Here is a 115,343-nt window from a genome sequence, read left to right on the forward strand (position 1 = left end):
CACGACCCGCGTACGTAATACCGTGATAGATCTCGTCGGAAATGAGTCGAATACCGTTGCTATCGCAGTAGTGCGCCAAGCTGGCCAACTCTGCGGCAGAGAGCATGGTGCCTGAGGGGTTCGCTGGCGAAGCCACCACTAAGCCGGCGAGGTTGAGGTCTTTAATAGCAGCCACAGTTGGCTGGAAACGATTTTCGACGCCGGTAGGTATCTCCACCACCTCACAACCCAATGCCTGCAGGATATTTCGGTATGCCGGGTAACACGGAATAGCCATTCCCACGCGAGCACCGACATCGAACGCAGCGAGGAATGCCAATAAAAATGCGCCTGACGAGCCAGTGGTCACGACCACTTCGGCGGGGTCCACCGACAGGTCGTACCAATCCCGATAGTGCTTCGCGATCCCTTGGCGCAGCGGAAGAATCCCCGGCGTCTCGGTGTAGCCGAGAAGCTCCTCGTCCAGCGCCCGATGCAAAGCCGACCGGACAGGCTCTGGAGCGGGCGAAGACGGTTGACCGGCTGCCAAGTTGAACACCGGCAGGCCTGCTTCCGCTCGCCTCGTGGCAGCCGCCCACACGGACATTACGTGAAACGGCGGGGTCAACCCCCGGCTGGAAGGTTGGAACGTCATCCGCCAATCCTCTCCTTTTTTCCTGCCCTGCGGGGGCGGGCAACCTACAGAATGACGCGGCCCTGGATGGCTGCCTCACCGATATCAGTCCGGTGCTGTGAGCCGCGCATCGTGATCTGCTTCACCACTTTGTAGGCAGCTTCCCGTGCGGCGCGCAGGTCCTCCCCCGTACCCAGGACTGAGAGCACCCTGCCGCCCGTGGAAATGATGGTGCCTTCACCAGTATCTGCTGTCCCCGCGTGCAGCACATCCGGGTGGTTGGCTCCGTACACCGCGTCGCCGAGAGTCGGCGCCTGCGGGTAGTTCTCGGCAGCGATGACCACGGTGACAGCCGATCCCGCCTTCCACTTCAGCGCGCGATATTCCGAGAGATCCCCGTCCGCAGCAGCCTTCAGCACAGCAGCCAGTGGTGAGGCCAGAAGCTCGAGTACCACTTGGGTTTCGGGATCACCGAAACGGCAGTTGAACTCGATTACCTCGGGGCCACGGGGCGTTAACGCCAGGCCCGCGTACAGCAACCCCACGAACGGGGTGCCACGTGCCGCCATTTCTGCCACCACGGGATTCAACACCTCACGCTGAACCCGTTCAACAAGACCATCAGGCACCCACGGCAGCGGCGCGTAGGCCCCCATCCCGCCGGTGTTGGGCCCTGTATCGTCATCGCCGAGCCGTTTAAAGTCCTGTGCGGGAAGAAGCGGCACCGCGCGTGTTCCGTCACAAATCGCGAACAGGGACACCTCCGGGCCTGACAGAAAGGCCTCAATCAACACGTGGTGGCCGCCCGCCAGTACCGCTTCGGCATGCGCAACCGCGGCCTTTCGGTCCGTAGTAACAACCACGCCTTTGCCCGCAGCGAGTCCGTCGTCCTTCACCACATACGGAGAGCCGCAGGTATCTAACGCTTCGTCGATCTGGGTGGGATGGGAGACACTCACCGACGCGGCGGTGGGCACTCCGGCGGCGACCATCACCTCTTTCGCAAAGGCTTTGGATCCCTCGATCTGAGCCGCTGCGGCGGACGGCCCAAATGTGGCGATGCCAGCGAGCCGAAGCGAATCGGCAGCCCCTGCAACTAGCGGACCCTCCGGTCCCACCACGACCAAGTCCACACTGAGTTCCTTCGCCAGCGCGGTAATGGATTCTGGGCTCGCCATGTCTACCGGATAACTGGTAGCAAGCGATCCGGTACCAGCGTTACCAGGAGCAATGTGAAGATTCGTGACCGCCGGATCCGCGCTTAGCGCGCGCAGCAGCGCATGTTCTCGGGCACCGGATCCAATTACCAAGATTCGCACGATAGGTGACGCTATCCGGGAATGGGGTCTGACGCGCAATTTCAGCGCGACGAGATCACCTGATTGCGACTTCACCCGCTACCCGGAGGCACCGTCGGTCCACACCTGCGAACCTTCCATTTCAGGAGGAAACTCCAGGTGCAGGTGGAGCATCCTCCGAAATATCGCGGCTCTGTCCGCGGACAGGGCCAGCGTGCGGACCGATCGCGCGGTGGTCAGGCGAGAATGTCGTGCAGGACGATCGTCTGCTCCCGGCCGGGGCCCACACCAATGGATGAGATCCGAGCGCCGGAGAGCTCCTCTAGCCTGCGCACATAGTTCTGCGCGTTCATCGGCAAATCCTCGAACGCCCTGCACGCGGTGATGTCCTCGAACCAACCGGGCATCTCCTCATAGATCGGCTCCGCGTGGTGCAGATCGCTCTGGGTCATCGGCATTTCGTCGTGGCGCACCCCATCTACGTCGTACGCCACGCAGATCGGAACAGATTCCAGGGACGATAAGACATCCAGCTTGGTGAGGAAGTAGTCGGTGATTCCGTTGACCCGGCTGGCGTAGCGAGCGATGACGGCATCGAACCACCCACACCGCCGAAGGCGCCCCGTGGTGACACCGATTTCGCCGCCTGTCTTGCGGAGATACTCGCCCCACTCGTCTTCCAACTCCGTAGGGAACGGGCCCGAACCCACCCGCGTCGTATACGCCTTGAGGATGCCCATCACGGCATCGAATCTGGTGGGGCCAAGACCCGATCCCGAGGAGGCACCGCCGGCTGTCGGGTTGGAAGACGTGACAAAGGGATAGGTGCCATGGTCGACGTCGAGCAGCGTGCCCTGGGATCCTTCCAGCAGGATGTGCTCGCCGCGGTCAGCTGCCTGGTTGAGGGCTAGCCTCGTGTCGGCGATCCGGTGCTTAAAGCCTTCTGCTTGGGCCAGTACCTCGTCGGTGATCCGAGCTGGGTCTAGGGCATTGCGGTTGTAGATCTTGACCAACATCTGATTCTTGACATCCAGCGCTGCCTCAATCTTTTGACGCAGAATTGACGGATCCAACAGATCCTGCACACGCACGCCCATCCGGGCGACCTTGTCCTGGTAGGCGGGGCCAATGCCGCGGCCGGTGGTGCCAATCTTGGCGCTGCCGAGATAGCGCTCGGTGACCTTATCGATTGCCACGTGGTACGGCATGATGAGGTGGGCGTCAGCGGAAATCATCAGCCCGCTGGTGTCGACGTTGCGTTCCTCGAGCCCGGCTAGTTCCTTGAGCAGGACACCTGGGTCGATAACGACTCCATTGCCGATAACGTTCTTGCAACCCGGAGTCAAAATGCCGGAGGGAATGAGGTGCAGCGCGAAAGATTGCCCATCCGGCAGCACCACGGTGTGACCAGCGTTGTTGCCTCCTTGGTACCGGACCACCCACTGCACCCTGCCGCCGTAGAGATCGGTGGCTTTACCCTTGCCTTCGTCGCCCCATTGAGCGCCGATCAGCACCATTACCGCCATCAAAGACTCCCATTGCGTTGTCTGCTTAGCTGCCGCAGCCGGGGTTCCGGCGTCAGATGCACTAGTTTTCCGAAGGGGCACTTGTTACGGCCGCGACGGGGTCGGTACCGTCACAAACTGAAAGAGTGCCGCCTGAAAGGGTAGTCGTTGGATCCAATCGTTGTTATTTGCGCACGGCCGGATGAGCAAGACGAAGCCACCGGACCGCCGATTTCACCTGCCCTGAAGAAGATTCGCGCCCATACCGACAACATCCACTTTGTTGGGCGGTTTCCCAATAAGGACATCGACCCACTGCTTGTCGGACGGGTGGTAGTTGTTGGTGAGGAACGACATCTCGCCGCGGTCGCGCTGCGCCTTCTTCGCAAGGAGTTGCTTACCCAAGTGAGTGTCGGTTATGTCGCATTGACCAAAAATCCATTCACCCAGACTTGGCGGCTCCCACTGGGTGCAGCCGGTGTGGATCTGGCCTGTACAGGGCCGAGTTCCGGAATCACGCTGTTGCGCGATGACGTCGGCGGTGTTCTCATCTCTCAGGCCTGGATCGCTCCCATTGACGCTACCGCGTACCTCGACGACTCCCGAGTGCTGTTTGGAAAGGCCAGCAAGCTTATTGTTCGGCCCCACCAAGGACTCGGGTTGGAAATCACTATCGAGCGCGAACGGAAGATCGCCGGAATCTCGTTAGGCCGCAAATCCACCACCAAACTCGGCCGAGCGATTTCGATGGGCGCGAGCGACGGCACGGAGCTGACGGTGATCAGCGATGGTGTTGAACGCCCGCGCCCCATGCAGCGGTGGACCTACTACCGGCACACCGAACAGATGCAGTTCGCTCATCGCCTGACGTAGAACAGCACGCGATTGGCTCAGCTACCGCATCGTGCAGTGCCTTCTCCGCATCCTGCCCGAGCCTGATGCCCGAGCCTGATGCCCACCGAAGTTACGGCAGCATCTGGGCCGGGATGGCCGGATCGGCGTCCAAAAGGAAGGCGCGAATCCGATCGGCCTCGGCAACCTCCTCGATCGATGCTGCGGCTTGACCCAGTGCCGAAAGTGCGCGCAGGAAGGCTTGATTCGGCTCATGGCTCCACGGCACCGGCCCAGCACCTTTCCAACCACTGCGCCGGAGCCTGTCCAGCCCTCGGTGGTAGCCCACCCGGGCGTAGGCGTAGGCCTGAACGTCCTGTCCGGCATCGAGCGCGGCTTCCGCGAGCAGCGCCCAAGCCAGGGAAGACTCGGGATGATCGCGAGCGGCGGATTCGGCGGAAGAACCTGCGGCTAGATCTGCCGCAGCAGGATCTTCTGGAAGATGGACGGGAGGTGGGCCGAGCAGATTAGGACGTGTCATCCCCCTATCCTGCCCGCCCGCCGCCTGCGTCCACTACCCCCGGCTCGCGGTAACAGCCCGCGAACCTGAAATCAGAGACTGAACATCAGGGCAGCCTGTCGGTCGGTCTCCTGGTATCGAAGACCCGCATCCGCCACTGCCGCTGCCAACGCTTGGAGTGCAATTTGTCGATCCGCAGCTGACAGGTCCCACTTGGACTTCAGCAGATAGTAGGCCTGCAGCGTCTCTGCCTTCATGCTGCCCGTGGCGGCGACCGCGGTGTCCAGCTCTGCGAGGTGACCCTCGATCCGCCCCCAGGTCGATACCAGCGCGTCATGAGCGGCCTGCATCCCCGCGTAGTTAACCTTGACGTACGTCATCAGGACACCACCGGCATCTGCTCGCCCAATGCGGCTTCAGACCCGGCGATGTTGTTCCCAGCCATCACAAGCCCCTCGCCGTGGCTCAACAAAGCATCCTTGAGCAACCGGGCACTCGCGAGGTGGGAGTCCATCGCCAAGGCGTACTTCGGAGCCGCCGACGTCGACGTCCACGACACGCGAAGGTCTGCCAAGATCTGGTCCATCTGCGCGATCTCGGAGTTCAACGCCACTCCCGCGTCCGATACGGCGCCCCCTGCGGTTTGTACTTGCTCAGTTGTCAGTTCGAAACCGTCCACGTGTTACCTACCCCCATCGTGTGCTCGGCTGGTCGCCAAGCATCTGGTTCGACTATCCGCCCAGCATCGCCGGAGAGCGGATGACCTGGCTCTATTGGGGAAGAATTCGCGCTTGTGGATAACCACGCGGCCGCACAAGTGAAGCAGCGGCGAACCGGTGGTGTGAAAGTAGCTCGCGGTGTGGTCTAGTGGACCTAATCCAGTGACTTATTCCCCTGCCGTCGGCCGCCCATATTCGTCACGGTAGAAAACACAGTCTCTGCGAGATTGCCTGTAATGCATCGAGTATTGACAACGGTTATCTGACAAAGGGGAACTTGCCAAACCATGTCGAAATTCAAGCCGAAGGACAAATCCTTCTACGCGCTGTTCTCCGCTGCTGCTGAGAACATCGCAGCTGGCGCGCAAACCTTGTCAGGGTTGACAGGCAAAAAGGCTGACCTCGCAAGTGGCGCAGCAAGACTCGCGGAACTTGAGCAGGCGGGCGACCTCATCACCCTAGATCTGTTGCGGATTTTGGGTGCAAGCTTTGTCACCCCGTTTGACCGTTCCGATATTCATCACCTCACGTCCGCGCTTGAAGACGTCATCGATCACATGGAATCAGCTGGCGCGCTGATCCACCTCCTCGATATCGGACAACTCCCGAGTGAGGCCAGCATACTCATCGACATTCTCGTCCAATGCGCTGGCCACACCACGGAGACGATGCCCAAACTGCGCAAGCTCAAGGGCTTGGACAGCTACTGGACCGACATCAAAAAGGCGGAAAAGGATGCCAACGTCGTCCACCGCCAGCTGCTCGTGCGCATCACCAGCGGCGAATTCGACCCACTGCACGCAATGAAGATTCGTGCGGTCGGCTCCGACCTTCTGGCCGCCGTCGATTGCTTCGAAAACGTGGCCGACATCGTTCGCGCCGTCCTCATCAAGGAGTCGTGAGCGGAACCGATGGTGGCTCTCATCACCATCGTCACGCTGGCGATGATCTTCAACTTCACCAACGGGTTTCACGACGCGGCCAACGCGATAGCAACATCGGTCTCCACCCGCGCGCTGACCTTGCCAGTGGCGTTGGGGGTGGCAGCGGTCGGCAACTTGGTCGGGTCGTTCTTCGGCGCTGCGGTGGCCGCAACGGTCGGTAAAGGCATCATCGACCTTCCCGTCGGATCCTCCAGCCTGTTGGTCGTGGGGGCCGCATTGGTGGGGGCCATCACCTGGAACCTGATTACTTGGTGGAAGGGACTGCCGTCATCGTCCTCGCATGCCCTCATCGGCGGAATGGTCGGCGCCGCGCTCGCTGCGGGCGTTTCCGTGATCTGGGGCGGCGTTATCGAGAAGGTGCTGATCCCGATGGTGGTTTCCCCCTTCGCGGGTTTCGCGCTGGCTTACCTGTTCATGCTTGCCATCATGTGGGGTTTCCGACGGGCAAACCCGGCGAAGGTGGGCCGTGGATTCAGGGTGGCTCAGACTGTCTCCGCTACGGCAATGGCTTTTGGCCACGGAATGCAGGACGCAGCTAAAACTATGGGCATTGTCGTGCTCGCACTCGTCGTCGCCGGCAAACACGAGGGACCCGACATCCCGATCTGGGTGTACTTTCTGACCGCTGGCGTACTCGCTGCCGGTACAGCCACCGGCGGCAAACGCATCATGAAGACACTGGGCACCAAGATCATTGAGTTGGACCCACCCCAAGGCTTTGCGGCTGAAGCCACGGCGTCGTCGGTGCTGTACGTAGCCTCGATCGGCTTCGGTGCTCCCGTCTCGACCACCCACGTCATCTCGTCGGCCATCATGGGAGCCGGCGCGACCCGCCGCATGTCCGCGGTGCGGTGGGGAGTGGCTGGGCAGATGATGCAGGCCTGGGTGTCCACATTCCCCGCAGCCGGAATTGTGGGCGCTCTCGCGTACTGGGCCGGTTCGCTCGTCTTCTAGGTTTACAGCCGGGATCACCGCGCACCTACGAGGTTCAGGTCGAGCGTGCCACAACCTTCCCAGCAGGCCAGGCTCCACGGACAAAGCGAAGAGCCCGGAGCGGCGTGCTCCGGGCTCTTCGTGGCTCTCACAACTACGGGCTTCGCAGTACCTAGAGCGTGGGGGTTTTACGCCCTCTGTCCCATGTCGCGCTTGCTTCGGGCTTCGTTACCCGATATGACGAGCGTTACACGAACGTTATAATCACTTGCCTTCCCAGGCCGCTTTCCAGGTCTGCGGCCCAAGGATTCCCGAAGGGTTAAGCCCGTTGCGCTTTTGCAAGTCCACCACCACAGTCTTGGTCGTGGCTCCATAGAAGCCGGTGCCGCTCAACCCGTAGCCACGCTTGCCCATTTGACGTTGGAAGCACTGCAATTCGCGTGCGGTGTCGCCCGGATTGAACTGCTTACCTGGCCAGGTGGGCGCCGTTGCCGCCCCGACAGAACACGTTGCGTCGGTCGCTGGCACGTAAGGCGTGGCCGGTGTGGGCGCCGCTGCTGCGCCCGCCCATGCAGCCGCCCAGGTCTTGGGGCCGATGAACCCGACCACGTTGAGGCCCTGTTCTCCCTGAATCTTCAGAACCGCAGCCTTGGTGCTCGGTCCGAAGTATCCGGTTCCGGTCAGAGGGTAACCTCGGGTTCCCATTTGTTTCTGCCACACCTTGAGCGCGTCAGAGAAGTCACCCTCGCGGAACTGACGACCCGGGTAGGCGGGCGCGCCAGGGGCTGCTGGAGTCGCGGCCCCTTCGTTTCCGGCAGGCGCGCTGGACTGGTTGCCCGTCGCAGGCGGTTTGACGCCGGACTTCGCGTCCGAATCGTTGCTCACACCGACCAGAGCTGCGCAGATCCATGGCGACCAGCCGCGCATCCGGTACAGAGTCAATGCCCGCAAATCCTGCTCGGCTGGCGTTGCTTCGCTCGGCAGACCTGACCCGCCCACACTGCGCCAGGTCGGGAGGTCGAATTGGTAGGCCCCGTAGTAGCCGTTACCGGTGTTGATGTTGTAGCGGCCACCGGATTCGCATTGACGCACTGCGGCCCAGTCAGCAGAAGTCGGATCTGCCGAAGCAACACCGCCAGCAACGACAAGTCCGGACACCACTGCGAAGAAGGTGGTCATGATCGCGAGGGAGCGACGCACGTGAATTCCTCTCTTGGTCGCGCAGCTCTGCAGAGCGCGCGCCGGGAGGAATTAGCGCGTGCTCAACTGGCGATGCCCCTTCCCCTTGCTCGGCATCGTCATCAAGTCACACCCTCGCCCAACCACACGCTTGCGTAAAGAGGAACGACGGCAAGTCCCGGGCGAAGGAAATGGATCAGCTGTCGCGCGATTCGGTGATCGCTCCCTGCACGGTAAGGCACGTGCACAAATGTCACAAGACACCCAGCAGACACATCTTGTCCCACACTTGTCCAGTGATCAAGCATCGACACCCCGACACGCCGAACAGAATCACATCCGTGTTGTTTTTATCCAGGCATGTCAGCACACCCGTTCGGCGATGCGTTCGAACCCCTGCACCGTTCGATCTGCCGCAATTGGTACGGAAGGGAAGAGTGGGAATAGAGTGAAAATTGTTATCAAAAACGTCGTGCTGGAACCCCAAGATCTTCGTCAGGCGGCTTGTACGGCGGTTTTCTAGTTTCTTACCGGTACCGGGACGAGTACGTCGACGTCCGATTCTGCCGGCAACTTCTCACCCGGGCACAACCGAAGAACCTGTTGTATCGCGAGCTTTTCGGGCGCCGTCACCCACAGCCCATACTTCGCCTTGACTGCAACCTGCCGCGCCACGTAAGCACATCGATAGCTCTTCTGAGGGGGCAACCAGGAGGCGGCATTCGACGCCCCCTTAGCCTGATTTGTCGGTCCGTCCACCGCGAGCAGTTCCAACGGATCGTTCGCAAAGTTCGCTCGTTGCTCAGGGCTGAGCTGCTGAGCTCCCGTCCGCCAGGCGTCTGCAAGAGCCACCACGTGATCGATCTGGGCCGTGCTGGACGTCTGCTCCCCGCGTTGGAAAACGATGACCCTTCCGGTGTAGGGATCATCCAGAGTTCCGCTCAGCACTACGCATCCTTGGGTTCCCGGCTTCAGCACGGGGACAGCCATACTTCTTCGCAATACATCGTTACGCGTGTCGCAGCCATTGTGCCCGCCGCCAACAGCTACGTCGTCTGTCCAGCGCTGGCCGAACTGCTCCCTGCTGTATCCCGTCATAGGGGCGGAGCCCTTGACTGCCAACTCTTCCAGTGCGGCGAGGGCGGTGTCCTGCGGGAATACCCCTGGTGACTCAGCGAGTGACCCAGCGGCTGACACGCTGAATAACTCGGCGGATGACGCGGCCGGCAGCTCGAGTGGGAGCGCGGTAGGTGTTGCGTCGGTGCTCGTTGTCTCGTCCGCCTGAGCTGTTCCGAGTGCCGACGCCGATGCGGGTGACAAGCCCGTGGTCCGCGCCCCCGAAGCAGTCGAGTCAGGGTTCGTTGCCGCGGAGCAGCTGATGCACCCCCACAGCAGCAGGACAAGCGGCAATGCGCAGAGGCGGAGAGAAGCGGGCACCGAAGTCCTTTCCTGGCGAAGACCCAGTGGCCTCCTCGGACAAGGCTAATCGGACAAACCGACAAGTCAGGCGCACAGATCAGGGGCCGACGAAATCTTGGCCCAAGCCGCCAGTGGCCCGGCGATCATCGGCGAAGTACGCTCAACGCCGTAGCAATCTCAGTTCGGATAGGCAATAGGAAGAGAACTACGGATGTCACGTCGCGGTTGGATGTTGTTTTTAGCGCTCTGCGTCATCTGGGGTATCCCCTACCTCTTGATCAAAGTCGCGGTGGCGGACATCAACCCGCTGCTTGTCGCGTTTTGCAGAGTCCTGATCGGCGGCCTTATCCTGCTGCCTATTGCGCTGAAGCAGAGGGCGCTCGGCCCGGTGCTGAAGCGGTGGCCACTATTGCTGCTCTACACCGTGATCGAGATCTGTATCCCCTGGTTCTTCCTCGGGCTGGCTGAGACCAAGCTCAATAGCTCGACCGCGGGGTTACTGATCGCCGTTGTTCCGTTGATCGCCAGCGTCATCCTGTGGGCCACCGGCCAGGACAAGTTCTCACGGATCCGCGTCATCGGCCTCATCCTGGGCTTTGCTGGGGTCGCCGCGCTGGTGGGTCTCGACATTCGACTCGATAACCTGCTCGCTGTCGGTGCCGTCGCGATCACCGCCATCGGCTACGCAGTGGGGCCGATTATCATCTCCCGCAAATTCACCGATCTGCCTGCCAGCGGCGTCATTACCGCGTCGTTGCTATTGGCAGCGGTGATCTACGCACCGTTTGTGACTTTCGTCTGGCCGACGCAGGCTGTCTCGGCGCAATCGCTGTGGGCGGTCATTGCGCTTGGTGTGCTCTGCACCGCAACGGCTTTCACCCTATTCTTCGCGCTGATCGGAGAAGCTGGACCGGCGAGGGCATCGGTCATCACCTACGTCAATCCGGCGGTGGCAATCATCTTGGGTGTGCTTTTGCTATCGGAGCCGTTCACCATCGGGACCGCCATCGGGTTCCCGCTTGTCATCCTCGGGTCGGTGCTCGCCACGTCGCGCAACCGTACAAGGGGCAAAAAAACCGCCGCGATCAACCCGGAGGCAACTACCGCGGTCGCTTCCTCCACTCCCTCACAGCACCCCTAGCAGCAAAAAGGGCCCGCCAAACCCTTTCACAGGTTCGGCGGGCCACCGCACGAGGCGCGAAAAGCGACTACTTCGCAGCTCCGGGTGAGGTTCCGGCCGAACCCAACTGCTCACACGCCTGCGTGATGCGGGCGGCCATCCCGGCCTCGCCCAACTTCAGGTAGGTGCGCGGGTCGTAGGCCTTCTTGTTGCCGACTTCGCCGTCGATCTTCAACACACCGTCGTAGTTGGTGAAGAAGTGTCCGACCAGCGGGCGGCTGAACGCGTACTGGGTGTCGGTATCGATGTTCATCTTGACGACACCGTAAGAGACTGCCTCCGTGATCTCTTCCGGTGTGGAACCGGACCCACCGTGAAATACCAGACCGAACGGCTTGGAGCCGGCTTCAAGACCCAACTCTGCGGCAACCGCATCCTGGACTTCCTTCAGCACCGCGGGGCGCAGCTTGACGCCGCCCGGCTTGTACACACCGTGCACGTTTCCGAAAGTCGCGGCCACGATGTAGTTATTGTTCTTCGGCGCACCCAATGCCTTGATCGTCGCGATCATGTCTTCCGGGGTGGTGTACAGCTTGTCGTTGATTTCATGCGTGACGCCGTCTTCCTCGCCACCAACAACTCCCACCTCAATCTCGAGGATGATGTTCGCTGCTTCGCACAAGGGCAACAACTGCTTGGCGATTTCCAGGTTTTCGTCCATCGGGATTGCCGAACCATCCCACATATGGGACTGGAACAACGGGTTCTGGCCAGCGTCGACGCGGGCCTGCGAGATGGCCAGCAGCGGCTTGACGTAGGTATCGAGCTTGTCTTTCGGGCAGTGGTCGGTGTGCAGCGCGACCGTGATGTCGTACTTCGCGGCGACCACGTGAGCGAACTCGGCCAGGGCAACAGCGCCAACAACCATGTCCTTGACACACGTCCCGGAGGCGAACTCGCCACCGCCGGTCGACACCTGAATGATGCCGTCGCTACCCGCGTCAGCGAACCCCTTGATAGCGGCGTTGATGGTCTCCGACGAGGTGATATTGATCGCGGGGTAGGCGAATCCGCCGTCTTTCGCGCGCTGCAGCATGGCAGCGTAGGTTTCGGGAGTTGCAATGGGCATAGGTGTAAGTCCTCTCGGAAAGCGGTCATGATGCCCGGGCCGCGCCCAGACGCATCGCATCCGAATCCGGCCAAGGGCCACCGGCAACTGGGCCGGAATCACCTTAAGTATCCCCGATCGAGTCCGCGGCTCCTACCTGTAGTGCGGCTACGGATCACCTGCGGGGTGGCAAGATCGCACACAGGCCGCGACGGTGACAAGCAGGACGCTAGCGAATGTGAGTGTGAGAAGTGACTGCACCAGATGACGCGCCCACGTCCTACGTCGGCGATATCGAAGCCACCTTGAGCACGTTGGCCGCGTTCAATCCGGTGATTTTGTCCGCTGACGTTCTGCCCAGCCGGGCCAGTCAGGTACCGCAGACCATTGACGACATCTACAAAAGCCATCGGATGTCGATGGTGCGGCTGGCCATTCTGCTGGTCGACGATATGGGCAGCGCCGAAGACGTGGTGCAGGACGCGTTCGCCGGCCTGTACCGGAACTGGGGCAACCTGCGCGATACGCAAGCCGCGGTGGGGTACCTGCGCATCGCGGTGATCAACGGCTCCCGGTCGATGTTGCGTCGTCGTCGCACCGCGCGCGCCTATGTTCCGCCCCACGAACTTGATGCCCGCTCGGCGGAGTCGATGGCAATGATGTCCACCGAGCACCAGTCGGTGATCACCGCATTGGGCGATCTGGCACCCCGCCAGCGAGAAGTGTTGGTGCTGCGGTACTACGGTGGACTTTCCGAGGCAGAGATCGCCGAGGCCACTGGGCTTTCCACGGGAACGGTTAAGTCCACGGCAAGCCGCGCGGTGGCCAAACTCGGCGACATCATCAGGACCCGGCACCAGTGATTTGCGCCGCGATCCCGCTCATGACGAACGCGCCGTGACGAACGCGCCGTGACGAACCCCCAAATGCCACCCAAAGGGTCCGAGCAATTGCTATCAGAAGCTCTGCGCGCCATGGCTGCTGGGGGCGCCCGCATCGGCCAACCCGCCAGCCACCATGTCAAGCCAGCTGTTCAGAAACCTGCCGGGTGGCCCTGGAATATAGCGACGTGGAGCCTGCAGCAGCTCTTGTTGCTGGCGCTGTGTATCGGCTTCGCCCTAGGCATCACCACTGGGCTTACGAGTTTCTACCTCTGACGCGTCCCGCCGTGCCACCATTGGCCGGTGATGCACCTGCGGCTCATCGTGCCGCCCGCCAAGACCGTCATTATCGAAACGGGTCTGCTCAACGATGCCCGCATCACCAACCTGGTGGTCTTGCGCGGCGCGGCGCAGCGTCCCCCTGGTGACGTCGTGCTCTGTGACGTCACCCGCGAAGCGGTGCAAGATCTGCTGACCTGGTTGAGGTCGGAGGGGATCTACGAGGCGGGGTCGGTCACACTCACCCACGTGGATGCGGCCCCTTCCCCCAACCATTCGGCCACGGAAGTTGCCGCGGTCGGCGCGCCCGACGACGCGATTATCTTCGACCAAGTCCTCGACACCGCCTACAACGAGGCGCGCGGGTCGTGGGCGTATTACGTGTTCTTCAGCTTGGCCACTCTCTTGGCCGCGGTCGCCGTCATCACCGATTCCAGCGTGTTGGTGGTCGGCGCCATGGTGGTAGGGCCGGAGTTCGGCCTTATTGCGGCAATCGCAATTGGGGCGGTGATGGGCCGCTACGCCCTGATGTCGCGCGCGTTGTGGCTACTGCTCAAAGGGTTTGCGGTAGCCATTGTTGTCACCACGACGGCCGGTCTGCTCGCCCGCTGGATCGGTTGGATCAGTGAGGCAACGGTGGCGGCGCCTCGGCCCCTCACCGGCTTCATCTGGTCACCCGATAAATGGTCGGCGGTGGTCGCGGTGCTCGCCGGGTGCGCGGGGGTGCTCTCGCACACAGCCGGTAAATCGACTGCGCTGGTAGGTGTCTTCATCTCCGTGACAACGGTGCCGGCAGCGGGCGATTTCGCACTGTCCTTGGCGGTCTGGGAGACCGGGCACCTGGGCGGAGCCGCGGCGCAATTGGGCATCAACCTGCTGGGGCTGATCGGCGCTGGCATCCTCACGCTGCTTCTTCAGCGGACCCTTTGGAGCCGTGTTCGCCCCTATCGTCGCAGTTCCACGCTCCTGCATCGGAAAGCGCACCCGGCAACTCACATCAAAAAGCGCTGATCATCTCGCCCTCGCCCGGTATCTTAAGGAGCGTGACGACCGAAAACCTCGCCCTCCTTCCCTCCTGGCTTGACCCGGGATCGATCATCAATGGCTTCGGTTCTTGGGCAGTGGTGGGCATTCTGCTCATCATTTTTGCCGAATGCGGGATCCTGATCGGCTTCTTCCTTCCGGGCGACACTTTGCTGTTTCTCGCAGGTGTTCTCGTGGCCAGTGGCAGCATCAATATCAACATTGCCCTGTTCATCGCACTGTTGGCGGCGGCAGCATTCATTGGCAACCTCGTGGGTTATTGGATTGGTTGGAAGGTCGGACCTTCGGTGTTTAGCCGACCCGACGCCAAGTTCCTCAAAAAAACCTACGTGGATCGCTCATCGGCGTTCTTCGACAAATACGGCAAGATCACCATCATTTTGGCCCGCTTCGTCCCCGTCATTCGCACCGTCGCCACCGTCATGGCGGGCGTCGCGAAGATGAACACCAAGATCTACGTCCTGTACTCCTTCGTCGGCGGCGTCCTTTGGGTTACCACCGTCACCCTCGCCGGGTACTTCCTCGGCAAGATCGCGTTCGTTCGGGAAAATGTCGATCTGATTTTTGTTGGCGCCGTAGCAGTCGTCATACTGGGCGTCGCCGTTCCCGCCATCATCCACATGCTCGCGCGTCGCAAGAACAAGACCGCGGCTTCGGGCACCTGAGCTGCCACGATTCGGGATTGCCACCGTCTTATCGAGCGGCGGGGCAGCGATCGGAATCGCCTACCAGGTCGACGCCAAAGAAACTGACCCGACCGGCGCACAGTGCGTCCACGTTCGTCTCCCCGAGGCTAACGACATGGTCACGAATAGCGAAGACCACCAGCACGATCAGCGCGGCAAAGAAGGCGGCAAACACTTTCGCGGCAACCCTTTTCGCCAACACGGCAAGCACGATCCCGGCCGCGCCAACCAGCACCATGATCCAAATCGCCGCTGTAGATACCGTCGTGATCGTCACTTGCGGCCCCGCATCAGTAGCACCAGCCCTGCGGCATCGAGATCGTGATGCCGAGGAAACTGGTCGCGTTTTGTGGGGTAGCTCCGTCGAGTGCGGCACTGCTCGAGGTGCATGCTTTTCCTCTGACCTCGCTGGCGTAGTCAATCACCTTGCCTCGCTGCTGCCAGCCGACGAACACCAGTATCGCCGCCACCACGAGGCTGATAATTTTCCCGACGATCTTACGAATGATTACGGCCATCACCACTCCGATGACGGCGACCGTGATAATCGACCACAGGGCAACAGTCTTAACAGTTTCAAGTTCCACAGCGGAAATGTAACAGGGCAAAATGACGGTGCACGTGGGAGAACTACCAGCCCTTGGTAGGGTCCGCGTGTTGCCGGATCCACGCGTGCATCGTGATGCCGGCCGCGACACCGGCGTTGATCGACCGCGTCGAACCAAACTGGGCAATGGAAACCGTCATGGCGGCGGCGGCCTTTGCCTCCGGGGTAAGCCCAGGCCCCTCAGAACCGAAGAGCAGCAGGGTATTCACAGGCAGCACCACCGTTTCCAGCGGCACCGATCCCGGCACGTTGTCCACCCCCACGATCACCAGGCCCGCCGACTGCGCAAAGGCGACCAGCGTTTCGACTGTGTCGTGGTGCAGGAGATGTTGATAACGGTCTGTGACCATCGCGCCGCGGCGATTCCAGCGGCGCTTTCCGATGATGTGGACAGCGGCGACAGCGAACGCGTTCGCTGTCCGCACCACGGTGCCAATGTTGTGGTCGTGACCGAAATTCTCGATAGCCACGTGGAACGGGAAGCGGCGGGTGTCCAGGTCGGCGATAATCGCCTCGCGTAGCCAATAGCGGTAGTGGTCAACCACATTGCGCCGATCGCCGCCGGCGAGTAGCTCAGGATCGTACTGTTCGCCTTCCGGCCAGGGCGCCGCGTGCGGACCAACCCCCACGGCCTCGGATGACGAAGCCGCCCACTCCGTCGGGCCAGCACCGGGATCCTGGATCCCGGGGGGATCGACACTCATTGGGTTCTCAGCCCCAGGTCGCCCAGATCAAGCACATACCGATAGGGAATACCGCGACGCCCAATGACGGCTGCGGCTTCGGCACCGCGATCGAGGATGGTGGCAATTCCTACGACGGATGCACCTGCCTGAATCACCGCGTCATAGGCAGTCAACGGCGAGCCGCCCGTGGTGGTGGTGTCCTCCACGATCAGCACTGCAGCCCCGGTAATATCCGGGCCCTCGATCTGACGCTGCATCCCGTGGGCCTTGGCAGCTTTGCGGACCACGAACGCATTGAGCGCCGGGCCCGGCGCGTGCATGATTGCCGTTGCCACCGGATCAGCGCCCAGCGTTAAACCACCTACGGCCGTGAAGGGCCAATCCGCCGTCAGCTGGCGCATCAGCGTGCCGATCAGCGGCGCTGCGCGGTGGTGCAGCGTCACCCTGCGTAGATCCACGTAGTAATCGGCCTCCCGTCCCGAGGAGAGCACGACCTTGCCGCGCACCACTGCCAGCTCGGCGACCAGCGCAGCCAATTCAGCTTTTGCGGCCGTATCTACTTCGGGAATTTTGGGGCTGCTCATGTTCTGCAGTTTTTCACACGCCGCCCCCTGACCGCCCCCTGACCGTCGCCGGTCGTCGGGTCTTCGCTCAGGTGCGACCGCGGGAGCTGACTTTGGAGGCCAACGTGCGCGTCAGCGCCCGGGGCAAGGCTCGAGGGATCACCGCGATCGCCCGGTACAGGGCGCCCGGGATCGACAGCGGCTCATTACGACGAAGGTCGGCCAAAGACCTTCGGACCAACAGGCCGATATCGACGTAGACCGCGTTGGGCGTCTGCGACATATCGATGTGCGCGCGCTCATGGAAACGGGTACGGACAAACCCGGGACACAATGCCTGCACTCGCACGCCACTCCCCTTCAACGCGACGCTCAACCCTTCGCTGAAGAAGATCACCCAGGCCTTCGAGGCCGAGTACGTCGAGCCGCGACCCGGCACTAACCCTGCGATGGAAGCAACATTGATAATGCCGCCATGTCCGCGCTCCGTCATTGAAGGCAGTGCGGCATGGGTCAGCAGCATCACGGCCGTGACATTGATTTCCAGTTGGGTCACGAGGTCTGCGGCGCTCGCGTCAGCGAATTCCTGGCCGAGTCCGATTCCCGCGTTGTTGATCAGCAACGAGATGGGAGCAGCGGGATCACGGAGCCGGTCCACGACTGCGGCCCGTTGCCCGGAGTCAGATAGATCTGTCGGAAGTACCTCAACGGCCACCCCGTAGACGCGCTCTAGTTCGGCGGCAAGCGTGGCCAGCTTCTCGGCGCTTCGGGCCACCACCACCAGGTGATAGCCCGCAGCTGCAAGCTGACGGGTGAATTCTTCTCCGATGCCACTGCTGGCTCCCGTGACCAAAGCGGTGTGCGTGCGCGCTGTAGTTGTCATAACTCCTCACCGTAATAGACTCGATACAGCCATAGGAGCGACGGCCACCCCGAAACAACACTTTAGAGTTAATTCGCCGTCCCATCACTCTTTGAAGTACAAGATGGCAACTGTAAGGTGAGCATGGCAGCACCAAATGCCCCCGGATTGGGCCAAGTGAGCGATGAGGTGATGACTGATGCGGGCGAACGGACTAGCCGAAGACGCCGCCGCGTCTGCGCGCCCTCGTTGGGACACTCCCTCGGCGGCCGACCGCACCACGCAGCCCATCCTTCTCCTCGGCGGTGGCGGCATCCTGGTCACCGTCGGCCTGCTGATTCCACCTATGCTGCTCTCGCAAGTCAGACCCGGCGCCCCGACCACGATCTTGGCACTGCTCAGCGCGGTTCTGCTGGTTGCCTCGGCGCTACCGTTTTACACGCGCAGGGCCCGTAACCACACCGCTGAAGTGGTTTTACTGCTGTTGCTGTTGGCGGTACCACTTTTCATCACCGCCACGGCAGTGCCGGGCGCACCCACCCGCGGCTGGATCTTGCTCCTCCTCATACCTGGGCTCGTGTCGGCGTCGGCGATGGGGAAGGTGCCTTTTCGCTTAGCGCTGTTCATCGCACCCGCCGTTGGCATTGGCGTCATGTTGTCCTGGGCCACCGGCGCCGAAGAATGGCTGGTGCCGCTCGTGTACGCATGGGCACTCGTCACACCAATGACGTGGACGCGACGGGTGTGGCTCAGCGGACGCGAGCGGTACGCCGATCTGCGCCGAGCCTCCAACACGGACGAACTGACCGGACTGCTCAATAGGCGTGGCTTGGTCGCCGCGTTCCCGGAGTTGCGTGAGCGGGCCCTTTCCGCTGGTACCAAGCTCGGCATGGTGATGATCGACATCGACCATTTCTCCAAAATTAATGATGAACGGGGAAGCCGATACGGCGACTTGGTGCTGCAGCGCGTCTGCGATTTGGTGGGCGAGCAAGCCGGCTCAGCTGGCCTGGCCGCACGAGTCGGTGGCGAAGAACTCGTCGTGGTGGTGAACGGTGCCGCAGAGCCGATCGCCCAAGCAATACATGCTTTCGTCGGTCAGGGGCTGCACCCAGGGCTCACCGTAAGCATCGGCATTGTCGATATCGCACCCGATTCCGTCGTGGACGCGCCTGCGCTGTGGTCTGCGTTGAGCCTTGCCGATTCCGCGATGTATCAGGCCAAGCAAAGCGGCCGCGACCGCATCATGCGGATCTCGCCGCTCTTCAGCGGCGATCGCGCCCACCTGGCCAGTGCGGCGATTCCCGTGCAGGCGCTCGCCCAGGCGACTAGCCGCCCACAGGCTGCCCCCAGTCCCGTTCCCGGTACATCAATCAGCCAGCCGCTCGACCGTAAGGCCCGAGCGCTTATCCCATCAGCACGGCTGGGCGGGACGATGTACATTATCGGCTCCCTGGTCGGCACTATTTGCTACGTAACCAACGTGGCGATCGACCATGGATCTGCGCTGATCCCCTACCTTTTCATCGCCTACGCCTCGATGTTCGTGTTCGGAGCGGTCACCATCAAGTGGGGACACCGATTCAAGCAGTGGGTTGTTGTGACCGGGGTGTTTGCTTCCGAATTGAGCGTGATGCTCACCGTATTGGCGATACCGGTGCTTGACCTGCGCTTGGTTGGTTTCGCTCTCATCGGTATCGCGCTGCTCATCGCCTCCACGTTGCGCATCCCCAAGCTGATGGCTTTCCAGTACCCGCTTACTTTCATCTGCGCGGGAATTGCGTCGCTGAGCAACGAAAACGAACACTTTTTCCTCTGGCTACAACGCAGCATTATGGCGGGCGCTTTTGTCAGCATTACCCCTGTTGTTCTGGCGTGGATGCACCGCAGGGCCGAGGCTATCGACGTCGAACTTCTGACGCTGTCGTCAGTCGATCCGCTGACCGGGGTAGCGAACCGCGCCGGACTCCAACAGGCAATGGGCCTGCAGTCTACTGCGGATGACACCGACCCGGGGCACCTGTATGCCATCCAGGTCGACGTCGACCACTTTAAAGAACTCAACGACGTTTCCGGCCACCTCCACGGGGATAGGGTGCTGAAGGCGCTGGCCATCGCCCTGGATACGGGCCTGCGGCGTTTCCTGCAGGATTTTCCCGCCCCCAGTCGGTACCGCCGGGACGAGTCCCCGCGGTATGCCGGGTCAGCGGAGACCGTTTTGTGGTGGTGCTGCCGGGTCGAGAAGACCCGCTGCTGGTGGACTACCTCACTGCCGCGGTCACCAACATTCGCCTCTCGTTCACGGTGTCCATGGGCCATGCCAGCGGTTCAGTGCGCAACCGCGGGGAGCTCTGGGCACTCGCGGCCGCAGCCGAGGCAGATCTCGCACAACGAAAGGGCCGGACCCGCAGGGGGGCCGGCCACGCCGCGTTACCGTCGCACCGTCCCACCGCCATGGGTACCGGAAAGACGACGAGCGTCTACCGGGCCCCTGAAGCGCCCACCGGAGGGCATCGTGGGCCACACCGCCGCGGCAGCAGCCGCGAGCGCGAGAACGTCCACGGCGAAATGGGCTGACTGGCTGCGACGTGTCCCACCTGCGGGCGTCCCACCTGCGGGCGTCCCACCTGCGGGCGTCCCACCTGCGGGCGTCCCACCTGCGGCCGTCCCACCTGCAGGTGGCGCGCTAACCGGGCAGCGCGCTCACATCGAGCTTATTTCCCTCTACATCCAATGCCACCACCACGGTTTCACCGTCGCGGATCTGGCCCGCCAACAACGACTTCGCCAACTGATCGCCAATGCTCGTCTGGATCAACCTGCGCAGCGGGCGCGCCCCGTAAAGGGGATCAAAGCCATTACGTGCCAACCATTCTCGCGCATCGGGACGGACGGTGAGGTGCAGTCGGCGAGCCGCCAGCCGCGTCGCCATCGCCTCAATCTGAATATCAACGATGCCGGACAATTCCCGCAGGTCCAAAGAGCGGAAGAAAACGACGTCGTCGAGCCGATTGATGAACTCTGGCTTAAAGGCGCTACGAACTGCTGCCATCACCATGTTCTCGCGCTGATCCTCGGGAACCATGGGGTCGATGAGTGCCTGCGACCCGAGGTTGGAGGTCAAGATCAGGATGGTGTTGCGAAAATCGACCGTCCGCCCCTGCCCGTCGGTGAGTCGACCGTCATCGAGCACTTGCAACAGGATGTCGAAAGCGTCGGGGTGGGCCTTTTCCACCTCGTCAAGCAACACCACGGAATAGGGCCGACGTCGGACGGCTTCGGTGAGCTGGCCACCTTGGTCGTACCCCACGTAACCGGGTGGCGCTCCGACAAGCCTTGCTACCGAATGCTTCTCCGAATATTCGCTCATATCGATGCGAATCATTGAGCGCGCGTCATCGAACAGAAAATCCGCAAGCGCCTTGGCAAGTTCCGTCTTTCCCACACCGGTGGGGCCGAGGAACAAGAACGAGCCGGTAGGGCGGTCGGGGTCCGAAATACCAGCCCTGGCCCGGCGCACGGCATCGGAAACAGCGGTAACAGCCTGCTTTTGTCCCACCACTTTCCGGCCTAGTTCCGATTCCATCCTCAGTAACTTCTCGGTTTCACCTTCAAGCATCCGGCCGGCGGGAATGCCGGTCCACGCAGCGACCACGGTCGCAATATCATCCGCGCCAACCTCTTCGCTCACCATCGGATCGCCGTCGGCGTGGTGGGATTCTTCTGTGGCGGCGGCTGCCAACTCCCGCTCCAATGCCGGTATCCGCGCATACAGCAGTTCGGACGCCTTTGCCAGATCGGCCTCCCGCTGGGCCTTGTCGGCCGCCATCCGCAATTCGTCGAGTTCTTTCTTGAGCTCGCCCACTCGGTTGAGCCCCGACTTCTCACGCTCCCAACGGGCGTTGAGCTCGCCGAGTTGTTCGGCGCGGTCGGCGAGGTCCATGCGCAGCCTGCCCAGCCGCTCTTTCGAAGACGCATCCGATTCCTTTTGCAATGCCAGCTCTTCCATCTTCAACCGGTCGACGCTGCGCTGCAGTTCGTCGATCTCCACCGGGCGGGAGTCGATCTCCATCCGTAGTCGCGAGGCTGCCTCGTCGATCAGGTCGATTGCCTTATCCGGCAGGAACCGCGCGGTGATGTAGCGGTCGGAAAGGGTAGCGGCAGCGACGACGGCAGCATCGGAAATCCGAACCCCGTGGTGCGCCTCATAGCGCTCCTTGAGGCCGCGCAAAATGCCGATCGTGTCCTCGACGCTCGGCTCACCAACGAGGACCTGCTGGAAGCGACGTTCGAGGGCCGGGTCTTTTTCAATGCTGGTGCGGTACTCATCCAGAGTGGTGGCCCCCACCATGTGTAACTCTCCGCGGGCCAGCATGGGCTTGAGCATGTTGCCCGCGTCCATCGCGCCGTCGCCGCTGGCGCCCGCCCCCACCACCGTGTGCAGTTCGTCGATGAACGTGACCACCTGTCCATTGGAGCCGGTGATTTCATCCAGAACTGCCTTGAGTCGCTCTTCGAATTCGCCGCGGAACTTTGCCCCGGCGACCATCGCACCGAGGTCCAGCGAGATCAACTTTTTGCCCCGTAGCGACTCTGGGACATCGCCGGCGACGATCCGCTGGGCCAGACCCTCGACCACCGCGGTCTTGCCGACCCCCGGCTCGCCAATCAACACGGGGTTGTTCTTCGTGCGCCTCGAAAGGACCTGGATTACACGCCGAATCTCAGCATCCCGGCCGATGACAGGGTCGATTTTCCCCTCACGGGCCAACTCCGTCAGGTCAACTCCATATTTTGTGAGTGCCTGATAGCTGCCCTCCGGGTCCGCGGAGGTGACTTTACGGTCGCCACCGCGGACCGTGGGGTAAGCAGCGATGACGGCAGCCTCGGTGACGCCGAGTTCGCCCAGCAGCGCGGCTGTTGCCGTCGGCGGCTTCGCCAGGGCGGTGAGCAGGTGCTCGGTGGAGAGGAACTCGTCACCGTTGGCTCGCATGATCTGCTCGGCACTGGAGAGAATGTTGGCCACTGCTTGCGACATTTGCGGCTGCGCAACCGTGGATCCCTGGGAGACCGGAAATGCGCTGAGCGTCTTTTGGTTGCGATCGCGAATGACGCCGGGGTCGGTGCCCAAACTACGAAGGAGTTCGGGAGCTGTCGATCCTTGCACCGTGAGGAGTGCGGCGAGCAGGTGTGCGGGTTCCAGTGTGGCGTTGCCCGCCGCGGTTGCTGTAGTGATCGCACCGGCAAGGACTTCGCGGCTGCGGGTGGTGAGGAGATCCGTGTTCATTGAAGTGACCTTTCGGCAGTTCCGAAATTGCGTCGCAGGGGGTGCGGCGCTTGTGGCTTGTACTTGAGTAGTTACATTTAGTAAAGTTGAGCATACCCCGCTCAAGGCGCTCGGTATACCCCTACCAGCCTGATCTTGCCGCTTGGCCTGACCGGGATCGATACCACCCCCACCGCACACCCTGGTGCCGTATCCACCCCCCATGGGCTCTCGGCGAAAATCGCTTCCCAGACCCGCGATGTTCGTGCTGCGCGTCAGATCCTTTCGGGTGGCCTAAGTTACTTTGCGTACACTTGACCAAGTCGGGAATATTTCGAACCGCAGCACTCACGCTGTTGTCGTTGTCGGCGAATTCAGGCCGGTCTGCCCCGCGACCGGGAGTCCGGAGCGTCGCCTTGATCCTCGCTATTCCTCTCGCCCAGCCATTCGCTACTGCCACAGGTCTCCGATGACGACGGGCACGGCATCCCCACGTCATGTCCGCGTGCCGAAGCCCTCGACTCACGTGCGTCCTCCCACAGAATTCTCGTCCCTACTGAAGGTCGTCATCGAGGCAGGATTGTTACACCGTCGCTACACCTATTACGCCGCAAAGATTGCCCTCACCCTCGGCGTCCTCGGCGGGCTAGGAGTGATCTTTGGCTTGCTCGGCGACTCTTGGTATCAGCTTCTCGTCGCCGCGGCCCTCGCAATCGTGTTGACCCATCTGGCCTTCTTGAGCCACGACGCAGCGCACCGACAAATCTTTGTCTCGGGCAAGGCGAACGACAGGGCCGCCGTCATCCTCGCCAACCTCGGCGTCGGAATTAGTGTGGCGTGGTGGACAAAGAAACACACTAAGCATCACGCAGCCCCCAATCAGATAGGCCGCGACACCGATATCGACTTTGCCGTGCTGCACTTCTATCCGCCGGAAAAGGTCTCGTCCAACCCGGTGATCAGCTGGATGAGAGCTCGTCAGGGGTGGTGGTTCTTTCCCATCCTGACCGTTGAGGGGCTCAACCTCCACTTCCAGGCATTTGTCGCGCTACTAGGTCGCGAACCCATCAAGAACCGGTGGACCGAGCTGAGCCTCGTGCTCCTGCGCCTGGGCGGGTACATCGCGGCGCTGTTCCTGGTCCTCTCCCCCGGCAAGGCCGTGGCGTTCCTGGCGATCCAGCTCGCGGTGTTCGGCGTATATATGGGGTGCTCGTTCGCCCCGAACCACAAGGGGATGCCGGTCCTGCCGCCCGAGGCGAAACTTGATTTCCTTCGTCGCCAAGTCTTGATGTCGCGAAATATCGTGGGCACCAGGTTCAACACTTTTATGATGGGCGGCCTGAACTTTCAGATCGAGCATCACCTCTTCCCCAGCATGCCCCGACCGAATCTGCGGCGTGCCCAAGCGCTGGTCCGGCCATTCTGCCAAGCGCAGGGTGTTGCCTACACCGAAACCACGCTGCGCCACTCCTACCGGATCGTGATTTCCTACCTCAACAAGGTCGGACTCGGCGCGCGCGACCCGTTCCAGTGCCCGCTGGTGGCGGCTGCACGTCCACGAGGCTGACCCGCACCGAGCACAAGGCAGGTGGATGACGAAGCGCTGCTGTGCGGCGACGGCTCCCCAGGGAGCTGCGCGGTCCGCAAATGCGCGGGTAGAGTGTCAAATGACCCGCACTAGCGGTTCCCAATCTTTCGGAGTCTCCTTTATGTCGATTCGGCCCTACGCCCTTGTTGCTCTCCTCGCCGCAACAGCGGTCCTCACCGCTTGCAGCTCCTCGGATGCGCCAATGGTGACGCTGTCCCCTGCAGCCTCGTCCCAAGTCGCGGCCCCCGCTGCGTCCAGCGCGTCCCAGACATCAACCCCCGCTAGCAGCGCCGGACCCACTTCGTCTGCAGCAGCCGCAGCAACGCCTACCTCTGCCGCCTCGACCGCCTCCGGTACGACATCAGAACCGGCTACAGCCTCCGGCGCTCCCGTGGCCGCTGGCACCATCACCGTGTTCGCCGCAGCCTCCTTGAAAAAAACCTTTACTGAGATCGGCGAGCAGTTCAAGGCAGCAAACCCGGGATCGGATGTCATCTTCAGCTTCGCCGGATCCTCTGATCTGGTGACGCAGCTGATCGGCGGCGCGCCGGCGGACGTATTCGCCTCCGCCGATACCAAGAACATGACCAAGGCCACCGAAGGTGGCGTCACCGAAGGAACCCCCGTCAACTTCGCCACCAACACCCTGACAATCGTGGTTCCGCCTACCAATCCGGCCGGGATCACCTCTTTCGCGGACCTGGCAAAACCAGGGCTCAACTTGGTGATCTGCGCGCCGCAGGTGCCATGTGGCTCCGCTGCGAAAAAGGTTGCGGACGCATCCGGAATCACCCTCAGCCCAGTCAGCGAGGAATCCTCCGTCACCGACGTGCTGAACAAGGTCACCGCCGGCGAGGCTGACGCCGGCCTTGTCTACGTCACCGATGCCTCCGGCGCCGGCGATAAGGTTGCCACCATCGCGTTTCCAGAATCTTCGTCAGCGGTGAACACGTATCCCATTGTTGCGATCAAGGGCTCCACCCAGGCGGCGCTTGCCGCAAAATTTATCGAACTCGTCAAGTCGGCGCAGGGCCAGAAAGTCCTTTCGGCATCCGGTTTCGCGCCCGCGCCCTAATCTGACCGTTGCGCTCGCACCTGCGGCCCCCGCCACGCGATAATCAGAGCATGACCCCTGAGCCAGACGAAGCCCCCCGCGCTTCCGGCAGGCGTAGAGGCATTTTCTTCGGTGGGCTGCAGGCCAGCGGCGGCGCCAACCTGCCCCGCTGGGTCTATGTGCCAGCTGCCATCGCAGGCCTGTTTATCGTGACCCCGCTCGTCGCGATGCTACTTCGCGTCCAGTGGTCGCAATTCTGGACCTTAGTAACCTCGCCTTCGTCCATCGCAGCGCTGAAATTAAGCTTGCACACTGCGGCCATTTCCACGGGGTTGTGCATCGTCTTCGGCGTACCTCTGGCTTTAGTGTTAGCCCGTACACCCCGAAACACCCCTGGCCTCAACGTCTTTCGATCTTTAGTCCTTCTGCCGCTGGTACTTCCACCCGTAGTGGGCGGCATCGCACTGCTGTACACCTTTGGCCGACAGGGGCTCATCGGCAAGCAGCTGGATATCCTCGGCATCCGAATCGCCTTCTCCACCACCGCAGTGATTCTGGCTCAAACATTCGTGGCCATGCCGTTTCTCGTCCTCAGCCTCGAGGGGACACTCCGTAGCGCCGGGCGTCGTTACGAGGCCGTCGCGGCAACTTTGGGCGCCTCCCCGGGCGTCGTGCTGCGCCGCGTGACGCTTCCGCTTGTACTGCCCGGTCTCATTTCTGGCGCCGTCCTTGCTTTTGCACGGGCTCTCGGTGAGTTTGGTGCAACCCTCACGTTCGCTGGCAGTCTACAAGGCGTCACCCGCACTCTGCCCTTGGAAATTTACTTGCAACGTGAAAGCGACGCCGACGCGGCGGTGGCACTGTCGCTGGTGTTGGTGGTGGTAGCCGTCGTCATTGTTATCGCGGCCCGCGCGGGCAGCGACGCCGGCAGCCGCAGCGGAGCGGTGCTATGACGATCCACCCCAGCCGTGAGCATGGCGCGTCGGCCTTGACCGGCGAGCTGGTGCTTCGGGCCAGCATCGCCGAGCGGGGTGTTGACCTGCAACTCACCCTTCGCGCGGGAGAGGTTGTCGCTGTTCTCGGTCCCAACGGCGCAGGCAAATCGACCCTACTTTCCTTGATCGCTGGCTTGCAGAAGCCCGACAGTGGCGCGATCAGCCTCGATGGACGAGTACTCGTGGATAGGGAGGCCAACATTTGGGTCCCACCGCACCAACGCGGAGTGGTGCTGCTGGCGCAGCAGGCTCTCTTGTTCGAACACCTCACAGCACTGGCCAATGTTGCCTTCGGCCCTCGAAGTCGGGGAATGAAGCGCAGCGCCGCGAACGACCTCGCTCAGAAGTGGCTTGGCAGGGTAGATGCGAGCGAGTTCGCAGACCGCAAGCCCCATCAGCTCTCTGGTGGTCAGGCGCAGCGGATAGCTATTGCCCGCGCCCTCGCCGCCGACCCGTCACTGCTGCTGCTCGACGAGCCCATGGCAGCACTCGATGTCGCCGTATCACCAGCACTGAGAGTGCTCCTGCGGCAGGTACTTCGCGGCACAGGCCGGACCGCCGTGCTCGTCACCCACGACTTGCTCGACGCGCTTGCATTGGCCGACCGCGCCATCATCATCGAAAACGGTCGGATTACCGAAGACGGTCCGGTGAAAGAGATTATCAGTCGGCCGCGGTCTGCCTTCGCTGCGCGAATTGCTGGGATGAATCTCATTAGCGGGACCGTGACCGAGGGCCACCTTCTCGCACCCGATGGCCAGCGGGTGTTCGGACTCGTTGACCCCGCATGCCAAAACTTGGGCGCAGCTGTTGCATTGTTCCGTCCGAGTGCGGTCTCCGTCCACGTCGAGAGCACCAGCGGCAGCCCGCGTAACCAGGTTCCCGTCATCATCGCTCAGTTAGAGCCACGCGGTGATCTTGTACGTGTCCATAGCACCGACAGTCACAGTGGCGCCGCGGGTTTGATCGCAGACATCACTGCAGTAGCCGCAGCGGAACTCGACCTTGTTCCTGGCAAGAAGGTCTATTTTGTTGTCAAAGCAATGGAAGTAACTATCTACCCAGCTCTCGCCTGACACACCGGGTCGCGGCACTGTTTCACAGTCTGCGTGTGGCTTCGAGAGTTGCTTGTGCTATTGCTTTCTCCCGTGCGAACAGGAGTCCGAAGGTATATCCGTCCTCACCGTGAGCACTTGCTGCAGCACCAAGATCGCAGAGAAGTGCGGCTGCCACCACGCTGTCTTGATGTTCGCCGAGAAGCTCCTGCAGGCGAGTGTGCTTGTGTGCTCGGCGCTTTACCTGCTTACCTCCGATGACGGGCTCCAGCAGCTCCGTTGCATAGCGGGCTCGCTTCGCGGATTTGCGGGCTTCGTGCATTTCCTCCTCCTGAGCACCGGCCTTCCCCGCCAACCCAGCCTCAAGGTGTTTGTCGGTCTTGCGTTCGGCTGCCTTCACCTTGCGTAGCAGAATCTTTGTTCCGCTTTCTCCCCGCCGGCTGATGGCGGGTTCGACGGCCCACAACTCCGACTCTTCCAGCAGCGCAATGTAAGTCGGCGTAGCCATGGCCTGCCGCAGCTCGGTCAACGCTGTTTCCAGTGCCTCTTTCATATAGTCCTCAATCCGAAGCACGACTGGTCCCACCACCCACCCCGGCGGTAGCTCAGCAACGGCTGCTAGCAACCGCGTCCGCTGTACTTCGAGGTCCCGCACCTTGCCAAGAACTGAGGCATACCAACGCACTTCGGCATCAAAAGCGGCAGCTCGTGGCTCTTCGAGCAGCGCACGGAAAATCCGCAGGGTGCTGCGCAGCCTGCGTGTGGCAACACGGGTGGAATGAATGGCGGGTTCTCCTCGTCGCAGCGCCAAGTCTCCCATTACCAGGACGTCATCTTGCTGGGCGAAGTAGCGGCGCATCACTTCTGCTGCAGTCAGTGGCGGCTCACCACGAGATTTAGTTTTACGTGAAGCGTCCCGCACTCCGTCGTTGGCCGCGGCAGGCAGATCACGTCCGGTCGCTCGGGCTACCTTGCTGGCACTTCTCGACGGGATGGCGCCAGCGCGCCTGAGCAGCTTCCCCACTGTGAGGAGCAACTTTTCGTTGCCCGCGGGACCCAGTTCCGCTTCGACCTCTCGCCATTGATCCAGGCGGGCACCTGCGCCTCCCGTCGCCGCAGAGAACACATGGTCATCAGCAATTTCGACCATCAATTCACCTTCGCCACTCCAGATCCGGGTGGCGCGGCGTTCCGTCCGAAGAGTTGCGAACTGCCGAAGGACGCGACCCCGCCGAATGCCTGTCAACAACTCTGCAAGTTCGTGGGGAACGGCTACCCGGCTTTCCGTTGCAGGAGAGGACAACTCGGTGCGTGCGTTCCCTGCAGGCAGCTTGAGTTGCCATCCGGACTCGGCGCCAGAATCGTCATCCCGCCGGCGGAGCGTAATCGCCCGACCGAGCAGGTCCCGCTCTGCCGTATCAAAGTAGACGCTGGTGAGCCTTCGTGTGGCCTTCTCAAGCCTTCCGCCGGGCGGCACCAGAGTAGTCAGATCAGGAAGCCGAAAGGTTTGCTCAACCTCGTACTTATCTTCGCGTTCGACGCTGTGGCTGCTCACCCCACCATCATCCCTGATGACGCCTGACCAGCCTCGCGCGGCCGTCGATCCCCGACCTTGGCAGTTCGATCTGCGGGCTAGCTGGCGCCGCAATGCCTTTCATTCTTCGATGTCGGGATGCCGGATGCTGAGCGAGAGCTGTTGCCAGCATTGGAGGTTGTCCAATCCCGCCTGCTCTGCGATCGTCCTGATCAAGGGGTCCTGGAGCACAACGCCTCCCCACTCGTCTGAGTTGATGCTGGCAAATACGCTGAGCATGCCCGCCAGGCGGGGGATCCAGGGCAAGTCCCGCGCCAGCAGATGCGCCACGTCAATGCGGATACTCGGCAGGGTAGCCACCGGCTGACGTTCGGCAGGCACCGCGCTGAGCCGATCCTCTACCGAGAGAAGTCGCTTCGCCTCGGTCAGCACCACGTCGAGCTGCAGTCCAAGAAGGCCCGCCAAGGTCTGAAGAACCTCTGGTTCCAAGCTGACCTGCATGTTTTCAAATCTCGTGAGCCGCATGTAGGTGAGCGGAATGGGGATGCGGCGGTGTAGCTCGGCGACAGTCCAGAACCTTGCCAGCCGCGCAGTCTTGAATTGGGCCGAGACGAGTTGCTCGAGGCGGCTAACTTTCGGATGTTGCGGATCTCCCGCGCGCGGCGCTCGTTGCGAAGGCACGACGGTCCCCCCATCCCTCTACCGTCACTACCGTGGAAGCAGTGTCCCGTTTTTGGAGTATGAGGAAGGGACGCAGCAGGAACCACTTGCTTACGCAGAACGGACAAATAGCACTCTATTGGGAAAACCGGACGTTTCCCAGGTGGCTGTCATCGCGGCCTACTCCACTCTGAGGTCGTTGCTTCGCCTGCCATGGGTATCGGAGCCTTAGACCGCTCCTGACACGTGAGCCGATCAGGATCGTCGCTTGGGGGGAGCCCACGTGATGATGGCGGAGCCCGTAGCCTTCCACGGAACGAGATCGCGCCGGTAGGAGGCGTGAACCGCAGCAGAAGCATCGGCGACCGAAGTAACCGCATGAGCCTGCGCGTCGCGCAGACGTGCGTGGGTGACGGCCAAATCATCGGAAATTTCGTCTAAGCGCGACTGCAGGGCGAGCACTTGTGCGTCCAACTCGATGATGCGTTTGATCCCCGCGCGATTCACGCCTTCTTCTTGGCTCAACCGTTGAACTTCACGCAGCAACGAGATATCCCGTTGAGAATAACGCCGCCCACCGGCAGCGGTCCGACCCGGCGAGACAAGCCCCTCCCTATCATAGGATCTCAGGGTTTGCGCGTGCATCCCCGCCAGTTCTGCTGCGACAGAGATGACGAACAAAGGTGTGAGCTCGTTGAATTCGCGAGACTGCCGGGCGTGCGTCATGTCTGCGATCCAGCCTCGCCGCCGGACGGCGCATGGTGCTTCCCCGAGGTGGCAGGGGAAGTGGGGCCGAAGCCTGCGTCAGCCAACGCCGCAGTAATGGCGCCGCGAGGGTCATCGGTCTGGGCGGCAGCGTAATCCTGCAAGGCTTTTGTCGCTTGACTATTCATCCGCGCCGGCACAGCCACATCCACGGTAACAATCAAATCGCCTACTGCCCCCGTTTTGCGTTGCACCCCAGCACCTTTGACCCGGAACTTGCCACCCGACTTAGTACCGGCGGGTACCTTCAGCGTGACAAGCTTCACGCCACCGCCGTCGTCCAGGGTCGGAATTGGCAACGACGTGCCCAGCGCCAACTCCGGAAACGTGACGGGAACCGATAACGTCACATTATCGCCACTGCGACCGAACAGGTGGTGCGCTGCCACCTTCACGGTGACCAGCAAATCGCCAGCTGGCGCCCCGTGGGAGCCCGGAGAACCCTTGCCGCCCAATCGAATCCGTTGACCATTGGTGACCCCGGCCGGGATTCGGGTGGTGATGGTTTTGTTGGAGATGATGGTGCGCTCGCCGCGACAGGTTGGGCAGGGTTCATCGACCACCGATCCGGTACCGCGGCAGGCAGCGCAGGGCTCGGAGAATGCGAACGAACCCTGGTTCCGCGTGACCAAGCCGCGCCCGTTGCAGACGGCGCAATCATGTGCGCTGGTGCCAGGTTTCGCCCCGCTCCCACGGCAGGTCGGGCAACCGGTGCGCTCACCCAGTTGCAGCGGAACCGTAACGCCGTGAACGGCATCAGCAAAGGAAATTTGCACCGAAGCCTCGGCGTCCGCGCCGCGTTCGGGGCGTGGCCCCCGGCCACCGCCGCTGCCGTTATTGAACATTCCACCAAACAGGTCGGAGACATTGAAACCGCCACCCCCGCCCTGCCTATTCAACAAGTCGTTCATGTCGAATCCACCGCCGGCTTGGCCACCTCGGCCCTGGCCTGGACGGCGCATTCCGCCTGCGCCGTAAAGGCTTCGGGCTTCATCATATTCTTTACGCTTCGCTGTGTCGGAGAGTACGTCGTAGGCCTCGGAGATGCCCTTGAATTTCTCTTCCGCCAGCTTGTTACCCGGGTTCTTGTCCGGGTGGTGGTCCCGGGCGAGCTGGCGATAGGACTTCTTTATCTCGGCTGCGGTTGCTGACTTCGAGACACCCAACAGCTTGTAGAAATCTTTTTCCATCCAATCCTGTGCACTCACCCGGCACCTCCTTCCCTTCCTGCATCACTAACTTCCTGATCACGTCCCAGTACTACCAAACCAGACAAAACCTACTTGTCATCTTCAGATGCTGCCGCAGTAACGCCTGGGTCGGCGTTCGTCGCCTGCTCGGCGCGTGATGCTGCGTCATCGGCGCGGTCCTCGTCATCAGCGACCAATTCGGCATCCGCCACCTCGGAGCCAACCCGTTCAGAATCGACTACCTCGGCTTCCTGCTCCGGGCCGGTCACTCCGACTACCGCAGCTCGAATTAGCTTTCCTTTGAACGAGAACCCGCGGCGCATCACCGATGTCACCACCTGCGAGGTGACATCGGGCGAGGTGCCGAACTGAACCGCCTCGTATGCCGAGGGATCGAAAGCATCCCCCTCGGCGCCGAACGGCTCCAAGCCCAACTTTTCCAGCGAACCGGTGAGCCGGTCAGCAACAGCTTTAAAAGCTCCGGTCAGATCTCCATGCGCTTGGGCACGGTCGAGATCGTCGAGAACGCTCAACAACTCGGTGATGACAGAGGCTTTCGCGTTGATGACGGAGGCTTCGCGGTCCCGATCGATCCGTTTGCGGTAGTTGGCATATTCCGCCGACACCCGCTGCAGGTCGGTAGTGCGCTCAGCTAGCTGAGCCGTCAACTCCGCGAATTCGTCAGAAACTTCCTCCTCCGCAGCGGTTTCGACGTCCTGCGGGTCATTTTTGGCGAACTTCACTTCTTGTCGCTCTCCGGGATGTCGTCGACGATTTCGGCGTCAACGATTTCCTCTTCAGCGCTTGCCGCGCCGTCTGCGGGTTCGCCCGCAGCAGCACCAGCGGCCTGCTCATGGTTGTACAGAGCATTTCCGAGCGCTTGAGATTCGGTTGCCAAAACCTCGACAGCTGCCTTCAGCTCCACGAGATCGGTGCCCTTGAGTGCTGCGTTCGTCCGAACGATGGCCTCGTTGACCTTTTCCTTCGGCTCCGCCGGGAGCTTCTCGTCGTTGTCCTTGACGAACTTCTCCGTTTGGTAGACAAGAGCTTCGGCCTGGTTGCGGACTTCGGCTTCTTCCTTACGGGCCTTGTCTTCGTCAGCATGCGCCTCTGCCTCGCGCATCATCCGATCGATGTCATCCTTTGGCAGCGCGGATCCGCCGGTGATCGTCATCGACTGTTCCTTACCGGTACCAAGGTCTTTCGCTGAAACGTGCACAATTCCGTTGGCATCGATGTCGAAGGTGACCTCAATCTGCGGGATATTGCGCTGCGCCGGCGGCAGTCCCGTCAGCTCGAACATCCCGAGCTTCTTGTTGTAAGCAGCGATCTCGCGCTCACCTTGGAAAACCTGGATTTGCACGGACGGCTGGTTGTCTTCGGCGGTAGTGAAGGTCTCACTGCGCTTGGTCGGGATAGTCGTGTTGCGCTCGATCAGCTTGGTCATGATGCCGCCCTTGGTTTCGATACCCAGGGAAAGCGGCGTGACATCAAGCAGCAGAACGTCTTTCACTTCACCGCGGAGAACGCCCGCCTGCAAAGCGGCACCGACTGCCACCACCTCGTCCGGGTTGACGCCCTTGTTGGGCTCCTTGCCGCCAGTAAGTTCCTTGACCAGTTCGGTGACGGAAGGCATCCGGGTAGAGCCGCCGACCAGCACCACGTGGTCGATCTTGGCGACGGTAACGCCGGCATCCTTGATCACCTGGTGGAACGGCGTGCGGGTGCGGTCAAGCAGGTCGGCGGTGATCTTCTGGAACTCAGAACGCGACATCGACTCGTCGAGGAACAACGGGTTCTTGTCGGCGTCCACGGTGATGTACGGCAGGTTGATGGAGGTCGACAGCGAGGACGACAATTCGATCTTGGCCTTTTCCGCAGCTTCGCGAATGCGCTGCATGGCCATCTTGTCCTTCGTCAGGTCGATGCCACTGGAGGCCTTGAACTTGTCAACGAGCCAGCTGACGACACGCTCGTCCCAGTCGTCGCCGCCGAGGCTGTTATCACCCGCGGAGGCCTTGACCTCGACAACGCCGTCGCCGATTTCCAGCAGCGAGACGTCGAAGGTGCCACCGCCCAGGTCGAACACGAGGATGGTCTGCTCTTTGTCGCCCTTGTCCAAGCCGTACGCCAAAGCGGCCGCGGTGGGCTCGTTGACGATGCGGAGTACGTTGAGGCCGGCAATTTCGCCGGCGTCCTTCGTTGCCTGGCGCTGCGAGTCGTCGAAGTAAGCGGGCACGGTGATGACGGCGTCGGTGACGGGCTCACCCAAGTAGGCTTCCGCGTCGCGCTTCAACTTGCCCAGCACTCGGGCACTGATCTCCTGCGGGGTGTAGGCCTTACCGTCGATGTCCACTGTCCACTTGGTGCCAATGTGGCGCTTGACGGATCGGATGGTGCGATCGACGTTGGTGACGCCCTGGCGCTTGGCGACATCGCCGACCAGAACTTCGCCGTTCTTGGCGAAGGCAACGATGGACGGGGTGGTCCGGGCGCCTTCGGCGTTGGCGATGACGGTGGGTTCGCCACCTTCGAGCACTGCAACTACAGAGTTGGTGGTTCCAAGGTCAATACCGACGGCACGCGACATGCGTTCCTCCTACGTTAAAAGGTGGGCACGCAGCGTCGGGCTGACACTGCGCAGTGTGGCTCTAAGCGCTTGTTGAGCGGGTATGACTCAACTATGCGCTGGAGGTGAGCGCGTGTCAAATGAAGTTGAGTGTGATCTACTCAACTTTCGTGCCTGTGCATACTCTGAGCTGGGATTTTGCGAATAGCCAGGTGAGATCAAGCAGCAGTCATCGTAGTTTTTCAAAGATGCTGCCGCCTCCAGTGGTCGCTAAGAACCGTTCCAAGCGACGAATCCGGGGCTGGGTGAGGGCTTGTCTGTCACAACAGCGCGCGGGGAGCAAAACGATCAGGGGCCGGCGACCACCCAGGAGATCACCACTGAGCCATCCTTATTGATCAGTTGCAGCGTCCCGGGTCCGGCGACGGTGTCGATAGTGAAACGCCCCGTGCTCGCTTCAGCACCTGCGACCTGAGTGGCCGTCGCCGCTCCCCCGTCTATGACGCCCAACTTCCCGACGAATTCACCGCCCCCATCCGGCAGAAAGCGCCAGCTGTCGTAGCGGATCGTGCCGGCAGCACCACCGGGGTCCACCAGCGAAGCGGTGTAGTTCGCCCACAGCCATGAACCATTCGCTGGCGCGAGACCACCGGCGTTCGGGTCCGAAGCCGAGCGCCATTGGGGCTGGCTCAGGTCAACGCTGAAAGGGAATGCGCCAACCGGGCTGGTCGCCGGGACGTTGACTGCCGCTAGTGGCCCGACCGACCGCTCCGACGTGACCTCGAATGTGGCGACCAGTCTATTTTGCCGGCGAAGGCTGACCACGCCCGACGTCGCTTTCGTGGCAAAGCTGAGGTTACCGCCGACATTTTCGCCCGCCGCCAGACTGATGGAATTGAGGTACGGCTCGTATCCACCACCGGTCAGCTCCGCCTGCGCCGCTGTGGACCCGTCATCTGCGGCAAAGCTCCAGTCGATCCAACTAATACGCTCGGTCCCGCTCGCAGTGTCGGTGCGGGAAGCAGCGACCTGCAGCACCAGGTGGCCGTCCGAAACCCCGCTGACGGACTCCCCCCATCGCGCTCCGGGCTGCCACATCGCTCCGTCAACGGTGATCGAGAGCGAGCTTTGCCCAACCTGAACCACTGCGGCCTGGCCGACCGGGGTAATCGGAACCGGAACGGTACTGGTCAACGGAGCAGGCGCCACACCAATTGGCGACTGTGTAGCGGGTAGATCAACAGTGGCTTCGCGCAACTTGTTGAAAAACGTGATGCCTCCGACTGCGAAGAATGCCCCAAAAAAAATCAGGATCATAGACCGCAGTGGGAATCTCGGCCGTCGGGTGGCCGGGTAACTGTTGAAGGAGGAGGACCTTCGAGTCTGCGCTCTTCTGCTTCTTCCGCGGGTACGTCCAGCCGGTTGGCCCAGCCATGCTTCTTGCGAAGGCTGGTCGGGCCACTGCGCTTGAAACGCTTGCTGGGGAACCGGCTGCTGCTGGCCAAACTGCTGCGGCTGGCCAAACTGCTGCGGCGGCCCAAGCTGCTGCTGGCCAAACTGCTGTGGCGGCCCAAGCTGCGGCTGGCCAAACTGCTGCTGCCCCGCCCCGTCGCGTTGATACGCGCTTGGCGCTTCGCCGCTCAGTCCTGGCGCCGATACGGGAGCGTCCCCGGTGTAGAACTCGGACGCGCCATCGGAGTTGCTCTCTCCCCGTGCCATCTTCCAAGCCCTCCAGATCGCTCAAACGCGACCCGCCTTATGCGGAATCGATTAATTCCTGAAACAGCTCATGTCAGATATGGGTAGGCACGCCTTACTGCTACCGTGCAAAGTATGGGCGGCAAGAACAAGAAAATGAAGATCAAAAAAGAATGCTGCGTGACCAAGCCCAAATGTAAGAGCTGTCCTATCCGACTTCTCGCGGAAGGCAAGCTTCCCGCAGGATATTCGGTCAAAAAGCGCAAACTCGTCAAACTGTAGGCGCTTCGCCGCGTCCGCATGGCAAATCAGCAAATCTAGATCCAGCCCTGCCCTGCCCGATCTCAGCGCGAACCACTTCGCAGAAGCGGGCGGGGCACACTAGCAATCATGGATCTCACCCACACCAACCTCCTCCCCCTACTGAAGAGCGCCCTGGGCCAGTTCGGCGCCCGCGTGCACGCCGTTCGCGCCAGCCAGTGGGGCCTTAGTACGCCGGATACTGAATGGACTGTCCGTGATCTCGTCAATCATGTGGTGTCCGAACACCTATGGGTTCCCGAGTTACTCACGGGGAAACGTGTGGAAGAAGTCGGTGATGCGTGCGATGGCGATGTTCTTGGCGGCGACCCTGCCAGCGCGTGGGATATCGCGGCGACCGCCAGTGAAGCCGCGTGGTCACACGCGGGCGCCCTCACCAGACAAGTGCACCTATCAGCTGGTTCTGTCGACGCGCCTATCTACGCTTGGCAATTGACGACGGACCTGCTCGTCCATGCCTGGGATCTCGCGCGCGCGACCGGCGGCGACGATGAATTCCCGAACGACCTGGTCGGCGCTGTTTTGAAGGTCGTCAAAGATGACGGGGATTACGGCGCGCCCCTTTTTGCTGCCGCTATCCCCACACCGGGTTGTACCGATGACCTGACGGAACTGCTCGCGCTGCTGGGTCGCGACCGACATTGGACTCGCAGCGGAACCTCGTGCTCTTAGCGATAATTTTGCGATTCACCCGCCCCGGAGCCGATCCCGGCGTTACGGTTTGCCCATGCAAACCCAACTGCGGCACAACCCGTCATTCACCGTCGCTCGCCTGATCCTGGCCCCCAACGAGCCTGTCCGAGTCGAGGGCGGCGCGATGATGGCGACTAGCTCGGGCGTCATCATCTCCGCCAAGGTGGAGGGCGGCTTGATCGCTGGCCTCAAGCGCAGCGCGCTGTCTGGCGAATCCTTTTTCGTCACCACTTACACAGCTCCCGCGCAGGGCGGCTGGGTGGACGTGGCGGGAGTTCTGCCCGGCGACATGGTGCCGATCGAGATCACCCCGGATCGCCCCTTCTTCATCTCGCGCGGTAACTGGATCGCGAACTCACATGGCACCGAAGTCACCAGCAAGTGGGGTGGCCGAGCCAGCCTCTTCGGCGGCGAGGGCGGCTTCGGCCTGCAGGCCACCGGCCAAGGGCAGGTCGTGGTGAGCGTGTACGGCGCGATTGACGGCGTCAGCCTTGCACCAGGAGAACAGATCACTATCGACACCGGCCACGTGGTGGCGTACGACCTGGGCATGCAGTTCCGGATGCGCCGGGCAGTCGAAGGTCGCAGCATCCAGTCCATGAAGAGCGGCGAGGGTTTTGTCTTCGACTTCGCTGGACCAGGACACGTTCTCGTCCAGTCTCGCAACCCTTCGGCTTTCGCGCAGTGGGCGGCTTCGGTCGCGCCCGGTGGCAACCCTAAGGGCGGACTTTTCGGCTGAAAGCGCTTCCCTCTCGCGCGCGCGAGTTATGCCGGGGTGATGCTGGCTCGGAACTCCACGTGTCTGGCTTTCGAACCAGGCTAGGGAGCGGGGTCACGGCCGGCGTGATTCGGGGGGTGGAATCCGCGCCAGAGCAGCGGCAAGGCCTTCAGTTCTGAGCGGGCCCCCCCGCGAACACTCCATTCCTTGGTCCAGGAATTTGCCAGGACTAGGGAATTCCCTCCGTCCGGTCCACAATTTAGCTGTGACTGATTCTCCTGAACCCACCGACGACACTTCCGGCGCAGTTGCGACCGCAGTCGACATGAGGGTCGATAACGCGGTTGTCATCGATGCACCACCCTCCCCGTTCCTCAGCGCGGCGGCCCGCGGGATGCCCGTCCCCGCCTCGTTGGGTACCGCTCGCGAAGGCGAAACTTTTCCCCACATCGCTGACTATGCCTTTCTTTCGGACTGCGAAACCAACTGCTTGATCGCGCCCAACGGTGCGGTGGAATGGATGTGTATCCCGCGTCCGGATTCACCCAGCATCTTCACCGCTCTTTTGGACCGCTCCGGCGGCAGCTTTCGGGTCGGACCGTACGGCGTCCAAGTTCCCTCCGCCCGCCGCTACTTGCCCGGCACCTTGGTGTTGGAAACTACCTGGCAGACGTCAACGGGCTGGGTCGTGGTGCGCGATGCGCTGATTATGGGCCCCTGGCACAACGTCGCCGAGCGCTCTAAAACCCACCGCCGTTCGCCCACCGACATGGATGCCGACCACGTGTTGGTCCGCAGCATCAAATGCATTTACGGGAACGTCGACATCGAGGTCCACGTCGAACCGATCTTCGACTACGCCCGCGTCGGCCCGTCTTGGACCTACACCGGATCCGGCTACGACCAGATGCAAGCAGCCGCCGAGGGCCAACCCACTCTGACGTTGACATCATCGCTGCGCATGGGCAAGGAGGGGCGTACCGCTCAGGCCCGCTCACGAATGAAAGCTGGTGATGAGCACTTCGTAACGTTAGCGTTCTCCGAACTACCCGGTCCCCAGACCTACACAGAGGCCTTCCTGGCGCTGGAACGCACCGGCGAATACTGGCGGGAGTGGTTGACCCAAGGGTCGTTTCCGGACCATCCCTGGCGTACATACCTACAGTCCAGTGCGCTTGCGCTGAAGGGACTTTCATACGCGCCGACCGGAGCGATCATGGCCGCAGCGACGACCTCCCTGCCAGAAACCCCTGGTGGGGAGCGGAACTGGGATTACCGCTACACCTGGATCCGGGACGGCACCTTCGCCCTGTGGGGTCTGTACACCCTCGGCTTCGACCGCGAAGCGAACGACTTTTTCTACTTCATCCATGACGTGTGCCGCGACAACAATAACGACCTGCAGATCATGTATGGCGTCGGCGGCGAGCGCACCCTCGAGGAGTTCACGCTCGATCACCTATCCGGCTATTTCGACGCCAAGCCCGTCCGCGTTGGCAACGGCGCCTACAACCAGAAGCAGCACGACGTCTGGGGTGCGTTATTGGACTCGATCTATCTGCACACCCGCTCCCGCGAGCAAATGCCGGAAGAGCTGTGGCCTGTCGTCAAGGAGCAGGTCGAGCAGGCGGCTGCCCACTGGAAGGGACCGGACTGTGGCATGTGGGAGGTGCGCGGTGAGCCGCAGCATTTCACGTCCTCCAAAATCATGTGTTGGGTGGCGCTGGACCGAGGCGCCCGGCTGGCTCGCCTCCACGACTCCAATGCGACTGCCGAAAAATGGCAGGTGATAGCCGATGAGATCCATGCCGACATTTGCGCGAATGGTGTCGATGCTCGGGGAGTCTTCACCCAGCGGTACGGCAATGACGCTCTCGACGCATCATTGCTGCTCGCACCACTAGTGCGGTTCCTGCCTGCGGATGATCCTCGCATCCGAGCGACGGTGCTTGCGATTGCAGACGAACTCACCGAAGACGGGTTGGTGTTGCGCTACCGGGTCGAGGAAACCGACGATGGACTCTCCGGAGAGGAGGGCACCTTCACCATTTGTTCGTTCTGGCTTGTGTCAGCGTTGGTCGAGGTTGGCGAACTCGATCGCGCGGTCCAGCTCTGCGGTCGGCTGCTGTCCCACGCATCCTCCCTCGGTTTGTACGCCGAGGAGTTGGACGTCAAGACCGGCCGACATCTAGGCAATTTCCCGCAGGCCTTCACTCATTTGGCCCTGATCAACGCTGTGACCCACGTGATTCGAGCCGAAGAGTCGACACAGCCGATCGGATTCAGCCCGGCAAATCGACAGGCCTGACTCGAAGCGGCAGTGTGTGGAGTGTGGAGTGTGGAGTGTGGAGTGTGGAGTGTGGAGTGCTCGTCTCCCACGTAACTCTCCGCACGCTCAGAACAAACCTGCCGGACGGCTGTGTCCAGTGCCTAAAGTCCCGCCCTCGTAGGCACCACGGTTACTGGTGCCAATCTGGTTCAGCGGGGATGCTTGGGGTGAACTGGCATGACGATCCTCGACAGGAAGCTCTCAGATGACCCTTGCATCACAGATCACACAAGCGCAAAGCACAGGAGAACCCTCGTCCAAAACGAATGAGCGCGAGTCGTTCGCGCCGGACACACTCAGTCCCGAAGAGCTGGCACTGATCCACGCCTACTGGCGCGCGGCGAACTACCTGTCCGTGGGGCAGATCTACCTACTGGACAATCCGCTGATGCGCGAGCCCCTCCTCGCCGAGCACGTCAAACCTCGGCTGCTGGGCCACTGGGGAACCACCCCCGGTCTCAACTTGCTGTACGTGCACATGAACCGGCTGATCAAGGCCCGCGACCTCAACACCATCTACATCACCGGCCCCGGCCACGGCGGGCCGGCGCTGGTCGCCAACGCCTACCTCGACGGCACCTACAGCGAGGTGTACTCAGGCATCACCGCCGACACCGACGGAATTCGCGCCCTGTTCCGTCAGTTCTCCTTCCCAGGTGGGATCCCGTCGCACGTGGCGCCGGAAACACCAGGGTCTATCCATGAGGGCGGTGAGCTCGGCTACGCGCTGGTGCACGCTTTCGGTGCCGTGTACGACAATCCTGACCTACTCGCGCTGTGCGTCGTCGGCGACGGCGAGGCCGAAACTGGCCCGCTCGCGGCGAGTTGGCATTCCAATAAGTTCCTGAACCCCGTGACGGACGGCGCCGTGCTTCCGGTGCTGCATCTCAACGGCTACAAAATAGCGAGCCCGGCGCTGCTTGCCCGGATCCCCGAATCCGAACTGGCCGACCTGATGCGCGGCTACGGCTACGACCCGCTGTTCGTGACGGGTGAGGATCCGGCTCACGTACACCAACTCATTGCCGCCGCTTTGGACACCGCAGCCGACAAGATCGCGCAAATCCAGCACGATGCGCGCGAGAACGGTGTGACTGACCGACCGGCGTGGCCGATGATCGTGCTACGTACCCCGAAGGGCTGGACCGGCCCGAAAGTTGTTGACGGGCTTCCTGTTGAGGGCACTTTCCGCTCCCACCAGGTGCCGTTGGCGGCTACCCGGACCAACGCCGAACACCGGGACCAGCTCGAGGAGTGGCTGCGCAGTTACCGCCCCGCAGAGCTTTTCGATGACGAGGGCCGATTGCTGCCGGAGCTCCAAGCCCTTACTCCCACGGGCGATCGGCGGATGAGCGCCAACCCGCATGCCAATGGTGGCGCGTTACTGCGTGATCTGCGCCTTCCCGACTTCCGTGACTACGCCGTCGAAGTCACGGCGCCAGCAACCCAGATGCATGAGGCCACCAAGGTTCTCGGTGCCTGGCTGCGCGATGTGATTGTCCACAACCCGGACAACTTCCGTTTAATGGGACCGGACGAAACCGCTTCCAACAGACTGCAAACAGTGTTTGAAGAAACCACCCGTGCGTGGGACGCCATCACCTTTGACGGCGATGACCATCTGTCCCCTGATGGCCGCGTCATGGAGGTGCTATCCGAGCACCTGTGCCAGGGCTGGCTGGAGGGCTACCTGCTGACCGGTCGGCACGGGCTTTTTAACTGCTACGAGGCATTCATTCACATCATCGATTCGATGTTCAATCAGCACGCGAAATGGCTCAAGACGACGAGGCATATCCCGTGGCGCCGCCCTATCGCCTCGCTGAATTACCTGCTGTCCTCGCATGTGTGGCGCCAGGACCACAACGGATTCTCGCACCAAGACCCCGGATTTATCGACCACGTGATGAACAAAAAAGCCGAAATCGTGCGGGTGTATCTTCCGCCGGACGGCAACACCCTGCTTTCGGTCGCGGATCACTGCCTTCGTTCCCGCAACTACGTGAACGTCATCGTGGCGGGTAAGCAGCCAGCACTCAGCTATCTGACCATGGACGCCGCGGTCGCGCACTGCACCCGTGGCCTCGGCATCTGGGAATGGGCCGGGAACACCGACGGCGAACCGGATGTCGTTCTCGCGTGCGCTGGCGACGTGCCGACGCTCGAAGTGTTGGCCGCCGCCGACATCCTGCGCCGGAACCTGCCGGAGCTGAAAGTGCGCGTCATTAACGTCGTCGATTTGATGAGGTTGCAGTCTGAAGCAGAACACCCACATGGGCTGTCGGACCGCGACTTCGATGCTTTGTTCACCGCCGACAAACCAGTCATTTTTGCCTACCACGGATACCCCTGGTTGATCCATCGCCTCACCTACAGCCGAAACAACCACAAGCAGATCCACGTCCGCGGCTACAAGGAGGAAGGGACGACCACCACGCCGTTCGACATCGTGATGCTTAACGACCTCGACCGTTTTCACTTGGTCATGGACGTGATCGACAGGGTCGGGTCGTTGGGGAGCAGCGCGGCGGTATTGCGGCAGCGCATGGCTGACGCGCGGCTCTCGGCCCGCGCCTATACCCGCGAGTTCGGCGAGGACGATCCCGCGATCACCAACTGGGTGTGGCCGAGCGAGTAGTACGTGGTGCGCCAGTGGGGCTCTCGATGGGCCCCACTGGGTGACACCGTCTCCGACAAAAACCTCATCGATCGCGGTTTGCACGGTCTTCTTCGCGTCCACTGCAGGGTCGAAACCATCACTGGTACTGAGCCAAGCCATGCCCGCGAAGTCGCAGGAGTCGAGCGGAAGCCACAGGAGCCACCACCTCGACGGTCGCTGAAATTCGTCGAGCTCACGGCGTTGTCCGATCAGGGACGAAAGTCACATCATGCGAAGCGCAGGAGAATCATTGCGGCAATGACTCCGAGCCACACCAGCGGTGCGAGCCAGTGCAGTCGCGGTAGACCCGGGGAGCGATCGCCGTCATCGATCGCGGCCAGCCGCGCTGGGTCGTTGACGACGCTGATCAGACTGACGTAATAGAAGATCGGGATCGTCACCGTCCACGTCACCATGCAATACAGACACAATGTGCCGATCTCATACAGGCTTTGAACGATGAGCCAATGCACTAACACCACCGCTAGCAATGCGCCCGCTTGCAAACCCCACCACATCCATCGCGGCGGTTTCCATCCGGTGATGATCACCACGCCCAGCGTGACCACGATTGCGAACCCGATCATGCCTAGAAAGGAGTTGGGGAACCCGAACAGCGAGGCCTGCGGGCTTTCCATCACCGACACGCAAGAGAAGTTAGCGCCAATGGTGCACGAGGGCAGGTAATTCGGGTCGGCGAGAAGCTTTAACTTGTCCCAGGTCAGGATGAAAGCAGCCACCAGACCCACCGCGCCGCCGGCGGCTAACAGCCACCCGATAAACTTTGGGAGAACGCGCAGTGTGCCGCCCGTAGCTGCGCTGTTATGAGCGTCGTTGTACAACTCGTCGCTAGCGTCATCGCTGATACCGCGTTCAGCGGCTAGATTAGGGGACACAGGGGTTTCAGGCACCCCCCTACCGTACCCACACTGGCTATACGAGTCATGTGAGAAATTAGGGCAAGGCACAATGAAGCCACGGGTGCCATGCCCGTGCAGTGCCGAACCCCTCCGACGAAAGCTTAGAAAAAACTATGTCGCCGAAGAGCGCGGACAACCGCAACAACTCTGCCCAGCCAACGTCCGATCAGAACGCGGTCCGCGGAGCCAAGCCGATGAGTAATAGCGCTAAGCGGGCAGCTAAATCGTCGGTCAGCGCGGCCCGTAAATCCAGCGGGATCAGCCGCACCACACTCCTTATTGGCGGCGTGACCCTGCTACTCGTCATCGCTGTCGTGGTGCTCGGCGTGGTCACCAACAACAAAGGCGACGTTCAATACAAGACGGAGGCATCCGCGCCGCTGAGTACCGCTACCTTCCAGGACGGGGTCATCACGCTTGCCACTGGCACCAGCGGCGTGAAGGCCGATATCTACGAGGATGCGTTATGTCCCGCTTGCGGCGCTTTTGAAGAAGCCAACGGCTCGGCCATCGGTCAGGCCATCAATGATGGCTCGCTCAGTGCGAGCTATCGCACACTTGCCTTCCTGGATGGTGCGTCAAAATCGAAAGACTATTCGACAAGGGCCAGCGCAGCGATGATCTGCGTCGCCAGCCTCGACGGCGCAAAGCCAGGCGTGTTCAGCAGCTTCCACGGAATGCTCTTTGGCTCCAAGTTCCAGCCGAAGGAAAATGGCAGTTACGACTACACCAATGCTGAGCTGGCCGAGGCAGCGAAACAGAACGGCGCCACCGAAGCGGCGGATTGCATCAGCAACGGCACAATGATCGAACAAGCCACCACCGCCTATAAGGCCAACTCGGATGCACTCGCAGCGGCCGGCGGGAGCGGAACCCCCTCGGTGGTTTCGGGTGGCAAGTTGATCGACACACGCAGCGTCACTTGGTTGCCAGTACTGCTGGCAACCGCCGCGAAGTAGGTCTGTCGCGTGCACCACGGCACGGCGGGTTCGTCCACGCACAGCAGGCTGGGACCACAATGACCACCACCGATCGGGCCACCGTCATCGGCGGCGCACGATCTCCGCTGGGTTACTGGTCCCTGACGTTGGGGCCCGGGGAATCTCATATTTCCCGGGCCGAGTTAGCCTCGATTCCGGCAAATCTTGGAAATCCGCTCCTGTCCATCGGCCACCTGTCTGATCTGCACCTGTGCGATTCCCAGTCACCGGCGCGCGCAGACTTTCTGGACCGTTGGGCCGACGACGACTCGCCACTCAAGTCCACCTTGGGCATCATCGGCAGCTACCGTGCGCAGGACTGTGTGACTGTCCAAGTGGGAGAGGCGATGGTACGAGCGCTGAACGCGGTCAGGCGCGGACCAGTCGGAGGAGCTCCATTGGACTGGGCAATCACTACCGGCGACGTCACGGACAATGCCCACGCGAACGAGTTAGGTTGGTACATCAACCTTCTCGATGGCGGACCGATCGTCCCCGATTCTGGCGACCGCAGCCGCTACGAGGGCAGCGCTGACCACGACTACTGGAATGAGTCTTACTGGCATCCCGACCCGTCGTCGCAACACGGACCGGACCGGCCGCGCAGACTCCACGGCTTTCCGGATGCCCCCGGCCTCCTCGACGCGCTCCGCGAACCATTCACCGCCGGCGGCCTCCAAATGCCGTGGCTAGCCGTCCATGGCAACCATGATCAGTTGATCCAAGGCAAAGTTAACGCAACGGGGAGTTTGGGCGAGGGGTCCACGGCCGGACAGCGCGCCATTGATGTGCCGCCCGACTGGTCGCTGGACCAGATAGCGCGCTTCTGTGCAGGTGTCGACTCCTGCGATCCTGCAACTTTGGCACTGTGGTCGACTCTTCCCGTCCGCGAAATAACCGCAGACCCGTTGCGCCGCATCATCAGTCGCGACGATTTTATTGGCGCCCACTTCCACGACAGAGCACGCCCGATTGGTCATGGTTTCTCTCGCGATGCGCCCCACACTGCCTACTACCGCTACGACCATCAGCAGATCACCGTCCTCGTGTTGGACACGGTTAACGAGCATGGCGGCTGGCAGGGAAGTATTGAGCCTGGCCAGCTAGCGTGGCTCGAAAGCGAGCTCGTGAGCGCCGATGCTGAGAAGCGCTACATCGTGCTCGCCTCCCATCACACCTCCGAGGATCTAGTCAACGACACCGTGTCTCCTGGTGCTCCCCGTCGGGTGCTGGGTGCGGAATTCGCCGCAGCGTTGGAGGGCCACCCTTGCCTGATTCTCTGGCTGAACGGGCACACCCATATCAGCCGGGTCACTGCGCATCCTGGACGGCACCCCTGGTGGGAAGTAACCACACCGTCGTTGATCGACTTTCCCCAACAGGGCCGGATTGTCGAGGTACTGCGCGCAGATAATGCCGTCCTGACAATCGCCACCACGATGCTGGACCACTCTGGCGAATTGCCGTGGTCCGGGGCCACCGACTCCGTGTTGGCTATAGCTGGCCTGTCACGAGAACTCGCTGCTAACGATTCGCAGTGGCGGGTCCCTGACCTGTCACTACACGTTGGAGGTGGGACCGCCGCGGACCGCAATGTTTTGCTACACCTGGTCGACCCGTACGGCTGAGGTTTGGTGCGTTATCTCCCTCGTCGCCCTGGTCGTCTGTACCTGGTCAGATCTCGCGGCGAGTCAGTTCTGGTTGCACGTCAGTTCTGGTTGCACGTCAATTCTGGTTGCACGTCAGTTCTGGTTGCGAATCAGTTTTGGTTGCGAATCAGTTCTCGTGGCGCGACGCGCGGATAACCATGCCCGCGACGAGGGCCAGGAGTGCGAGAACCGGCAAGACCCAGAGCAGAGCAGAAGTGCTGTACTCGGCCGCAGCGGGGGCGATCGTGAGGACGGAGGCAACCGCGGTGGCCGAAGCCGGCGACGACGTGGCAGCGATGACCGCCGCCGACGAGGTGCTGGGATCGACCGCGGAGGTTGTCACAACAACGGGGGCAGGTGCGTCAGCGATCACCGCGACAGGTGCAGCAGCGGCGGGTGCGTCCGCGGCGGCGGCGTCAGCGCTGACGGCGGCGGGTGCAGCAGCGGCGGGTGCGTCAGCGCTGACGGCGGCGGGTGCAGCAGCGACCACTGGCCGGACGACAGCCGGGGTGATAACCACGGGCGCTGCGACGGGTGCAGAAGCAACAGCCGCGGGAGCCTCGACAACGGGGGCCTCGACTGCGGTCGCCTCGACAGCTGGGGCCTCGACTGCTGGGGCCTCGACTGCGGCGGGCACTGGAGCAATTGAGAAGGAAACCGCGTCGATGATCTCAATGACAGTTTCCTCAACTGCGGAAGTACCGGCGACCTCAACAGCGGGAACCTCGGCTGCGGGAACCTCAACGGGGGCAACGCTAATCTTTGCGGGCTCTTCCTGAGCGGGCAGGCTCTGGGAGGTTGCTTCGATGATTTCGATGACGGTTTCGGGAGCCTCCGGCGCCACAGTGTCGGAAGCTTGACTGCTGGCATCTGCCCCTGCGGGGGCTGCCTCCACCACCGGAGCTGCAGGCTCTACCGATTGAGAAGCCGCACTCTCCGGGGCGGCATCCTCGGCGAATGCCGAGGGGGCCAAGAAAACAGTTGCGGCTGCAATGATGCCGACGGTGACATTTCGCAATGTGTGACGCACAGTCACGGTCTGGATTCTCATTGTAACTCTCCTGTTGGTAAAAGGCCTGATAAGGACCTTAATCTGTTCGATGAAGTTCGCAAGCCGTAACCCTCAAATACTAAATGTCCACCCCTTAGGGTGAAACCTGACACTCAATCGATGAAGTCGTTCTGCGTTTTTTGCCCACACCACATAGACCGACGGCTGTCGGTTTTTTCCCATTTGCTGTCAAGCGAGCGAAGCGGTGATCTGCAATTTTCGCGTTCTGTGGATGAGACGCGGCTGCCATCGGGATCTTTCGCGATTTGGCAAAATACTTTCTCCGCCTGCCTTCGAAAGCGCGCATCCTGCAGTCTTGAGGCGCCTCCCGCGCAGTAGCGGGAGAGAATTCGCCCCGTTGTGTGTGAAATCTTCGTGATGGGGTATCAGGCTCTGTGAACATCGCAGCGACTGCTGCAATGGGTGCAGTTCTCGCAGACAAAGGAGACAAGTCATGGCGCTAATTCTGTGGATCCTCGCGGTCATCCTGGTGGTATCAGGAATCTTCGCAATTTTCCGTAAGCAGCTGCTGTGGGGCATCGTGCTGATCGTGGTGGGTCTCCTCGTGGGCCCAGGAGGCGTCAGCCTCTTCGTCAAGTAGGTAACCCCGCTTCTAGCAATGCCCCGGCGCTTCGGCTCCGGGGCATTGCTCTATGCGCAGGGTCGGTCGGTCGGCCCGCCGCGCCTAGAGCCAAAGCTGTGTTGCCAAAATCCGCAAGGTCGCCACTCATGGGAGAATGGGCCATGGCGCCTGACAAATCACCCACTTCCACACCCATCCCGATGATGGTGAAAACAGCACCCAAACGTAAGGACCCCGATGCCCTTGAGGTGCGTATTCTCTCCGGGATTACGGAGTTCGACGCGGCCGCCCGTCTGATCGGGCACGTCTTCAGCCCGGATGGTGTCAGCCATGTTCCCGCCGACCTCACTGTCGCTGTGTCTTTAGCCGGCGGCTACGTCGGCGGCGCCTTCATCGACAACGAGTTGATCGGTGTCGCCATCGCCTTCGGCGAGATCCGGCCCTGGCAGCACCCTCGGGAGGCCCCCACCAGCTCGTTGGCGATGCACTCCCATGTCGCCGCTGTTGCCTCAAAGGCGCGCGGCCGCCGCGTGGGGTGGTCGTTGAAAATGCATCAACGCGAATGGGCCTTGGCCCGCGGGGTTGACACCATCGACTGGACGTTCGACCCGCTTGAGCGTCGCAATGGCTTCTTCAACATGACGCTGCTGGGCGCGCAAGCGATTCAATACCTACCAAATTTGTACGGGGAAATCGACGACGACGTCAATCGGAAACAGGAGACCGATCGCGTTTTGGTCCGTTGGAACCTCAACAGCCCCGAGGCAATAATTGCCGCGTCCGGCACGTTGGTAGAGCCCGCCATCACGGATGCGGAGATGAAAAAGTCGGCGCTGTGGCCATCGGATCGAGCACCCTCGGCGCCGCAAGTCTTCTCCGGGGCCCAACAAATGCGGCAGCTCTGCGGAACCCCCACCGACATCGAAGCTTTGGCGAAAACCGATCTCGCGGCGGCGCTGTCGTGGCGCCGCGCGCAGCGGGCGATCCTGCAGCCCGCGTTGGATAGCGGAGCCGTGATCACGGGCATGACCCGCTCCGGCTGGTACACGCTGGAGCGCTAACCGCGCCCAGACGAGCTACCCCAGCAGCTCGTCCAGGTAGCACCAGCGCCAGGCCTCGCCGGGTTCGAAGCTGCGCATCACCGGATGGCCGGATTCCTTGAAATGCCGATCGGCATGCCGTCCGACCGAGGAATCGCAGCAGCCGACATTGCCACAGCTCAGGCATATTCGCAGGTGGACGGGCCGAGTGTCCTCTCGGGCACAGTCCAGGCATTCGGTGCTGAGCGGCGGGGTATCGCTTGATGCCTTGCCCAGATGTTCGCAACCGGCCTTGTTCTCAAGGCTCTTCGGGGTGACGAGGTCCTCATCCCGGCGCGGCGCTTCCTGCTCAAGGCGAGAGTCCAGCATCGACTCTTCCACATCGAGGCGTCCGAGCACCTCGCTGAGCACCTCGTGTGCAACGGCCCCGGAGTTACGTAATTCAAGCACCTTCGCGCGCTCGGCTTCAAGCATCTTGAGGCGGAGAACGGCATATCGCTGGCTGGGCGTGAGTTTCTCAGACTCCGGGCGTCCCAACCTTTCCCAAGCGGAAAGTCCGCGTTCCTGGGTGCGGCGCCGGATCATCGCGAGCACCTCCGGCGGGTCGTCGGGGGTGATGAGGCTATCGAGGGCGGCTAGCCCCGCTTCCGTGGCGGCTTGCATGGTGGCAGCGTGCTGCAGCAAATCCTCCCGGGGGTCCGGTCCGCGAAGACCCAAGCGGCGCACCAACAATGGCAATGTGGAGCCCTGAATTATGAGGGTCCCGAACACCACCACCAGTGCCGCGAGAAATAACACGGACTTGTGTTCCAAGCCGTCTGGCAGCGCGAATACAGCGGCGAGGGTCACCACGCCGCGCATCCCCGCCCACGACACCACCGCGGGAACCTGCCACGGCGGACGTGTCTGACGCTCCCGGATCTTTCTCGACAAAACGAATGGGAGGTAGGTCGCGGGGAACACCCAGATGGGACGAAGTACCAGCACCGCAACAAGTATCGCGGCGCAGGATAGCCAAATCGTTGGCTGCGGAAGCGAATCTTTCTGCACGTCGGCGACGATTGCCTTCACCTGCAGGCCAATGAGCAAAAAGACGGAGTTCTCGAGCAGGAATTGCACCGTGGCCCAGTTGGTGCGCTCGCTGACCCGGGAGGCGCCACTGGGCATCGCCGGCGACTTGTGCCCGATGAGCAATCCGGCGACCACCACGGCCAGCACTCCGGAAGCGTGAATTTCTTCGGCCGGGATGTAGGCGATGAACGGGGCGGCCAGGCTCATCGTGGTGTTCACCATGACGTCTTTGACCCGCTTACGGATCTGGACCAGGGCGAACGCCACCGCAACCCCGATGACGACCCCGCCGCCAGCCGCCAGCACGAAATTCCCCGCCACGCCCACGAAGCTTGCGCTACCCCCCGCTGCCGCCGCGATCGCGGTGCGAAAGAGCACCAGCGCCGTGGCATCGTTCACGAGCGATTCGCCCTCGAGGATGGTCACCACCCGACGCGGCATCCCAACCCGGCGCGCGATTGCGGTCGCTGCGACTGCATCCGGGGGCGCCACCACCGCGCCCAACGCGAATGACGCGGCCAGCGGAATACCGAGTAGCGCGTGCGTCAAAAATCCGATGCCCACGGCGGCGAAGATGACGTAGCCGATCGACAACATCCCGATCGATCTGCGGTTGGCGGAAAAGTCGATCAGTGACGTCCGGATTGCTGCCGCATACAGCAGCGGCGGGAGCAGCCCAATCAGCACCAGGTCCGGCTCCAGCACCACGTCCGGGGTGAAAGGAAGGAAGGAGCTAATCAGCCCGAGGAGTACCAACACCAGCGGCGCTGACAGATTGAAGCGCCGGGAGAGCGCGCTGACGAGACAGACCACTCCGACAATGACGAGCAAGCCCAAGGTGATGTTCATCCGGGAGCACCCCTGGGAGCGGCGTCTGTTCGCATCATCCGGCGGCGAGCTTGCGCAGCACCGTCATCGCTTCGTCGGCTCGATTGACGGGGACATACAGATGGTCGTGGAAAAAGCCAGCGATCACATTGCAGGCAATCCCGGCCTCGCCGAGTGCACCAGCAACAGCCGCCGTCAGCCCCACTGCAGCGAGCGGTGAATGTACCAGCAAGGTGATCCTCGCCGCTACGAAATCGTAGGCCCAGCAACGGTTGTCGGCCTCCCCCCGGGGGATCACCAACGTGGCGCCCTCATCTTCGGCGACGAAGGCGAGCACCGTCAGGGCCGTGAGGTCCGGCGCGCCAGGAACGCTGACAAACACGTATTCGCCCGCGTCTAGCCGGGGCTGCAGAGCGTGCAAGAGTGCCGCTAGATCGACAGCCACGAGCAGATCAGCCCTTGACGGACGCGAGCAACATCAGCGCCACGTCCTTCACTTCGGTGCCCGCGGTGGCGCTGCCGTCCGCCAGACGGGCCGTCATGCCGTCATTGAGCATGATCGAGCAGAACGGGCAGCTGGTTGCCACCGCGGTGGCTCCAGTGGAGATTGCCTCATCGACGCGCTCGACGTTGATCCGCTTGCCGATCTTTTCTTCCATCCACATCCTGGCGCCACCGGCCCCGCAGCACATGGAGCGGGACTGGTTGCGCGGCATTTCTTGGAAGGTGGCGCCAGTCGCTTCGATCAGTTCGCGCGGCGGTTCGTAGACCTTGTTATGCCGGCCGAGGTAGCAGGGGTCGTGGTACGTGGTCAGCGCGGTCGGAGCGGACGGCCGCTTGAGGGGAACCAGTCTCTTGTCGCGGACCAGCTTGTTCAACAGCTGCGTGTGGTGCACCACTTCGTACTCGCCGCCGAGCGCGGGGTACTCATTGAGCAGCGTGTTGAAGCAGTGCGCGCAGGAGACCACGATCTTCTTCTGCTCGCGCGAGCCAAAGGCTGCGTTGATGGTTTCGACGTTTTGCGAAGCAAGCATCTGGAAGAGGAACTCGTTGCCAGCGCGGCGGGCGGAGTCGCCGGTGCAGGTTTCTCCGGTCCCGAGCACCGCGAACGTGACGCCCGCGATGTTCAGGAGTTCGGCAATGGCCCGCGTGGTCTTCTTCGCCCGGTCCTCGAAGGCCCCCGCGCAGCCGACCCAGAACAGGTATTCGGTGTCGTCATTCATGACGTCGGTGATGACGGGGACGTCGAACTCGAGGTCTGCGGCCCATCCCATGCGGTCTTTGTTGTTCTGACCCCACGGGTTTCCCTTGTTTTCCAAGTTGCGGAAAAGGCCGCCGAGCTCGGACGGAAACTCCGATTCGATCAAAACCTGGTAGCGGCGCATGTCGACGATATGGTCGACATGCTCGATGTCCACGGGGCACTGTTCGACACAGGCGCCGCAGGTGGTGCAGTCCCACAGCACCGCGGGATCGATGACGCCGTCTTGTTCGGCGGTGCCGACCAGCGGGCGGCGGGCTTCAGCGAGCTGCAGCGGGTCCAAGTGCGCCAGCTGCGCGTCGGTGGCTTTCTCGTTACCCGCCATGTCCATGCCGCCGCCAGCCGCCAGGTACGGGGCTTTGGCGAAGGCGTGATCGCGCAGCTGCAACATCACCATTTTGGGGGACAACGCTTTTGCGGTGTTCCACGCCGGGCACTGCGATTGGCAGCGGCCACATTCGGTGCAGGTGGTGAAGTCGAGCCAGCCCTTCCACGAGAAATCCTCGATCTTTCCCGCGCCGAAAACGTCAACCTCGGGGTCGGCCTTTTCGAAGTCCAGTACCGCCCCGTTCGACATCATCGGCTTCAGCGCGCCGAGCGCGACAGCGCCGGACTCCTCACGCTTGAAATAGATGTTGAAGAAGGCGGTAAACCGGTGCCACGCGATCCCCATAGTCAGGTTTTGCGCGATGACGATGGCCCACATCATCGACAGAATTACCTTGATCAGCGCGACCACCGAGATGGCCGCAGGCCAGGCTGGCAGGATCTTGCCCAGGCCTGTGGAGATCGGGGTGGCCCAAGTCGGGTAATCGAAGTACCCATTGGCGGCTTTAAATCCACGGATGAGGAAAATGCAGACGCCGATCGACGCAACGATGAATTCGACGAAATAAGCCTGCGCGAAGTTGGATCCCAAGAAACGAGATTTACGCTCGGCTACGCGCGGGTGGTTTCTTTGCCGGACGAAGATCAAATAGCCGATGCCGAGCAGTGTGGTGAGGCCGATGAGCTCGACGAAGAGGCCGTAGAGCGCCCAATGTCCGAGCAGTGGGATCTCGAATTTCGGGTTCCAGGTCTCGCCGACCGCTTCGACCAGCGTCAGAAACAGAGCGCCGAATCCGACCATGACGAACCAGTGCGCGACCCCGACGATGCCCCATTTGAGCATCCTGGTGTGGCCGAGAACTTCGGTGCCCATGTTCTTGAAGCGCGGCCAAAAGGCGCCGTTGCGGGTCTCGTCCGGTTGGCCGAGTTTCACGATGGCGGCGATCTTGAATCCGGCTCGGATCAACATCCCAAATCCGACGAGGATGAACGCGGACGCGATCAACCCTGCTGCGTACGAGAGCACTGTCATTTCGCTCTTCCCAACTGTCTGCGCGTCCGGGCGAGAGCAGCCCAGATCAGAATGTGCGGGTTGCTGATCCCGTCACTTCACACTAGGCCACGAACCTAAGCGCACGCTCACTCGAGCATTCCGGTCGACGTGTTTTACACTGGGGTTTCATTACCTGTTACCCCTGGGAAAGGCGTTGAGCTCCGACTGTGGATTCCACGGCCATCTCCGCTGGCTCCGATGCCAGCGAACCTTCGCATTACGCCCGGCACGCTCCTGAAGTCGCCACGCTTTCGGGGGCGTTACGATGATCGAAGCAATCCTTCTCGCCCTGCTGGGAATCACTCTGACGTTGGCCATCATTGCCGCAAACGGGTACTTCGTGGCACAGGAATTTGCTTTCATGTCTGTGGACCGGACCCGACTAGGTGCGCAGGCGGCCGCTGGCGACGAAACGGCCGCTCGCGCGCTCGCGGTTACCAAGCGCACGTCATTCATGCTGTCGGGCGCCCAGCTGGGAATCACCGTCACCGGGCTGCTGGTCGGCTTTGTTGCCGAGCCCCTGATCGGCAAATCCATCGGAGCCCTGCTCGGCGGAGTGGGAATTCCGCTGGGAGTCAGCGTCACAGCGGGCACGATGTTCACGCTGGTGGTGGCCGCGATCGTGCAGATGATCTTTGGGGAGCTCTACCCCAAGAACCTCGCCATCGCCAGCCCGGAGGCCCTTTCGCGCCGCCTCGCGCGCTCCACGACGGCTTACCTCATGCTGTTCGGCTGGCTGATCACTGTTTTCGACGCCGCCGCCAATGCGCTGCTGCGCCTGCTGCGCATCACGCCTGTCCATGACGTAGACACGAGCGCGACCGCCGAAGACCTCGAACGCATCGTGGCCGACTCGCACGCCAGCGGCGACCTGCCAGCCGAGTTGTCGCTGATGATCGACCGCATCCTCGATTTTCCCAAGCGCGACGTCGAGCACGCGATGATCCCCCGCTCACTTGTCGATACCGTCTCACCGGCAACCACCATCGGAGAAGTGCGGGCGATGATGGCCCGTGCTCATACGCGCTATCCCGTGGTGGACAACGACAGTCAGCCGCTCGGCGTCGTACATCTGGCCGACGTGCTTGCCACCGCGCTGCCTACCGGTTCGCCCGTGACGAGCATCATGCGGCCGGCATCCGTTCTGCCGTCCCTGATGGCGCTACCGGATGCGCTCGCCGCACTGACCAGCTCGAAGAGCGAACTCGCGTGCGTCATCGACGAATATGGCGGATTCGCCGGGGTGCTGACCCTGGAGGACCTCGCCGAGGAAGTAGTCGGCGAAATCACCGACGAACATGACGACGACGCGGCGCCTTCGGTTCGGAGCGACGGCGTCAACGTGTGGCAGATGGACGGTGACGTACAGGTTGATGAGATGCACCGGGCGATCGGTTACGAGCTGCCCGAAGGTGACTTCGAGACTGTGGCCGGACTCATCATTTCCCATGTGGGCGGGCTGCCCCGCTTGGGCCAGCGGGTGGTCATTGAGCTGCCGCACGACCCGGCAGACCTGGTGCACGACGTCGAAAAGAACCGCTTTCTCGAGGTCGACGTACTCGCGATCGCACGGCATGTGCCGAGCCAAGTGCGGGTCACCCTTGTAACGCGCGACGGGGCGGACTCCCCGCCGCCCGATGCGCCAATAAATCCGAGAACAGACTGTGGGGATGAAAACCGATGAGTAGCGGTCTCGTCGTCACACTCGTCACCATCGCACTCATCGTGCTCACAGCGTTCTTCGTCATCATCGAATTCGGGTTACTCGGTGCCCGCCGCCATCGGCTCGAGGAGCGGGCGGCGACCAACCGGTCGGCCCGGGCCGCCCTCAAAGGCGTCAACGAGTTGACCCTCATGCTCGCCGGTGCGCAGCTCGGGATTACTGCGTGCACCTTCGCCCTTGGCGCAGTGACCAAGCCCGCCCTCGATGCGTGGCTCGGACCTATCTTCACCGGCTGGGGGCTGCCCGACTGGGCTGGTGGCGGGCTGGCGTTTGGGCTCTCCCTGCTCATCGTCACCTTCCTGCACCTCGTTGTCGGCGAGATGGCGCCGAAATCGTGGGCCATCGCGCACCCTGAGACCGCCGCCACGGCAACCGGTATCCCCTCGCGGCTCTACATCGCGATATTCCGGCCGTTGCTCGGCTGGGTCAACAACATAGCCAACTCCCTCGTCCGCGCGTCAGGTGTGGAGCCCGTCGAAAGCGCTGCGGTCGGTGGTCAGAACGCAGCCACCATCAGGCATTTGGTCGAGCTATCGGCCCAGGCGGGAACCCTAGAGCTGGCATACCAGTTGCCACTCGAAGGCGTTATCGAACTTCAGACCCTGCGGCTCGACGCCTTGGTCCAGGTGGGTACCGCACCGACGGCGGTACCGGCGACGGCCACCGTGGCCGACGTGCAGGCCGCGGCGGCATCATCCGGCCACATGCGCATCCTTCTCGGGGCCCCGGAAGCCGCTGTGCCCCGGGTGATCCATGTGCGCGACACCCTGCTCGAAGCCTCGCATGCGGCCGCAGCTCCCCTGGCGCGCGACGCGCTTGTGCTGCCAGCGGCCACGCCCGTGTACGAGACGCTTGCCCGCATGCGCGCGGGCAGCCAACAGTTGGCTATCGTCATCGAGGACGGACGATTTGTTGGCGTCGTGTCGCTCTCCGACGTACTGCATCGCGTGCTGCCGCGCACCGAAGGTGAACCCGTCTTCCGCTAGTTCGTGTTACCGAAGGGCATATGAACGCCAAAAACCCCACCCTGCCTGGCCTCGTCCTGCGTTCGAAACAGGGCAGGTTGGTCCTGTGGTCAACGGTGTTGGCCAGCGGGATGGCGCTGCTCGACGGCAGCGTGGTCAATGTGGCGCTGCCCCGAATCGGCCGAGATCTGAGCGTCGGCCTGACGAGCCTGCAGTGGATGGTCAATGCCTACACGTTGACGTTGTCGGGTCTGCTGCTGCTCGGCGGCTCCCTCGGCGACCGAATGGGGCGCCGCAAGATCTTCCTGTTCGGCGTGGTCTGGTTCGCGATCGCGTCACTGGGATGCGCGCTCTCCCCCACCGGCGAGGTGTTGATCGGGATGCGCGCCGTCCAAGGCGTCGGGGCAGCGCTGTTGACCCCAGGCTCCCTCGCAATTTTGGAGGCGGTGTTCCGAAAGGAGGATCGCGCCGAGGCGGTCGGGTCGTGGTCTGGCCTCGGCGGGATCGCAGCGGCGGCCGGACCGCTGCTGGGTGGTGTATTGGTCGGCGTGGCGCCGTGGGGGTGGCGCCTGATCTTCCTGCTGAACCTGCCGATCGCTGCGGCCGTGGTGTGGATCGGATCGAGGGCGATCCCCGAGAACAGAGATGACGGCGCCACCGGCAAGCTCGACATTTCGGGAGCCGCGCTGGCTGCGATCGGACTCGCAGGTGTGACGTACGCGCTGACGGAGGGACCGGCTACCGGTTGGCCGCCCGTGACGGTGGCGTGCGCTGCACTCGGGGTGGCTATTCTCGCCGGGTTCGTCATCAACGAAAAATACCGACAGGCACCCATGATGCCGCTGGAACTGTTTGCAGCGAAACAGTTCTCGGCAGCAAACGCGGTGACCTTCGCGGTGTACGCGGCGCTGGCCGGCACCTTCTTCATCCTGCCCCTACGCCTGCAACAGGTCTCGGGATTCAGCCCACTGCTGGCCGGGACTTGTTTGCTGCCGACACCGATCTTGATGCTGTTGTTCTCGGCGCGGATGGGCCGATTGGCGACCCGCATCGGCCCGCGGATTCCCATGACGGTCGGACCCATCGTGTCCGGCTGCGGGATATACCTTATGTCAATCCTGAGCCCGGACACGTCATTCGGGTGGGTAGTGCTTGCTGTCACGGTGTTTTCGACCGGGCTCACGGTTACTGTGGCGCCGTTGACATCGACCGTACTGGGCGCGGCTCCGCCGGCGCGCATCGGGGTCGCCTCTGCCGTCAACAACGGTGTCGCCCGGGTCGCTGGCCTCCTAGCCGTAGCCGCCCTGCCCGCGGTGGTCGGAATTACGACGGGAGTGACCGCCGACCGACTGGCGCTGGCCGCCGACTACAGCCACGCGTTGCTGATCTCGGCGGTGCTGTGCGCGGGCGGCGGGGCACTGGCGTTCTTCACCATCAGTAATGGGAAGCGAGCATAGCCGTAATGGGTGGCGGTGCCCGTCACGTGGCGAACGACTCGAGGTCCGTCAGCATTCGGCTCACCGACGCGGGCTGGTCCGTGTTATCTAGCAGACGCAGAAGCGACTGCCGCGCAAGCGCTTTCAGCCCGGGAGCTACCTTGCCAGTGATCTTGATCGACCCAAACGCGAGCGCCGCGATCACCTTGTCCGTGGTAGCTGGCCCGCCCACGGACCAGTAGTCCACGTCGGTCGATTCGCCCGGCGGGTGGAAAGGCATCTCCCATTTTTGAACGACGATCACCTCCGCGAAGGTCGACAGATCGACGGGCTGATCTTCTTGCAGAGCCGTCGTCAGTCGTACAAGTGCCTCCGCCCCGTCATCGCTCCCGAAGGGCGACTCCTCCTCGGCGATATCCAAGTACAGCTCGTCGGTGAAGTGCGCCAGGAAGCTGGGATGCGTAGTGAGCGGATGCGGGCCGAACTCCCCAACATCGAAGTACCACTGCGCCAGCGGGTCGAAGGTGGGGTCCAAGACATAGCCAGCCTGCTTCTTCGCGGCGATCAGGTCGTTAGCCGAATCGATCGCGCTCTCGACATCGAGATTCTCGAGAAGTTGCCATTCCCCAGGCGTGCCAACGGTTCCACTATGGATAGCGCAGTATTCGTCGGCGACGTTGATTGTCCAGTACTGCCGCTGCTTGCCCGCGGTGACGAAAGCTTGGGTCACGGAAATTGTCCTCACTGTTGTTACCGAGTTGGCTTCAAGCCTGGGGCCTACCAGTATGCCAACTCACCGCTTTGTATGCTGACCTCAGACACCAGTCGAGGGAGTGTTGTGCCAGCCGAGAAAGACAGCGGTAAAAGCTTTTCGCAGCTCCGCGAGGAGTTCACGCGGTTTGTGATGGGGTACAAATTCGGCATCGACGAGATCATGACGAAGATCAACATCCTGCGCGAAGAGTTCAACCACGTTCACGAATACAACCCGATCGAATATGTCGGCTCTCGGCTCAAGTCCCCGGAGAGCATCCTTGCCAAAGCGCTACGCAAAGGTTGCCCGATCACCATGGACGACATCCGAGACCAGATCCTGGATATTGCCGGGATCCGCGTCACGTGCAGCTTCCTGTCCGACACCTACAAGATTCGGGACATGATTGCGGCCCAGCACGACATCACTGTGTTGTTGGAGCGGGACTACATCGCGAACCCAAAACCCAACGGGTACAAGAGTTTGCACCTCATCGTGTCGGTTCCTGTCTACATGTCCGACCGGGTGGTGCAGGTGACGGTCGAGATCCAGATCCGCACTATCGCAATGGACTTCTGGGCTAGCTTGGAGCACAAGATCTTCTACAAGTACCGCGGCAGCGTCCCGGCGGCGATGGTGGAAGAGCTGGCCCAGGCAGCGGCGGCGGCCAACGCACTCGACAAGCAGATGGAAAAGCTGCATGTGGGGATCACGCAGATCAAGCGTGCGGGAGCCCCCGAACAGCGAGCCCTGCCCGCAGGCGACCTCAGCCAACTCGTCATTCCGCAGGCGCTGCTGGACGCGCTGCAGTCGTACAGGCGGTAGTGGGTCCTGGTAATTGGGCCCAGCCTGTGACCGTAGTGGGAATCTGGGGCCATTAGCCCGATTTTGGCGGGTTGCCCAGCGGCCCGCCTGCCGCGAGTCCCACGTTCAGCGCTGGGTGGAGTCCCGGCGGAAGTTCATGTACGCCCGCGACGGTGTCGGGCCGCGCTGCCCCTGATAGCGGGAACCGTAGATTTCGCTACCGTAAGGGTGCATCGAGGGGCTGGAGAGACGGAACAGGCACAGCTGGCCAATCTTCATCCCCGGCCACAACGTGATCGGCAGGTTCGCCACGTTGGACAGCTCGAGCGTGATGTGGCCGGAGAACCCCGGATCGATGAACCCGGCCGTCGAGTGGGTGAGGAGCCCCAGGCGGCCGAGCGAGGATTTCCCTTCGAGTCGGCCGGCGATGTCGTCGGGCAAGCTCACGGCCTCGAAGGTTGATCCCAGGACGAACTCGCCGGGGTGCAGCACGAAGGGATCATCGCCTTCTGGCTCCACCAACGATGTCAGGTCGTCCTGCTGGACCGATGGGTCAATGTGGGTGTACTTGGAGTTGTTGAACACTCGGAACATGCGGTCCAACCGAACGTCAACGCTCGAGGGCTGGACGAGCGACGGGTCGAATGGGTCGAGGCCCAACCGTCCGTTGTCGATTTCGGCAAGGAGGTCGCGATCGGACAGCAGCATGGGGAAACCTTATCGCAGCACCGCAGGCCATGCCCCTTGCCACTTGCTGAAGGTCTGGGTTGCAGCACTGCTGCAGGTATAGTCACCGATGGTGCAAGCCCCGCGGGTGTAGTTCAGTGGCAGAACTTCAGCTTCCCAAGCTGATAGCGCGAGTTCGATTCTCGTCACCCGCTCCACATATCCCCCGCGCGCGGACCTACCCCCGCGCGCGCACCCCCCGTCGATGCATTCAACGAGGGACGCGCACGCGGTCAGGCGTACAGGTCAGCGGAGGGTGACAACAACCTTGCCGTTGGGACCGCCGGTGCGGGCATATACGAATGCGGCAACGACATCGTCAATCGGGAAGCTGCTGTCGACAACGGGCCGGATCGTGCCGTCAGAGATCAGCTGTGCGATTTCGGTGAGTTGCTTTCCATTGGGTTCCATGAAGAACGTGTGGAAACTGACGCCGCGGTCGGCGGCGAGCCCGCTCGGTGCCTCGCCCTTGATGGAGACGACCGTGCCGCCCGCCTTGACGGCGTCGAATGATCGTTTCAGGGTGTCGTCGCCGAGCATGTCGAAGACGAGGTCGTACTTTTCGGCGGCGTCTTCGAACCGTTCGCTCGCATAGTCGATAAATTGGTCTGCCCCAAGGCCCAGGACCAGATCCTTGTTTTTCGCACTGGCGGTTGTCGCGACCCAGGCCCCCGCGTTCTTAGCAATTTGGATCGCCAACGTGCCAACGCCGCCTGAGCCGGCATGGATCAATACTCGTTGGCCGGCCTTGAGGCCACCCTTGTCGAACAGCGCCTGCCAGGCGGTGAGCCCAGCCAGCGGAACGCCCGCCGCTTCAGCATGGGAGATGTTGGCGGGTTTCAGCGCGAGATCGGTCGCTTTCACCGCCGAAAACTCGGCCATCGTCCCGGCTTGCATCCCGTTGGCACGGGCGAACACTTCGTCACCGACGGCGAACCCATGGGCGCCAGATCCCACCTCGGTGACGACGCCGGACACGTCATAGCCGACGATCCAGGGGAGTGTGTACGGCAGTTGCTCCTTCATGTACCCCGCCATCACAATCCAATCGATCGGATTGATCGCTGCTGCATGCACTTCGACCATCACACTGTCCCCTGGGAGATCAGGCCTCTCGACATCGGCGACCTCTAGGTCTTTGCCGTATTCGCGCAAGATTGCTGCCTTCATCGTTACTCCCCTACAAATGTTTTTGTCCGGACATCGGAACGGTTCCGGTACCCACAAGACTCATAACCCCCACGGGCGCCAGATTATGCCGGAGGACCTACGGGCCGCTTGCGCACCAAAGCTCAGCTACACGCGCCCCGCCCGGAGTGACCCCTGCACTAAGGCTCATTTTTCCTCTCGGCACAGACTTCAAGCTTGCAGCTTCTGCACCTCACTGGCACGCCTGTTCGACTAAGCTCAGGAGATGGCAGCACCTTCGCAGGCATCACTTTTCGACTTCGATGACGTCCCCACCGTCAGGCCTCTTGCCGGTGTCATCAGGAGAACCGAACTCGCTGGCGGCGCCTGGGTCGATATCCGGCCGGGCTGGGTCGGCGGATCGGACGCACTGTTCGAGGAGTTGGCTCTCGCGGTCCCGTGGCACGGCGAACGCCGCCAGATGTACGACCGGGAGGTCGCTGTGCCGCGGCTTCTCTGCTTCTACGACGAGTCTGCATCTCTCCCCAACCCTGCCTTGGTGGCCGCGAAGGCGATGCTCGACGACTATTACCGCGAAGAGTTGGGCGAACCCTTCAGCACCGCTGGTATGTGTCTTTACCGCGATGGAAACGACAGCGTCGCGTGGCACGGGGACACCATTGGGCGCAGCAAAACCGAAGACACCATGGTCGCGATTCTTTCTCTCGGCGCTCCACGGTCACTTCTGTTGCGGCAGCGCCCGATCGACGGCACTATCACGGCCCCCCCGGTAAAATACGGTCTCGGCCACGGCGACCTGATCGTGATGGGCGGATCTTGTCTACGCACCTGGGAGCATGCTATCCCGAAGACCTCGCGGCCGGTCGGCCCCCGCATTAGCGTTCAGTTCCGCCCCCGGGGCGTGCGGTAAGAGAGAGTCGGTCAGGCTAAATCGTCGGAACCGCCGAAGAACTTCGTCCGCCGAGTGGCTGGCCCGCGAACAATGCTGTCCAAGTTGTAGGTTTTCCTCATCAGCGACACCACATACGCGGTGGCAGCTACCGCAAGGAACACACCAATCCAGCCGTAGAGCGGTCCAGCAAAAAACGCCACCACGATAAAGAACACGGCCGGGCAGGCGACAAAAAGCCACGCGCAGCCCATGGCAAAGCGACGATTTTTAGCCGCCTCGAGGCGCATATCCTGTTCGTCGTCCATGCCTGCAGGTTACAAGGTCTGGGTCGGCGGAACCGGAAAGCGGGGCCTCCCGCTACCACCCTTCGGTGGCATCCCGCAGGCTGTTGTACTTGTCCCGCACCTGGGGGGTGGGGTCCGCGGTGAACTCCAGGGACTCAGCCGCGCTCCACGCGGGCGGCTCCTGCGTTCCGGCGAGTGCCCAAGCGGCTTGGCGAGCCGCGCCCAGAGCGACGTACTCACCTGCAGCCGGAACCACGACAGGCATCCCGAATACTGCCGGGGCTAGCTGCTGCACCGCACGGTTGCGAGATCCCCCGCCGATCATCAACACCCTGCTCGGTGTCACACCGAGTGCGTCGATGGCGTCGGCCAGCGAGCACAGCAGGCCCTCCACCGCTGCCCGCGCCAAGTCCTCGCGCTGCACGCCAGACGTCAGCCCGTGCATCACCCCCGTGGCAGTGGGCCGGTTCGGCGTCCGCTCGCCGTCCAAGTACGGGAGGTAGGTGAGGCCGCCCGCACCGGGCGCTGCGGCCAAAGCGAGGTCGGCAAAGGTCTCACGGTCGGCGCCGAGCAGACGAGCTGTGGAATCGAGGATCTTGGAGGCGTTGATCGTGCACGCCAGCGGCAGGTAGTTGCCGGTGGCGTCGGCGAACCCGGACGTCATCCCGCTCGGATCAGCTGAGGGCTGCGTCGCCATACAAAAAGCGGTGCCTGAGGTGCCGATTGAGACAACGACATCGCCATCTTGAAGCGAAAGACCAAGGGCGGCAGCCATATTGTCGCCCGTACCGGCTCCGAGAATTGTGCCGGAGGCGGTGCGCTGGGCCACCGCGCCGGGGGCGACGATGCGGGGAAGTGCGACATCATGTCCGACTGCCCAGGCAGCAACCTCGGGCAACCAACTCCGCGACGCAGGCGAGTAGTAACCGGTACCCGAAGCATCGCCATGGTCGGTGGTGAATTCCCCGCGGCCAGCCAGCATCCAGGTCAAAAAGTCATGCGGCAACAGTACAGCCGCGGTCCGAGCAGCATTGTCTGGTTCGTTTTCCAGCATCCACCGCAGCTTGGTCACCGTCATCGACGCAGTCGGAACAGAACCGATCGCCGTGGCAGTTGCCTGCGCCCCGCCGAAGTAATCCACTACGGAGGCCGCTTGCGGTGCCGAACGCAAATCGTTCCATAGCAACGCGTCTCGAACGCATTCGCCGGATGCGTCCAAGGCCACCATGCCGTGCTGCTGGCCACCGACGCTGATGGCCGAAGCACGCTCGAGAAGTCCCGCTCCGGCCTGCTGCAGTGCCTCCCACCATGCCCGCGGGTCAACCGAAGTGCCCTGGGGGTGCGGCGCCGTCGCCTCATCCACCACCACCCCGTCCTCGGCGCGCACCAACAGCACCTTGGTGGATTGGGTGGATGAATCAATCCCAGCAACGAGGGTTTCGGAGGACATGCGGCTCCTTCAAGGCGGATCAGCAGAGACGGTTAATTGCGGTTACTACCAATATCAACTGCTGGGCGAACAAAACACACAGCGCACAGCGTCGGCCCGTGGCGACACTGTGCGCTGTGCAATAACTTTCGCGGCGTTTTCGCCGCAACAATCAATCAGGGGGAGAAAAGGAGACTAGCGAGCGCCGATTGCGTGCTCAACCGCCAGTTGGTTCAGGTGCACGAAGCCGAAGTTACGCTCCCCAGCCGCTGCGACATCGAAGTCTTCGAAGCTCGCGGTGTCCGCGAGGAGATCTGCCGTGGTCTCCCCCGCGGCCAACGTCGACTCTGCCAACTCGAGAACGCCAGAGGCTTCCAGTGCGGCCTGCACTTCCGGGTCACTGCGGAATGCGAGTGCGCGTTCCTTCAGCAACAGGTAGGTCTGCATGTTGGCCTTGACCGACGCCCAGACACCGTCTTCGCCTTCGGTCCTCGAGGGCTTGTAGTCGAAGTGACGGGCACCGTTGTAGCGAGGTCCACCGCCCGGGAAGCCGTTCTCGATCAGGTCCACGGTGAAGAAGGAGGAGAGCAGGTCGCCGTGGCCGAAGCACAGGTCCTGGTCGAACTTGATCGAGCGCTGACCGTTGAGGTCGATGTGGAACAGCTTGCCCGACCACATCGCCTGCGCAATGGCGTGGGTGAAGTTCAGGCCCGCCATTTGCTCGTGGCCGGTTTCCGGGTTGAGGCCGACGATGTCGGCGTGTTCCAACTCGTTGATGAAGGCGAGCGCGTGCCCGACGGTCGGCAGCAGGATGTCGCCGCGTGGCTCGTTCGGCTTGGGCTCGAGAGCGATCTTCAGGTCGTAGCCCTGTTCCTTGATATAGCCGGCAACCAAGTCGACGCCCTCGCGGTAGCGGTTGAGGGCAGCGTGGATGTCCTTGGAGCCGTCGTACTCGGCGCCTTCGCGGCCGCCCCACATGACGAAGACAGTGGCGCCGAGCTGGGCTGCCAGGTCAACATTGCGGAGTACCTTGCGGAGCGCGAATCGCCGGATGCTGCGGTCGTTCGACGTGAATCCACCATCTTTGAACACCGGGGGGGAGAAAAGGTTAGTGGTTACCATTTCCACGACGAGGCCAGCGGACTTCGTGGCTTCGGTGAAGTCGGAGATGATCTTGTCACGGGTTGCCGCGTCCGATCCGAAGGGGATGAGGTCGTCGTCGTGCAGGGTGACGCCCCAGACGCCAGCTTCGGCGAGTTTGTGGACTGCGCCGATAACGTCCAGCTCGGGGCGAACCGCATCGCCGAACTGGTCGCGGCCCTGCCAGCCGATGGTCCAAAGACCGAAGGAGAATTTGTCCGCCGGGGTGGGAGCAATTGTCATGATGTCGACCTCGTTGTCAGACCGCCGGAACCGGCGATGCGGTGGGAGCGGCAGCAGACGATGAGCCTGCCAGCTAAACCAATTGTTTATTGACTGAACTATAACGCAGCCGGGCGGACAATGGTCCACCCGGCTGCATCAATTTTATGAGGAAAAAAGTGGAACTAACCGCCGCTACCTGCAGTGCGCTTGCGGCTGATGGCGTCAACGCTCGCCGCGAGGAGCAGCACTAGGCCGGTGATCAAGAACTTGATGCTCGATTCCAACCCCAGCAAGCCGAGGCCATTGTCGATGAGTGCAATTACCAGGCCGCCGATGATGGCGTCGCGAGCCTTACCCTTGCCGCCGAACAGTGACGTACCGCCGATAACGGCAGCAGCGACTGCATACAGCAAAGTGTTGCCAGCACCCGCATCTGCGGTCACGGACGACAGTCGCGAGGTGGCGATAATTCCAGACAGGACGGCCATCGACGAACAAATCACGAAGCACATCACGGTGATTTTGCCGACCTTGATACCTGCGCGGCGGGCGGCCTCAGGATTGCCACCCACTGCGTAGATGTAGCGGCCAAAAGCGGTTCGGTTCTGCACGAATGTCCAGATCACCAACAGCACCGCGACAAGGGGGGCCACCCAGGGGATACCGCTCAGGTCAACGGTCGCTCGAACGCGTTCTGCCGCCCGGTTGGTGCTGAGCACGGCGGTTGCTGCCAAGAGCAGCACGCTAATAACTGCGATGCGGATGACGATGACGGCCATGGGAGGGGTCACCAGGTCTCGTGCTCGCCGCGAACGCCACACCCAGAGGTTCAAGGCTGCGTAGGCGACCAGCGCAAGGATGACGACGATCCATCCGGTTGTCACAGGCATGTTGGAGTTGGAGATCCCGACGATGATCGGATCGTTGATCCGGACCGTCCCGCCGTTACCGATCAAGAACAGGGTCAACCCCTGCCACGCGAGGAAAAACGCGAGCGTTACGACGAAGCTGGGGATTCCCACCTTTGAGACCAGGAGGCCGGTGATGAAACCCAGCACCACTCCTGTTACCAATGCCGCAAGCACTGCCACCCACCAGGAGTAGCCCTGCTTCAGGATCATTTGTGCCATGACTGCGGCGCCAACACCGCCTGTCACTCCGGCGGAGAGGTCGATATGCCCGAGCAGCAGCACGAACCCGACACCCATTGCGAGCACGCAGATGGCACCCGCCTGGGTGATCAAGTTTGCAAAGTTCCCCGGGGTGACGAAGTTTTGGCCGCTGGGGATCACGATCCCAAATAACAACAGAAGGAAGAACAACCCGAGAATTGCTGGGAGTGAGCCGATGTCGCCCGAACGGAGCTTGTTGACGTAGCCCCGGAAGTACTGTTTTAAAGAACCGCTCTCGGTGCTGTCCCCGGCGAACGAGGCTCGTGCTTGGAGGTCGGCCGCGGCTGGCTCACCTTTGCCAAGCTTGATTGGATTGGTCATACGGTCGTCCCCGTTTCGGCAGCGTTGAGGCCCAAGGAACCCGAGCGTCCCGTGGTGATCAGTTCCACCACTTCACGGTTCGTCACCTCGGAGGTTGTCAGATCTGCCGCTACCCGTCCCAGATAGAGCGGGATGATCCGATCGGAGACCTCAAAAACGTCATTCATATTGTGGCTGATGAGCAAAACGCCTAGTCCGTTATCCGCGAGGCGGCGAACCAGGTCGAGCACCTGACGGGTCTGAGCCACGCCCAAGGCCGCCGTCGGTTCGTCGAGCAACACCACTTGTGAGTTCCACAGAACCGACTTGGCGATTGCCACTGTCTGCCGCTGGCCACCGGACAGGCTCGAAACCTTCTGGCGAACGGAGGAAACTGTCCGCACCGAAAGAGAGGCCAAGGTTTCTCTGGCCAAGATCTCCATCTTGACTTCGTCCAACACGAGGCCAGCTTTTGGCTCGCGACCCAGGAACATGTTTTGCACAATGTCGAGGTTGTCGCAGAGAGCCAAATCCTGATACACAATTTCGATGCCGAGGGCAGCCGCGTCACGGGGGCTGTGAACCTTGACGGCGTTACCGGCGAAGTTGTATTCCCCGGAATCAATCGCGTGGATTCCGGCGATGCATTTCACCAAAGTTGATTTGCCAGCGCCGTTATCACCTACCAGCGCCGTTACCTGGCCGGGGTAGATAGCGAGATCTACCCCGTGCAATACCTGCACAGGACCAAAGCTTTTATTCACTCCCCGCAATTCGAGCAACGGTGCTCCGGAGTTCGTCATTCGTTCGCTATCCCCTTAGGCGTCGGCGCGGATCAAACAAAACTGATCAGGGGTGAGTCCTCGTCGGAGTCACCCCTGATCAGGAAAACATGTACTTCCTAGAATTCGGTGTTACTTGATGCCAGCCGCGTCGCAAGCAGCCTTGTAGGCCTCAATGCACAGGTCGGCCGCTTTCACGTAGCCATCGTCAACGACGTCCTTGACGTTGTCCTTGGTGATGATCTGCGGGGTCTCGAGCACCGAAGGAACTTCGCGGTTGGACACGGTGTCCATAACCTTTCCGTTGGTGGTGCCTTCCTTGCCGGTGGCCAGCGCAATTGCCAGGCCGGAAGCCGCAGCGGCAACCTTCTTGATCGCCTTGTAGACGGTCATGCACTGGTCGCCCACGAGAATGTTCTGCAGACCTTCAACGGTCGCGTCCTGTCCGGTGACGAAGACCTTTCCGTTCAGACCGTTCTTCTTCAAGACCGAGATGGTGGCGTTGCCGAGGCCATCGTTAGCTGCAAGAACGCCGTCAATCTTGCCGCCCTGAGCGGTGAACATCTGCTCGAAGATGGTTGCTGCCTGCTGGTTGTCCCAGTCCGGAACAGCCTGCTCGTCGAGAACCTTGTAGTTGGTCATCGGGTCTAGGACCGAGTGCGCTCCCTTGGAGAAGGAAGTTGCGTTCGAGTCGGTGGGGGAGCCGTTCAAGTAGACAATGTTCTTGTCGCCTGCGCCGAGGCAACCGGCCAAGCCCTGTCCCTGCAATTCGCCGACCTTGACGTTGTCGAAGGAGACGTAGTAGTCAGCGACTCCGCCGAGGGTCAAGCGGTCGTAGTCGATGGTCTTGACGCCGGCTTCGGCGGCCTTCTTCTCGATCGCTGCGCCGGACTCGTTGTCCAGGTTGACGATCATCAGGACGGTGACGCCCGAGTTGATCATCTGATCTGCGATGGTGGCCATGGCGGCCTTGTCGCCCTGTGCGTTCTGGATGTCGAACTCAACGCCAGCGGCCTTGAACGCCTCGGACAGTGCCGGGCGGTCCGCTGTTTCCCAGCGAGCGGAGGACTTGGAGTCGGGAAGGATGACGCCGATCTTGCCAACACCACCCGCTGCGGGAGCCGCAGAGCTGGAGGAGGCTGCCGGAGCTTCGGAGCTCATGCTGCTGGTCATCGCTGCTGAAGATTCAGAGCTGCTGGAAGAAGATGCGGGGGCAGCCGAGCTGGAGGCTGCGGGCGCTGCTGCACTGCTTGATGATGCTGCGGTCTTGGAATCAGAGCCACACGCTGCGACGAGCAGCGTTGTTGCGGCCAAGAGTCCGATCAGGCTGACAGACCTGTTGTTCATGTAAAGCTCCCTTCGGCCGTCGACCAGGGTGGTAGGCGGCAGGCGTTTCAAGTGAAACATGCCACCATCTGGATGTGAGATCGAGCACGAAACGATAACAATTGTTTAGAGGCGAAACAAACACCCCAACGAGCCTGAGGTACCTTGACGCGATGACCACCCATCAGCTCCCTGGGCAGCGCTCACCATTGGGGAGCGGAGCGGTGCGCCAAGAGCACCTGCGCGAACACAACATTTCGCTGGTGCTCGCCTCTGTGATGCACGATGAGCGAAATCCTTCTCGGGCCGACATTGCGGCGCAGACTGGGCTGACAAGGGCAACTGTCTCCTCCCTCGTTGATCGACTCATTGCGGGCCGCTTAGTGACTGAACTCAGCCCTGGCGCCTCTCCCAAGGCTGGTCGACCCGCGGTACCCCTCGTTCCGTCAGCAGGAACGGTAGCGGCGCTCGGCGTCGAGGTTAACGTCGACTACTTAGCCGTTCGCGCGCTCGATCTCGCCGGAAACGTCATCATTGACAAGCTCATGCCAGGAGACTTTCGGCACAGCGACTATGCCGTGGTGCTGCGAGAACTTGCAGGCCTGACCACCAAGGTGCTGGCCTCACTTCAGCGCCGCGGGATCCCCGTGGTCGGCGCGTGTCTGGCGCTCCCCGGCCTTGTCGACCTGGAAACCGGCCCGCTACGGCACGCGCCGAACCTCGGGTGGCGCGATCTTGATGTGGTCGCATACCTACGCAAACGCGGCCGGATGTCCCGGCTCAAACTACTCGTAGCCAACGAGGCGAACGTTGCCGCGCTCGCTGAAGCCAACGCGCTCCGCGGCCAGCATATCGACAGCTTTGTCTATATCTCCGGCGAGGTTGGCATCGGCGCTGCCATGGTGCTCGGGGGCCGGGTGCGGTCCGGCGCCCACGGCTGGGGCGGCGAGATCGGGCATGTGGTGATCGAGCCCAGCGGTCCACGATGCACCTGCGGATCTACCGGCTGCCTCGAGCGGTACGCGGGAAAGGATGCCCTGATGGCGGCAGCGGGCCTAGATTCGAAGGCCTCTGTCGAAGCGCTGCTGCTGGCAGCGCAAGGCGGAGAGCCTCTCGCAGTCAGCTCAGTGGCTGCAGGGGGCCGCGCACTCGGGCTCGCGCTGGCGAATTTTGTCAATCTTGTCGACATCGAAACCATCGTCCTCGGGGGCATCTACGCCTCTCTGGCACCGGTACTTACGCCCTACGTGGAAGCGGAGCTCGCGACCCGGGTGATGTCGGCGCCTTGGGCCTCCCCCACTGTCCGAGTTGCCATGCTTGGCCAGCACGCGGCCGTTACAGGTGGTGCGCTGACCGTAATCGAGTCTCTGGTCGCCGACCCCGAGGCCTGGATGTCCGGAGCGTTGGAGCTGACAAGCTCCTGACGACAGGTCCGCGTTGGTGTTTTATTTAGCGTCGGCATAGCAATCGGTGATGATGGGGCGGACCGGCGTCCGGGCCCGACCGCCGGGAAAAACCAAGCGGCAGGCGGTATCTGCCGCTTCACTCGTCAGCCGGGCCACCTCTTTGGCGCTGTCCACCGGCGTGTGGACCATTAACTCGTCGTGCTGGAAGAAGACAATGTCCGCTCCGTCAACCGCCCGCAATGACTGCCGGAGCGTCGAAAGCCAGACGGCCGCCCAGTCGGCGGCAGCGCCTTGAATCACAAAATTACGAGTGAACCGACCACGATCCCGCGCCACTCTGCGGCCCTGACTCTCCTGCGCACGTGATGCCGCCGGACCCGCACCAGCATCAACAATCTCGGTCCATACACCGCTCGGGGGATTGCTCGTTCTGCCCAAAATAGTGGTCACTAACCGTCCCTGCTCCCCGCGCCGGGCTGCATCTTCCAAGAAGTCCATCGCGACGGGGTATCGATACCGCAGGGTCGCAAGCCAGGCGCCGGCTGCGCCCGAGGTCTGCCCGTACATGGTGCCAAGCATCGCAATCTTGGCTTTATTGCGGTCGTTGCTGAACCCGAACTCCGCGAGCGCCGTGTACAAATCTTCAGCATCCGCCAGGGCTTCCAATGCCGGGTCACCCGAGACTGCCACCAGCACACGGGGTTCCAGCTGCGCCGCATCGGCAACAACCAAGGTGCAGCCGGGGTCTGCGCGGACGGCGCCGCGGATGATTTTAGGAATTTGCAACGCGCCCCCACCGCGTGTGGCCCATCGACCCGTCACCACTCCCGCCGGGACATATTCGGCGCGAAACCGGCCGTTGTGCACCCACTCGTCAAGCCAGTTCCAGCCGTTCGCCGTGTAAAGGCGCTGCAACTCCTTATAGTTGAGGATGTGTTCCACCGCAGGGTGTTCCACGGTCCGGAGCACCCACGCACGCGTTGTTTCTATCTCAACACCCAGCCGAGCAAAGGCAGCGCGTAGGTCCGCCGGCGAGTCGGGGTTAACGGCGAATCCGAAGGCTTCGTTGATCTGCGCAGCCAGATCGGCCATCACCGCTGGACGGGTCCCTGGCTTTGGCCGCGGGCCAAGCCGCGCCTGTAAAATCTGTTCGTGGATCTCGCGTCGCCACGGCATCCCCACCCGCGTCATCTCGACGCCGATCAGCGCGCATGCGGAATCAGCCGCTACCAGAAGCTTGAAGGCTCCCGGATTTACCGAGATACCCTCGCCCACAGGCATTTCGGCGAGAAGATCTATTCGCTCCCGCTGGTCGACGTAGGCCTCGAGCAGCACCCTGATGCCTGGCACCTGCGCTGCTGGCCCTTCTTCCTCGAACAATCCCATCGCTTGCTGCCCTGGCATCGCGCTGTGAATCGTTGGCGCTGGTTCAGGATCAGGCGGGGCTGGCTGCGAATGCAATCGCGCCGAAATCGCCTGCGCAGCAGCGGGTTCACCGTACTGCCCTTGCCGCGGAAGCAACAGCCGCTCTGTCATCATGATGTCGTGACAACGCTCGATGCGCACCCCGGCCGCCAGCAACGGCCCGTAAGTACCGGGAGCATCGTTGAAGATCCATCGCGGGCGGTGCTCGGATTCCAGAGCTGCCACCTCGGTGGCTGAAATTTCGCGTGGTAGCCCCAGCGGCGAATTGTCGTCGTTGAGCAGCTGTATTTCCCAGCGGACATAAGCGTCTACGGCTCGCGGCACGGGAGCGATGACGGCTAGCACTGAGCTATTCTGCCCGAGTCCATTCTGACCGGTTCCATTCTGACTGGTTCCATTCTGACCGGTTCCATTCTGCGGGGCTCTATTTTGCAGGGCACTCGTGGTCTCCAAGATCGTCACCGAGAACGTGGGAATTTAGGCTTCCGGAAGCTCTTCACGGTGCACCGTGGGCATTTCGCCGGTGGTGAGAAGACCATCGGCCACCTCACGAAGCGGCACGTTGGTAGTTTGCGATACGCGCACCAACAACCGGAAGGCCCGGCCCGAATCGAGCTGGTAGCGCTCCATCAAAATACCCTTGGCCTGGCCGATGACATCGCGGCTGTCGACCGCTGCTGTGAGGTTAGCTTCCAACTCTGCTGTGTTCAGCGCCACCGCAGCGTGCGTGGCCAGCAGCACCGCGACAGCCTCACACTCGGGGGTGAACGCGCTCGGTTTTTCGGAGTAAAAACTTAGTGCACCCAGGTCCGTATTTTCCACGTAGAGACGAACCGTCATCATGCTGCGAATTCCGAGATCCACTGCGGCGAGGGCGAACATGGGCCAACGGACGTCGGTATCCAAGTCATCCACTCGAACAGTGGCGGACTCCCACAGCGATTGCAGGCATGGTCCTTCACCCACCGATTGCTGAATAGCGTTTATTTTTTCAGCCCGGATGTCGGTAGGAGCAATAGTTTGCACATCCTGTTTGCGGCTGACCACCGTCACGCACGCGAAGTCGGCACCGGGAACTGTCTGGACCGCTGCCGTGGTGATTGCTTCCAAAGTCTGCGCGACACTGTTGTGTGCGGACTGCAATTCGCGAGCCAGCTCGGCCATCTGGAAGCTCAGGTATTCGGGGCTTCCTGGGTCACCTTCAATCCCTAAGCCTTGCGCCGCGGAGGTTTTCGTATCCGCGTGGTCGACAGAGTGGATCTCCGCGACGGGGCGAGGTGCTTCGTCAAATCCGGACAGCTGACTACTCACGACCCACGCCTTCCTGATAACAGATCTTGACGCATGCGACATAGAGGTGAACAGGTCCGCCCGCAAACCATGGGGATGTTCAGATTGTATCCAGCAATGCGGCGAACAACGCACCTTGCTTCCGGTTGGGTTGAGATCCTTAGGTGCGATCCTTCGGTGCGATCCTTCGCGCCTGTCCTGATGCGCAGTGCGGCGCCGCTTCGGGTAGCACCAGCAGGGGCACCTTGCACAAGTTACTGATCAGTAATACCGTAGGGGCTACCGGTGGGTAACCCCGTGCGATCTGCGCGTATTTACCCCTCCCCCCACTAGGCAGCCGTTACCCACTGCGCCGAGGAGCGATCCACATGAGCCACTACCGCAGCAACCTTCGTGACATCGAGTTCAACCTTTTCGAAGTGTTTTCAGGCCGCACCGAACTCGGCAAGGGGCAGTTCTCCGAGATGGATGAAGACACCGCCCGAGGTGTGCTGACCGAACTCGAAAGGGTGGCCAGCGGACCCATCGCCGCTTCTTTCGTCGACTCCGATCGCAACCCGCCGGTTTACGATCCCGCCACTTTCAGTGTCACGCTGCCCGAGTCCTTCAAGAAGTCGTACAAGGTGATGACCGACGGCGAGTGGTATCGAATGGAACTGCCTGCGGCCCTAGGTGGTTTGGGAGCGCCACCATCCCTGCGGTGGGCGGCGGCAGAGCTGATTTTAGGCGCCAACCCCGCACTATTTATGTACGCCAGTAGCTCCGGAATGGCCACCGCAGTGCACTTGCTCGGCACCGACGCGCAAAAAGCAATTGCGTCAACCATGGTGGACAAGCACTGGGGCTCCACCATGGTTCTCACCGAACCGGAAGCGGGCAGCGACGTCGGCGCCGGCCGCACTCGCGCAGTTCTGCAGCCGGACGGAAGCTGGCACCTCGACGGAGTGAAGCGATTCATCACCTCCGGCGACCAAGACATGACGGAGAACATTGTTCACTTCGTGCTGGCCCGGCCGGAAGGCGAGGGCATCGAGACCCGCCCTGGCACCAAGGGTTTGAGCTTATTTATCGTCCCCAAGTTCCACTTCGATTGGAACACAGGCGAACTTGGCGAACGCAATGGTGTCTTCGTCACCGGCGTGGAAAAGAAGATGGGCCTCAAGGTCTCCACAACCTGCGAGATGACGTTCGGCCAACATGACGTTCCCGCTGTCGGTTACCTGCTCGGCGAAGTGCATGACGGTATCGCGCAGATGTTTCGCATCATCGAATACGCGCGAATGCTGGTAGGCACCAAGGCAATCGCGACCCTCTCGACCGGATATCTCAACGCACTCGACTACGCCAAGATCCGTGTTCAGGGAGCCGACTTGGTGCACGCCGCCGACAAGGGTGCGCCGCGCGTCACGATCATGCACCACGCTGATGTGCGCCGGATCCTGATGAAGCAGAAGGCTTACACCGAAGGCCTCCGCGCCACCTACCTCTACACGGGTACCTGGCAGGATAAAGTTGCCGCACTCACCGAGGCAGGGCCCTCGCAGGAGTTGACACTCGCAGCCCACGTCAACGATCTACTACTTCCCATCGTCAAAGGTGTGGGTAGCGAACGTGCTTACGAGAACTTGGCGCTCTCGCTCCAGGTATTTGGCGGTGCCGGTTATACACAGGACTACCCGATCGAGCAGTACATTCGGGACGCCAAGATCGACACCCTCTACGAGGGCACCACCGCCATCCAGGCGCAGGATTTCTTCTTTCGCAAGATCGTGAAGGACAACGGCGCAGCACTGGCCGTGGTAGCCACCGAGATCTCCGATTTTGTCACTGCGATCGGCAGTGCCGACGCCACCGACGGCCGATTCAAGGAAGAAACCGCCCTCCTGACAACGGCTTTGGAGGATGTGCAACACATCATCGCCTGCTTGGTGGGCTATGCCATGAAGGGCGCACAGGATCCCCAAAGCCTGTACAAGGTCGGCGAGCACGCGGTGAGCCTCTTGATGAGCACGGGTGATCTCTTGATCGGCTACCTCCTGCTGCTGCAAGCCACCGTTGCCCAGAGCGCGCTGGACGCCGGACCTTCCGCTAAAGAAGCGGACTTTTACACCGGCAAGATCGCCTCCGCACATTGGTTCAGCCGCAATATTCTTCCAGAGATCACTGCACGTCGAGCCATCATCGAAGCCGCTGACCTCTCGCTGATGGACATCCCGGAGGCGGCTTTCTAAAGACGCTGGCCGGCTGGGCTGGCTGGGCCGGCTGGCTGGGCCGACTGGCCGGGCCGACTGGCGGGATGGCTGGTCTGGCTGGAGCAAGAGACGGAATCTGGGATCATTAGCCCGGTGCGAGCGGGCTAATGGTCCCAGATCTGCATTGTGGATAACCCGAAGTTCATCACCGCGTCATGCGCGATGGTGTTCGGATGGATCTGGACGCAACTATCGCCACCCTGCTTAGTCGGCAAGATGGAGTGATTTCGCGCCAGCAGGCCACCTACTGGGGAATGTCTGATCACCAGGTGGATTCTCGTGTGCAGCGTAGAGAGTGGGTTCGGTTGCTGCCGGGAGTGTTTCGATCAGCGGCGCATGACGACACCGCCGCCTCCCGAACACGAGCCGCTTTCTACTGGGTGGGAAAGCGTGGTGCTCTATCCGGATCCAGCGCCGCTTGGTGGTGGAAAGTGATCGAGGCGCCCCCCGCTCGCGTCGAGATGACGATCCCGCACCGGGTCCAACTCCGCGCGCAGCCCGGGGTCCAGTTGCGCAGGCGGAATCTGCATAGCTCTGACCTGGTACATCATCGCGGTCTCCGGATCACCAGCAAGCCTCTGACAGTCCTCCTCACGGCCCTGGAAGTGGGTTCCTCAGTGCTGGACCGCGCGCTGCAAAACGGCACGCCCCTGCAGGGACTTCGCGCTACGGTAGACCGCAACTCGGGGATTACCGGCTCCCCCGCGATGCGGAAGCTGCTGGCTCAAGCCAGCGATGGCGCCGCTGCGACCAGCGAGCGACTGTTCATCAAAATCATGCGCGGGAGCGGTATCTGCGGGTGGAAGGCCAATACACGGCTTAGGGTGCAGGGCCGCGACTACGAAGCCGACTTCGTCTTCGCGACTGCTCGGCTAATTGTAGAAATCGATGGCTGGGCCTGGCATCACCAGCCCGACCGGTTCCAGCAAGACCGCGACAAGCAGAACGCGCTGACATTGGCTGGCTGGATCGTGCTCCGATTTACCTGGCATGACCTGACGGAACGCCCCGAATGGGTCGCCGCCCAGGTGGGCCAGGCTGTCGGTCGCTAGCCCTAAGTCAGGATCTGGGAACATTGGCCCGCTCTCAGCGGTCAGGTGGTACCACATCCATATGACGGAGATCTGACCCTCGCACCCTGCCGCGTAAAGTCTCGCCCGTGACCCCGTGGGGGCTGCAGTCCCCGCCAGCAAACAGTCCCCGCCAGCAAAGAGTCCCCACCAGAAACCCAACTCCCCACCAGCACCGCAAACCTAGAAATTCAGGAGCTTCACCATGTTCGATGCCACTTGTGATCTCATCGTTATCGGCGCGGGCGCAGTGGGTGAAAACATCGCTGACCGGGCCCATCGCGGTGGGCTCAGCGTAGTGATCGTCGAGTCCGAGCTCGTCGGCGGTGAATGCTCCTACTGGGCGTGTATGCCGTCAAAGGCGCTGATCACGTCGGTAATGGCGCTGGACGCGGCCAAGAACCTGGCGGGTTCCAGGGAAGCGGTAACCGGAGAGCTTGACGTCACAGCAGTCTTTACCCGGCGCGATTCTTTCACCAGCAATTGGGACGACAAGGGTCAGGTCGACTGGTTGCAGGGGGCCGGGATCGAATTGATCCGTGGGTACGGACGAATCAGCGGGGTTCGGGAAGTCACCGTCACCGGACCAGACGGCGAGGTCACCCTGCTTACAGCGCGTCATGCAGTGGCGGTCAGCAACGGCACCACCGCCACCGTTCCCGACATCCCGGGCCTACGCGATGCGAAGCCGTGGACGAGCCGCGAGGCAACGAGCTCCAGCACCGTGCCAGCCTCACTCGTCATCATCGGCGGCGGTGTCGTCGCCAGCGAAATGGCCACTGCCTACTCGGCTTTCGGCTCACACGTCACGATGTTGGTTCGCTCCGAGCTGCTCGGCGGCATGGAGCCGTTCGCTGGCGAGATGGTTGCGGCTGCCTTGCGCGCGGCGGGCGTCACTATCCTCACCGCTGCAGCGACCAGAGTGGATCGCACCGACGACGGCCTGATCATCGAACTCTCCACCGGCGAAACTCTCACCGCCGCGGAGCTTCTCGTCGCAACCGGAAGGACGCCCGCAACTGGCGATATCGGACTCGACGTCATTGGGCTGGAACCAGGTCGGTACCTACACGTGGACGACACCATGCGGGTCGAAGGGGTCGAGGGTGGCTGGCTCTACGCCGTGGGGGACGCCAACGGTCGGGTGTTGTTGACCCACCAAGGCAAGTACCAGGCCCGCGCCTGCGGCGACGTGATTGCGGCGAGAGCCCTGGGCCACGAGGTGCACGACGCCCCGTGGGGTAAACATGTTGCCACCGCGGACATTGCGTCCGTCCCGTCCGTCGTCTTCACCCAGCCCGAAGTGGCCTCGGTGGGTCTCACCGCAGAACAGGCGGAGGCGCAGCACCCCGGCAAGGTCAAGGTCGTGGACTACGAGATCGGTAACGTCTCCGGCGCGGCATTACGCGCGGATGGCTACCAAGGCAAGGCCCGCATGGTCGTGAACACCGAGTCGGAAGTGCTGCTCGGTGTCACCTTCGTCGGCCCTGAAGTGGGCGAGATGATCCACGCCGCAACCATTGCCGTCGTCGGGCAGGTACCTCTTAACAGGTTGTGGCATGCGGTACCGGCATACCCGACGATGAACGAAGTGTGGCTTCGGCTGCTGGAGACCTACGGACTCTGAAAAAAACTACTTCGAATCCCACCCACGCCGCGGACTATGGCTGCCAATACTCGCGCTGTCGCGACTGCGATAGACGATGTAGGGCCGGGTGAGGTAGCCCAATGGCGCGCTGAATACATGGACGAGCCGGGTAAACGGCCAGAGCGCAAACAGACCAAAGGCGATCAGCGCGTGCAGTTGGAAGCCCAACGGCGCCTGGGCCATGAGTCCGGCGTCCGGCTGGAAGGCCAGGAACGACCGGTACCACACCGAGACTCCCTCGCGGTAGTTGTACTCGCCGCCGATGGTCAAGATGGAGCCGGCGATCGTATTCCACATGCCGAGCGAGATGACGACGAACAAGAACGCGTACATCACCTTGTCCATCACGGTTGTCGCAGAAAAAACCGGGCCGACAGTGCGACGTCGATAGATCAGAATCACCATACCGACGACCGTCATGAGGCCGGCGAGCAGACCGCCACCGATGGCCGCCACGTGATACATCGTCTCGGTGATTCCCACCGCTTCCGTCCACGACAACGGAATCAATATCCCGATGATGTGCCCGCCCACCACCCCGAGCATTCCGAAGTGGAACAGCGGGCTTCCGATCCGGAGCAGGCGAGATTCGTACAACTGGGAAGAGCGGGTAGTCCAGCCGAACTTGTCGTATTTGTAGCGCCAAAAGTGCCCCACCACAAAGACTGTGACGCACATGTAGGGAAACACCACAAAGAGTAATTCGTCCATTAGCGAGCTCCCGGAAACGACGGCATGGGCAGGGATGTGGGACGCGGGCCAGCGCCAGCGGTGGAAGAGGGCGCGTTCGGACTGAAGGATGGAGCCGCGAACGGCGCGAGACCCACTTCTTCTTCCGGCGGACCCTCTGCGGCCAATCGGCGGACGGCATCGCGCTCATCGCCGCGCAGCGCTGGCAACGTGGCAGTGACCACGTCAAGCAGGTGACCCCATTGAGATTTGATGTCGTGCAACGACAATCGGAGCAATTCCAACCCAGCGCGATGGTCGAGCATCAATTGTTGCCCTTGCTCACCATCTACGGTGGCAGCGAATTCGAGAACGACGCAGAGGTGATCCGGTAACTCGATGTCGCCCAGATCAACGCCAGCGGCCATGTAGACCTGCTTGAACCGCAGCAATGCCATCCCGCGCTTTCGGGTATCCCCATAGGCGAAATACGTGAGAAAAAGATTGCAGCGACGGCGGTTGTCGAACGTGGTCACGTAATCGACCTGTAGTTCAGCCAGCGGGGTAGCAACCAAGTGGTCTAGGAACCGGCGCAGCGGGTCACCCGTTGCTACCGGCAGAGTTTCGGCCGCGGCTCGCAGCACCGCGGCTTGAGACACCAGCGTCTCGTCGGGGTAGTCCAACAGCAACGAGACTGCCTGCCAGGCGGTGGCGCGCTGGTCGTTCGTCATTCCACCAGCGGCCCGTTTCGACCTCACGAGTGATCGTGTTTCGATGCCGACACTCCGGTTGCAGAACCCTTGCCGTCCCAGTTCAAAAGGTTCACCCGGCGTTTGGTGTCGCCCGGGTCGACGATTGACTCGGAGGTTTGCCGATTCTGGAGCATCCGGAAGTTTTCCACCGCAAGCGGTGTCGGCGCACCGGACCCTTCGCCGAACGGTCCGGACCCGCCCATTCCTGGGCCGCCGTCACGGTCCAGCGAGCACTCCGTAGCGAGCTCCTCCAGAGAGTGCGCCTGCTCGGCATGCGCCGCGGGAATGACGTACCGCTCGTCATATTTGGCAATCGCGAGCAACCGGTACATGTCGTACATCTCCTCCTCCGTCATTCCGACGGAAGCAGGGATAGCTGCGTTGGGCTCGCGCCCCATGTTGATATCCCGCATGTAGCTGCGCATCGCTGCCATCTTTTTCAGCACCCGATCCACCGGTTCGACATCGCCGGCGGTAAAGAGTTCCGCCAAATACTCGATGGGGATCCGGAGGGCATCGATGGCTGCGAACAGGTTTTTGCTATCTTCGGCATCCTCTCCCGTTTCTCGCACCACGTCGATGACGGGCGAGAGCGGCGGGATGTACCAGACCATCGGCATGGTGCGGTATTCCGGATGCAGCGGCAGCGCAACCTTGAAGCGGTTGATCAATGCATAGATGGGCGAGCGCTGAGCGGCTTCAATCCAATCCCTTGCAATGCCGGCCTTCTCGGCCTCGCGGATTACCTCCGGATCGTTGGGGTCGAGGAACACGCCGCGCTGCGCTTCGTACAAATCTTCTTCGTCGGGGGTTACTGCTGCCTCCAGCACCTTGTCCGCGTCGTAGAGCATCAGGCCGATGTATCGCAGGCGACCGACACAGGTCTCCGAACACACCGTCGGCAAACCAACCTCAATGCGCGGAAAGCAGAACGTGCATTTCTCGGCTTTACCGGTCTTGTGGTTGAAGTAGATCTTCTTGTACGGGCAGCCAGACACGCACATCCGCCAGCCGCGGCACTTGTCCTGGTCCACAAGGACAATGCCGTCTTCTTCACGCTTGTAGATCGCACCGCTGGGGCACGAAGCGGCGCAGGACGGGTTGAGGCAATGTTCGCAGATCCGTGGAAGGTAGAACATAAAGGTCTGTTCGAACTCGAACTTCACCTTGTCGGCGATCTTCTTGAGCATCGGGTCCATGTGCGCGGTCTCGGTCGCGCCTCCCAGGTCGTCATCCCAGTTTGCGGACCATTCGATCTTCATGTCCTTGCCGGTGATCAGCGATTTCGGCCGTGCCACCGGTGTGTGCTCCTGGGCGGGGGCGTCCGTCAGCGTCGCATAGTCGTACGTCCAGGGCTCGTAGTACTCGTTGATGGAGGGCAGTTTCGGATTCGAGAAGATGGTCATCAACTTCTTGAAACGACCGCCGGATTTGAGCTTGAGCCGGCCTCGCTTGTTGAGTTCCCAACCGCCTTCCCACTTTTCCTGATCCTCATAGGTTCGCGGGTAGCCCAGCCCTGGGCGGGTTTCGACATTGTTAAACCAGATGTACTCGGTACCGGTGCGGTTGGTCCAGGCCTGCTTACAGGTCACCGAACAGGTGTGGCACCCAATACATTTATCCAGGTTCATCACCATCGCCATCTGCGCCATAACCCTCATCAGTACACAACTTCCTGTGATCGCTTGCGAATAATGGTGACTTCGTCTCGCTGGTTGCCGGTGGGCCCCAGGTAGTTGAAAGCGAAGCACAACTGCGCGTAGCCGCCGATCAGATGCGACGGCTTGATCAATAGCCTGGTCAACGAGTTGTGAATACCGCCACGCTTTCCGGAGGTCTCGGCGAGCGGCACATCGATCAGCCGGTCCTGCGCGTGGTACATGTACACAGTCCCTTCCGGCATCCGGTGCGACACGATCGCACGCGCGACAACCACGCCGTTGCGGTTGACCGCCTCGATCCAGTCGTTGTCCTTGATGCCAACCTTCGCCGCATCGCGATCGCTCATCCAGATGTTCTGGCCGCCCCGGGACAGGGAAAGCATAAACAGGTTGTCCTGGTATTCGGAGTGGATAGACCACTTGTTGTGCGGCGTAAGGTATCTCACGGTGAGACCCTCGACGGCGCCGGTCGAGCCGTCGTCGATGTTGCCCAATTCCGGTTCGGCAAACAGCGCCGCCATGTTGAGCGGTGGCCGGTAAATGGGCATGTTCTCACCCAGCTCGGACATCCAGTCGTGGTCGAGATAGAAGTGCATTCGCCCCGTCAAGGTGTGCCACGGCTTGAGCCGCTCCACGTTGATCGTGAACGGGGAGTAGCGGCGGCCGCCCGTCTCGCTGCCCGACCATTCCGGCGACGTAATCACCGGCACGGGTGGCCCCTGGGTGTCGGCGAAGGTGATCTGCTTCCCTTCGTGTTCGGAAGCCAGGTCCGCCAGCTTCACCCCGGTCCGCTTCTCCAACGTCCGGAATCCCTGGGTGGCCAGATGACCGTTGGTGGTTCCCGACATCGCGAGAATCGCTTCACAGACGAAGATGTCGCGCTTGAGCGAGGGCCTTCCGTCCGCGACACCGCCGCGGACGGCCCCATTCTTTCGGCGCAGGTACTCAACCTCTTTGGTGACGTCGAAGGTGACACCCTTGGTGGTGGCGCCGAGTGTGTCGGCGAGCGGCCCGAGAGCATTCATCTTGTCGGAGACGGCGCCGTAATCCCGCTCGACGGACACCAGCTTCGGCATCGTCACGCCCGGGATCGGTTCGCATTCACCAGCTTTCCAATCCCGTACCACGCCGTGCGGGTTCGCCATCGCGTCGATCGTGTCGTGCGTCAACGGGACGGCGACCACATCGGTGCGAACCCCGAGGTGGATGGCTGCCAACTCGCTAAACTTTGCCGCAATGCTTTGCCATGCGTCCCAGTCGGTTCGGGTCTGCCACGGCGGCGCGATGGCCGGGTTGAACGAGTGCACAAAGGGGTGCATGTCGGTGGTGTTGAGGTCGTGTTTCTCGTACCAGGTCGCCGCCGGCAGCACCACGTCGGAGAAGATAGTCGTGCTGGTCTGCCGGAAATCGATCGTCATCAGCAGGTCGAGTTTGCCCTCCGGAGCTTCCTCTCGCCACTTCACATCTGCTGGCCGCAGCTCCGGCGGCGTTTCGCTCGCCCGCAGCGAAGAATCCGCTCCCAACAGGTGCCTCAGGAAGTACTCGTTACCCTTTCCGGAGGAGCCAAGCAGGTTTGCCCGCCAGATCGATAGAACCCGGGGATAGTTCTGCTTCGCGTCCGGGTCCTCGCAGGCGAACGAAAGCTCGCCCGACTTCAGTTGCTCCACAATGTGTTCGGCAACCGGCTTACCCGCCCCCGCAGCCTCGTCGCTCAGCTCGAGCGGGTTGCGGTCGAACGTGGGGTACGACGGCATCCAGCCCATGCGCGCACTTTGTGCGATAACATCCGCCGTGGTTTTGCCCGCGAAGCTACTCGCTGCGGGCCCGTCCTGGCCGGGCACTGACGGCCCACGGGTTGCCGAGAGGGTGTCCGCACTGAACTGGTCGTAGCGAAACTGATTGGTGTGCAGATACCAGAACGCGGTCTGAATCATGTTGCGCGGCGGGCGGTTCCAGTCAAGTGCATTCGCAATTTGGTTGTAGCCCGTGAGCGGCCGCACCTTTTCCTGGCCGACGTAATGCGCCCAGCCGCCGCCGTTGACACCTTGGCAACCGGTCACGTTGGTCAGCGTGAGGAACGCGCGGTAGATGGTGTCGGAGTGGAACCAGTGGTTGGTACCGGCCCCCATGACGATCATCGAGCGGCCCTTGGATTCTTCGGCGTTCGCGGCGAACTCGCGTCCGATCCGAGCGGCGGTGGCCGCGGGGATGCCGGTGATAGGCTCCTGCCACGCCGGGGTGTACGGCGCATCGGCATCGTCATACGAGCTGGGCCATTCGCCAGGCAGACCCTCTCGGCCCACACCGTACTGGGCGAGTAACAGGTCGAAAACTGTTGTCACCAAACGACCCTGGATGCGCCTGGCCGGAACACCCCGCGGCAGCTGCCCCGCTGATCCGTCCGGGGAATCGAACCGGGGCAGGTGCACCCGCACGCCCTCGTGTTCGGCATCGATCAACGTGAGCTGCGGGTCGACCCCATCGAGGTTCAAATTCCACTTGCCAACATCGGCGTCGCCGTAGCGGTGGCCCAGCGATCCGTTCGGCACCACGGGTTCACCCGTGGCAGCGTCAATCAGCACTGTCTTGAAGGCCGCATTTGCAGACGACGCCGTTTCTGCGAGATCAGCTGCCGTGAGGAACTTTCCGGGACTGAAGGTGCCTTCGCCGGCCTCGTCCAGGCACACCAGGTACGGCAGGTCCGTGTAGGTCTTGACGTAGTGGGTGAAGTAGGGAGTGTCGCGGTCGACGAAGAACTCCTTCAACACCACGTGGCCCATGGCCATCGCGAGCGCGCCGTCAGTGCCAGGTTTGGCGGGCAACCACTCGTCGGCGAACTTGACGTTGTCGGCGTAGTCCGGGGCGACCGCGATCACTTTCTGCCCGCGGTACCGCGCCTCCGTCATCCAGTGCGCATCGGGGGTACGGGTAACGGGGAGGTTCGATCCCCACATGATGAGATACCCGGCGTTCCACCAGTCGCCGGATTCCGGGACGTCGGTTTGGTCGCCGAAAACCTGTGGCGAGGCGACCGGCAGATCCGCATACCAGTCGTAGAAGCTCAGCATCGAGCCCCCGATAAGGTTGATGAATCTGGCGCCAGAAGCGTGCGACACCATGGACATCGCCGGAATCGGCGAGAACCCGGCCACACGGTCCGGGCCGTACTTCAGAATCGTGTACACGTGGGCGGCAGCGATGATCTCGCAGGACTCCTCCCACGTGGCACGCACGAGACCGCCTTTACCGCGGGCAGATTTGTAGGCTTTCGCGCGACGGGGATTCTCCACGATGTGCTCCCAGGCGCGCACGGGATCACCATCGTGCTGGGATTTGGCCTCGCGGAACATCTGCAGCAGTACTCCGCGAACGTAGGGGTAGCGGACCCTGGTGGGCGAGTAGGTGTACCAGGAGAACGCCGCACCGCGCGGGCAACCGCGCGGCTCGTACTCGGGCGAATCCGGCCCCGCAGAGGGGTAGTCGGTCTGCTGGGTCTCCCAGGTGATGATGCCGTCCTTGACGTACACCTTCCACGAACAGGACCCGGTGCAGTTCACGCCGTGGGTGGAGCGGACGATCTTGTCGTGGCTCCAGCGGTCGCGGTAAAAATCATCAGCCTCACGACCCCCCGTTTTTAGGACCGTCCGCAGGTCGGGCGAAACCTTGCTCTTGGTGAAGTATCGACGCGTGCGCACCAACGCATCGCTGACCGAACCATCAAGTCCAGCAACAGTTGTTGAGCCCTGAGCCTGTTTCGTGCGGTCCTTCATTCGGTGGCCTTTCCTTTAACGGAACTCTCTTCGGTGCGGCGGACGATCGTCAAGGTGAGAACCAGTGCCGCTGCGGCCGTGGCCGACAATAGCCACAGCCCAATGGAATAGGACTTTGTCTGCCCGTAGATAAAGCCCATCAGAAGTGGCGGGACAAACCCGCCGAGGCCGCCCGCCGCTCCCACAAGGCCGGTGACCCCGCCCACCCGGGCGGGATCGGTGGATTTGGCGATGAGGGCGAAAGTCGCTCCAGTGCCGCACCCCAACGCTGCAGCCATCGCCAGGAACGCTGCCGTACCAACGTGTTCGAGCACCGGGGTTCCCGACGCGAAGCCAGCTGCGATCACGACCACGCCAAACCCTGCTGACAGCACGGGGATCGGGCCAAACCGGTCTGCGAGCCACCCACCCACCGGCCGCATGATCACTGCCAAGACCACGAAGCCGGCCATCCGGGTGGCGGCGTCGCTGGGTGAAAGTTGATACGCCACCTTGAGATAGACGGGAAGGTAGACGGAAAACGCTACGTAACCGCCGAAGGCGACCGCGTAGAGAACGCTGGCCTGCCACGTGATGGGCAACTTCGCATTGGCAGTGACGCGGCTGATCAACGACGCAGTCGGGGCCGTCCTGCCCGGCGCATCCCGCATCCACATCCAGGCCACCACGGAGAAGATGAGCAGCGCGATGGCGCAGATCATGAAGGGCGCGGTGTCGTTCACGTTGGTGTAGAGCTTGACCGTGGTGAGTGCGCTGATGGCGGTGCCGCCCATGCCCGCGCCGAAGATGCCCACTGCCAAACCGCGCCTCGCTGGCGGAAACCACGAGTTGACGAAGGGCACCCCGACGGCGAACGACGTGCCAGCAATTCCGAGGAAGAATCCGCCCACCAGCAGTGCGCCGTAACTACTTTGGCCGAAGTAGCCAATGAACAAGACGGGGATGACGGTAACGAGCGAGATCACTACGAACATCACCCGCCCACCGTATTTATCTGTCAACGCGCCGACCGGGATCCGGCCCACCGATCCGACAATGACGGGAACCGCGACCATTAACGAGAGCTGGGAAGCGCTGAGCTCACCCAGCGTTCCGCTATCGCGCAGAACCGGCCCCAACGGGCTGAGCAATGCCCATGCCCAAAAGTTCACCGCGAATCCGACGGTGGCCAGGGCCAGCATCAACCACGGCGAGGGGGTCGACTGTTGGGATGTAACGGGACTCGCTTGGTGCGTGGTGCTGGCATTCGTAGTGGGCATCAGCTGCTCCTCGGTGTCGATCCCAGGCGGCGGGTTTGGCAAGAAGACAACCCCGGGTAAATCCCACACTCCAGCCCGTGAACGGTGTCGACGAGACTGTTGCTAGATCCCAGATTTTACTAGTATCAACTCCGTGGAAAATAGCACGCGCGCGCATCCGGGCTTCGGGGCCCGCCCCTGGTCGGCCCTGCGAGGATTGTCGAAATCACGGTCGACCCTGCTGGAGCAGTTACGAGCCCAGAGCACACCGGTGAGCATTGCCGCACTAGTGGAATTGTCCGGATTACACGAAAACACCCTGCGCGAACATCTCGCTAGCTTGGTGCGTCGCGGCCTGTGCGGAAGGCAGCAGTCGAATCCCTCCGGTCGCGGGCGGCCCGCCTGGCTGTATTACGCCACCGGGCGCGGTGCTTCCTCGGAGTACGCGGGGCTCGCAGCTACTCTTGCCATGAGCATTGCCACCACGAGCGCGGATCCCACCGGGACCGCCGTCAGCGCAGGGGAGCACTGGGGGCGCACGCTCGTAGAGGAGCACCCGGTAGCGAGCAACGCGAGCACGCGGGCCGCTGCCAAGGTAATCGTGTTGCTGGATCAGGTGGGCTATTCTCCGCAGGTCGATCGCGCGCACCCCACGCAGGTGCGGTTGACTCGGTGCCCGCTCCTGGAAATCGCCTATCGGCAGCCGGACGTGGTTTGCGCAGTCCACCTCGGGCTTGTCCGCGGTGCGCTGATGGCGCACGACGAAGACCCAGAAGGCATCGAACTCCAGCCATTCGCTGCGCCCGGAGTCTGCCTGCTCACCATTCCGCAGTTGGCCGAGCGGTAAGCGTCGACGGGGATTGCAGCTTGGTGTCGGTGGTCCCGATTAGATTCGGCAGATGGCCGAGCAGGAATTACCACGACCGCTCCTGGAGCGCACCCTGAGCGGGCGGGAATTGCGTAGATGGTACTGGCTGAAGGACGAGTTGATCTGTTTCGCTCGACTTCTGGGCGTCCGCTCCCACGGGAGCAAAGAAGTCCTTACTGATCGCATCGCTGCACATCTCGACGGCGTGCCGTTTCCCGAATCCACCGCCAAACTCCCGGCGGCTCGCTGCCAACTCGGCCCGCAACTCACGACGGCTTCAGTGATACCCATCGGTCAGCGGTGTAGCCAGAACGTGCGACAGTTTTTCACCGAGCAGATCGGGCCCGCGTTTCGGTTCGACGCCGCGATGCGCCATTTCTTCGCTGCCACCGACGGGACCCAGACACTGGGCGATGCGATTGACCACTGGCAAAGCACCCGCGGCAGCAGAAACATGGCAATCGATCGCCAGTTCGAATTCAATCGGTTTACGCGAACTTGGCACGCCGAACATCCGCAGTCGCCCCGCTCGGAGCTGCTCGCCGCTTGGGCGACCTACCGAGCAAGTTCCGTCGACATGCGAGGCCGCGTGTGATGAGGCAGGCGGCTCTGGCTCGAATTTCGGATCCTAGCTCGCCCTCACCGGGTCCGAAGTGCCCAGACGGGTGCCGCGTAGTGCCGGGCAGCCATACTGACTGAAACCTCAGCCGGGTGCGAGGCACCCGGTGCTTACCAGAGTTGGAGCCCGACATGCGGATTGTGATTGCCCCCGACTCCTTCAAAGGCAGCCTCCCAGCCAAGCACGTGGCCGACGCTATCGCCGCTGGATGGCGCGAGATCAGGCCAGATGACGACATCGTCTGCTGCCCACAGGCCGACGGCGGCGAGGGCACGATGGCTGCCATCGGCACAGGTGGCCGCACCGTCATAGTTCCGGATGTCACCGGGCCAGACGGACAGCTGGTGACCGGTGAATACGTAGTACTTCCCGACGGGACCGCCGTCATCGAGATGGCCCAGATGTCAGGGTTGGCCGTGATGGAGAACCTCGATGCAGCAGGGGCTACCAGCCGGGGACTCGGCGAGGTAATCAGAGCAGCATTAGACGCCGGTGCCCAGCGCCTTCACATTGGGCTGGGCGGGAGTGCGTCGACCGACGGTGGCGCCGGCGCACTCGCAGCTCTTGGATTGGTTCTGCTTGATTCTGATGATGAACCCCTCCCCGACGGCGGTGAAGCCCTGAGCTGGCTTTTCGGAATTGACGACTCTGAAATGGTTGCAGCCCCCGAAGGAGGCGTCGAACTCCTCACTGACGTCACTGCTCCGCTGCTGGGCGCGTCTGGCGCGGCAGCAGTATTTGGGCCACAGAAGGGCGCCGATCCCGAGCTGGTCGAGGTACTCGACATCGCGCTGAACAACTTCGCACATTTTTTGACCACACACGGAGCTGCTTCCGACGCGTTTGATGGCGACTACTCCAAGGCTGATTTCGCAGCCAACGGCGGTTCTGAGAATGATTCTTCTGACGGCGCCCGCGCAGACTCTTCTCTCCAAGGCCTGGGTTTGGCTGTTATCCCTGGGGCTGGCGCTGCCGGTGGCACCGCGTTCGGCTTGATGATGTGGGCGGGCGCTGCGGGAAGATTGGTCCCGGGCGCCGCGCGGGTTGCCGAATTGACGGGGCTGGGAGCGCAGTTGGAAGGCGCAGACCTCATCATCACGGGCGAGGGACGCTTCGACGACACCTCGCTTACCGGCAAGGTGATCGGAAACCTTCTGACCTTAGTCGATCCCAGCACGGTGATCATCATCGCGGGCCAAGTGGCGGCAAGAATTCCTCGTGGCGTCCGCGGGGTCTGCGTCTCAGATCTCGCCGGATCGTCGGAGGCTTCCATCGCTGACCCGGTCCGGTGGCTTACCGAAGCCGGCCGGTCGGCGGCGCGCCTGATGGGTAGCAAAGTGTAGGCAGCGTCTACGGCCGAATTCAGAAGCGATGAGTGTCTGGGCGAACTCACTTGATAGGGGCCGAGAAATGGAATGACCCCGGTTGGCTGCCAAGTCGGGGGTTAGGCAACAATCCGGGGTCATTCGGTATATCGGTGCTCCCAGGGGATCCGTTACATCTTCGAGAAAAAGTCTTTCATCGAAGAGAACGCCCTCCTGCTGGGGCAATGGCTCAGCGGTTGAAACTTCCCTGGCGCTGAGCGATCAGGATCAGCTCGTCGCGCATCGCGGGGGTCGACGCAAGATCGATCGCGCGGGAAACTGCGCGGCGGTTGCGGGAAATCTCGCGGTGGCTACGGAAGGCCTTCGCAAGGCTGCTCATGTTAATTCCTTTTCTTTGTGGTGCTGAATGTTGCTTACATAGATATATACGTAGCCGAGGGGCCCTTCGTTACCCGATCTTCCGGTGAACTGAGTCACACGCCATTGATCATCCGGCGAGAGGGCCGTCTCGGGGACGATTCGGGTGAAAAATGGAGTGTCAGGGCTCACCTTTGTTCCACGAGAAGTAGTCCCCGTCACAGATGCGAAGTCCCAGTCACAGATACGGACGAAAAAAATGCGGGCGGCCCTGCGACTTTGGCCGCAGAACCACCCGCACTCCAGCGGAACCGAGTTAGCGCGCTTGCGCGGCATACACCTTCTCGGTCGCCAACTTCTGCGCTCGCCACCACGGCTCGTTGGCGCGATACCAGTCGACGGTATCGGCCAGGCCGTCACGGAAGTTGGTGAACTTCGGCATCCAACCGAGTTCGGAGCGCAACAGCGACGAGTCGATGGCGTAGCGGAGGTCGTGGCCGGGGCGGTCGGTCACCAAGTCGAAGTCGTCCTTGGCCTTGCCGAACTGCTCCAGGATCATCCCGACCACTTCCAGGTTGTTCTGTTCGCCGTCAGCGCCGATCAGATACGTCTGCCCGATGCGGCCCTTATCGACGATCGCCCACACGGCGGAGTTGTGATCGTCCACATGGATCCAGTCGCGAACGTTGACGCCATTGCCGTACAGCTTGGGCCGCACCCCGTCGATGACGTTTGTGATCTGCCGCGGGATGAACTTCTCCACATGCTGACGGGGTCCGTAATTGTTGGAGCAGTTCGAGATGGTGGCCTGCACGTTGAAGGACCGGGCCCACGCCCGCACCAACATGTCGGAAGCCGCTTTGCTGGCCGAATACGGACTCGACGGGTTGTACGAGGTCTCCTCGTCGAACCGGTTCGGATCGTCGAGTTCGAGATCGCCATACACTTCGTCGGTGGAGATGTGGTGGTACCGGACCTCGTGCTTACGCACCGCCTGGAGCAGAGAATAGGTACCGATAATGTTGGTCTGCACGAACGGCCACGGGTCGTTGAGCGAGTTGTCGTTGTGCGACTCAGCTGCGAAGTGGATCACGACGTCCGATTCAGCCACCAAGGAGTCGACCAGGGCGGCGTCGGCAACATCGCCCTCGACAACCTTGATCTTGTCGGCCACTTCGGTCAGCGAGCCGAGGTTGCTGGCGTAGGTCATCGCGTCAAGCACGGTGATCTCCGCGTCGGGGCGTTCCCGGACCGTTTGCTGGACGAAGTTCGAGCCGATAAATCCGGCACCACCGGTGACAAGCAGGCGCATAGCGGTATCTGTCCTATTTCTTGTAAAAGGGTCGTTGATGACGCCTGTGAACGTATCAGGGCAGGCAGCGCCGTGTCCCGTCATTCGCCGTAGCTACACCGTCGACGGCTGGCTAGCCCGTCACCACAGCATCGCCATGCCAGGGTGTTCCAGCACTGCGCCGACGTCGGCGAGGAACCTGGCCCCCTGCTCACCGTCCACCACCCGGTGGTCGAACGACAACGCCAACTGGCAGACCTTGCGGACTGCCAGCGCGCCGTTGAACACCCACGGGGCATCTTTGATGGAGCCAAGCGCGAGAATTGCCGACTCGCCAGGGTTGATGATCGGCGTCCCCGTGTCGACACCCAGTACTCCAACATTGCTGATAGTGAAGGTGCCGCCCGTCATCTGCGCGGGAGAGGTCTTGCCCGCCCGCGCCGTGTCGGTCAGCTCGACGAGCGCCTGCGCTAGTTCCTTCACGGTCAACGAGTCGGCGCCAGGAATGTTGGGAACGATCAGCCCCCGCGGGGTGGCCGCCGCAATGCCGAGGTTGACGTAGTCCTGGTACACGATCTCCTGCGCCTGCTCATCCCAGAAGGCATTCACGTCCGGAGTCCGCTTCGCGGCCAGACACACCGCCTTGGCCACAAAAACCAACGGGGTCAGCTTGAGGCCTGCAAAATCGGGCATCGACCGAACCCGGTCGCGCAGTTGCATCATCGCGGTGACGTCGACTTGGAGGAACACTGTGACATGAGGGGCGGAGAATGCACTGGAGACCATTGCCGCGGCCATCATTTTGCGGACGCCCTTGATCGGCACCCGGGTCTGCAGGCCAGCAGCCCCCTGCAGAGCAGTTCCGGCCAGGGCTGTATTTTCCGACGATGATGCGGGTGAACCGGCCGCGGCCAGCACATCCTGTCGCGAGATAACGCCATCTGGCCTCGTCGCAGAAACGAAGGCTAGATCAACACCAAGTTCGCGGGCCAGCATGCGGGTGGGGGGCGCAGCAAGATGCACGCTGCCACTCTTCGCAACAGCGACCGCGGGAGCAGCCGTCGCGACTTCTGCACTCGCCACTCTTGCCGTGGGGCGCGCGGCGGGCAGCACTGCGCGCACCACTCCGGGCATCACGCCGGGCATCACGGAGGGCGCAGCGACTGCGCGTCGCGGCCGACGCGCAGTCGCTCCCTCGGCGGCCACGTATCCCACCAGCGTGGCGATCTTGCCGTCAGCTGTCATCTCACCGATCTTGGTGCCGGCGTCTTCATCTTCAGCACCGGAGACTTCAGCACCGGACACTTCTGCACCGGTCACTTCTGCACCGGTTACTTCTGCGGCCCGCACCGCTGCAGCCGAAGCACTGGTCGCCTCTGCAAGTTCGAGCAAAGACCCGGGCACGTCCACGAGTGACGAACTCGCACCGGTCCCCGCACCGCCAGTTTCGACCCGGATAATGGGTGTTCCCACATCTACGGTCTCGCCCTGCGCGACCAGCAACGCTGTAACCGTCCCCGCGTACGGCGAGGGCAACTCCACCGATGCCTTAGCTGTTTCGATCTCCACGATGATCTGGTTGATGGTGACCTGATCCCCCACGGCGACCCGCCACCCGAGGATTTCCGCTTCAGTCAGTCCCTCGCCGACATCGGGGAGGTTAAAAGATTCGATAGCCATCTCAGAACCCCACGCAACGGTCGACAGCTTCCAGCACCTTGTCCAACGACGGCAAGTAATCCGCCTCGAGTCGGCTCGGTGGGTAGGGCGTGTCAAAGCCAGCTACCCGAATCACGGGAGCCTGGAGGGAGTAGAACGCCTCCTCGGTCACCCTGGCAGCAATTTCGGAGGTGATGGATGCTTCACGCGGCGCCTCGGACACCACCACCAGGTGGCCCGTTTTGCGCACCGACTCCACTACCGGGTCAAGGTCGAGCGGCGAAAGCGACCGCAGGTCAAAGACTTCCAAGCTCCGCCCCTCCGTCTCTGCGGCCGCGGCGGCGGCCAGGACAACCGCCATCGATGGCCCGTAGGAGACGACGGTGCAATCGGTTCCTGTCCTGCGCAATACAGTGCGCAAGCTGTGTTCCGACGTGGCTGTGACATCCACGAGGCCCTTTTCCCAATACCGCCGTTTCGGTTCGAAGAACACCACGGGGTCGTCGAGCGCTATCGCCTGTCTGAGCATGTGATAGCCGTCAGATGCGTTGGAGCAGGCCATTACTCGCAAACCTGCAATATGGCAGAAGAAGGACTCGGGTGATTCGGAGTGGTGTTCCACGGCGCCGATGCCACCGCCGAATGGGATGCGAATCACCAACGGCATCTTCCAGGCACCCTGCGACCGGTAGGTCACCTTGGCCACCTGCGACACAATCTGGTCGAATCCCGGAAACACGAATCCGTCGAACTGGATTTCGACAATCGGTCGATAGCCGCGCATCGCCAAACCCACTGCGGTGCCGACAATCCCAGACTCGGCCAACGGCGTGTCCATCACCCGATGCTCGCCAAAATCCTTTAGCAAACCGTCTGTGATTCGAAAAACGCCGCCGAGCTTACCGACGTCCTCGCCCATCATCAGGACTTTGTTGTCTTCCGCCATCGAGTCGCGCAGCGCGGTGTTCAACGCTTTCGCCAGCGTCATCGTCGAGTTGTTGGGTGCCGTGCTCGTCATGAGCGCGCCCCTGCCTGCGCACCAGCAACTGACTCCGTTGACGAGATCTCAGGGTCAACAAATCCGTCGAGGTACTCCAAGTACGCCGCCTCCTGGTCACGAAGCTGCTGCGTCTGCTCGGCATACACTTTGCTGAAAATCCTTTCTGGTCCTGGACTCTCAAGTTCAATGCAGTGTTTGCGAAACCGTGCGGCCAGCTCGTCCGCCTCCGCCTGGACCTCGTCGAAATAGGTGGCATCGGCAAGTCCGTTGCGCGCCAAATAGGCTTTCACTCGCTCAATCGGGTCCAGCAGCTTCCATGCCTGCGTCTCGTCAGCAAGCCGATACCTACTCGGATCGTCCGAGGTGGTGTGGGCGTCCATTCGATAAGTAAATGCCTCGATCATCACCGGACCGTTGCCCGTCCGGCATTCGTTCATCGCCCACTCCGAGACAGCAAGACAGGCCAACACATCATTGCCGTCCACCCTGATGCCCGGGATCCCGTACGCCGCTGCGCGAGCGAAAAGCGGCACGCGCGTTTGCTTTTCGACTGGTTCAGAAATTGCCCACTGGTTGTTTTGGCAGTAGAAGACGACGGGGGCGTTGAAAGCGGCCCCGAACACCATCGCCTCGTGCACATCACCTTGGCTGGTGGCCCCGTCGCCGAAGAACGTCATCGTGGCCTCCGCCGCGTCGTCGTCGCCGAGAACTCCATCCAGCTTTTGGCCCATCGCGTATCCCACAGCGTTGAGGACCTGATTACCGATCACGATGCAATAGTTATTGAACTTCTTTTCCGCGGGGTTCCACGTGCCGAAGTCAATGCCTCGAAAGATTCCCAGTAGCTCGGTCGGGTCCACGCCGCGACACCAAGCGATTCCGTGCTCGCGATAGGAGGGAAAGGCCATATCCGCCGACCGCAGCGCCCTGCCCGCCCCAATCTGGGCTGCTTCCTGGCCCAGCAGGGGGACCCACAGTCCAAGCTGACCCTGTCGTTGCAGAGCGTTGCCCTCACGGTCAAACCGGCGCACCAGGCACATATCGCGGTACAGACTCTTCACCAGATCGGTGGTTACCTCCAGCGGGAAGTCTGGGTGCTGGGAAAGCACGCCCTCGGGGCTCAACATCGAAACCAAGTTGGGGGATGCATTGATGGCTCGAAGGCCCGCTATCACCTCGTGCGGCGATGGGAGGGCCGACGTACCAGCGGTTCCCCGTGCGGCGGCCTCGGCGACGCTCACGTCGTCGGTATCGCGCTGGGTGCCATGCTCATCGCCGGCTTTCGAATCTGACGTACCAGTCATGTTCTCTCCTTCGTCAGGGCCAAAACCGGCCCGGGGTCGCCGGTCCGGATCTGGTCAGTTCAACCTGGTCAAGCGGTGGCTCCCCGGGCAAAGGCGCGCACGTAGTCATCGTTGACCGTGACGGTTCGTGAGTGAGCACGTCGTCGACGCTAATTGTCCCACGGCGGCGAAGCGAAGGTGACGTGGAGCACCCCTACCCGATTCGGTGCGGCGGATACCGCCGCTGCCTGGGATAATTATTGGTGGAAATGCCAAAGCTGGTGACGGGTGCCGCCGACGACCCTCATCGCGATTTCGACTCCTCGGCTGGAGAACACAGTGGAACTGGAACACCGCTTCGAAGTGCCGCAAGGCATCGACAAAGCTTGGGCAGCGCTACTGAACATGGAACTTCTCGCCCAGAGCTTTCCCGGAGCCCATCTTGTTTCCTCCTCGCGCGAGGAGTTCCTTGGCAGCGTCAAGGTGAAACTTGGCCCGGCGCATCTGAACTACCGCGGCAAGGCCACCTTCGTCGTCAAGGACAACCTCACGCACCGCGCCCAGATCGAGGCAGCCGGAGCCGCCTCTCGATCGGGCTCGACCGCAACCATGCTGGTGACCGCGACGGCGACCGCTGTTGCGCCAAACCGCACCGCGGTCGACCTGCTGACAACCTTGGCGATTACCGGGAGGCCCGCCCAGGTGGGCCGCAGCGCCATGATGGACGTTGTGAGCGCGTTGATCGGGCAATTCGCTGATAATTTCGCCAAAAACCTCACCGGTAAAGAAGGAAGTGGCGCCACGTTAGTGGTCGCTGTCAACCCCGACGAGGTGGCCGCGGAGGTAAGAGCGGCGACTCGTTCGGATGACGAACTTCCGGTAGATACAGCACACACGCTGGTCCTCGGCGCCGCATCGCAGAGGGGAGCGGCGACAGCGCGCGCAGCCTCGATGGCAGCGACCGCGCGGCCTCGGCGCCTTGCCAGTGAGGGCAGCGACGCGATCAGTGGGCTCAGTGAGGCCGGAACACCGTTGCTGAAGCAGCTGGTTCCCCTCGTTGGCGGCGTTATTGCTGGTGCACTTGTGGTTTTTGCCTTGCGGAGTAAGAAGACTGAGTAATCATTGCCCATATAAAAGAATCCCCGCACACCGTTGTGCGGGGATTCTTTTCGTTATTCTTATTCCACGTTTACAGCAGGCCTAAGCGAGTTTTAAGCCCGGCTAATTCATCGCTCATACCGCTGGGCAGCGTCTCGCCGAGGAAGGCGAACCATTCTTCGATCAACGGGATTTCCTTTTTCCATTCATCGACGTTGACGGCCAGCGCTTGTTTCACCTGTTCGGTCGACATGGGCCGACCGTCAACCTCGAGACCGTCGATATCCAACGCACCCACCGCGGGCACCAACCCGATCGGAGTGTGTACTGCCGCTGCCTTACCGCTGAGTCTCTCAGCAATCCACTTCATCACTCGCGAGTTCTCGCCAAACCCGGGCCAGAGAAAGCCGCCCTCGGCATCTCGCCGAAACCAGTTGACGTAAAAGATCTTCGGCAGCTTGGCTTGATCTGCGTGCTTGCCGATCTCCAGCCAATGGTTCAAGTAGTCACCCGCGTCATACCCGATGAATGGCAGCATCGCCATCGGATCCCGGCGAACAATTCCTACCTGGCCCGTTGCGGCAGCAGTAGTTTCGCTGCCCATGGTGGATCCAAGGAACACCCCGTGCTGCCAGTCACGCGCCTGCGAAACCAACGGGATGGTCGTCTTACGACGACCGCCGAAGACGATCGCCGATATCGGCACGCCTACCGGTGAGTTGTATTCCGGGGCGATCATCGGGCACTGGGTGATCGGGGTGCAGAATCGCGAGTTCGGATGCGCAGCAGGCTCTCCCGCGGACTCGAGGGTGTTGCCCTGAGCGTCCACGCCCGACGGCGTCCAGTCCCGTCCTTTCCAGTCGATCAGATGATCTGGGGCCTGCTTCGTCATGCCCTCCCACCACACACCACCATCGTCGGTGCGAGCAACGTTGGTGAATATGGTGTTTCCCTTTTCGATGGTGCGCATCGCGTTGGGGTTAGTGTGCCAGCCGGTACCTGGCGCCACGCCGAACAGGCCGAACTCCGGATTCGTCGCATAGAGCCGACCGTCACCGCCGAATCGCATCCACGAGATGTCGTCACCGAGCATCTCGACCTTCCAGCCGGGAACCGTCGGCTCCAGCATGGCAAGATTCGTTTTACCGCAGGCACTGGGGAAAGCCGCGGCGATGTAGCTGACATCCCCTTCCGGACTGATGAGTTTGAGAATCAGCATGTGCTCCGCGAGCCAGCCTTCGTCCCGCGCCATCGCTGAAGCAATTCGCAACGAATAGCACTTCTTGCCCAGCAACGCATTTCCCCCGTAGCCGGACCCAAACGACCAAATTGTTCGCTCTTCCGGGAATTGGGTGATGTATTTGGTATCGCTGCAAGGCCAGGTAACGTCGGCCGCGCCGGGCGCCAGCGGCGCACCCACCGAATGCAAACATTTGACGAACGTGTCAACACTCTCGATGAGGCGCAACGCCTCATCTCCCACGCGGGTCATAATCCGCATGGAACCAACAACGTATTCGGAGTCGGTGATCTCGACCCCCAGCTTGGGATCCGCAGCATCCAACGGGCCCATGCAGAACGGCACCACGTACATCGTGCGACCCGCCATGCAGCCTTGGTAGAGATCAGACATGATCTCCTTCATCTGCGCCGGTTCCATCCAGTTGTTGGTGGGGCCAGCATCTTTCTCGTCCACCGAGCAAATGAAGGTGCGGCCTTCGACGCGGGCGACGTCATCCGGATCGGATGCAGCGTAATAGGAGTCGGGGTAGGCGTCGAGTTTGATCATCGTGCCGGCGTCGACAAGTCGCGCCGCCATCGCCGCCCATTCCTCGTCCGATCCGTTGATCCAGACCACCGCGTTCGGCGTCGTCAACGCGACTACCTCAGCGACCCACACCAAGAGAGCCTCGTTGGACGTGGGGCCAGCAAAGCTACTCGGGACTGGGTGGCCGGCTGGTTGGTTGCTGGCGAAGGACTGGCCAGGCAGCCGCGGCTGTGTTGCCGGTTGCTCACGATTGGTCTGTACCGCGGTCATTGACACCATCTCCTGTTGAAATTCTGTGAATTCGACCGGCCGAATAGAAATTTAACGATCTGGGTCAGACGACACCAGCGATTCCGATCTGCGAATCTCTTGAGGCTATCCATCCCAGTGTTGATTTGGTGCCCAATTAGCTGAGGCCCAGACCACAGAATCGTGAAAGAGAATCGATTCAGTAAATAATGGTTGATAATGTTTGTTCGATTTAGTTGAACTTCGGTGTTCATTGTGTGCGAACGGGTTGCGCTCCGATTCCTGCCGTTGCCTGCGCAGGTCGCGTTTACCCGCGTATCGCGACGGTGCGCCAAAGCCGAAAGGCTCTTCGGCGGGCGTGGAACGCACCCCGTGCGCGGATCTGCCCGGCCGCTGGCTGCTGCGCCGTTAACGATTCCCCTGGGTGGGTGTCAGGATGAATAGCAACCCCCACGCAGTAGGAGAATCATCTTGTTCGAAGGCCCACCGGCGCCGCCCACTGAGTCGATCGCCGTCAAGGCAGTCGGTATTTTGCAGCGCCCCTATCGGTCGACCACCGCAGGTATGGCGGCGTTGATGGCGCTGCTTGCTTTCGAGTCGCTGGCCGTCACTACAGCGATGCCCGTGATTGCGGAAGACCTCAACGGGCTCGCTCTGTACTCCATGGCGTTTGCGGGCACGCTCGCGGCGAGTGTGGTTGGCATGGTGGTTGCTGGGCAAGCCAGCGACCGGGGCGGGTTAGCCAGGCCGCTCTGGGCTGGGCTGGCTCTGTTCATCGCAGGGCTCGTGATTGCCGGAACCGCTGTGTGGATGCCCGTGTTGGTGCTCGGACGACTAGTCCAAGGCCTGGGCTCCGGCGCCCTGAGTGTCATCTTGTACGTGATGGTCGCCCGGGTCTACCCGCTCGCACTGCGGCCCAAGATTTTCGCCGCGTTCGCCGCTGCATGGGTCGTACCAGCCTTGATAGGCCCCTTTATTGCGGGGCTGGTGGTCGAACACCTGCATTGGCGCTGGGTTTTTTTTGGCGCCATTATGTTGGCGTTGCCGGCCGCATTCATGATCCGCGGCGCCGCCAATCGCAGCCAGATCGACATCGCCGAAGTTAAAGCGCGAACACCGGCGGACCACGTGAAGGTGCTGCTGGCGATAGCGGCCTCGGCCAGTGTCGTCCTACTGCACTTCGGCGGCCAACAAACCGGTGTAGTCGCCATCATCGCGCTCGCGGTCGGAATCGCGGGCCTGGTGATGGTGGTTCCCCGCCTCCTCCCCCACGGAACAGTGACGGCCAGCCCGGGAATCCCCGCCGCCATCGCCCTCCGCGCGGTTGCCGGGGCAGGCTTCACCGTCGCTGAGGTATTTTTGCCGCTACTTCTGATTAGAGAACGGGGTCTAACACCGGGGATGGCTGGCCTAGTCCTCACGGCTGCGGCATTGACGTGGTCAACGGGGTCTTGGCTACGGGGGCGCAGTAGCACGGGGCATCAGCGCTATCTGGCTTGGGGGAGCGCCGCCATCGCCGTAGCAATCATCGCCGCCGCCCTTCCGCTGTGGCCACACATACCGATTTTCGTGGCGGTGATCGGCTGGGCGGTAGGCGGCCTCGGCATGGGCCTGGTGTACCCAACGCTGTCGCTGTTGACGCTGGAGCTGTCCCCCGTTAGCCAGCAGGGGGCCAATAGCTCGGCTCTCCAGCTCGCTGAAGCCCTTTCGACCGCAACCTTTCTCGCCGTCACCGGCTTCGCGTTCGCCCTGCTGATCACCGCCACTCCGGTCGCTGCCTACCTCGCATGTTTCGGCCTGGCAGTGTTGCTGGCACTGGTCAGCATGTGGATCGCCCGCCGCGTCCTTGCTGCCCCTTCGCCGGTTACCGTCGGCGCGGCAACCGCTACTGAGCCTGGCTGACCGACGACATATTGAAGCCGTCGATCCGCATGGACGGCATCTGGGTCCGGGTGAACCAGTCCGACCACTCCCGCGACAGTGCGCGCTCGGAGCGGCCCACATCGCCCACTTGGCGCAGCATGTCCAACGGCGACATGTTGAACCGGAAATTGTTGACGGCTCCGGTGATCTCGCCGTTTTCGATCAGAAAAACGCCATCGCGTGTAAGGCCGGTCAGCAGCAAAGAAATCGGGTCCACCTCCCGGATATACCACTGGGACGTCACGAGTAAACCGCGCTTGACGCCGGCGACAAGGTCCAGCGTGCTGCGGGTTTCGTCCCCGCCGGCGAGAATTAGGTTATCGGCCATCGGCGCAAAGGCATCCCCAAACTCGGCAGCCGAAGCTCGGGTGTGCAGCAACCCGGAGATCACGCCGTTGGTGATCAGTTCGCCGCGCCCGATAGGCGCGCCATTATCGAAAACGCTTGTCTCATCACTGGAACCGCCAGCAATGACGAACGGGGCGGCTTCAATTCCCTGCATCGTAGGTTCACTGAACAACGACAAATGACGGTCGACGAGGCGCTCCCCCATCCGGGTTCCACCTGCGGGCGCAGAAAACGCGGAGCGCCCTTCGTGCGCGGCGCGGCCACCGGCGCTCCAAGCCAGATAGATCATCATGTCGGCGACAGCCGTTGCGGGCAATACGGTGTCGTACCTGCCCGGCGCTATGTCGATGTGCCGTTTTGCCCAGCCCAAGCGCATGCCAAGCGACTCCGCCAGCACCCGTACGTCGACGTCGGTGAAGTCTGCGGTGGACAGGCCCGCCCATGACGAGCGTGTCAGGTCCGCCGACTTCGCGTTCACCTCGACGGTGCCAGTGGGCTGCACCCAGCGCCGACGCACGCCGGTGGAGGTCCCCAGGTACGTGGTGGCCGACTCGTGACGGGCAAACCCGTAGAGAATCCGGTCGGCAGATTGAGCATCCTCGAAAGCCTGGGCCAGCGACGGGATTAATGCCGAATACACCGAAAAGTCGGTATCCACTGCTCCTTCGTCGAAGTCTGCGCAGGCGCCGCCCTCTATGAGAGCTTGCGCATCGCGTGCTGGCCCTGCTGCCTTGGCAGCGGCTTCGGACTGAGCCACCGCGCCGGCAATGCCTGCTAAGTCGGTGGCGGAAGATTCGACGGTTCCAGCCGCCGCGCCGACGACCGAAACCACGAACCAGCTCAACGAGTTCGACACCCCGCTAGTAGTGACAGTGTTGTTGGCCCAACGAATATTGGCAGTGCTGTTGACCGTTGCGACAACGATGCAGCCATCCGAAATCGAAAACCCCAACGCTGCTTCGACAATCTGCTGTGCGGTGATCGTCACTGCGCTGCCTCACTGACGGTATTCAGAATGTTGACCGAGGTGAATAACGCACTGGGAGTCCCGTGCGACACCGCCCCCACTTGGCCCGGTTGGGCTTTGCCGCAGTTGAGAGCGCCTGCTAACAGCCATGTTTCCGGCCCACCGACGCTGGCCATCGAACCCCAGAAGTCAGTAGTTGTCGCCTGGTAGGCCACATCGCGAAGCTGCCCCGCAAGTTGACCAGACTTGATCCTGAAGAAGCGCTGGCCGGTGAACTGGAAGTTATAACGCTGCATATCAATTGACCACGACTTGTCCCCCACCACGTAGATCCCGTTTTCGACACCGGAGATCAGGTCTTGGGTGCTACCTCCAGACGGGTCTGGCGCCAGCGACACGTTGGCCATGCGTTGAATGGGTTGGTGCAGCGGCGAATCTGCAAAGGAGCAGCCGTTGGATCGGGGCAGTCCCAGCTTGCGCGCAAAGACCCTGTCCAGCTGATAGCCGGTGAGGATTCCCCCCGAGACGAGATCCCAGCGCTGGCCGGCCACTCCGTCGTCGTCGTAGCCAATGGTCGCAAGCCCGCCGGGCTCGGTTCGGTCGCCCGTGACATTCATCAACTCTGAGCCGTACTTCAGTGTTCCCAGTTTGTCAGGGGTAGCGAAAGATGTTCCGGCGTAGGCGGCCTCGTAGCCGATGGCCCTGTCGTACTCGGTGGCGTGCCCCACCGACTCGTGGATGGTGAGCCACAGATTGGTCGGGTCCACGACAAGGTCGTAGCGGCCAGCAGCCACCGACGGCGCCTTGAGTTTCTCGGCCAAATAGTCCGGTATCAAGGCTATTTCGGCGTCAAAGTCGTATCCACCCGAGGCCTGCCCTCCGACGTACTCCCAGCCCCGGCCGACTGGCTGCGCGAGCGACGCCATCGTTTCGAATCCACCGCTCACCGCATCTAGTCCGACCGCGTTGAGGCTGGGCTGCAAGCGAATCCGCTGTTGTGTTGTGATGGTGCCGGCCAGATCTGCGTAAAACTTTTGCTCCTTCACCGCCACCAATGACGCGGACGAATGTGCAACCCCAGCCGCCGCTAACAGCCGCTGCGACCAGTCCACTAACACCGCAACTTTGTCGACATCCGGGACTGCAAAAGGGTCGATCGCGTAGTCACTGACCCAAGTGACGTCGTCGTAGACCGGCTCGTCGGTTCGTTCCACCCGCTCGGCCACTACCGATTTCAATGCCCTTGCCACGTCCACGGCGGAGCGCGCCACCGCAGCGGCCGCGTCCTGCGTCAACGTGACCCCCGCGGCAAAACCCCAGGTTCCGTTGAGGATTACCCGCACGGCGTAGCCGACGGTGACCGACTCCGCCGTCGATTGGACTGCGGCATCAGAAACAGCGATGTTTTGCGAACGGATTTGTTCGAACCGGAAGTCGGCGTGGGAAGCACCCAGCGATTTCGCGGTGGACAGAGCTGCCTCGGCCAAAGTGCGCATGGGAAGCGCCAAAAACTGTGGGTCTATCGTCCGTTGCGTCTGCACCGAACCAACCCTAGTCACCGCGTCGGATCGTCGCCGCGCCGGATCGTCGCCGCGCCGGATCGCCACCGCGCCGGATCGTCGCCGCGCGGCCCGAGACTGCGGAACCGTCCGTCGCTCCCATAAACCAGGGTCAAATAAGGGCCCGCTCACCGGTAGTGAGCAACCACCGATACGCAATAGTGGAGAGCAGCGCAGATCAGCGCAGAATGCTTCGGTCCCGGCTGCCATAAGGCACAGTGATCAGTGGATGCCCTCTCAGTGTCGGTTTCCGCAGTAGTTCCTTTAAGCAATGGAAGGTAACGCAATGATTCAAGCGGTCGGCCTCACCAAGGTCTACGGCAAGACCGTTGCGGTGGATGATCTCTCATTCACCGTCAACCCCGGAATTGTCACCGGATTCCTCGGCCCCAATGGTGCGGGTAAATCCACCACGATGAGGATGATTCTCGGACTGGACACCCCCACCCGAGGCAGCGTCTCGATCAACGGTGCACCCTATTCCCAGATTCCGCAGCCCCTGCGGCAGGTGGGCGCGTTGCTGGACGCCAACTGGATCCACCCCAACCGGAGCGCGAAAGCGCACCTTCGGTGGATGGCAGCTTCCAACGGTATCCCGGTGAGCCGAGTCAACGAGGTACTCGACACGGTGGGTCTGAGCGCGGTAGCGGACAAGGCCGCCGGAAAGTACTCGCTGGGTATGAAGCAGCGCCTTGGTATAGCCGGAGCGCTCCTCGGCGAGCCGGATATCCTTCTTTTCGACGAACCGGTCAATGGTCTCGACCCTGAAGGTATTCACTGGATCCGCAGCTTTCTCAAGCAGCTGGCCGCCAACGGCAAAACAGTGCTGGTCTCCTCGCACCTTTTGAGCGAGATGGCCCTCACAGCAGATCATTTGCTGGTCATCGGTCGGGGCAAGTTGATTTCCGACAGCAGCACCGGTGACTTCATTGCCAACTCGACTACCGCCACTGTGTCCGTGCGCTCGCCACAGTTGGCCCAACTTCGCGTTTTGCTAGCTGGCGCTGGCATGCAGATCGCCGATACGCAGGACGCGTTGATTGTGACAGCTTCACCGATGGAGCAGATCGGCGACATTGCGGCCGCGAACGGCATCACCCTGCACGAGTTAGCCACCAAGGCAGGCTCTCTGGAAGATGCGTTCATTAACCTGACCGGCGACTCCGTTGAGTACAACGCCACTTCCGCTCCAGCTGCACCGCAAGGAATCTGACCATGACACTGATCAATGTTGAACGCATCAAGCTCTTTTCGACTCGGTCGCCATATTGGTGCCTCGCGCTAGTGGCAGTCTTCGGACTCGGCATCTCCACCCTGCTATCGCTGGTCGATGGTGGGGCCGGCGCAAGTGTGGCCTTCAGTCAGGCTGGCGTCGGTTTCGAACTCCGCGTGATTCTCGTCATGGCCGCGTTGGCTATGACCACCGAATACAGGTTCGGCACTATTCGAAACTCGTTCCTCGCTGTTCCCAAACGCTCTCGCGTGTTGGCAGCAAAATCCATCACCGTCGCGCTCGTGACCTTTGTCGTTGCTGCAATTACGTCAGTGCTGGCCTACTTCCTGATGGCCGCTATCCACGGCCCCAGGATGGAAGCCGGCGCGATGGAGGTGACGAGCAGCGCCGATTGGCGTCTGCTCTGGGCGCCAGCGGTTGCCTGTGCGGTGGCCGCCGTGCTTGCCGTTGCCATCGGCACATTGATCCGGCAGTCCGCGGGCGCCATTGCCGCCCTGCTGATCTGGCCGACCCTGGAATCACTGTTCCCCCTGTTCGGCAACTTTGGGCTCCGCGTCGCGCCGTGGCTACCGTTCAACGCAAGCACCGCCTTCTACAGCCAGGGCTTCGGCTCCCAAGGCGGGGGCATCCTCGGCAACTACCCCACACCGAACTGGTGGCAGGGCGGCCTAGTGTTCTTGGGCATCACCATCGTGTTCTACGCAGCAGCGCTGGTTGTCCTCAAGCGCAGAGATGCCTAGTTTTATCTAGGCAGGGTAGGAGCACTCCGAGAGCAGCATTACTAGCAGCGGTGGTTTTCTCGTTGGGGAGGAGAGCCACCGCTGCTGTGTGTCTAGTGGCCCCCGGCTTCGCGCGATTGGAACCGACTGGCCCGCCCCCGTAACGTCGCACTCATGTCAGCACCGGATTCCCAAGACACCCGCATCACGCCGCTTACCGTGCCGGATGACGGAATGCCGCAACACTTTCGGCGCGTCGTCAGCTTCCACCCCCGCGGCGGCCGGCTGAACCCGGTGCAGCGACGGTCATGGGATACCCACGCAGATGCCTGGTACATCGAAGCGTCGGACGTCGTCGAGGGCGGCTTCAACGCACCAGAGCACTTCGGCCGCAACGCACCACTGATCGTCGAGATTGGTTCCGGCATGGGCGAGGCGACTGCAGGGATGGCAGCCAATCGTCCCGATATCAATGTGCTGGCTATCGAGGTCTACAAACCAGGGGTCGCCCAGACGTTTTACCACCTGGCAAAAGCTGGCGTCGAGAATGTCCGGGTGATGCGAGGCGACGCCGTGGAGATTCTTGAAGTACTGATCAAAGCCGGTTCCGTCGCAGAAATCTGGCTCTTCTTTCCCGACCCCTGGCCAAAAACCAAGCACCTTAAGCGACGACTGGTGAACCCGGAGTTCGCAGCCCTCGTCGCCTCCCGCCTCACCACTGACGGCATATTTCGGCTGGGCACGGACTGGGAGCCCTATGCCGAACAGATGATGGAGGTGATCAGCGCGGAACCGACGCTGACCAATATGCACGATGGCTTTGCGCCTCGTCCGGCGTTTCGACCGCAGACGCGGTTCGAGCGCCGCGGCGTGACGGCTGGCCGCGCAATCTTTGACCTGGAGTTCCAGCGCCGAGAACTCTAGTCTTCGACGGTCGCGACTCGGGGGAACGTCTATTTCTGTTGGTAGACATCCGGAATGCCATCGTTGTTCTCATCCAGCTGCTCGGCCTCGTACATCTTTTTATAGACCCGGTTGCGGCTTCGCAGCACCACGGTCGCGAGTATCGCCGCGACGAACGAACCCACCAGCACCCCGACCTTGGCGTGGTCGTCCGCGAGGCTGCCCGGGCCAAACGCGAGCTCGCCGATCAGCAGCGAAACAGTAAAACCCACACCTGCCAACAACGCTAGCCCGAATACATCGGTCCACGAGAGATCATCGTCCAAATGTGCTTTGGTGAACTTGGATAGCAGGAATGTAGAGGCAAAGATCCCGATCGTTTTGCCACCGACAAGAGCAAAAATAATGCCCAGAGTCACAGTGTCACCGAGGGAATCACCTAGACCGCTGAAGCCGCCGACGGTGACGCCCGCAGCGAAGAAAGCAAAGACTGGCACCGCGAACCCTGAAGATATCGGCCGGATGAGGTGCTCGAAGTGCTCTGCTAAACCGGGCCCGGCATCCGGTCCGCCCCGTGCTTCGCTGCGCATCACCGGCACCGTGGCCGCAAGAAGCACCCCCGCAACAGTGGCGTGCACACCGGATGCGTGCACCAAAGCCCAGGCCGCTGCTGCTAACGGAAGAAGCAAATACCATGACCTGATTCGTTTTTGGACAAGCACAGCGAATATTCCGACGGGCAGCATCGCCAGCAGAAGCAGCGGAATCGACAGGGTTTCGGTGTAGAAAACGGCGATGATGGTGATGGCGATGAGATCGTCGACGATCGCCAGGGTCAGTAGGAAAGTCCGCAGACCGGACGGTAGGTGAGTGCTGATGACGGCGAGAACTGCCAGTGCAAAAGCGATATCGGTAGCGGTCGGAATCGCCCACCCGTGCAGCCCGTCGGAGTTGCCGAGGTTGAACACGATAAATACCAGCGCTGGCACCGCGGCGCCGCTGATGGCGGCAACGATAGGAATAGCGGCCCGCCGCGGTTCCCGCAGGTCGCCGGCCACAAATTCGCGCTTGAGCTCCAGCCCCGCGGCAAAGAAGAAAATGGCCAGTAAGCCGTCAGCAGCCCACTGCCCCACTGTCAGGCTCAGCTTCAGGCTCTCCGGTCCAAATTTAAAGTCACGAATCGTTTCGTATGCCGCCGACCACGGAGAATTGGCCCACACCAACGCGAGAATGGTTGCCAACAAAAGCAAGCCACCGCCGACGGTTTCACTTCGCAGGATCTGTGCGATCCGCTTCGCTTCGCTCGCGCTGCTGCGAGAAAAAAACTTCGCCTGCAGCGCAGGCAGAAGCGCCGGCAAGCCCTCCGCTTCGTTCTGCGATTCGGGGGTGTGGACGCTGGGGGTGTTATCGCTGTGGGTGTTATCGCTGTGGGTGTTATCGCTGTGGGTGTTATCGCTGTGGGTGTCGCCGCTGGAAATATGGCGGGGTGGATCTTGTTGCGTCATAAGCGTTCCTCTGGGTCGTCAAAACAATTGCCGACCAGACTTCCCGGCTCACCTATACCTACTTTACCTGCAACTCACCCTCACGCCGGACGGGATGATGCACCGCACTTGCGGAAAATCGCCGCAGAATCAGCGACCGCGAGTAGCGTGATCGGCTCACACCTGTTGCATATCGGCCAAAGTCCAGCAGACTGACACCATGTGCGGCAGATACGTATCCACGGCGAGCGACGGCGAATTGTTCTCGATCTACGGGACTTTCGCGCCCATCGATGACGCCCCCGCCCCGTCTTGGAATGTTGCACCCACAGATTCGGCGCGCGTACTCCTCGAACGATTTGTCACCGTCGAAGGTGCTGGCGCAGTAGGTGCTGGCCCAGAAGGTGCTGGCGCAGAAACAGTGCGCCAGGTGCGGTCCCTCCGGTGGGGACTGGTGCCATCGTGGTCGAAGGATGCGAAATCCGGCGCGAGAATGATCAATGCCCGGGTCGAGACGATTCTTGAAAAGCCCGCCTTCCGGCAGGCTGCTCGCAAGCGCCGCGCCATCGTGCCAGCTGCTGGCTACTACGAATGGCAAAAATCCGACGACGGCAAGGTCCCATTTTTTCTGCACTCGGCCGACGGGGGCCTCCTTTCCTTCGCCGGCCTGTACGAACTCTGGCCTGACCCGAGCAAACCTGCCGACGCGGACGACCGCTGGGTGTGGACATTCACGGTGATCACCAAGCCGGCTACAGACGCACTGGGGTACGTACATGATCGAAGCCCCGTGATCGTGCCCGGCGACTTGATCGACTCCTGGCTCGACCCGGCCATCGACGGCAAAGACGAAGTCGCTCAATTAATCACAGCAATCCCAGAGCCGCACTTGGTCCCCGTCGTAGTGAGTTCGCGAGTGAACTCGGTGCGAAACAACGGGCCGGGCCTCATCGAAGAGGCAGCGCCGGAAGCTGGGCAACAGGAGCTCTTCTGACAACCGACTGCTAGAGCAACTAGCCGTGCGCCACGCACTCTCGGTCGAAACCTGCAGCCGCCAGTACCTTGTCGGTTTCTGCGCTACGACTTACTGCCAACACACCCGGGTTAGCAGTCGCGGGTAGATCGATCACGCTCGCACTGCTGCCGACTATTTTCAGCAGGTCGAACAGACTGGTTGACGTGTCGGTCACTACCTTTCCCGACAATGTCCATGCCAGTCGCTGCAGCAAGACGGGGTCTGTGCTGCGGTCGTTGATGGATGTCCGGATAGCGGAGAAAAGCTCCCCAGCCCAGCTAGTTCGCTGCGTGGCTCCATCGGGAACGCCTACCCACACGCCGTTTTCAAGGTGTTCCGGATGACGCGAACGCGCCAGAGCCAGCGCCTGCAGCCCGGTCAGCGTGATCGATCCGGCAGCGGCAATATCGAGGCCGGTTACGACATCGCGGGTGGGGAAATCGATCTGCACCGTGACGCCCCCCAACAAATCGACAAGAGTGATGAAGGCGCTGAAGTCAAAAATGATGAGGTGGTCGGCCGGTATGGAGAGGTCGCAGAGAGCATCCACCAACACCTGTGGCCCTCGAGTGAGGCTCAGCGCTAACCTTCCGATGCCAGTCGAACCCCAGCGCAGCAACATATCTCGCGGTATTGACAGCATCGAAGTGCCAGCGTCGGTGCGGTGAATCACTACCACAATGTCGGCACGCGAGCTCGGCACGTCCGTTGCGCTCCCCACGCCTTCCGCGCTCAGCCCGGGCGGTAACGCCGCCCGGGAATCCGACCCGACAATGACCCATGTTTCCCCGGGTGAGCCGCTCGGCATCACGACGTCGACCTTGCTAATCCTGGCCTTGATCAGCATCAGATCAGCAACAAGACCGGTCACAAAAATGAGAACCACCACCAGGAAGATGTGCGGCCATCGCCGTTGTGGCTTCAATCGGCGGTGCGACGTCCGCCCCTCTTCAGGTGCAAGTGCGGCTTCTGCGGGTGGCTCCGCACTCAATTTTTCCTCCCGTCGACATCGTTGACCCTAACCGGCCACGACTCCTGACCGAGGCACTGCCGACGGGTAGCCTTACCGGGAAGAGCGAAGAGCATCGGCCCGCTCACACACAGCGTCAGCAGAGGGAGTCTTGGTGGGCGTCATGAAGTCCGCGGCGGGCACGCGCCTGCTCCGCGAGACAGGCTCCGCACTGCGACTGGGGTTGAACCAAGCAGTGCGGCGGAACCTGCGCGGGGTATGGGTACGCGGGGATCTGCCCGCCTCGGGGCCCGTCGTCTGGATGTCCAACCATCACAGTTGGTGGGATTTCTTTGTTGCCGCTTCCGCGTTGAAGGCAATGGGCAGAAGAAGTGGCGTTCTGATGGAAGCGGCCAATATGGGTAACCGCGAGCTCTTCCGCGGCGCCGGCGTTCTAGGTACCGACGAATTACGCCGCACCACCCACGCTTTTCGTACGCATTCTGTGCTCGTCGTCTTTCCCGAAGGGGAGCTTTTCCCTGCTGGCCCTTTGCGTCCCATCAGACCGGGGGCCGAATGGATCGCCAACCGCTCCGGTGCGCAACTCGCCGTTGTCGCTACCCGCGTGGTGCTGCGCGGGCAGCAGGCACCGGAGGCTTACCTGGATATCCTCGGTAACGACACGCGTGCCCACCCTGAATCAGCTCCACCGCCGGATGCGGGGGCGCTGCTGCGGGAAGGCCTTGCGCACCTGGATGACGAACTACAGAACTCAGACCCCAACGTCCCCCTGCCCGGATTCGTCAAAGTGGTTTCCGGGGTCCGAAGCTGGCAGGAACGGCTGAACAAGCACGGGCTGCTGGGATGAGGGTGCTCCGCAGGGCGATCATGCTGTTCCTGTCGGTAAAACTGCTGACACTGCTCTCAAACCTGTTCGCATTTCCCACGCTCAGGCGTAGCAGCAGCACCAAGACATCCGCCTTGCTGATACCGATGCGAGACGAAACTGACCGACTGCCGCAGACCCTGGAGGGATTACTCGGGAGTGGCGCCACCACCACCACATTTCTTGATGACCAGTCGTCCGACGGAACCGGCCAGATGGTCGAAAGCGCTCTGGCTGCAACCTCTTTCAGTAGTGGGAAGGTGATCGTTGGCACCGCCCGCCCGCAGGGGTGGACCGGCAAAACGTGGGCGTGCGCCCAACTTGCTGACAGCGTGCTGCTCACCGCCCAGCCAGCCGCCAACCCGCCTTCGCCGAGCGGTGCGTCGTTGCTTGAAATAGGCCCCGTTGCGCGTCATAGGGCACCGCTCGGCGAGACTTTGGCGCCATCGGTGAATCAAACCGCCGCACCGGACTACCTCATTTTTGTCGACGCCGACATCTACCTCGCACCGAACGCCATACCGGCCATCATTGCCGAAGCAACACGGCAGTCAGCCGACGTGCTCTCCATCTTCCCGCGCCAAGTAACGCGCACGTGGAGCGAGCGGGCACTGGTACCGCTCGTCAACGACGTCCTGCTCTGCTTCCTGCCATTTGCGCTGCTCAAAGCGCCGGTGAAACAAGCCGCCACCGCCAACGGCAGCGTGCTGGCCTTCCGCACCGCCGCGTACGAAGCACTCGGCGGTTTCGCTGCGGTCAAGGGACACACGGTCGAAGATGTGGCGATGGCTCGTCATACCCGACAACGCGGCCTGAAACTCGGGCTTGCCCTCGGCGGCGACCTTGTCAGCACCCGGATGTACACGGGCTACCCCGACATCATCACCGGATTCGGCCGCGGCCTGGTCCCGGCAGCTGGCGGCAGCCGCGCTGCTGTGCTCGCAGGGTGGGCCTGGCACATCCTGGCTTACACGTTGCCACTCCTGCTAATCCGACGCGGGCCATGGCGTTGGGCCGCGGCGCTGGCCGTTGTCGAGCGAGCACTAGTAGAGGCCAAATCCGGCACGCGCGATTGGCCGGCCGCAGCATTGATCGGCCTGTCGCCGCTTGCCGCCATCCCGGTTGTCGCGCAGGCGATGAAGCGCGAACAAAACTGGAAAGGCAGGGCCTACCGGTGAAGTCCACCCGGACGACCGGATCGTGGCCGTCTCCGCGGACTAGCCGAATGTTCGGGCACCTACCGCGCTGGACCGGGAACTCCCTCGCCCTCATTGAGGAGGGCGCCCGACTCGGACCGGTTTTTTCCCTCCAACTGTGGCGACCTGCGGTAGTCGGTTACAGCCCTGACTGGAACCGCTTGGTACTCGGCGATGCCGCGGGGTTTCGAAGCGGCGGCAGTCTGAGCCAGCTGTCCCCCTACCTCTCCGGCGGTGTCGTCGCATTGGATGCGCCTGCGCACCGCGGCCGCCGCGCACTGATGAATCCGGCCTTTCACCGCCGCGATATCGCCGCCCGCTTCGCCGAACCTTTGCAGGAACTCATCGACCGGAGTATGCCGTCTGGCGACTTTGATGCGAGCCAGTGGTCGAGCGCGCTGATGCAGAACATGATTCAAGAAGTGTTTGTTGGCAAGAGCTTCCCGGAAAAGGTGCTGCACAATTTCCTCAAGCCGCTCGACACCCCGATGCCGGGTCCGTTACTGCGTAGGCCTTTCAAGATTCGGCGCATGCAATCGGCACTACGCACCGCGCTGAACGAGGCCGACCCCACCACCCTTGCCCCACTGTTCGGGTCGTTGGAAGGCGGCGTCGAAGAAGCGCGGGTGGCGATCGCCGCGGCATACGACACCACCGCCCACACACTGGCTTTCGCACTCTGGGAGCTGGCTGCGCGCCCCGACCTTCGGGTGCCCGAACTGGCAGAATCGGTGGTTCAGGAGACGTTGCGACTCTATCCAGCAGGATGGATCGGCAGTCGCGTGGCCACTAACGACACTGAATTCAAAGGCCGGACCATTCCTGCGGGGATGCTCATTTTGTACAGCCCCTACCTCACGCACCGCGACCCGGAATTGTGGCGCAACCCATTGCATTTCTCCCCTGAGCGCTTCTCGGACCCACTCCCGCCGTGGGGCTACATCCCGTTTTCCGCGGGTGAGCGCACCTGCCTCGGCGCGGCGCTAGCCAGTCTCACGTTGCAAACGGCCGTGAAGGCTTTCGCCGACCGGAGCCTGACCCGCGTCAATGGCGACGGCAGCCCGCGGGGCGGGCTCACCCTAGCGCCGAAAGGACCCCTCGTGCTCACCAGGGGCTCCTAGTGCGTCATTACGCCTATCTTGCTGTGACGCTCGCATGCATCCTCGGGAATTCGTGTTTTGGGTGCGGGTGTACCGCCGGTGGACCCAGGCTGTTGTCGCAGTCTTTGCCGCGGCAACGGATTTCATTTTCTTCTGGTGGGGAAAGCTCGTTGGTGGTGGTTCGACAAGGATGACGTGCCGGGTATTTTCATCGGTTCTTTGCCGCTAGAAGAGTGGCTCTTCTTCGTCGTCATTGCGATGTGCGCGATCATCAGCCTTGAGGCGGTGGCAAATCTCAAGCCGCAGTGGGCGCAGCCGCGCGCGGCGAAACTATGATCACGCTCGGGTACACCCGGTTGGCTGTCCTCTCTATCGTCGTCGTCGTTATCGGTGATAGGTGGTTGGTGCGCACCAGGTTGCCTACCACCGAGTTGTTGTGGGCCAGCTACGCCTTCATGCTTTTCTCCCAGTGCATCGTGGACGGCATTCCGATCGGATACGACATCGTCCGCTACGACCCCCGGATCATCACTGGAATCTGCCTTTTCAACGTCCCCGCCTAGCACGTAGTTTTAAGGTTTGGGCTGATTGTGTTGGTGGCGGTGACGTGGGTCTCGGTGAAAGACAGATCACGCCGACAGCGCAATTCTCCCAGTCCACGCTGGAGTAGTTCGCGTAAACTTCTGACCAGACCAACCAGACAGGTGATCGAGACGCCATGACACACATTGACGAATCCGTTGTCCTTGTCGACCCCGCGGGAAATCCCCTTGGCACCGAACTCAAATCGGTAGTGCACACGTTCGACACGCCCCTGCATTTGGCGTTTTCGCTGTACCTGTTCAACGAAGACGGGCAACTGCTGATGACCCGCCGGTCGCTGAACAAGTTGACCTGGGCTGGGGTGTGGACCAACAGTTGCTGCGGCCACCCGCTTCCTGAAGAGTCTTTTACCGACGCCATCCATCGTCGTTTGCTGCAGGAGCTGGGTACGACGGCCTTCGACATTCGTTGCGTGCTGCCCGATTTCGCCTACACCGCACGGGACGCAAGTGGTATCCGGGAAAACGAGATCTGCCCTGTCTACGTGGGCACCATCGCGCCGGATGCCACCATCGCAGCGAACCCGAACGAAGTGATGGATTACGAATGGGCGTCGTGGCCCGCGATCTGCGCGGCCACGGCCGCGACCCCATTTGCCTTCAGCCCGTGGTCGGTTCGGCAGGTCGCGGAGCTATCGGCTTCGGGGCAGCAAGTTCAGGGGCAGCAAGTTCAGGGGCAGCAATGACGACACTCGCGGGCCGTTCGGCACCCCTGGATAACGACAATAGATCTCGACTGTTGTTGCAGCGCAACGATTTTCTCAAGTTGGTGGATGCGGAACTCGCTACCGCCGTGCAAGAGTTGCAGCAAGAGTGGCGAAGTGTCGAGAACGATGACGGCGTCACCGATATTCTGGGCGAACACGACTTGGTGCACCTGCTCGGCGAGCTCGTCGACTGCGGCGGGAAACGAATCAGGCCACTGATGACGTACTGCGGCTGGCTCAGTGCCGGTGGTCGCGGCCGAGACTCTTCGGGTCCTCGGACGAGCTTTGATGATGTGGTGCGGACCAGCGCCGCACTTGAGCTCCTGCAGGCGTTTGCGCTGATCCACGATGACGTGATGGACGAATCATTGTCCCGCCGCGGTAGGCCAGCCATCCATATTCAAGCCGCCGCCTTGCATCGCGCCGCCAGCGCACAAGGCGACGCCACCCGATTCGGCGAGAGCATTGCCATCCTGGTTGGCGACCTCGCCCACGCTGAAGCTGACCACCTGGTCTCAGAGTTGCCTCGGCCACTGCGCGCCATCTGGCGCTCGCTCGTCGTCGAGCTGGTCTGCGGGCAGCGCCGCGATTTGGTCGGCAGCGCGACGGGCCGACAGGACCTGGCGTACGCCCGATCCGTGTCGAGGATGAAATCAGGCTGTTACACGGTCGAACGGCCCTTGCAGCTCGGAGCGGCTGCTGCCTCGGCTTCGGACGCCGTTCAACGGAGCCTGGGCGTCTATGGCCATGAGGTAGGCGTCGCTTTTGCCCTCCGCGACGACATGCTTGGCATCTGGGGCGATCCCGTTATCACCGGCAAGCCCGCTGGCGACGATCTGATCTCGGCTAAGCCCACCATTATCCTTGCGCTGGCCAAAACCAATCTGATCGCCGAACCGGCGGCCGCAGCCTTGGCCCGCGCCGGCTCACCGGAGTTCACCGCGCGAGACCTGGTCACTGTCCAAGAGGCGATGCGTGAAAGCGGCGTCGCGGAGACGGTGGAAAAAATGATTACTAGCCACGTCGACGCGGCGCTGAGCGCACTGGATCCCCAAATCTTGGCTTATGAAGGCATTGAACTACTTACGCAATTGGCACACGAGATAGCTTGGCGGGAAAAATGAGTCACATCGTAGTAATCGGAGCAGGGCTTGCTGGACTTTCGGCGGCTTGCCGTTTGACGGGTAACGGCCACGAAGTCACGGTGTTGGAACGGGGCGATATTCCAGGCGGTCGGGCCGGTCAACTGCGGCGCGATGGATTTACCTTCGACACCGGCCCCTCTGTTCTCACCATGCCGGATTTGATCTCAGACCCACTCGCCGCCGTCGGTGTGGACATTAAAGATGTGCTGCCAATGCACCGCCTCGACCCCGCCTACCGGGCAAAGTTCGCTGACGGCAGCACCATTCATGTTCGGTTCGGCCACGCAGAGATGCGCGAAGAGATCCGCCGGACGTGCAGCGAGACCGACGCCGCGGCGTTCGACGACTTCGTGGTGTGGCTGCGCGAGCTCTACCGAGTCGAGATGCCGCACTTTATCGACCACAACTTTGATTCCCCCCTGGGATTGCTCGCCAACCCCAAAGCGGCAGCGAAACTCCTTCGGATGGGTGCGTTCTCGCGGCTTGGTCCGTCGATTCGCAAGCGGTTCAAGGATCCTCGGCTACAGCGACTTTTCAGCTTCCAGGCCCTCTACGCGGGCCTCGCCCCGGAGTCAGCCTTGGCCCTGTACGCCGTCATCACCTACATGGACAGCATTGAAGGCGTGTGGTTCCCCAACAGCGGCGGGATGCACGCCATCCCGCAGGCTCTGGCGGACGCGGCCGAAAAGGCTGGCACGGTGTTCCGCTATTCGCAAAATTGCACCGAGATTGTGCGCGATTCTGTGACCGGCGCGGCCACCGGCGTCAAGCTCGACACGGGAGAAGTCGTGGCCGCCGATAAGGTGGTCTGCACCGTCGACCTACCCGTCGCCTACGACACCTTGCTGCCCACCGTCGATTCCCCGAAACGCCTCAAGGGGGCCAACTATTCACCGTCCGCGGTGGTGTGGCACGTCGGAATGCGCGGCTTGCCCGGCCCAGAAGTCGGTCACCACAACATTCACTTCGGCCACGAGTGGGAATCCTCATTCGAAGCGTTGCTTAAGAAGCGTCAGATGATGCCCGACCCGTCGCGGCTGGTCACGATCCCCACCGTCACCGACGCCAGCTTCGCTCCGGCCGGTTGCTCCTCCCTGTTCGTGTTGGAACCATCGCCGAACATGGAAAGCGACATTAACTGGGTCA

The 115,343-nt window shown here is 61.9% G+C and carries 102 protein-coding genes, 1 tRNA gene and 1 pseudogene (2 of these 104 cut by a window edge); 50 read left to right on the top strand and 54 right to left on the bottom strand.

The annotated features are described in order from the left end of the window. From EH165_RS13970 to EH165_RS13980, 3 genes are all read right to left on the bottom strand, one after another. A protein-coding gene (locus EH165_RS13970) for an aminotransferase class I/II-fold pyridoxal phosphate-dependent enzyme (protein WP_124799984.1) crosses the window boundary here: on the bottom strand, positions 1-634 show its 5' portion. It extends 524 nt beyond the left edge of the window; the window shows 634 of its 1,158 coding nt (coding positions 1-634); the start codon lies at positions 632-634; its stop codon lies beyond the left edge, outside the window. A gap of 44 nt (positions 635-678) precedes the next feature. Then, positions 679-1,932, bottom strand: a complete 1,254-nt coding sequence (gene purD / locus EH165_RS13975) for a phosphoribosylamine--glycine ligase (RefSeq protein ID WP_124799985.1) — start codon at positions 1,930-1,932, stop codon at positions 679-681. Positions 1,933-2,147: 215 nt separating this feature from the next. Beyond that, positions 2,148-3,437 carry an adenylosuccinate synthase gene (locus EH165_RS13980; protein ID WP_124799986.1) on the bottom strand — a complete coding sequence of 430 codons (1,290 nt, stop codon included), beginning with the start codon at positions 3,435-3,437 and terminating at the stop codon, positions 2,148-2,150. A 147-nt stretch (positions 3,438-3,584) separates the two neighbouring features. Here EH165_RS13980 and EH165_RS13985 point away from each other — a divergent pair, with 147 nt between their 5' ends. Next, on the top strand, positions 3,585-4,289 hold the full coding sequence (locus EH165_RS13985) for a hypothetical protein (protein WP_124799987.1): 705 nt from the start codon (positions 3,585-3,587) through the stop codon (positions 4,287-4,289). 91 nt (positions 4,290-4,380) lie between these two features. Here EH165_RS13985 and EH165_RS13990 read toward each other — a convergent pair whose 3' ends face one another. The 3 genes from EH165_RS13990 to EH165_RS14000 form a co-directional block, all read right to left on the bottom strand. Next, positions 4,381-4,788 carry a DUF3151 domain-containing protein gene (locus tag EH165_RS13990; protein WP_124799988.1) on the bottom strand — a complete coding sequence of 136 codons (408 nt, stop codon included), beginning with the start codon at positions 4,786-4,788 and terminating at the stop codon, positions 4,381-4,383. 71 nt (positions 4,789-4,859) lie between these two features. Then, positions 4,860-5,147: a hypothetical protein gene (locus EH165_RS13995; protein ID WP_124799989.1), complete on the bottom strand. Its 288-nt coding sequence runs from the start codon at positions 5,145-5,147 to the stop codon at positions 4,860-4,862. Then, on the bottom strand, positions 5,147-5,446 hold the full coding sequence (locus tag EH165_RS14000) for a WXG100 family type VII secretion target (RefSeq protein WP_124799990.1): 300 nt from the start codon (positions 5,444-5,446) through the stop codon (positions 5,147-5,149). Before EH165_RS14000 ends, EH165_RS13995 begins: the two co-directional genes overlap by 1 nt. Positions 5,447-5,773: 327 nt before the next feature. Between EH165_RS14000 and EH165_RS14005 the strand changes: the two genes are divergently transcribed. Both EH165_RS14005 and EH165_RS14010 read left to right on the top strand, forming a co-directional pair. Then, the gene (locus tag EH165_RS14005) at positions 5,774-6,388 is read left to right on the top strand and encodes a DUF47 domain-containing protein (RefSeq protein WP_124799991.1); all 615 of its coding nucleotides are present in this window, start codon (positions 5,774-5,776) and stop codon (positions 6,386-6,388) included. A 9-nt stretch (positions 6,389-6,397) separates the two neighbouring features. After that, positions 6,398-7,384 carry an inorganic phosphate transporter gene (locus EH165_RS14010; RefSeq protein ID WP_124799992.1) on the top strand — a complete coding sequence of 329 codons (987 nt, stop codon included), beginning with the start codon at positions 6,398-6,400 and terminating at the stop codon, positions 7,382-7,384. Positions 7,385-7,627: 243 nt separating this feature from the next. Here the strand turns inward: EH165_RS14010 and EH165_RS14015 are convergent, their stop codons facing one another. Next, positions 7,628-8,542 (bottom strand): transglycosylase family protein, encoded by a 915-nt coding sequence (locus EH165_RS14015; RefSeq protein ID WP_124799993.1) that lies wholly within the window; start codon positions 8,540-8,542, stop codon positions 7,628-7,630. 519 nt (positions 8,543-9,061) lie between these two features. After that, a complete protein-coding gene (locus tag EH165_RS15895) occupies positions 9,062-9,979 on the bottom strand; it encodes an HNH endonuclease family protein (protein WP_206425986.1) in 918 nt (305 codons plus the stop codon). A gap of 193 nt (positions 9,980-10,172) precedes the next feature. On the opposite strand from EH165_RS15895, the gene EH165_RS14025 reads away from it, so the two are divergent. Then, positions 10,173-11,102: a DMT family transporter gene (locus tag EH165_RS14025; RefSeq protein ID WP_124799994.1), complete on the top strand. Its 930-nt coding sequence runs from the start codon at positions 10,173-10,175 to the stop codon at positions 11,100-11,102. 67 nt (positions 11,103-11,169) lie between these two features. Here the strand turns inward: EH165_RS14025 and fbaA are convergent, their stop codons facing one another. Continuing rightward, a complete protein-coding gene (fbaA, locus tag EH165_RS14030; protein ID WP_124799995.1) occupies positions 11,170-12,210 on the bottom strand; it encodes a class II fructose-bisphosphate aldolase in 1,041 nt (346 codons plus the stop codon). A 230-nt stretch (positions 12,211-12,440) separates the two neighbouring features. Here fbaA and EH165_RS14035 point away from each other — a divergent pair, with 230 nt between their 5' ends. From EH165_RS14035 to EH165_RS14050, 4 genes are read left to right on the top strand one after another with little or no spacing between them, the layout of a single operon-like run. After that, positions 12,441-13,052 (top strand): SigE family RNA polymerase sigma factor, encoded by a 612-nt coding sequence (locus EH165_RS14035; protein WP_124799996.1) that lies wholly within the window; start codon positions 12,441-12,443, stop codon positions 13,050-13,052. Positions 13,053-13,100: 48 nt separating this feature from the next. Then, the gene (locus tag EH165_RS14040) at positions 13,101-13,346 is read left to right on the top strand and encodes a hypothetical protein (protein WP_124799997.1); all 246 of its coding nucleotides are present in this window, start codon (positions 13,101-13,103) and stop codon (positions 13,344-13,346) included. A gap of 30 nt (positions 13,347-13,376) precedes the next feature. Next, positions 13,377-14,360, top strand: coding sequence for a DUF389 domain-containing protein (locus EH165_RS14045; protein WP_124800543.1), 984 nt, complete (start codon positions 13,377-13,379; stop codon positions 14,358-14,360). A 32-nt stretch (positions 14,361-14,392) separates the two neighbouring features. Next, entirely contained in the window at positions 14,393-15,058 is a 666-nt protein-coding gene (locus EH165_RS14050) for a DedA family protein (RefSeq protein ID WP_124799998.1), read from the top strand. A gap of 28 nt (positions 15,059-15,086) precedes the next feature. On the opposite strand, the gene EH165_RS14055 is transcribed toward EH165_RS14050, so the two are convergent. From EH165_RS14055 to EH165_RS15530, 6 genes are all read right to left on the bottom strand, one after another. Next, positions 15,087-15,356: a hypothetical protein gene (locus EH165_RS14055; protein ID WP_124799999.1), complete on the bottom strand. Its 270-nt coding sequence runs from the start codon at positions 15,354-15,356 to the stop codon at positions 15,087-15,089. 13 nt (positions 15,357-15,369) lie between these two features. Next, positions 15,370-15,666 carry a hypothetical protein gene (locus EH165_RS14060; protein WP_124800000.1) on the bottom strand — a complete coding sequence of 99 codons (297 nt, stop codon included), beginning with the start codon at positions 15,664-15,666 and terminating at the stop codon, positions 15,370-15,372. 43 nt (positions 15,667-15,709) lie between these two features. Next, positions 15,710-16,390: a TrmH family RNA methyltransferase gene (locus tag EH165_RS14065; RefSeq protein WP_124800001.1), complete on the bottom strand. Its 681-nt coding sequence runs from the start codon at positions 16,388-16,390 to the stop codon at positions 15,710-15,712. Beyond that, entirely contained in the window at positions 16,387-16,956 is a 570-nt protein-coding gene (locus EH165_RS14070; RefSeq protein WP_124800002.1) for an orotate phosphoribosyltransferase, read from the bottom strand. Before EH165_RS14070 ends, EH165_RS14065 begins: the two co-directional genes overlap by 4 nt. Positions 16,957-17,023: 67 nt before the next feature. After that, the gene (locus EH165_RS14075) at positions 17,024-17,818 is read right to left on the bottom strand and encodes an SDR family NAD(P)-dependent oxidoreductase (protein ID WP_124800003.1); all 795 of its coding nucleotides are present in this window, start codon (positions 17,816-17,818) and stop codon (positions 17,024-17,026) included. Positions 17,819-18,232: 414 nt separating this feature from the next. After that, positions 18,233-18,703 carry a hypothetical protein gene (locus EH165_RS15530; RefSeq protein ID WP_164479021.1) on the bottom strand — a complete coding sequence of 157 codons (471 nt, stop codon included), beginning with the start codon at positions 18,701-18,703 and terminating at the stop codon, positions 18,233-18,235. Here EH165_RS15530 and EH165_RS16935 point away from each other — a divergent pair. Further along, positions 18,627-19,943: pseudogene (locus EH165_RS16935) on the top strand (diguanylate cyclase); the annotation flags it as partial. The gene EH165_RS15530 and the pseudogene EH165_RS16935 overlap by 77 nt on opposite strands. Before the next feature lie 77 nt (positions 19,944-20,020). Then, positions 20,021-20,374, top strand: coding sequence for a hypothetical protein (locus EH165_RS15545; RefSeq protein ID WP_164479023.1), 354 nt, complete (start codon positions 20,021-20,023; stop codon positions 20,372-20,374). Positions 20,375-20,483: 109 nt separating this feature from the next. Here the strand turns inward: EH165_RS15545 and clpB are convergent, their stop codons facing one another. After that, entirely contained in the window at positions 20,484-23,084 is a 2,601-nt protein-coding gene (gene clpB / locus EH165_RS14085; protein ID WP_124800004.1) for an ATP-dependent chaperone ClpB, read from the bottom strand. 448 nt (positions 23,085-23,532) lie between these two features. Here clpB and EH165_RS14090 point away from each other — a divergent pair, with 448 nt between their 5' ends. The 4 genes from EH165_RS14090 to EH165_RS14105 all read left to right on the top strand — a co-directional run bounded on the left by EH165_RS14090 (position 23,533) and on the right by EH165_RS14105 (position 27,776). Then, on the top strand, positions 23,533-24,630 hold the full coding sequence (locus EH165_RS14090; protein WP_124800005.1) for a fatty acid desaturase family protein: 1,098 nt from the start codon (positions 23,533-23,535) through the stop codon (positions 24,628-24,630). Between the two features lie 142 nt (positions 24,631-24,772). Continuing rightward, positions 24,773-25,726 carry a molybdate ABC transporter substrate-binding protein gene (modA, locus tag EH165_RS14095; protein ID WP_422392160.1) on the top strand — a complete coding sequence of 318 codons (954 nt, stop codon included), beginning with the start codon at positions 24,773-24,775 and terminating at the stop codon, positions 25,724-25,726. A gap of 50 nt (positions 25,727-25,776) precedes the next feature. Continuing rightward, positions 25,777-26,658, top strand: coding sequence for an ABC transporter permease (locus EH165_RS14100; RefSeq protein WP_124800006.1), 882 nt, complete (start codon positions 25,777-25,779; stop codon positions 26,656-26,658). Continuing rightward, the gene (locus tag EH165_RS14105; RefSeq protein WP_124800007.1) at positions 26,655-27,776 is read left to right on the top strand and encodes a sulfate/molybdate ABC transporter ATP-binding protein; all 1,122 of its coding nucleotides are present in this window, start codon (positions 26,655-26,657) and stop codon (positions 27,774-27,776) included. The genes EH165_RS14100 and EH165_RS14105 overlap by 4 nt, the downstream gene beginning before the upstream one ends. Positions 27,777-27,798: 22 nt before the next feature. Here EH165_RS14105 and EH165_RS14110 read toward each other — a convergent pair whose 3' ends face one another. The 7 genes from EH165_RS14110 to EH165_RS14140 all read right to left on the bottom strand — a co-directional run bounded on the left by EH165_RS14110 (position 27,799) and on the right by EH165_RS14140 (position 35,790). Next, positions 27,799-29,310, bottom strand: coding sequence for a CYTH and CHAD domain-containing protein (locus EH165_RS14110; RefSeq protein ID WP_164479250.1), 1,512 nt, complete (start codon positions 29,308-29,310; stop codon positions 27,799-27,801). Between the two features lie 99 nt (positions 29,311-29,409). Next, positions 29,410-29,970 carry a hypothetical protein gene (locus EH165_RS14115; protein ID WP_124800009.1) on the bottom strand — a complete coding sequence of 187 codons (561 nt, stop codon included), beginning with the start codon at positions 29,968-29,970 and terminating at the stop codon, positions 29,410-29,412. Between the two features lie 234 nt (positions 29,971-30,204). Continuing rightward, positions 30,205-30,675 (bottom strand): heat shock protein transcriptional repressor HspR, encoded by a 471-nt coding sequence (locus tag EH165_RS14120; protein WP_124800010.1) that lies wholly within the window; start codon positions 30,673-30,675, stop codon positions 30,205-30,207. Next, positions 30,672-31,922, bottom strand: coding sequence for a molecular chaperone DnaJ (gene dnaJ / locus EH165_RS14125; RefSeq protein WP_124800011.1), 1,251 nt, complete (start codon positions 31,920-31,922; stop codon positions 30,672-30,674). The genes EH165_RS14120 and dnaJ overlap by 4 nt, the downstream gene beginning before the upstream one ends. Positions 31,923-31,993: 71 nt before the next feature. After that, complete coding sequence (gene grpE, locus EH165_RS14130; protein ID WP_124800012.1) at positions 31,994-32,647, bottom strand: nucleotide exchange factor GrpE; 654 nt, start codon at positions 32,645-32,647, stop codon at positions 31,994-31,996. Next, complete coding sequence (gene dnaK, locus EH165_RS14135) at positions 32,644-34,494, bottom strand: molecular chaperone DnaK (RefSeq protein WP_124800013.1); 1,851 nt, start codon at positions 34,492-34,494, stop codon at positions 32,644-32,646. Before dnaK ends, grpE begins: the two co-directional genes overlap by 4 nt. 327 nt (positions 34,495-34,821) lie before the next feature. Next, positions 34,822-35,790 carry a hypothetical protein gene (locus EH165_RS14140; protein ID WP_124800014.1) on the bottom strand — a complete coding sequence of 323 codons (969 nt, stop codon included), beginning with the start codon at positions 35,788-35,790 and terminating at the stop codon, positions 34,822-34,824. A gap of 771 nt (positions 35,791-36,561) precedes the next feature. On the opposite strand from EH165_RS14140, the gene EH165_RS14145 reads away from it, so the two are divergent. From EH165_RS14145 to EH165_RS14160, 4 genes are all read left to right on the top strand, one after another. Next, complete coding sequence (locus EH165_RS14145; RefSeq protein ID WP_124800015.1) at positions 36,562-37,164, top strand: TIGR03086 family metal-binding protein; 603 nt, start codon at positions 36,562-36,564, stop codon at positions 37,162-37,164. Between the two features lie 55 nt (positions 37,165-37,219). Continuing rightward, on the top strand, positions 37,220-37,924 hold the full coding sequence (locus EH165_RS14150) for a TIGR00266 family protein (protein WP_124800016.1): 705 nt from the start codon (positions 37,220-37,222) through the stop codon (positions 37,922-37,924). Between the two features lie 304 nt (positions 37,925-38,228). After that, complete coding sequence (locus tag EH165_RS14155) at positions 38,229-40,211, top strand: glycoside hydrolase family 15 protein (protein WP_124800545.1); 1,983 nt, start codon at positions 38,229-38,231, stop codon at positions 40,209-40,211. A 226-nt stretch (positions 40,212-40,437) separates the two neighbouring features. Continuing rightward, a complete protein-coding gene (locus EH165_RS14160) occupies positions 40,438-42,870 on the top strand; it encodes a phosphoketolase family protein (protein WP_124800017.1) in 2,433 nt (810 codons plus the stop codon). A gap of 248 nt (positions 42,871-43,118) precedes the next feature. On the opposite strand, the gene EH165_RS14165 is transcribed toward EH165_RS14160, so the two are convergent. Continuing rightward, positions 43,119-43,802, bottom strand: coding sequence for a vitamin K epoxide reductase family protein (locus EH165_RS14165; RefSeq protein ID WP_206425988.1), 684 nt, complete (start codon positions 43,800-43,802; stop codon positions 43,119-43,121). A gap of 122 nt (positions 43,803-43,924) precedes the next feature. Between EH165_RS14165 and EH165_RS14170 the strand changes: the two genes are divergently transcribed. Next, on the top strand, positions 43,925-44,770 hold the full coding sequence (locus EH165_RS14170) for a DsbA family protein (RefSeq protein ID WP_124800018.1): 846 nt from the start codon (positions 43,925-43,927) through the stop codon (positions 44,768-44,770). A 59-nt stretch (positions 44,771-44,829) separates the two neighbouring features. Then, positions 44,830-46,419 (top strand): TIGR03767 family metallophosphoesterase, encoded by a 1,590-nt coding sequence (locus tag EH165_RS14175; RefSeq protein ID WP_124800019.1) that lies wholly within the window; start codon positions 44,830-44,832, stop codon positions 46,417-46,419. A 148-nt stretch (positions 46,420-46,567) separates the two neighbouring features. On the opposite strand, the gene EH165_RS14180 is transcribed toward EH165_RS14175, so the two are convergent. Further along, positions 46,568-47,491 (bottom strand): hypothetical protein, encoded by a 924-nt coding sequence (locus EH165_RS14180; protein ID WP_124800020.1) that lies wholly within the window; start codon positions 47,489-47,491, stop codon positions 46,568-46,570. 454 nt (positions 47,492-47,945) lie between these two features. On the opposite strand from EH165_RS14180, the gene EH165_RS15550 reads away from it, so the two are divergent. Both EH165_RS15550 and EH165_RS14185 read left to right on the top strand, forming a co-directional pair. Then, entirely contained in the window at positions 47,946-48,092 is a 147-nt protein-coding gene (locus EH165_RS15550; protein WP_164479251.1) for a GPGG-motif small membrane protein, read from the top strand. 143 nt (positions 48,093-48,235) lie between these two features. Beyond that, complete coding sequence (locus tag EH165_RS14185) at positions 48,236-49,135, top strand: GNAT family N-acetyltransferase (protein WP_124800021.1); 900 nt, start codon at positions 48,236-48,238, stop codon at positions 49,133-49,135. A 15-nt stretch (positions 49,136-49,150) separates the two neighbouring features. On the opposite strand, the gene EH165_RS14190 is transcribed toward EH165_RS14185, so the two are convergent. Genes EH165_RS14190 through EH165_RS14200 form a run of 3 tightly spaced genes read right to left on the bottom strand, consistent with a single transcriptional unit; the run spans position 49,151 to position 53,634 of the window. Then, positions 49,151-51,034: a Na+/H+ antiporter gene (locus tag EH165_RS14190; protein ID WP_124800022.1), complete on the bottom strand. Its 1,884-nt coding sequence runs from the start codon at positions 51,032-51,034 to the stop codon at positions 49,151-49,153. A 34-nt stretch (positions 51,035-51,068) separates the two neighbouring features. Continuing rightward, positions 51,069-51,458: an ACT domain-containing protein gene (locus tag EH165_RS14195; protein ID WP_239020603.1), complete on the bottom strand. Its 390-nt coding sequence runs from the start codon at positions 51,456-51,458 to the stop codon at positions 51,069-51,071. A 7-nt stretch (positions 51,459-51,465) separates the two neighbouring features. After that, positions 51,466-53,634: a (Fe-S)-binding protein gene (locus EH165_RS14200; RefSeq protein ID WP_124800024.1), complete on the bottom strand. Its 2,169-nt coding sequence runs from the start codon at positions 53,632-53,634 to the stop codon at positions 51,466-51,468. 286 nt (positions 53,635-53,920) lie between these two features. On the opposite strand from EH165_RS14200, the gene EH165_RS14205 reads away from it, so the two are divergent. The 3 genes from EH165_RS14205 to EH165_RS14215 are packed head-to-tail and all read left to right on the top strand — an operon-like array spanning position 53,921 to position 57,800. Further along, complete coding sequence (locus EH165_RS14205; RefSeq protein WP_124800025.1) at positions 53,921-55,339, top strand: hemolysin family protein; 1,419 nt, start codon at positions 53,921-53,923, stop codon at positions 55,337-55,339. Continuing rightward, positions 55,336-56,364: a CNNM domain-containing protein gene (locus EH165_RS14210; protein ID WP_124800026.1), complete on the top strand. Its 1,029-nt coding sequence runs from the start codon at positions 55,336-55,338 to the stop codon at positions 56,362-56,364. The genes EH165_RS14205 and EH165_RS14210 overlap by 4 nt, the downstream gene beginning before the upstream one ends. Before the next feature lie 20 nt (positions 56,365-56,384). Continuing rightward, entirely contained in the window at positions 56,385-57,800 is a 1,416-nt protein-coding gene (locus EH165_RS14215) for an MFS transporter (RefSeq protein WP_124800027.1), read from the top strand. Positions 57,801-57,822: 22 nt separating this feature from the next. Here EH165_RS14215 and EH165_RS14220 read toward each other — a convergent pair whose 3' ends face one another. Beyond that, a complete protein-coding gene (locus EH165_RS14220; RefSeq protein WP_164479252.1) occupies positions 57,823-58,509 on the bottom strand; it encodes a WGR domain-containing protein in 687 nt (228 codons plus the stop codon). 75 nt (positions 58,510-58,584) lie between these two features. Here EH165_RS14220 and EH165_RS14225 point away from each other — a divergent pair, with 75 nt between their 5' ends. Continuing rightward, a complete protein-coding gene (locus tag EH165_RS14225) occupies positions 58,585-59,358 on the top strand; it encodes a GTP pyrophosphokinase (protein ID WP_124800029.1) in 774 nt (257 codons plus the stop codon). 105 nt (positions 59,359-59,463) lie between these two features. Here EH165_RS14225 and dcd read toward each other — a convergent pair whose 3' ends face one another. After that, a complete protein-coding gene (dcd, locus tag EH165_RS14230; protein ID WP_124800030.1) occupies positions 59,464-60,045 on the bottom strand; it encodes a dCTP deaminase in 582 nt (193 codons plus the stop codon). Between the two features lie 102 nt (positions 60,046-60,147). On the opposite strand from dcd, the gene EH165_RS14235 reads away from it, so the two are divergent. Further along, a tRNA-Gly gene (locus EH165_RS14235) sits at positions 60,148-60,221 on the top strand. 88 nt (positions 60,222-60,309) lie between these two features. Here the strand turns inward: EH165_RS14235 and EH165_RS14240 are convergent. After that, a complete protein-coding gene (locus EH165_RS14240) occupies positions 60,310-61,233 on the bottom strand; it encodes an NADP-dependent oxidoreductase (RefSeq protein ID WP_124800031.1) in 924 nt (307 codons plus the stop codon). 244 nt (positions 61,234-61,477) lie between these two features. Between EH165_RS14240 and EH165_RS14245 the strand changes: the two genes are divergently transcribed. Next, entirely contained in the window at positions 61,478-62,122 is a 645-nt protein-coding gene (locus EH165_RS14245) for an alpha-ketoglutarate-dependent dioxygenase AlkB (protein WP_124800032.1), read from the top strand. Between the two features lie 11 nt (positions 62,123-62,133). Here EH165_RS14245 and EH165_RS14250 read toward each other — a convergent pair whose 3' ends face one another. The 6 genes from EH165_RS14250 to EH165_RS14275 form a co-directional block, all read right to left on the bottom strand. Continuing rightward, the gene (locus tag EH165_RS14250) at positions 62,134-62,409 is read right to left on the bottom strand and encodes a hypothetical protein (RefSeq protein ID WP_124800033.1); all 276 of its coding nucleotides are present in this window, start codon (positions 62,407-62,409) and stop codon (positions 62,134-62,136) included. Between the two features lie 52 nt (positions 62,410-62,461). After that, entirely contained in the window at positions 62,462-63,838 is a 1,377-nt protein-coding gene (gene xylB, locus EH165_RS14255) for a xylulokinase (RefSeq protein WP_124800034.1), read from the bottom strand. A 174-nt stretch (positions 63,839-64,012) separates the two neighbouring features. Then, complete coding sequence (xylA, locus tag EH165_RS14260; protein WP_124800035.1) at positions 64,013-65,200, bottom strand: xylose isomerase; 1,188 nt, start codon at positions 65,198-65,200, stop codon at positions 64,013-64,015. A gap of 164 nt (positions 65,201-65,364) precedes the next feature. Further along, positions 65,365-66,675, bottom strand: coding sequence for a sugar ABC transporter permease (locus EH165_RS14265; protein ID WP_124800036.1), 1,311 nt, complete (start codon positions 66,673-66,675; stop codon positions 65,365-65,367). Then, entirely contained in the window at positions 66,672-67,457 is a 786-nt protein-coding gene (locus EH165_RS14270) for an ATP-binding cassette domain-containing protein (protein ID WP_124800037.1), read from the bottom strand. The genes EH165_RS14265 and EH165_RS14270 overlap by 4 nt, the downstream gene beginning before the upstream one ends. A gap of 111 nt (positions 67,458-67,568) precedes the next feature. Further along, positions 67,569-68,597, bottom strand: coding sequence for a sugar ABC transporter substrate-binding protein (locus tag EH165_RS14275; RefSeq protein WP_239020605.1), 1,029 nt, complete (start codon positions 68,595-68,597; stop codon positions 67,569-67,571). Here EH165_RS14275 and EH165_RS16315 point away from each other — a divergent pair. After that, positions 68,596-68,787 carry a hypothetical protein gene (locus tag EH165_RS16315; RefSeq protein ID WP_239020606.1) on the top strand — a complete coding sequence of 64 codons (192 nt, stop codon included), beginning with the start codon at positions 68,596-68,598 and terminating at the stop codon, positions 68,785-68,787. The two genes, EH165_RS14275 and EH165_RS16315, sit on opposite strands and share 2 nt — an antisense overlap. Positions 68,788-68,935: 148 nt before the next feature. Further along, positions 68,936-70,186, top strand: a complete 1,251-nt coding sequence (locus tag EH165_RS14280) for an ROK family transcriptional regulator (protein WP_124800039.1) — start codon at positions 68,936-68,938, stop codon at positions 70,184-70,186. Positions 70,187-70,207: 21 nt separating this feature from the next. Here EH165_RS14280 and EH165_RS14285 read toward each other — a convergent pair whose 3' ends face one another. Both EH165_RS14285 and EH165_RS14290 read right to left on the bottom strand, forming a co-directional pair. After that, positions 70,208-71,938 carry a bifunctional 3'-5' exonuclease/DNA polymerase gene (locus tag EH165_RS14285; RefSeq protein ID WP_164479253.1) on the bottom strand — a complete coding sequence of 577 codons (1,731 nt, stop codon included), beginning with the start codon at positions 71,936-71,938 and terminating at the stop codon, positions 70,208-70,210. Between the two features lie 132 nt (positions 71,939-72,070). Next, the gene (locus EH165_RS14290; protein WP_164479254.1) at positions 72,071-72,904 is read right to left on the bottom strand and encodes a GAF and ANTAR domain-containing protein; all 834 of its coding nucleotides are present in this window, start codon (positions 72,902-72,904) and stop codon (positions 72,071-72,073) included. 347 nt (positions 72,905-73,251) lie between these two features. Between EH165_RS14290 and EH165_RS14295 the strand changes: the two genes are divergently transcribed. The 3 genes from EH165_RS14295 (at position 73,252) to EH165_RS14305 (ending at position 77,832) form a co-directional block, all read left to right on the top strand. Beyond that, positions 73,252-75,114 carry an acyl-CoA dehydrogenase gene (locus EH165_RS14295; RefSeq protein WP_124800042.1) on the top strand — a complete coding sequence of 621 codons (1,863 nt, stop codon included), beginning with the start codon at positions 73,252-73,254 and terminating at the stop codon, positions 75,112-75,114. A 194-nt stretch (positions 75,115-75,308) separates the two neighbouring features. After that, complete coding sequence (locus tag EH165_RS14300; protein ID WP_164479255.1) at positions 75,309-76,187, top strand: endonuclease domain-containing protein; 879 nt, start codon at positions 75,309-75,311, stop codon at positions 76,185-76,187. 223 nt (positions 76,188-76,410) lie between these two features. Beyond that, a complete protein-coding gene (locus EH165_RS14305) occupies positions 76,411-77,832 on the top strand; it encodes a dihydrolipoyl dehydrogenase family protein (RefSeq protein ID WP_124800044.1) in 1,422 nt (473 codons plus the stop codon). A gap of 6 nt (positions 77,833-77,838) precedes the next feature. Here EH165_RS14305 and narI read toward each other — a convergent pair whose 3' ends face one another. Genes narI through EH165_RS14330 form a run of 5 tightly spaced genes read right to left on the bottom strand, consistent with a single transcriptional unit; the run spans position 77,839 to position 85,964 of the window. Then, the gene (narI, locus tag EH165_RS14310) at positions 77,839-78,564 is read right to left on the bottom strand and encodes a respiratory nitrate reductase subunit gamma (protein WP_124800045.1); all 726 of its coding nucleotides are present in this window, start codon (positions 78,562-78,564) and stop codon (positions 77,839-77,841) included. Beyond that, positions 78,564-79,253, bottom strand: coding sequence for a nitrate reductase molybdenum cofactor assembly chaperone (gene narJ / locus EH165_RS14315; RefSeq protein WP_124800046.1), 690 nt, complete (start codon positions 79,251-79,253; stop codon positions 78,564-78,566). Before narJ ends, narI begins: the two co-directional genes overlap by 1 nt. A 23-nt stretch (positions 79,254-79,276) precedes the next feature. Next, positions 79,277-80,935 carry a nitrate reductase subunit beta gene (gene narH, locus EH165_RS14320; protein WP_124800047.1) on the bottom strand — a complete coding sequence of 553 codons (1,659 nt, stop codon included), beginning with the start codon at positions 80,933-80,935 and terminating at the stop codon, positions 79,277-79,279. Next, positions 80,935-84,705, bottom strand: coding sequence for a nitrate reductase subunit alpha (locus tag EH165_RS14325; RefSeq protein WP_124800048.1), 3,771 nt, complete (start codon positions 84,703-84,705; stop codon positions 80,935-80,937). Before EH165_RS14325 ends, narH begins: the two co-directional genes overlap by 1 nt. Next, entirely contained in the window at positions 84,702-85,964 is a 1,263-nt protein-coding gene (locus EH165_RS14330) for a nitrate/nitrite transporter (protein ID WP_239020607.1), read from the bottom strand. Before EH165_RS14330 ends, EH165_RS14325 begins: the two co-directional genes overlap by 4 nt. A 133-nt stretch (positions 85,965-86,097) precedes the next feature. Between EH165_RS14330 and EH165_RS14335 the strand changes: the two genes are divergently transcribed. From EH165_RS14335 to EH165_RS14345, 3 genes are all read left to right on the top strand, one after another. Beyond that, complete coding sequence (locus tag EH165_RS14335) at positions 86,098-86,790, top strand: helix-turn-helix transcriptional regulator (protein WP_206425989.1); 693 nt, start codon at positions 86,098-86,100, stop codon at positions 86,788-86,790. Positions 86,791-86,842: 52 nt separating this feature from the next. Then, entirely contained in the window at positions 86,843-87,406 is a 564-nt protein-coding gene (locus tag EH165_RS14340) for a DUF6434 domain-containing protein (protein WP_124800049.1), read from the top strand. A 155-nt stretch (positions 87,407-87,561) separates the two neighbouring features. Next, complete coding sequence (locus EH165_RS14345; protein WP_124800050.1) at positions 87,562-88,773, top strand: glycerate kinase; 1,212 nt, start codon at positions 87,562-87,564, stop codon at positions 88,771-88,773. 211 nt (positions 88,774-88,984) lie between these two features. Here EH165_RS14345 and EH165_RS15555 read toward each other — a convergent pair whose 3' ends face one another. The 5 genes from EH165_RS15555 to pdhA all read right to left on the bottom strand — a co-directional run bounded on the left by EH165_RS15555 (position 88,985) and on the right by pdhA (position 94,237). Next, positions 88,985-89,134, bottom strand: coding sequence for a hypothetical protein (locus EH165_RS15555; protein ID WP_164479256.1), 150 nt, complete (start codon positions 89,132-89,134; stop codon positions 88,985-88,987). A gap of 294 nt (positions 89,135-89,428) precedes the next feature. Continuing rightward, positions 89,429-90,424: a dTDP-glucose 4,6-dehydratase gene (rfbB, locus tag EH165_RS14350; protein WP_124800549.1), complete on the bottom strand. Its 996-nt coding sequence runs from the start codon at positions 90,422-90,424 to the stop codon at positions 89,429-89,431. Positions 90,425-90,544: 120 nt separating this feature from the next. After that, the gene (locus EH165_RS14355; RefSeq protein WP_124800051.1) at positions 90,545-92,083 is read right to left on the bottom strand and encodes a dihydrolipoamide acetyltransferase family protein; all 1,539 of its coding nucleotides are present in this window, start codon (positions 92,081-92,083) and stop codon (positions 90,545-90,547) included. A 1-nt stretch (position 92,084) separates the two neighbouring features. Beyond that, complete coding sequence (locus tag EH165_RS14360) at positions 92,085-93,080, bottom strand: alpha-ketoacid dehydrogenase subunit beta (RefSeq protein WP_124800052.1); 996 nt, start codon at positions 93,078-93,080, stop codon at positions 92,085-92,087. After that, positions 93,077-94,237, bottom strand: coding sequence for a pyruvate dehydrogenase (acetyl-transferring) E1 component subunit alpha (pdhA, locus tag EH165_RS14365; RefSeq protein ID WP_124800550.1), 1,161 nt, complete (start codon positions 94,235-94,237; stop codon positions 93,077-93,079). The genes EH165_RS14360 and pdhA overlap by 4 nt, the downstream gene beginning before the upstream one ends. A 396-nt stretch (positions 94,238-94,633) precedes the next feature. On the opposite strand from pdhA, the gene EH165_RS14370 reads away from it, so the two are divergent. After that, positions 94,634-95,464: an SRPBCC family protein gene (locus EH165_RS14370; protein ID WP_124800053.1), complete on the top strand. Its 831-nt coding sequence runs from the start codon at positions 94,634-94,636 to the stop codon at positions 95,462-95,464. A gap of 70 nt (positions 95,465-95,534) precedes the next feature. Here the strand turns inward: EH165_RS14370 and EH165_RS14375 are convergent, their stop codons facing one another. Continuing rightward, complete coding sequence (locus EH165_RS14375; protein ID WP_124800054.1) at positions 95,535-97,481, bottom strand: phosphoenolpyruvate carboxykinase (GTP); 1,947 nt, start codon at positions 97,479-97,481, stop codon at positions 95,535-95,537. A 450-nt stretch (positions 97,482-97,931) separates the two neighbouring features. On the opposite strand from EH165_RS14375, the gene EH165_RS14380 reads away from it, so the two are divergent. Next, positions 97,932-99,362 carry an MFS transporter gene (locus EH165_RS14380; protein ID WP_206425990.1) on the top strand — a complete coding sequence of 477 codons (1,431 nt, stop codon included), beginning with the start codon at positions 97,932-97,934 and terminating at the stop codon, positions 99,360-99,362. Here EH165_RS14380 and EH165_RS14385 read toward each other — a convergent pair. Together EH165_RS14385 and EH165_RS14390 are read right to left on the bottom strand one after the other, a co-directional pair. Next, complete coding sequence (locus EH165_RS14385) at positions 99,346-100,719, bottom strand: metallopeptidase TldD-related protein (RefSeq protein WP_124800055.1); 1,374 nt, start codon at positions 100,717-100,719, stop codon at positions 99,346-99,348. The two genes, EH165_RS14380 and EH165_RS14385, sit on opposite strands and share 17 nt — an antisense overlap. Then, positions 100,716-102,194: a TldD/PmbA family protein gene (locus EH165_RS14390; protein ID WP_124800552.1), complete on the bottom strand. Its 1,479-nt coding sequence runs from the start codon at positions 102,192-102,194 to the stop codon at positions 100,716-100,718. The genes EH165_RS14385 and EH165_RS14390 overlap by 4 nt, the downstream gene beginning before the upstream one ends. A gap of 349 nt (positions 102,195-102,543) precedes the next feature. Here EH165_RS14390 and EH165_RS14395 point away from each other — a divergent pair, with 349 nt between their 5' ends. From EH165_RS14395 to trmB, 3 genes are all read left to right on the top strand, one after another. After that, the gene (locus EH165_RS14395) at positions 102,544-103,470 is read left to right on the top strand and encodes an ABC transporter ATP-binding protein (RefSeq protein WP_124800056.1); all 927 of its coding nucleotides are present in this window, start codon (positions 102,544-102,546) and stop codon (positions 103,468-103,470) included. 2 nt (positions 103,471-103,472) lie between these two features. Next, entirely contained in the window at positions 103,473-104,231 is a 759-nt protein-coding gene (locus EH165_RS14400; RefSeq protein WP_124800057.1) for an ABC transporter permease, read from the top strand. Between the two features lie 153 nt (positions 104,232-104,384). Next, complete coding sequence (gene trmB / locus EH165_RS14405; RefSeq protein ID WP_124800058.1) at positions 104,385-105,134, top strand: tRNA (guanosine(46)-N7)-methyltransferase TrmB; 750 nt, start codon at positions 104,385-104,387, stop codon at positions 105,132-105,134. A gap of 29 nt (positions 105,135-105,163) precedes the next feature. On the opposite strand, the gene nhaA is transcribed toward trmB, so the two are convergent. Further along, positions 105,164-106,618, bottom strand: a complete 1,455-nt coding sequence (gene nhaA / locus EH165_RS14410; RefSeq protein ID WP_206425991.1) for a Na+/H+ antiporter NhaA — start codon at positions 106,616-106,618, stop codon at positions 105,164-105,166. Positions 106,619-106,817: 199 nt separating this feature from the next. Here nhaA and EH165_RS14415 point away from each other — a divergent pair, with 199 nt between their 5' ends. Beyond that, positions 106,818-107,591 (top strand): SOS response-associated peptidase, encoded by a 774-nt coding sequence (locus tag EH165_RS14415; protein WP_124800059.1) that lies wholly within the window; start codon positions 106,818-106,820, stop codon positions 107,589-107,591. A gap of 19 nt (positions 107,592-107,610) precedes the next feature. On the opposite strand, the gene EH165_RS14420 is transcribed toward EH165_RS14415, so the two are convergent. After that, complete coding sequence (locus tag EH165_RS14420) at positions 107,611-108,603, bottom strand: LCP family protein (RefSeq protein WP_124800060.1); 993 nt, start codon at positions 108,601-108,603, stop codon at positions 107,611-107,613. A gap of 142 nt (positions 108,604-108,745) precedes the next feature. Here EH165_RS14420 and EH165_RS14425 point away from each other — a divergent pair, with 142 nt between their 5' ends. The 8 genes from EH165_RS14425 to EH165_RS14460 form a co-directional block, all read left to right on the top strand. Further along, positions 108,746-109,429, top strand: a complete 684-nt coding sequence (locus tag EH165_RS14425; protein ID WP_239020798.1) for a lysophospholipid acyltransferase family protein — start codon at positions 108,746-108,748, stop codon at positions 109,427-109,429. Beyond that, positions 109,426-110,625: a glycosyltransferase family 2 protein gene (locus EH165_RS14430; RefSeq protein ID WP_124800062.1), complete on the top strand. Its 1,200-nt coding sequence runs from the start codon at positions 109,426-109,428 to the stop codon at positions 110,623-110,625. Before EH165_RS14425 ends, EH165_RS14430 begins: the two co-directional genes overlap by 4 nt. Before the next feature lie 47 nt (positions 110,626-110,672). Next, positions 110,673-111,764 (top strand): cytochrome P450, encoded by a 1,092-nt coding sequence (locus EH165_RS14435; protein ID WP_164479258.1) that lies wholly within the window; start codon positions 110,673-110,675, stop codon positions 111,762-111,764. A 135-nt stretch (positions 111,765-111,899) separates the two neighbouring features. Continuing rightward, entirely contained in the window at positions 111,900-112,079 is a 180-nt protein-coding gene (locus tag EH165_RS14440; RefSeq protein ID WP_124800064.1) for a lycopene cyclase domain-containing protein, read from the top strand. Continuing rightward, complete coding sequence (locus tag EH165_RS14445) at positions 112,076-112,306, top strand: lycopene cyclase domain-containing protein (protein WP_124800065.1); 231 nt, start codon at positions 112,076-112,078, stop codon at positions 112,304-112,306. The genes EH165_RS14440 and EH165_RS14445 overlap by 4 nt, the downstream gene beginning before the upstream one ends. Before the next feature lie 155 nt (positions 112,307-112,461). Beyond that, on the top strand, positions 112,462-113,031 hold the full coding sequence (idi, locus tag EH165_RS14450; RefSeq protein WP_124800066.1) for an isopentenyl-diphosphate Delta-isomerase: 570 nt from the start codon (positions 112,462-112,464) through the stop codon (positions 113,029-113,031). After that, on the top strand, positions 113,028-114,176 hold the full coding sequence (locus tag EH165_RS14455) for a polyprenyl synthetase family protein (RefSeq protein WP_164479259.1): 1,149 nt from the start codon (positions 113,028-113,030) through the stop codon (positions 114,174-114,176). Before idi ends, EH165_RS14455 begins: the two co-directional genes overlap by 4 nt. Continuing rightward, on the top strand, positions 114,173-115,343 hold the 5' portion of the coding sequence (locus EH165_RS14460; protein WP_124800068.1) for a phytoene desaturase family protein. Its footprint extends 302 nt past the window's final position; the window shows 1,171 of its 1,473 coding nt (coding positions 1-1,171); the start codon lies at positions 114,173-114,175; the stop codon falls past the right edge of the window. The genes EH165_RS14455 and EH165_RS14460 overlap by 4 nt, the downstream gene beginning before the upstream one ends.

This window comes from Nakamurella antarctica (assembly GCF_003860405.1).
GTDB classification, from domain to species: Bacteria; Actinomycetota; Actinomycetes; order Mycobacteriales; family Nakamurellaceae; genus Nakamurella; species Nakamurella antarctica.

Coding starts and splice junctions, on each gene's coding strand:
- EH165_RS13980 (WP_124799986.1), bottom strand. CDS start 3,437: ATGGCGGTAATGGTGCTGATCGGCGCTCAATGGGGCGACGAAGGCAAG.
- EH165_RS13990 (WP_124799988.1), bottom strand. CDS start 4,788: ATGACACGTCCTAATCTGCTCGGCCCACCTCCCGTCCATCTTCCAGAA.
- EH165_RS13995 (WP_124799989.1), bottom strand. CDS start 5,147: ATGACGTACGTCAAGGTTAACTACGCGGGGATGCAGGCCGCTCATGAC.
- EH165_RS14005 (WP_124799991.1), top strand. CDS start 5,774: ATGTCGAAATTCAAGCCGAAGGACAAATCCTTCTACGCGCTGTTCTCC.
- EH165_RS14010 (WP_124799992.1), top strand. CDS start 6,398: ATGGTGGCTCTCATCACCATCGTCACGCTGGCGATGATCTTCAACTTC.
- EH165_RS14015 (WP_124799993.1), bottom strand. CDS start 8,542: ATGACCACCTTCTTCGCAGTGGTGTCCGGACTTGTCGTTGCTGGCGGT.
- EH165_RS14025 (WP_124799994.1), top strand. CDS start 10,173: ATGTCACGTCGCGGTTGGATGTTGTTTTTAGCGCTCTGCGTCATCTGG.
- fbaA (WP_124799995.1), bottom strand. CDS start 12,210: ATGCCCATTGCAACTCCCGAAACCTACGCTGCCATGCTGCAGCGCGCG.
- EH165_RS14045 (WP_124800543.1), top strand. CDS start 13,377: ATGCACCTGCGGCTCATCGTGCCGCCCGCCAAGACCGTCATTATCGAA.
- EH165_RS14065 (WP_124800001.1), bottom strand. CDS start 16,390: ATGAGTGTCGATCCCCCCGGGATCCAGGATCCCGGTGCTGGCCCGACG.
- EH165_RS14070 (WP_124800002.1), bottom strand. CDS start 16,956: ATGAGCAGCCCCAAAATTCCCGAAGTAGATACGGCCGCAAAAGCTGAA.
- EH165_RS14075 (WP_124800003.1), bottom strand. CDS start 17,818: ATGACAACTACAGCGCGCACGCACACCGCTTTGGTCACGGGAGCCAGC.
- EH165_RS15530 (WP_164479021.1), bottom strand. CDS start 18,703: ATGTCGATCATCACCATGCCGAGCTTGGTACCAGCGGAAAGGGCCCGC.
- clpB (WP_124800004.1), bottom strand. CDS start 23,084: ATGAACACGGATCTCCTCACCACCCGCAGCCGCGAAGTCCTTGCCGGT.
- EH165_RS14090 (WP_124800005.1), top strand. CDS start 23,533: ATGACGACGGGCACGGCATCCCCACGTCATGTCCGCGTGCCGAAGCCC.
- modA (WP_422392160.1), top strand. CDS start 24,773: ATGTCGATTCGGCCCTACGCCCTTGTTGCTCTCCTCGCCGCAACAGCG.
- EH165_RS14100 (WP_124800006.1), top strand. CDS start 25,777: ATGACCCCTGAGCCAGACGAAGCCCCCCGCGCTTCCGGCAGGCGTAGA.
- EH165_RS14105 (WP_124800007.1), top strand. CDS start 26,655: ATGACGATCCACCCCAGCCGTGAGCATGGCGCGTCGGCCTTGACCGGC.
- EH165_RS14120 (WP_124800010.1), bottom strand. CDS start 30,675: ATGACGCACGCCCGGCAGTCTCGCGAATTCAACGAGCTCACACCTTTG.
- dnaK (WP_124800013.1), bottom strand. CDS start 34,494: ATGTCGCGTGCCGTCGGTATTGACCTTGGAACCACCAACTCTGTAGTT.
- EH165_RS14140 (WP_124800014.1), bottom strand. CDS start 35,790: ATGATCCTGATTTTTTTTGGGGCATTCTTCGCAGTCGGAGGCATCACG.
- EH165_RS14145 (WP_124800015.1), top strand. CDS start 36,562: ATGGATCTCACCCACACCAACCTCCTCCCCCTACTGAAGAGCGCCCTG.
- EH165_RS14150 (WP_124800016.1), top strand. CDS start 37,220: ATGCAAACCCAACTGCGGCACAACCCGTCATTCACCGTCGCTCGCCTG.
- EH165_RS14155 (WP_124800545.1), top strand. CDS start 38,229: ATGAGGGTCGATAACGCGGTTGTCATCGATGCACCACCCTCCCCGTTC.
- EH165_RS14160 (WP_124800017.1), top strand. CDS start 40,438: ATGACCCTTGCATCACAGATCACACAAGCGCAAAGCACAGGAGAACCC.
- EH165_RS14170 (WP_124800018.1), top strand. CDS start 43,925: ATGTCGCCGAAGAGCGCGGACAACCGCAACAACTCTGCCCAGCCAACG.
- EH165_RS14175 (WP_124800019.1), top strand. CDS start 44,830: ATGACCACCACCGATCGGGCCACCGTCATCGGCGGCGCACGATCTCCG.
- EH165_RS14180 (WP_124800020.1), bottom strand. CDS start 47,491: ATGAGAATCCAGACCGTGACTGTGCGTCACACATTGCGAAATGTCACC.
- EH165_RS15550 (WP_164479251.1), top strand. CDS start 47,946: ATGGCGCTAATTCTGTGGATCCTCGCGGTCATCCTGGTGGTATCAGGA.
- EH165_RS14185 (WP_124800021.1), top strand. CDS start 48,236: ATGGCGCCTGACAAATCACCCACTTCCACACCCATCCCGATGATGGTG.
- EH165_RS14190 (WP_124800022.1), bottom strand. CDS start 51,034: ATGAACATCACCTTGGGCTTGCTCGTCATTGTCGGAGTGGTCTGTCTC.
- EH165_RS14200 (WP_124800024.1), bottom strand. CDS start 53,634: ATGACAGTGCTCTCGTACGCAGCAGGGTTGATCGCGTCCGCGTTCATC.
- EH165_RS14205 (WP_124800025.1), top strand. CDS start 53,921: ATGATCGAAGCAATCCTTCTCGCCCTGCTGGGAATCACTCTGACGTTG.
- EH165_RS14210 (WP_124800026.1), top strand. CDS start 55,336: ATGAGTAGCGGTCTCGTCGTCACACTCGTCACCATCGCACTCATCGTG.
- EH165_RS14215 (WP_124800027.1), top strand. CDS start 56,385: ATGAACGCCAAAAACCCCACCCTGCCTGGCCTCGTCCTGCGTTCGAAA.
- EH165_RS14225 (WP_124800029.1), top strand. CDS start 58,585: ATGCTGACCTCAGACACCAGTCGAGGGAGTGTTGTGCCAGCCGAGAAA.
- dcd (WP_124800030.1), bottom strand. CDS start 60,045: ATGCTGCTGTCCGATCGCGACCTCCTTGCCGAAATCGACAACGGACGG.
- EH165_RS14240 (WP_124800031.1), bottom strand. CDS start 61,233: ATGAAGGCAGCAATCTTGCGCGAATACGGCAAAGACCTAGAGGTCGCC.
- EH165_RS14245 (WP_124800032.1), top strand. CDS start 61,478: ATGGCAGCACCTTCGCAGGCATCACTTTTCGACTTCGATGACGTCCCC.
- EH165_RS14250 (WP_124800033.1), bottom strand. CDS start 62,409: ATGGACGACGAACAGGATATGCGCCTCGAGGCGGCTAAAAATCGTCGC.
- xylB (WP_124800034.1), bottom strand. CDS start 63,838: ATGTCCTCCGAAACCCTCGTTGCTGGGATTGATTCATCCACCCAATCC.
- xylA (WP_124800035.1), bottom strand. CDS start 65,200: ATGACAATTGCTCCCACCCCGGCGGACAAATTCTCCTTCGGTCTTTGG.
- EH165_RS14265 (WP_124800036.1), bottom strand. CDS start 66,675: ATGACCAATCCAATCAAGCTTGGCAAAGGTGAGCCAGCCGCGGCCGAC.
- EH165_RS14270 (WP_124800037.1), bottom strand. CDS start 67,457: ATGACGAACTCCGGAGCACCGTTGCTCGAATTGCGGGGAGTGAATAAA.
- EH165_RS16315 (WP_239020606.1), top strand. CDS start 68,596: ATGCTGCTGGTCATCGCTGCTGAAGATTCAGAGCTGCTGGAAGAAGAT.
- EH165_RS14275 (WP_239020605.1), bottom strand. CDS start 68,597: ATGAGCTCCGAAGCTCCGGCAGCCTCCTCCAGCTCTGCGGCTCCCGCA.
- EH165_RS14280 (WP_124800039.1), top strand. CDS start 68,936: ATGACCACCCATCAGCTCCCTGGGCAGCGCTCACCATTGGGGAGCGGA.
- EH165_RS14295 (WP_124800042.1), top strand. CDS start 73,252: ATGAGCCACTACCGCAGCAACCTTCGTGACATCGAGTTCAACCTTTTC.
- EH165_RS14300 (WP_164479255.1), top strand. CDS start 75,309: ATGGATCTGGACGCAACTATCGCCACCCTGCTTAGTCGGCAAGATGGA.
- EH165_RS14305 (WP_124800044.1), top strand. CDS start 76,411: ATGTTCGATGCCACTTGTGATCTCATCGTTATCGGCGCGGGCGCAGTG.
- narI (WP_124800045.1), bottom strand. CDS start 78,564: ATGGACGAATTACTCTTTGTGGTGTTTCCCTACATGTGCGTCACAGTC.
- narJ (WP_124800046.1), bottom strand. CDS start 79,253: ATGACGAACGACCAGCGCGCCACCGCCTGGCAGGCAGTCTCGTTGCTG.
- narH (WP_124800047.1), bottom strand. CDS start 80,935: ATGAGGGTTATGGCGCAGATGGCGATGGTGATGAACCTGGATAAATGT.
- EH165_RS14325 (WP_124800048.1), bottom strand. CDS start 84,705: ATGAAGGACCGCACGAAACAGGCTCAGGGCTCAACAACTGTTGCTGGA.
- EH165_RS14330 (WP_239020607.1), bottom strand. CDS start 85,964: ATGCCCACTACGAATGCCAGCACCACGCACCAAGCGAGTCCCGTTACA.
- EH165_RS14340 (WP_124800049.1), top strand. CDS start 86,843: ATGGCCGAGCAGGAATTACCACGACCGCTCCTGGAGCGCACCCTGAGC.
- EH165_RS14345 (WP_124800050.1), top strand. CDS start 87,562: ATGCGGATTGTGATTGCCCCCGACTCCTTCAAAGGCAGCCTCCCAGCC.
- EH165_RS15555 (WP_164479256.1), bottom strand. CDS start 89,134: ATGAGCAGCCTTGCGAAGGCCTTCCGTAGCCACCGCGAGATTTCCCGC.
- rfbB (WP_124800549.1), bottom strand. CDS start 90,424: ATGCGCCTGCTTGTCACCGGTGGTGCCGGATTTATCGGCTCGAACTTC.
- EH165_RS14355 (WP_124800051.1), bottom strand. CDS start 92,083: ATGGCTATCGAATCTTTTAACCTCCCCGATGTCGGCGAGGGACTGACT.
- EH165_RS14360 (WP_124800052.1), bottom strand. CDS start 93,080: ATGACGAGCACGGCACCCAACAACTCGACGATGACGCTGGCGAAAGCG.
- EH165_RS14375 (WP_124800054.1), bottom strand. CDS start 97,481: ATGACCGCGGTACAGACCAATCGTGAGCAACCGGCAACACAGCCGCGG.
- EH165_RS14390 (WP_124800552.1), bottom strand. CDS start 102,194: ATGCGCACTTTGGCCGAGGCAGCTCTGTCCACCGCGAAATCGCTGGGT.
- EH165_RS14395 (WP_124800056.1), top strand. CDS start 102,544: ATGATTCAAGCGGTCGGCCTCACCAAGGTCTACGGCAAGACCGTTGCG.
- EH165_RS14400 (WP_124800057.1), top strand. CDS start 103,473: ATGACACTGATCAATGTTGAACGCATCAAGCTCTTTTCGACTCGGTCG.
- trmB (WP_124800058.1), top strand. CDS start 104,385: ATGTCAGCACCGGATTCCCAAGACACCCGCATCACGCCGCTTACCGTG.
- nhaA (WP_206425991.1), bottom strand. CDS start 106,618: ATGACGCAACAAGATCCACCCCGCCATATTTCCAGCGGCGACACCCAC.
- EH165_RS14415 (WP_124800059.1), top strand. CDS start 106,818: ATGTGCGGCAGATACGTATCCACGGCGAGCGACGGCGAATTGTTCTCG.
- EH165_RS14425 (WP_239020798.1), top strand. CDS start 108,746: ATGAAGTCCGCGGCGGGCACGCGCCTGCTCCGCGAGACAGGCTCCGCA.
- EH165_RS14430 (WP_124800062.1), top strand. CDS start 109,426: ATGAGGGTGCTCCGCAGGGCGATCATGCTGTTCCTGTCGGTAAAACTG.
- EH165_RS14435 (WP_164479258.1), top strand. CDS start 110,673: ATGTTCGGGCACCTACCGCGCTGGACCGGGAACTCCCTCGCCCTCATT.
- EH165_RS14445 (WP_124800065.1), top strand. CDS start 112,076: ATGATCACGCTCGGGTACACCCGGTTGGCTGTCCTCTCTATCGTCGTC.
- idi (WP_124800066.1), top strand. CDS start 112,462: ATGACACACATTGACGAATCCGTTGTCCTTGTCGACCCCGCGGGAAAT.
- EH165_RS14455 (WP_164479259.1), top strand. CDS start 113,028: ATGACGACACTCGCGGGCCGTTCGGCACCCCTGGATAACGACAATAGA.